The organism is Novosphingobium sp. ERW19 (assembly GCF_012641315.1).
Classification (GTDB): domain Bacteria; phylum Pseudomonadota; class Alphaproteobacteria; order Sphingomonadales; family Sphingomonadaceae; genus Novosphingobium.
On record NZ_JABAIC010000007.1, the window covers coordinates 170,067 to 269,775 of the forward strand.

General features: G+C 64.5%; 80 protein-coding genes (1 of these 80 running past the window's edge). 40 read left to right on the forward strand and 40 right to left on the reverse strand.

What is annotated here, in order from left to right; all coding sequences use genetic code 11:
* From HGI46_RS14815 to HGI46_RS14835, 5 genes are all read right to left on the reverse strand, one after another.
* Positions 1-512 carry the start of an MFS transporter gene (locus HGI46_RS14815; RefSeq protein WP_346766742.1) on the reverse strand. It extends 859 nt beyond the left edge of the window, so the window shows 512 of its 1,371 coding nt (coding positions 1-512); it begins with the start codon at positions 510-512; its stop codon lies beyond the left edge, outside the window.
* A gap of 2 nt (positions 513-514) precedes the next feature.
* Positions 515-1,531 carry a phosphotransferase gene (locus HGI46_RS14820; RefSeq protein WP_168904863.1) on the reverse strand — a complete coding sequence of 339 codons (1,017 nt, stop codon included), beginning with the start codon at positions 1,529-1,531 and terminating at the stop codon, positions 515-517.
* Positions 1,500-2,333 (reverse strand): alpha/beta fold hydrolase, encoded by an 834-nt coding sequence (locus tag HGI46_RS14825; RefSeq protein WP_168904864.1) that lies wholly within the window; start codon positions 2,331-2,333, stop codon positions 1,500-1,502. The genes HGI46_RS14820 and HGI46_RS14825 overlap by 32 nt, the downstream gene beginning before the upstream one ends.
* Positions 2,334-2,403: 70 nt before the next feature.
* A complete protein-coding gene (locus tag HGI46_RS14830; protein ID WP_168904865.1) occupies positions 2,404-3,777 on the reverse strand; it encodes an MFS transporter in 1,374 nt (457 codons plus the stop codon).
* The gene (locus tag HGI46_RS14835) at positions 3,774-4,637 is read right to left on the reverse strand and encodes an alpha/beta fold hydrolase (RefSeq protein ID WP_168904866.1); all 864 of its coding nucleotides are present in this window, start codon (positions 4,635-4,637) and stop codon (positions 3,774-3,776) included. Before HGI46_RS14835 ends, HGI46_RS14830 begins: the two co-directional genes overlap by 4 nt.
* Before the next feature lie 131 nt (positions 4,638-4,768).
* On the opposite strand from HGI46_RS14835, the gene HGI46_RS14840 reads away from it, so the two are divergent.
* The 6 genes from HGI46_RS14840 (at position 4,769) to HGI46_RS14865 (ending at position 11,751) form a co-directional block, all read left to right on the forward strand.
* The gene (locus HGI46_RS14840; protein WP_240946790.1) at positions 4,769-6,058 is read left to right on the forward strand and encodes a M24 family metallopeptidase; all 1,290 of its coding nucleotides are present in this window, start codon (positions 4,769-4,771) and stop codon (positions 6,056-6,058) included.
* A complete protein-coding gene (locus HGI46_RS14845) occupies positions 6,055-6,924 on the forward strand; it encodes an LLM class flavin-dependent oxidoreductase (RefSeq protein ID WP_168904868.1) in 870 nt (289 codons plus the stop codon). The genes HGI46_RS14840 and HGI46_RS14845 overlap by 4 nt, the downstream gene beginning before the upstream one ends.
* The gene (locus HGI46_RS14850) at positions 6,921-8,147 is read left to right on the forward strand and encodes an LLM class flavin-dependent oxidoreductase (RefSeq protein ID WP_168904869.1); all 1,227 of its coding nucleotides are present in this window, start codon (positions 6,921-6,923) and stop codon (positions 8,145-8,147) included. Before HGI46_RS14845 ends, HGI46_RS14850 begins: the two co-directional genes overlap by 4 nt.
* Positions 8,144-9,127, forward strand: a complete 984-nt coding sequence (locus HGI46_RS14855) for an alpha/beta hydrolase (RefSeq protein ID WP_168904870.1) — start codon at positions 8,144-8,146, stop codon at positions 9,125-9,127. The genes HGI46_RS14850 and HGI46_RS14855 overlap by 4 nt, the downstream gene beginning before the upstream one ends.
* A 126-nt stretch (positions 9,128-9,253) precedes the next feature.
* Positions 9,254-10,675, forward strand: a complete 1,422-nt coding sequence (locus tag HGI46_RS14860) for an MFS transporter (protein ID WP_346766743.1) — start codon at positions 9,254-9,256, stop codon at positions 10,673-10,675.
* Between the two features lie 5 nt (positions 10,676-10,680).
* Positions 10,681-11,751, forward strand: coding sequence for an LLM class flavin-dependent oxidoreductase (locus HGI46_RS14865; RefSeq protein WP_168904872.1), 1,071 nt, complete (start codon positions 10,681-10,683; stop codon positions 11,749-11,751).
* 24 nt (positions 11,752-11,775) lie between these two features.
* Here HGI46_RS14865 and HGI46_RS14870 read toward each other — a convergent pair whose 3' ends face one another.
* Complete coding sequence (locus HGI46_RS14870) at positions 11,776-13,335, reverse strand: FAD-binding oxidoreductase (RefSeq protein ID WP_168904873.1); 1,560 nt, start codon at positions 13,333-13,335, stop codon at positions 11,776-11,778.
* Positions 13,336-13,483: 148 nt separating this feature from the next.
* Here HGI46_RS14870 and HGI46_RS14875 point away from each other — a divergent pair, with 148 nt between their 5' ends.
* The 3 genes from HGI46_RS14875 (at position 13,484) to HGI46_RS14885 (ending at position 16,651) form a co-directional block, all read left to right on the forward strand.
* Positions 13,484-14,128 (forward strand): cytochrome b/b6 domain-containing protein, encoded by a 645-nt coding sequence (locus HGI46_RS14875; protein ID WP_168904874.1) that lies wholly within the window; start codon positions 13,484-13,486, stop codon positions 14,126-14,128.
* A 109-nt stretch (positions 14,129-14,237) separates the two neighbouring features.
* Positions 14,238-15,596, forward strand: a complete 1,359-nt coding sequence (locus HGI46_RS14880) for an MFS transporter (RefSeq protein ID WP_168904875.1) — start codon at positions 14,238-14,240, stop codon at positions 15,594-15,596.
* Between the two features lie 20 nt (positions 15,597-15,616).
* Positions 15,617-16,651: a Gfo/Idh/MocA family oxidoreductase gene (locus HGI46_RS14885; RefSeq protein WP_168904876.1), complete on the forward strand. Its 1,035-nt coding sequence runs from the start codon at positions 15,617-15,619 to the stop codon at positions 16,649-16,651.
* 82 nt (positions 16,652-16,733) lie between these two features.
* Here the strand turns inward: HGI46_RS14885 and HGI46_RS14890 are convergent, their stop codons facing one another.
* Complete coding sequence (locus HGI46_RS14890) at positions 16,734-19,304, reverse strand: TonB-dependent receptor (protein WP_168904877.1); 2,571 nt, start codon at positions 19,302-19,304, stop codon at positions 16,734-16,736.
* A gap of 420 nt (positions 19,305-19,724) precedes the next feature.
* Between HGI46_RS14890 and HGI46_RS14895 the strand changes: the two genes are divergently transcribed.
* Positions 19,725-20,681: a hypothetical protein gene (locus HGI46_RS14895; protein ID WP_168904878.1), complete on the forward strand. Its 957-nt coding sequence runs from the start codon at positions 19,725-19,727 to the stop codon at positions 20,679-20,681.
* Here HGI46_RS14895 and HGI46_RS14900 read toward each other — a convergent pair.
* From HGI46_RS14900 to HGI46_RS14915, 4 genes are all read right to left on the reverse strand, one after another.
* Positions 20,673-21,314 (reverse strand): isochorismatase family protein, encoded by a 642-nt coding sequence (locus HGI46_RS14900; protein ID WP_346766744.1) that lies wholly within the window; start codon positions 21,312-21,314, stop codon positions 20,673-20,675. The two genes, HGI46_RS14895 and HGI46_RS14900, sit on opposite strands and share 9 nt — an antisense overlap.
* Positions 21,311-21,940, reverse strand: a complete 630-nt coding sequence (gene leuD, locus HGI46_RS14905) for a 3-isopropylmalate dehydratase small subunit (protein WP_168904880.1) — start codon at positions 21,938-21,940, stop codon at positions 21,311-21,313. Before leuD ends, HGI46_RS14900 begins: the two co-directional genes overlap by 4 nt.
* A complete protein-coding gene (gene leuC, locus HGI46_RS14910) occupies positions 21,940-23,346 on the reverse strand; it encodes a 3-isopropylmalate dehydratase large subunit (protein ID WP_168904881.1) in 1,407 nt (468 codons plus the stop codon). The genes leuD and leuC overlap by 1 nt, the downstream gene beginning before the upstream one ends.
* Positions 23,347-23,420: 74 nt before the next feature.
* Positions 23,421-24,467, reverse strand: coding sequence for an alpha/beta hydrolase (locus HGI46_RS14915; RefSeq protein ID WP_240946791.1), 1,047 nt, complete (start codon positions 24,465-24,467; stop codon positions 23,421-23,423).
* Positions 24,468-24,665: 198 nt separating this feature from the next.
* Here HGI46_RS14915 and HGI46_RS14920 point away from each other — a divergent pair, with 198 nt between their 5' ends.
* Both HGI46_RS14920 and HGI46_RS14925 read left to right on the forward strand, forming a co-directional pair.
* Positions 24,666-26,171 (forward strand): aldehyde dehydrogenase family protein, encoded by a 1,506-nt coding sequence (locus HGI46_RS14920; protein ID WP_168904882.1) that lies wholly within the window; start codon positions 24,666-24,668, stop codon positions 26,169-26,171.
* A 37-nt stretch (positions 26,172-26,208) separates the two neighbouring features.
* The gene (locus HGI46_RS14925) at positions 26,209-27,588 is read left to right on the forward strand and encodes an MFS transporter (RefSeq protein ID WP_168904883.1); all 1,380 of its coding nucleotides are present in this window, start codon (positions 26,209-26,211) and stop codon (positions 27,586-27,588) included.
* Between the two features lie 106 nt (positions 27,589-27,694).
* On the opposite strand, the gene HGI46_RS14930 is transcribed toward HGI46_RS14925, so the two are convergent.
* Positions 27,695-30,643 carry a TonB-dependent receptor gene (locus HGI46_RS14930; protein ID WP_240946792.1) on the reverse strand — a complete coding sequence of 983 codons (2,949 nt, stop codon included), beginning with the start codon at positions 30,641-30,643 and terminating at the stop codon, positions 27,695-27,697.
* 377 nt (positions 30,644-31,020) lie between these two features.
* On the opposite strand from HGI46_RS14930, the gene HGI46_RS14935 reads away from it, so the two are divergent.
* From HGI46_RS14935 to HGI46_RS14945, 3 genes are all read left to right on the forward strand, one after another.
* Entirely contained in the window at positions 31,021-32,253 is a 1,233-nt protein-coding gene (locus HGI46_RS14935; RefSeq protein WP_168904885.1) for an MFS transporter, read from the forward strand.
* Positions 32,250-33,866, forward strand: a complete 1,617-nt coding sequence (locus tag HGI46_RS14940) for a glycoside hydrolase family 43 protein (RefSeq protein WP_168904886.1) — start codon at positions 32,250-32,252, stop codon at positions 33,864-33,866. The genes HGI46_RS14935 and HGI46_RS14940 overlap by 4 nt, the downstream gene beginning before the upstream one ends.
* Before the next feature lie 81 nt (positions 33,867-33,947).
* Positions 33,948-35,012, forward strand: coding sequence for a LacI family DNA-binding transcriptional regulator (locus HGI46_RS14945; RefSeq protein ID WP_168904887.1), 1,065 nt, complete (start codon positions 33,948-33,950; stop codon positions 35,010-35,012).
* Here the strand turns inward: HGI46_RS14945 and HGI46_RS14950 are convergent.
* The gene (locus HGI46_RS14950) at positions 35,009-36,181 is read right to left on the reverse strand and encodes a serine hydrolase domain-containing protein (RefSeq protein WP_206065747.1); all 1,173 of its coding nucleotides are present in this window, start codon (positions 36,179-36,181) and stop codon (positions 35,009-35,011) included. The two genes, HGI46_RS14945 and HGI46_RS14950, sit on opposite strands and share 4 nt — an antisense overlap.
* Positions 36,182-36,445: 264 nt before the next feature.
* Here HGI46_RS14950 and HGI46_RS14955 point away from each other — a divergent pair, with 264 nt between their 5' ends.
* Positions 36,446-37,654, forward strand: a complete 1,209-nt coding sequence (locus HGI46_RS14955) for an FAD-dependent monooxygenase (protein WP_168904889.1) — start codon at positions 36,446-36,448, stop codon at positions 37,652-37,654.
* 58 nt (positions 37,655-37,712) lie between these two features.
* Positions 37,713-38,459 carry an arylmalonate decarboxylase gene (locus tag HGI46_RS14960; protein ID WP_168904890.1) on the forward strand — a complete coding sequence of 249 codons (747 nt, stop codon included), beginning with the start codon at positions 37,713-37,715 and terminating at the stop codon, positions 38,457-38,459.
* Positions 38,460-38,513: 54 nt separating this feature from the next.
* On the opposite strand, the gene HGI46_RS14965 is transcribed toward HGI46_RS14960, so the two are convergent.
* The 11 genes from HGI46_RS14965 to HGI46_RS15015 all read right to left on the reverse strand — a co-directional run bounded on the left by HGI46_RS14965 (position 38,514) and on the right by HGI46_RS15015 (position 51,083).
* Positions 38,514-39,338, reverse strand: a complete 825-nt coding sequence (locus HGI46_RS14965) for a kinase (protein WP_168904891.1) — start codon at positions 39,336-39,338, stop codon at positions 38,514-38,516.
* A 54-nt stretch (positions 39,339-39,392) separates the two neighbouring features.
* Entirely contained in the window at positions 39,393-40,496 is a 1,104-nt protein-coding gene (locus HGI46_RS14970; protein ID WP_168904892.1) for an NAD(P)-dependent alcohol dehydrogenase, read from the reverse strand.
* Between the two features lie 80 nt (positions 40,497-40,576).
* Positions 40,577-43,219, reverse strand: a complete 2,643-nt coding sequence (locus tag HGI46_RS14975) for a TonB-dependent receptor (protein ID WP_168904893.1) — start codon at positions 43,217-43,219, stop codon at positions 40,577-40,579.
* Positions 43,220-43,313: 94 nt separating this feature from the next.
* Positions 43,314-44,243, reverse strand: a complete 930-nt coding sequence (locus HGI46_RS14980) for an AraC family transcriptional regulator (RefSeq protein WP_162896266.1) — start codon at positions 44,241-44,243, stop codon at positions 43,314-43,316.
* Between the two features lie 75 nt (positions 44,244-44,318).
* Positions 44,319-44,849 carry a VOC family protein gene (locus HGI46_RS14985; protein ID WP_168904894.1) on the reverse strand — a complete coding sequence of 177 codons (531 nt, stop codon included), beginning with the start codon at positions 44,847-44,849 and terminating at the stop codon, positions 44,319-44,321.
* Positions 44,846-46,285: a dihydrolipoamide acetyltransferase family protein gene (locus tag HGI46_RS14990; RefSeq protein WP_168904895.1), complete on the reverse strand. Its 1,440-nt coding sequence runs from the start codon at positions 46,283-46,285 to the stop codon at positions 44,846-44,848. The genes HGI46_RS14985 and HGI46_RS14990 overlap by 4 nt, the downstream gene beginning before the upstream one ends.
* 16 nt (positions 46,286-46,301) lie before the next feature.
* Entirely contained in the window at positions 46,302-47,315 is a 1,014-nt protein-coding gene (locus HGI46_RS14995) for an alpha-ketoacid dehydrogenase subunit beta (protein ID WP_168904896.1), read from the reverse strand.
* A gap of 17 nt (positions 47,316-47,332) precedes the next feature.
* Entirely contained in the window at positions 47,333-48,307 is a 975-nt protein-coding gene (locus HGI46_RS15000) for a thiamine pyrophosphate-dependent dehydrogenase E1 component subunit alpha (protein ID WP_168904897.1), read from the reverse strand.
* Positions 48,308-48,319: 12 nt separating this feature from the next.
* Positions 48,320-49,534, reverse strand: a complete 1,215-nt coding sequence (locus HGI46_RS15005; RefSeq protein WP_118075178.1) for an acyl-CoA dehydrogenase family protein — start codon at positions 49,532-49,534, stop codon at positions 48,320-48,322.
* Positions 49,535-49,539: 5 nt separating this feature from the next.
* Positions 49,540-50,691, reverse strand: coding sequence for a thiolase family protein (locus tag HGI46_RS15010; RefSeq protein WP_168904898.1), 1,152 nt, complete (start codon positions 50,689-50,691; stop codon positions 49,540-49,542).
* Positions 50,688-51,083: an OB-fold domain-containing protein gene (locus HGI46_RS15015; RefSeq protein ID WP_168904899.1), complete on the reverse strand. Its 396-nt coding sequence runs from the start codon at positions 51,081-51,083 to the stop codon at positions 50,688-50,690. Before HGI46_RS15015 ends, HGI46_RS15010 begins: the two co-directional genes overlap by 4 nt.
* Before the next feature lie 178 nt (positions 51,084-51,261).
* Here HGI46_RS15015 and HGI46_RS15020 point away from each other — a divergent pair, with 178 nt between their 5' ends.
* Complete coding sequence (locus HGI46_RS15020) at positions 51,262-52,884, forward strand: GMC family oxidoreductase N-terminal domain-containing protein (RefSeq protein ID WP_168904900.1); 1,623 nt, start codon at positions 51,262-51,264, stop codon at positions 52,882-52,884.
* Here HGI46_RS15020 and HGI46_RS15025 read toward each other — a convergent pair.
* Positions 52,881-54,020: an FAD-binding domain-containing protein gene (locus tag HGI46_RS15025; protein ID WP_168904901.1), complete on the reverse strand. Its 1,140-nt coding sequence runs from the start codon at positions 54,018-54,020 to the stop codon at positions 52,881-52,883. The two genes, HGI46_RS15020 and HGI46_RS15025, sit on opposite strands and share 4 nt — an antisense overlap.
* Positions 54,021-54,129: 109 nt before the next feature.
* Here HGI46_RS15025 and HGI46_RS15030 point away from each other — a divergent pair, with 109 nt between their 5' ends.
* The 5 genes from HGI46_RS15030 (at position 54,130) to HGI46_RS15050 (ending at position 58,300) form a co-directional block, all read left to right on the forward strand.
* A complete protein-coding gene (locus HGI46_RS15030; protein WP_346766745.1) occupies positions 54,130-54,579 on the forward strand; it encodes a DUF3429 domain-containing protein in 450 nt (149 codons plus the stop codon).
* 117 nt (positions 54,580-54,696) lie between these two features.
* Positions 54,697-55,029: a cytochrome c gene (locus tag HGI46_RS15035; RefSeq protein ID WP_168904902.1), complete on the forward strand. Its 333-nt coding sequence runs from the start codon at positions 54,697-54,699 to the stop codon at positions 55,027-55,029.
* Positions 55,026-56,654, forward strand: a complete 1,629-nt coding sequence (locus HGI46_RS15040; protein WP_168904903.1) for an FAD-binding oxidoreductase — start codon at positions 55,026-55,028, stop codon at positions 56,652-56,654. The genes HGI46_RS15035 and HGI46_RS15040 overlap by 4 nt, the downstream gene beginning before the upstream one ends.
* Position 56,655: 1 nt before the next feature.
* Complete coding sequence (locus HGI46_RS15045) at positions 56,656-57,408, forward strand: glucose 1-dehydrogenase (protein ID WP_168904904.1); 753 nt, start codon at positions 56,656-56,658, stop codon at positions 57,406-57,408.
* A gap of 13 nt (positions 57,409-57,421) precedes the next feature.
* A complete protein-coding gene (locus HGI46_RS15050; protein WP_168904905.1) occupies positions 57,422-58,300 on the forward strand; it encodes an MBL fold metallo-hydrolase in 879 nt (292 codons plus the stop codon).
* An 8-nt stretch (positions 58,301-58,308) separates the two neighbouring features.
* Here HGI46_RS15050 and HGI46_RS15055 read toward each other — a convergent pair whose 3' ends face one another.
* Positions 58,309-59,076, reverse strand: a complete 768-nt coding sequence (locus HGI46_RS15055; protein WP_168904906.1) for a LuxR C-terminal-related transcriptional regulator — start codon at positions 59,074-59,076, stop codon at positions 58,309-58,311.
* Between the two features lie 144 nt (positions 59,077-59,220).
* Here HGI46_RS15055 and HGI46_RS15060 point away from each other — a divergent pair, with 144 nt between their 5' ends.
* A complete protein-coding gene (locus HGI46_RS15060) occupies positions 59,221-60,315 on the forward strand; it encodes an acyl-CoA dehydrogenase family protein (protein ID WP_168904907.1) in 1,095 nt (364 codons plus the stop codon).
* 45 nt (positions 60,316-60,360) lie between these two features.
* Here the strand turns inward: HGI46_RS15060 and HGI46_RS15065 are convergent, their stop codons facing one another.
* Positions 60,361-61,776, reverse strand: a complete 1,416-nt coding sequence (locus HGI46_RS15065; protein ID WP_168904908.1) for a methyl-accepting chemotaxis protein — start codon at positions 61,774-61,776, stop codon at positions 60,361-60,363.
* A gap of 261 nt (positions 61,777-62,037) precedes the next feature.
* Here HGI46_RS15065 and adh point away from each other — a divergent pair, with 261 nt between their 5' ends.
* The 5 genes from adh to HGI46_RS15090 all read left to right on the forward strand — a co-directional run bounded on the left by adh (position 62,038) and on the right by HGI46_RS15090 (position 67,869).
* A complete protein-coding gene (gene adh, locus HGI46_RS15070; RefSeq protein ID WP_168904909.1) occupies positions 62,038-63,558 on the forward strand; it encodes an aldehyde dehydrogenase in 1,521 nt (506 codons plus the stop codon).
* 161 nt (positions 63,559-63,719) lie between these two features.
* Positions 63,720-64,028, forward strand: coding sequence for an EthD family reductase (locus tag HGI46_RS15075; RefSeq protein ID WP_168904910.1), 309 nt, complete (start codon positions 63,720-63,722; stop codon positions 64,026-64,028).
* Positions 64,025-64,450 carry a DUF779 domain-containing protein gene (locus HGI46_RS15080; RefSeq protein ID WP_168904911.1) on the forward strand — a complete coding sequence of 142 codons (426 nt, stop codon included), beginning with the start codon at positions 64,025-64,027 and terminating at the stop codon, positions 64,448-64,450. Before HGI46_RS15075 ends, HGI46_RS15080 begins: the two co-directional genes overlap by 4 nt.
* Positions 64,451-64,504: 54 nt before the next feature.
* On the forward strand, positions 64,505-65,662 hold the full coding sequence (locus HGI46_RS15085; protein WP_118075900.1) for an FIST N-terminal domain-containing protein: 1,158 nt from the start codon (positions 64,505-64,507) through the stop codon (positions 65,660-65,662).
* Positions 65,659-67,869 (forward strand): PAS-domain containing protein, encoded by a 2,211-nt coding sequence (locus HGI46_RS15090; RefSeq protein WP_240946793.1) that lies wholly within the window; start codon positions 65,659-65,661, stop codon positions 67,867-67,869. Before HGI46_RS15085 ends, HGI46_RS15090 begins: the two co-directional genes overlap by 4 nt.
* A gap of 11 nt (positions 67,870-67,880) precedes the next feature.
* Here the strand turns inward: HGI46_RS15090 and HGI46_RS15095 are convergent, their stop codons facing one another.
* The 5 genes from HGI46_RS15095 to pedF form a co-directional block, all read right to left on the reverse strand.
* The gene (locus HGI46_RS15095; RefSeq protein WP_168904912.1) at positions 67,881-69,170 is read right to left on the reverse strand and encodes an NADH:flavin oxidoreductase/NADH oxidase family protein; all 1,290 of its coding nucleotides are present in this window, start codon (positions 69,168-69,170) and stop codon (positions 67,881-67,883) included.
* Positions 69,171-69,234: 64 nt separating this feature from the next.
* Positions 69,235-69,885: a response regulator transcription factor gene (locus HGI46_RS15100; protein ID WP_168904913.1), complete on the reverse strand. Its 651-nt coding sequence runs from the start codon at positions 69,883-69,885 to the stop codon at positions 69,235-69,237.
* 121 nt (positions 69,886-70,006) lie between these two features.
* Positions 70,007-71,749 carry a methanol/ethanol family PQQ-dependent dehydrogenase gene (locus HGI46_RS15105; protein WP_168904914.1) on the reverse strand — a complete coding sequence of 581 codons (1,743 nt, stop codon included), beginning with the start codon at positions 71,747-71,749 and terminating at the stop codon, positions 70,007-70,009.
* Positions 71,750-72,118: 369 nt separating this feature from the next.
* Positions 72,119-72,979, reverse strand: a complete 861-nt coding sequence (locus HGI46_RS15110) for a transporter substrate-binding domain-containing protein (RefSeq protein ID WP_168904915.1) — start codon at positions 72,977-72,979, stop codon at positions 72,119-72,121.
* Between the two features lie 5 nt (positions 72,980-72,984).
* Positions 72,985-73,431, reverse strand: a complete 447-nt coding sequence (gene pedF, locus HGI46_RS15115) for a cytochrome c-550 PedF (RefSeq protein ID WP_168904916.1) — start codon at positions 73,429-73,431, stop codon at positions 72,985-72,987.
* Between the two features lie 148 nt (positions 73,432-73,579).
* Between pedF and HGI46_RS15120 the strand changes: the two genes are divergently transcribed.
* The 4 genes from HGI46_RS15120 (at position 73,580) to HGI46_RS15135 (ending at position 80,505) form a co-directional block, all read left to right on the forward strand.
* Positions 73,580-74,554 carry a PQQ-dependent catabolism-associated beta-propeller protein gene (locus HGI46_RS15120; protein WP_168904917.1) on the forward strand — a complete coding sequence of 325 codons (975 nt, stop codon included), beginning with the start codon at positions 73,580-73,582 and terminating at the stop codon, positions 74,552-74,554.
* 124 nt (positions 74,555-74,678) lie between these two features.
* On the forward strand, positions 74,679-76,109 hold the full coding sequence (locus HGI46_RS15125) for a porin (RefSeq protein WP_168904918.1): 1,431 nt from the start codon (positions 74,679-74,681) through the stop codon (positions 76,107-76,109).
* A gap of 119 nt (positions 76,110-76,228) precedes the next feature.
* Positions 76,229-78,250, forward strand: a complete 2,022-nt coding sequence (locus tag HGI46_RS15130) for a TonB-dependent receptor (protein ID WP_168904919.1) — start codon at positions 76,229-76,231, stop codon at positions 78,248-78,250.
* Entirely contained in the window at positions 78,250-80,505 is a 2,256-nt protein-coding gene (locus tag HGI46_RS15135; protein WP_240946794.1) for a TonB-dependent receptor, read from the forward strand. The genes HGI46_RS15130 and HGI46_RS15135 overlap by 1 nt, the downstream gene beginning before the upstream one ends.
* Here the strand turns inward: HGI46_RS15135 and HGI46_RS15140 are convergent, their stop codons facing one another.
* Both HGI46_RS15140 and HGI46_RS15145 read right to left on the reverse strand, forming a co-directional pair.
* The gene (locus tag HGI46_RS15140; RefSeq protein WP_168904920.1) at positions 80,506-81,444 is read right to left on the reverse strand and encodes a quinoprotein relay system zinc metallohydrolase 1; all 939 of its coding nucleotides are present in this window, start codon (positions 81,442-81,444) and stop codon (positions 80,506-80,508) included.
* Entirely contained in the window at positions 81,441-82,199 is a 759-nt protein-coding gene (locus tag HGI46_RS15145; RefSeq protein ID WP_168904921.1) for a quinoprotein dehydrogenase-associated SoxYZ-like carrier, read from the reverse strand. Before HGI46_RS15145 ends, HGI46_RS15140 begins: the two co-directional genes overlap by 4 nt.
* A gap of 80 nt (positions 82,200-82,279) precedes the next feature.
* Here HGI46_RS15145 and HGI46_RS15150 point away from each other — a divergent pair, with 80 nt between their 5' ends.
* Positions 82,280-82,870: a rhodanese-like domain-containing protein gene (locus HGI46_RS15150; protein WP_346766746.1), complete on the forward strand. Its 591-nt coding sequence runs from the start codon at positions 82,280-82,282 to the stop codon at positions 82,868-82,870.
* A 144-nt stretch (positions 82,871-83,014) separates the two neighbouring features.
* Here the strand turns inward: HGI46_RS15150 and HGI46_RS15155 are convergent, their stop codons facing one another.
* The 3 genes from HGI46_RS15155 to HGI46_RS15165 all read right to left on the reverse strand — a co-directional run bounded on the left by HGI46_RS15155 (position 83,015) and on the right by HGI46_RS15165 (position 85,784).
* Entirely contained in the window at positions 83,015-83,380 is a 366-nt protein-coding gene (locus tag HGI46_RS15155) for a c-type cytochrome (protein ID WP_168904922.1), read from the reverse strand.
* Between the two features lie 84 nt (positions 83,381-83,464).
* Positions 83,465-84,175, reverse strand: coding sequence for a ThuA domain-containing protein (locus HGI46_RS15160; protein WP_206065760.1), 711 nt, complete (start codon positions 84,173-84,175; stop codon positions 83,465-83,467).
* A gap of 208 nt (positions 84,176-84,383) precedes the next feature.
* Entirely contained in the window at positions 84,384-85,784 is a 1,401-nt protein-coding gene (locus HGI46_RS15165) for an aromatic ring-hydroxylating dioxygenase subunit alpha (protein ID WP_168904923.1), read from the reverse strand.
* A 154-nt stretch (positions 85,785-85,938) separates the two neighbouring features.
* Here HGI46_RS15165 and HGI46_RS15170 point away from each other — a divergent pair, with 154 nt between their 5' ends.
* From HGI46_RS15170 to HGI46_RS15180, 3 genes are read left to right on the forward strand one after another with little or no spacing between them, the layout of a single operon-like run.
* On the forward strand, positions 85,939-86,721 hold the full coding sequence (locus tag HGI46_RS15170) for an SDR family oxidoreductase (RefSeq protein WP_168904924.1): 783 nt from the start codon (positions 85,939-85,941) through the stop codon (positions 86,719-86,721).
* Between the two features lie 5 nt (positions 86,722-86,726).
* Complete coding sequence (locus tag HGI46_RS15175; protein ID WP_168904925.1) at positions 86,727-87,542, forward strand: glucose 1-dehydrogenase; 816 nt, start codon at positions 86,727-86,729, stop codon at positions 87,540-87,542.
* Positions 87,539-88,315 carry an SDR family oxidoreductase gene (locus tag HGI46_RS15180; RefSeq protein WP_168904926.1) on the forward strand — a complete coding sequence of 259 codons (777 nt, stop codon included), beginning with the start codon at positions 87,539-87,541 and terminating at the stop codon, positions 88,313-88,315. Before HGI46_RS15175 ends, HGI46_RS15180 begins: the two co-directional genes overlap by 4 nt.
* A gap of 83 nt (positions 88,316-88,398) precedes the next feature.
* Here the strand turns inward: HGI46_RS15180 and HGI46_RS15185 are convergent, their stop codons facing one another.
* A complete protein-coding gene (locus HGI46_RS15185) occupies positions 88,399-90,669 on the reverse strand; it encodes a TonB-dependent receptor (protein WP_168904927.1) in 2,271 nt (756 codons plus the stop codon).
* 415 nt (positions 90,670-91,084) lie between these two features.
* Here HGI46_RS15185 and HGI46_RS15190 point away from each other — a divergent pair, with 415 nt between their 5' ends.
* The 3 genes from HGI46_RS15190 to HGI46_RS15200 all read left to right on the forward strand — a co-directional run bounded on the left by HGI46_RS15190 (position 91,085) and on the right by HGI46_RS15200 (position 96,675).
* Complete coding sequence (locus HGI46_RS15190) at positions 91,085-92,695, forward strand: carboxylesterase family protein (RefSeq protein WP_240946795.1); 1,611 nt, start codon at positions 91,085-91,087, stop codon at positions 92,693-92,695.
* A gap of 99 nt (positions 92,696-92,794) precedes the next feature.
* Positions 92,795-95,416: a glycoside hydrolase family 2 protein gene (locus tag HGI46_RS15195; RefSeq protein ID WP_240946796.1), complete on the forward strand. Its 2,622-nt coding sequence runs from the start codon at positions 92,795-92,797 to the stop codon at positions 95,414-95,416.
* Positions 95,417-95,439: 23 nt separating this feature from the next.
* Positions 95,440-96,675, forward strand: coding sequence for an MFS transporter (locus tag HGI46_RS15200; RefSeq protein WP_168904930.1), 1,236 nt, complete (start codon positions 95,440-95,442; stop codon positions 96,673-96,675).
* 482 nt (positions 96,676-97,157) lie between these two features.
* Here HGI46_RS15200 and HGI46_RS15205 read toward each other — a convergent pair whose 3' ends face one another.
* Both HGI46_RS15205 and HGI46_RS15210 read right to left on the reverse strand, forming a co-directional pair.
* The gene (locus tag HGI46_RS15205; protein ID WP_168904931.1) at positions 97,158-98,051 is read right to left on the reverse strand and encodes a sugar kinase; all 894 of its coding nucleotides are present in this window, start codon (positions 98,049-98,051) and stop codon (positions 97,158-97,160) included.
* Positions 98,051-99,568: a hypothetical protein gene (locus HGI46_RS15210; protein WP_168904932.1), complete on the reverse strand. Its 1,518-nt coding sequence runs from the start codon at positions 99,566-99,568 to the stop codon at positions 98,051-98,053. Before HGI46_RS15210 ends, HGI46_RS15205 begins: the two co-directional genes overlap by 1 nt.
* Between the last annotated feature and the right edge of the window lie 141 nt (positions 99,569-99,709).

Here is a 99,709-nt window from a genome sequence, read left to right on the forward strand (position 1 = left end):
GCGGTAAGGATCACGCCGGTGACCGAGATGGCAATGCCGTTGGCAAGGCCCTGGCCGGTCATGAACACGGCAATCGGACGTCCGCGTCGTTCGGGCAGGAACAGGTCTGCGATCAGGGAAATGGCGGCAGGGCTGAGCGCCGCTTCGCCAAAACCGACCAGCAGGCGTGCGGCAAACAGCTCACCGAAGGATTGTGCAAGGCCGCTGCCGATCGTTGCCAGGCTCCACACCGTGATGCCGAAGGCAATGAGGTTGCGGCGCGAGAAGCGGTCTGCCGCCATGCCCATGGGAATGCCCATGCAGGCATAGAACAGGCCGAAAGCGAGGCCCTGCAGCAGGCCGATCTGTTCATCGGTGATGCCAAGATCGGCCTTGAGCGGATCGACCAGCAGGTTGATCGCCGACCTGTCGATGATCGACAGGATACCGGCAAGGAACAGGATGCCGACGGTCAGCCATGCCCGCTGCGCCAGAGGCGCGGGGCGCGCCATGCCGTCGGCTACTGTTGCCACGATCAGATCAGGCCGCAGGCGCGGGCGCGCGTCTTGATGTAGTCGCCCAGCCAATCGAGGTTGCGGAAGCGCAGCGTGCCACGGCCCACCGCGGTCGAGCTTTCCGCCATGCCGGCAACAAGGCGGAAGGCCTTGGCCATCAGGAACAGCTCGCGGTTGTCCTTTTCGGCCTGGGTGAAGGGGCGGACGCTTTCGTAGCCTGCTTCGAAGGCCTCGCCGATGGCGGGATCGAAGCCGTAGAACAGGTTGCCCCACACGAAGTTCTGGACGTCCTGCATGAGGAAATCCTCACCCGCCGCGTCGAAATCGAGGAAGGTGATCGCGCCATCCTCGGCCACGTGGACATTGCTGGGGTGGAAATCGCGGTGGCATACGCCGAGCGGAACCTCACCGCTGGCGGCCAGTTCGTCGAGCCGCCGGTCGAGCGCGGCGGCGATCTGCGGATAGTCGCGCAGGTCTTCGGGCCGGTCGTTCACGAAGGCGACGAGCGCCGGCATGCAGATGTTGTAGTCCTTGGCCGTCTTGGTCGAGAACCTGTGCGCCTCGCCGGCCCACTTGAAGCCGTGGAGGTGCATTTCGGCCATGGCCGCACCAATGCGAAACGCGGTTTCGTTGGACAGCCGCTCGCCAAACTTCACGCCTGGCGCCCAATCATACATGGCCAGCGCCCGCTCGCCCTCGGGCGAGGAGACCTTGAAATAGAGGCGCCCATCGTGCTGCGGCACGGCAACGGAGGCCGGGAAGGCGTTGTCCTGTAGGTAGGCGAGGAAATCGAGTTCGTAGGCAACGTCATCGACATCGCGATAGGTCTTGCGCCAGACGCGCAGGGCGTACTTGGTGGTCTCGTCCTCGACCAGATAGACGTCGTTCATGCCGCGATAGAGCAGGAAGCAGGTGATCTCACCCTTCATCGGATAGCGGCGGGCAACCTCGCGCGCGATGAAGGCGGGGTGAAGGACCGAGTGCGAGACCTGCGCGATGGGCAGGTCAGGCGTGATCGAAGAAACTGCGGAGGTCATTGGCAATCCGTTCAGGAGCTACGTCAAAGATGTCGCGATCGAGATCGAGCATTTCGACAATGGAACAGTGCGGCATCAGCGCGGCGGCTGCCTTGGACATTTCGAGAAGGTCTTCAGCAGGTTGGAGCAGAAGTGCCGGTTGGGCAACAAGGCCGAGCCGGGAGTAATCCCAGCTCCAGACGCCCTGATAGGCCCAGGTGAAGCGATCAAGCACGCGCGCCTTGTCGGCGAAATTGAACACGGCCTTTTGCAGCGGCACCGCCGGATCGCGTGAGGTCACGACGTAGTTCCAGAGATTGCGCAGCAGGGTCAGCGTGGATTCGCCGCTTTCTTCGGGCGCGGGGTAGTTCAGCGCCTCGTCCAGTTTCTTGGCCGACACGTCGGCCGGAAACATGGGGATGCCCGTGAGGACCAGGCGGCGTACGCGGTCGGGCCGTGCGATGGCCAGTTCGCTGCACAGGAGCGTGCCGGTGTGGAAGCCGTAAAGATCGATCGGGCCAGCAAGCAGGCCATCTACCTCGAGCGCATCGAGTGCATCGGAAAAGTCGGCGGCGTACCCTGCCATGCCGGGAGGCGAGGGCGGTGCATCGGACATGCCGTAACCCGGCGTGTCGAAGGCGAAGACGCGGCGATCGGAGGCCAAAGCGTCGATCAGGGCTTCGTATTCGTATCCCGACGACGGGTTCTGGTGGAGCAGAAGCACCGGCACTTTTGCAGCATCGGCCGGGCCTGCCACGCGGTAGTGCATCTGCCCGTGACGGCAGCGCGTGTAGGCGCGCGTGATGGAAGGATATGTCGGCATGGCTGTACTATGTTCCGGCTCTTGAGGGTTCCGATTGAAATTGCCCGATTGTCCGCCCTTCGGTGATACGTCAGGCAGGCAATACGGCGGCGCGGGTGGCTTCCATCTTGTCTTCGTCAAGATCGTAGAACCACAGGAACAGGCCGTTGATCGCGAACATCGCCGCAGGAATCACGGCAAAGCCCAGTTTCAGGGCAAGGATCGCGCTTGGCGGCTGTTGGATGATGGCGCCGCCGGTGGTCGGCACATAGTTCAGCCAGCGCAGAAACACGCCCAGCACGGCAACGCCCAGCGCGAAGCTGACCTTTTCGACCACGGCGATGGCGCTCGACAGCAGGCCTTCGCGCGCCTCTCCGGTCAGCAGGCGGTCATAGGCCTGGGTATCGCCGAGCATCGAGATCGACATCAGGATGAGCGCGCCCGAACCAAGGCCGCTGACAAAGCCGCGCGAGACGATACCGATAGTGCCGATGGACGAGTCGGCCAGCAGCCAGCTGAGCGCAGCAGCGCAGAACAGGACCACGCCGATCAGGTAGGTGCGGCGCTTGCCGATGCGCTTGCCGGTCCACACCCACAGCGGCATGGCGAGCGCCGTGACGAGGTTCTGCGTCATCGCCAGCACGATCTGCCCGTCATAGCCGATGCCCACCACGTTCAGCATGAACAGCAGCATGGTCGAGGCGACCGAGGCGAAGGACAGGAACTGGAAGACCTTGGCGCCAAGCAGCATCATGAACGGACGATTGCGTCCGATCGCGCGCAGTTGGGACAGGGTCGGCATGTGAGAGGCGGCGCGCTGCATGCCCTCGGGGGCATGACGGACAGGGATGGACAGTGCCGTCGCGGTCATCGCGCCGCCGATGATCAGGGCCATGACGAGGCCCATCGTGGCGTAGCCGCCGCGTCCTGCGCCGCCGCTTTGCACCAGCGCAGCCGTCCCGGCGAGTGCCAGCACCTGACCGATCGAGACGAACACGGTGCGGAAGGAGATCAGCCGCGTGCGTTCGTGAAACCCGTCGGTCAGTTCCGAAGGCAGCGCCATGTAGGGCACGTTGAACAGCGAATAGGCGGTGGAATAGATCAGCAAGGCCGCGATCATCCACGCCATCAGTGCGCCCTGGCCCAGGACCGGCGGAGCGAACAGCATCAGGAACGACACGGCCGAAAGCAGGGCGCCTGCCAGCAGGAACGGCTTGCGCCGGCCCCAGCGGGTGCGGGCGTTGTCGGACATCGAGCCGACCACGACGTCGATCACCGCGTCAGCCAGTTTGGAGATCATCAGCAGGTAGCCGGCAATCTCTGGCGACTGGCCGAGGACTGTCGACATGAAGGCGGGATAGAAGCTCGTCACCGTATTGAGCATAATCGACACGCCAACCGTGCCGACGCTGAAGCCAAGGCATACGCCGATCGAGAGGCGGGCGTCCTTTGCGGTTGCGCTCATGCCGCGTTCTCCGCAAGGAAGGCGGCAATGACGGCGGCCTTTGTTGCAGCGTCGCCCGGGGTCGCGGCAGAGTGGCCGTTGGCAAGCCGTTCGAGCGCGGTGGCGACTGAGGCGTTGAGCAGGGCCAGCTCGCTCTCGGGCTTGAGCAGCAGGGTGGGGGCCTTGACCTGCTCCATGCGCTCGAAGCTGCGATAGCGGAAGGCGGCGATGTAAGGCTTGTGGTAGGTGTCGAGCGCCTTCAGCACATCGAGCGTGATGCGATGGAGGACTTGCGGCGGCGGCATCGGCACGGCCAGGCGGCGGTCCGGCACTTTCATGAAGTGCGGGAAGAACAGCGCCTGATCGCGGCAGAAATTGAAGGCCCAGATCAGGTGGCGGCCATATTCGTCCGGTTCGACCGAGGGCGCATAGTTGGCAATCACGGCTTCGCGCAGTTCGTCGTCGTATTCGGTAATGCCGTCGAGGATCACGGCGCGCACGCGCTCCGGGTGGGCAGCGGCCAATTCGCAGGCAATGCGCGCGCCGGTGTGCGTGCCATAGACGTCGACACGGGAAAGGCCCAGTGCGACGCACAGCCTGTCCATCGATCCGGCAAAGTAGCCGATCTCCGGATCAGCTTCAGCAGGCGCAACCGAATCGCCATTGCCCAGGGTGTCCGGCGCGATGATTTCCCCCATGCACCCTGCCGCGCGCAGGGCCATCATGAAGTCCTGCATGAACCAGGACGAGGCGGGCGAGGCGTGCAGCAGCAGCATCGGCGTTGCGCTGGCATCGGCAGCGGGGAGCCTTCGCAAATGCAGCTGGCCTTCCGCGAGCGTCACGAAAGCACGCTCGATGGCGTGGGAGGGGGTCTGGGTCATGGTGGCGGAGCGTATATCGCTGTTACGCCTGCCCTAATCCCCCTTGGGCAATGACCGTCAGGCGGAGAGGTGGTCACACTGGTATTCGGGAACCCCGAAGCAGGATCATGTTGAGGGGCATGGACTGGCGAATGCTCCCTTCCGATGACGATCTGCTGGCCGCGCTGGAGCGCGGCGGGCCGATGAACATGGCGCGCGCGGTCGAGGTCATGGAGCGGCACGGGCTTGAAGGGCTGGTGCTGGGCGATCCGCTCAATGTCTATCATCTGCTTGGCCATTGGCCCCAGATTGCGCGGACCCGTCCGGGGCAGCCGCCGGGAACTTTCGCGCTGATGGCACGGGCAAGGCCCGAAGTGCCGGCGCTGGTGACGAGCCGCTTCCTGCATCACTACAGCTGGGCCGATGGCCGGGATCGGGCCGATGTGGGCGTGTGGCTCTACAACGATCTGGGCGACAGTGGGGACGAGGCCGTCGGGCCGGTTCCTGACGGTCCGGTGCTGCCGACCGGCTCCTCAATGCCGCTGACGGCTGCGGAACATCACCGGGCGCAGGCCTCTGCGGCATTGGCTGGGGCAGAGCGCATGGCGCGCGATGCCGGTGGTGCGATCGTTGCAGCCATGCGCGACCTTGGTTTGTGGCAAGGCCGGATCGGGTTCGACAATCCGGTGGTCGCCGAAGTGGCAACGCGGCACCAGCATCCCGGCGCCATGGTCCCGGCCGACAACATCCTGCGCGAGATTCGCTTGATCAAATCTCCGCTGGAACAGGCGCTGATGGCAAGGGCTGCCCGCGCCAACGTGGATGCCCTGAACGCTGTGGGTCATGCCATCCGGGCTGGTGCCACGCATCACGAACTGCAAGGCCTCTATCGCCAGGAATGCGCAGCGCGGGGCAACACTTCGGTGTTTCTGAACGTGGATCGGGTTTCGTCCGACCTGTCGCGCGTGAAGGTGGCCGACGGGCAGACCCTGATGCTCGACGGCGTCAGCTCGTTCCTTGGCTATCATGGCGATTTTGCCCGCACCGTCTTCGTCGGGGAACCGACACGCGCCGCGCGGCGGGCGGCAGAGGCCAGCGCCTTTGCGTGGGGGGCGGTGCGCGAGCAATTGCGCCCCGGTTTGCGCTTTTCCGAGATCGTCGCGCTGGGCAGCGAAGCGGTGCGCAAGGCGGGTTACGAGGCGGTGATCGGCTTCGGCCCGCACAGTGTCGGCCTTGCCCATACCGACGAGCCGGGCGAAGTGCATGGCGGGTTCTGGCGCAAGCCAGACTTCATGCTCGAACCTGGCATGATCATTTCGGTCGATTGCCCGACGCTCGATACGGGCATCGGCGGATCGGCCCATTGCGAGGACCTTGTCCTCATAACCGAGACGGGCGCTGAGCCCATCCACCCCCTTCATGAACCGGTGATAGTGGTATGACCCGAAGCTTCATTGTTTCGGCATCCGTGATGGATGCCGATCTTGCCGTGCCTGAACTGGCGCGCCCCGTCATCGCTGCGGCGGAACAGGCGGGACTGGACCTGCTCGTGCTGGGCCGGGCGATCAACCGTCCGTTCGATGCGCAGGTGATCGCGGCATGGGCCGCGCCGCTCACTTCGCGGACCGGCATCGTTGCCACCGTCCCGGCAACCAATGCACACCCCTTCCATGTTGCCCGTGCCCTGTCTGCCGTCGACTATCTTGCCGGTGGCCTGAGCGGGTGGTCCGTGGTTTCGGAAGGCGGAGAACCGGGCATGGCCGCCGACATGGTGCGCGCGGCGCGCGCACTATGGGATGGCTGGGGCGCCGATACGCTGGTGATCGACAAGGACAGCGGGCTTTACCTGAATCCCGATCAGGTCATCCGGCCAGACTATCGCGGTCCGTTCTTCGACACCGCCGGGCCGGTCAACGCCATGCGGCCGTTGCAGGGGCAGCCGGTGCTGGTGCTGGATGAAGCCGAGAACGTCGGCATCGCTGATGCCGACATCGTGCTGGTCGATGCGCCGGGAACAGCTGCAGGTGGCAGCCGCCGCTTGTTGAAAGTGGGCGCTGGGTCCGATCTTGATATGGCGGCGATGACGGCGGCGTTCGAGGCGGGCGAGATCGACGGGGTGCATTTCATCCTGCTGGAACAGGCGGCGGCCCTGCCGGCCGCAATCTCGGCCATTGGCGGTCTGCTGGGCAATCGTCCCGGTGCCAGCCCGGCAGCCAGCGGAACGCTGCGCGAGCGGCTTGGCCTGACGATTCCGTCCAGCGCCTCCACCCAATCCAAGCCTACGCACGTGCCGGAGTATGTCGCATGAGCAAGCAGATCCACCTCTGGGCCTTCCTGCAAGGCATCGGCTTCTTCCCGACCGGCTGGCGCCACCCCCGCGCCGCGCCGGAAGGCGTGTTCTCGATGGACTATTACGCGCGCGTCGCAAAGATGGTCGATGACGCGCGCTTCGATGCCATCGTCTTTGGCGATCAGCTGCAATCGCGCGGTGCGGGCGGGCGGACGCCGGCGCGGCTGGCGATGCCGACGCTCGATCCTGTCAGCCTGCTGATGGCCATGGCCGCAGTGACGGAGCACGTCGGGCTCGTTGCCACCGTCTCTACCACCTACAACACGCCAGAGATGCTGGCCGAACGCTTTGCCGCGATGGACCGCATCAGCGGCGGGCGCGCGGGCTGGAACATCGTGACGACCGCCCACCCCGAAACCGCGCCGAACTTTGGCGAAGCACAGCTGCCGCCCAAGGATCAGCGCTATCGCCATGCCGTCGATGTCGTGGCCAAGGCCTGCGAATTGTGGGCGGCGATGGACAAGGCAGGGCCGGCGCTGCCGCAGGGACGGCCGGTGCTGGTGCAGGCCGGGCAATCTCCCGAGGGCCGCGACTTTGCCGCGCGCACTGCCGAGGCGATCTTCTGCCCCGCAGCGAACATCGATGCGGGGATCGATTTCCGCAACGACATGCGCAACCGCATCGCCGCCGTCGGACGCAATCCCGATGGCGTGCGGGTGATGCCGGGGCTGTCCTGCGTGCTGGGGGGGACCGAGGAAGAGGCTCGCGCGAACCACGCAGCCATCCTCGACATGGGCGATGTGCCGCTGGCGATCGAATATCTCTCGGAATCGCTGTGCTGTGATCTGACGCCGTTCGATCCCGACGCGGCGATCCCGGTCGATGCGATCCTTGCCAATACGCTGCTGCCGAAGGCCGACGTGGCCAAATCGGTCCAACCGGCTGCGGAAAAGGGAACGAAGCTGGGTGATTTCGCGGCCAACTTCATGCGCCATCCGCGTGGCCACAACGTGTTCATCGGCACGGGTGAGCAGATGGCTGACATGATGATCGAGTGGCGCGACAGCGGGGCCTGCGACGGCTTTACTCTGCAGCCGAGCTATATGCCTGGCGGGCTTGAGGACTTTGTCGAGCAGGTCGTGCCGGTGCTGCAGCAGCGCGGACGGCTGCGCAGGGAGTATCCGGGCAGCACCTTGCGCGAGACGCTAGGCCTTTCCGCCCGCATGCGCGAAGCCGCATGAAGCGGGGTCGGCTCGCGCTCGGCATTATCGGCGCGCTAGCGCTTGGCCTTGGTGGCAGCGTTGTTGCGCTGCGCGCCGGGGCAGGGGAGACTGACCGCGCCGAGTTGGAGAAGCGTTGGGCCGATGCGCCTTCGCGCTTCGTGACCGTGGATGGCGTGCGCATGCACGTGCGCGAGGAAGGTCCGGCGAACGGTCCGGTCGTCGTGCTGCTGCATGGTTCGATCGTGAACCTGCACGAGTGGGATGACGTCGTGCCGCTGCTGGCCGACAAGTACCGTGTCGTCCGGTTTGACTGGTCCCCTTATGGGCTGACCGGCCCTGACCCGAGCGGCTTCTATTCGACGCCGCGTTCGGCGCAGCTCATGGACGGGCTGATGAAGGCGCTGGGGCATGACAAGTTCGCGATGGTCGCCACGTCCAACGGTGCGAATGTCGGGCTCGAATTCAACCGTGCCTATCCGGGCCATGTCACGGCGATGGCGTTTTCAATGCTGCCGCTGGAACGGCCAAGCCAGACACGCAAGGTCGATTGGCGCCTGAAATGGATGCTGGAGGCGCACAAGGCCGTGCTTCCCAACTGGCGCCATCGTGAATTCTGGCGGCTGATGCTGGAGGATACGACACCGCCCGAGTTCACGCCGACCGATCGCATGGTCGATCAGATCACCGAGATGAACAACCTGCCCGGTGCACTCGATCGGCAGGCGCAGTACATCCAGGCCAACGTCAGGGCTTTCCAGTCCAGCGATGTCGGCGCGGTGGCGGAAGCGGTGCGGGTGCCGGTGCTGCTGCAGTGGTGTTCGTTCGATGACGTGATCTCGCAAAGCGCGGATGCTTCGGTGAAGCGTTTTACCAACACCAAGGTGGACGTGATCAATTACCCCGATCTCGGTCACTTCCCGATGTGGGAGAAGCCCGAGAAGTTCACCCGCGACTTGCGCAACTGGCTTGATCGCCAACCGCCTGCGCCTGCGGGCTGAACCTTCGGGACGCGCGTCTCTCCGATGGGCGGACAGTGAAGATAACGGTGCAGCGCCAAGCGTTTGCTGCGGCACCTTCGCTTCAAGAATGCAAGGGGCGTGGGGCCTCGCAGCCGGGAGAACGCCGTGTCGGGACCAGCCGTCGGTATCAGTCAAGCCGCAAGCCAAACAGGCAACGCCTCGCGCTGGGCGATCCGCCTGGGATCGGCGCTGATCCCGCTGGCGCATGCGGCGGGCCAGAACCTCGTCACGGTTCTTGGCTTGCGCTTCATGACCGACAGCCTTGCCATCTCGGCCGGCGCGGCAGGTGCCATCTTCGCCTTCGTGAAGATCTACGACGGCTTTGCCGATCCGGCCGTGGGTGCGTGGAGCGACCGCGCGAAGACACCCTGGGGGAGGCGCCTGCCGTTCCTTTTTGCAGGTGGCGTCGCCATGCCGCTGGGACTCGCTCTGCTGTTCGGTGCGCCGTCGTTCGGTTCGATCCTGCTGGCACAACTGTTCGTGACGATTGCCCTGGTCATCCACGCCACGGGGTACACGCTGCTGACCATCCCGGGTTTTGCCATGCTGGTCGAAAGTTCGGCCGATCCGCGTGAACGCACCCGGCTGATGGGCTGGCGGACCTATGGCAATGCTGTCGGCACGATGCTCGGCTCAACTTTGCCGACCTGGATCCTGAGCCAGACTGGCCCGACCCGCAGCGGACACCTGCTGATCGCGCTGATCGTGAGTGCCGTGGTCTTTGTCGCGACCGCTCTGGCGGTGCGTCTTCTGGCCAAGGCGCCGCGCACGGCACCGCCGGAACGTACCGGTGTGGTGCGCGTGAACCCGTTTGTGGCGCTATGGCGGCAGGTCCTGCTGGCGTGGAAGAACGTGCCGTTCCGCATCCTGGCGATTGCCCACGTCTTCCTTTTGTTCGGTACGGCAATCGGCTCTGCGGCGCTGGCCTTTTTCACGCGGATTGGTCTGGAGCAGAAGGACAATGTCCTTGGCACCTATTTCATGCTGGCCACGGCTGCGATGCTGGTCAGCATGACGGGCTGGGTGTGGCTATCCAACCGTGTGGGCAAGAAGGCCTGCTACATTGGTGCGCTGGCGCTCTATGCCATTGTGCAGGCGAGCTGGCTGCTTGCGGGCCCCGGTGAGGCGATGCTGCTCATCTCGGCACGCGGTGCGTTGAGCGGGCTGGCGGGGGCCGGCATGATCCTTTGCGCCTATTCGCTGCTGTCCGATGCGGTGCGCTATGACTACGTGACCAGCGGGGAGCGGCGCGAAGGCGCATTCGCCGGCTTCACCACGCTGTTCGACAAGCTTTCTTCGGCTGCTGCGCTGGCCGTGATGGGCGCGTTCCTTTCCGCGATGGGTTACGTGCCTTCGGCCAGCGGGCAGGCGGCCGAGCAAGGTGCGGATGCGAAACTTGCGGTGCTGCTGTGCGTGTCGGTCATTCCTGCGGCGGCGATGATCGCTGCCATCGTGACCATGCTGTTCTACCGGCTCGACGCGGCGACCGTCGAGGCGGCGGAAAAGCAGCAGGCCCTTTCGGAGTAATGCTGTTGGAACGACACCCAATCGAGCTGGTGGGCCTGATCTCGCCCTATCGCACCAGCGAGACGAGCGAGACGCCGGGACCATACGATCCGGCCTTCGTCGCCGAAATCGCCCGCGCTTACGAGGCTGCCGGGTATGACCGCGTGCTGGTGGGGCAGAACGCCAAGTCGGCCGACAGCCTGGTCACCGCGACCTGGGTTGCGGCGGCAACGACGCGCCTGAAGCTGATGGTGGCGCATCGGCCCGGCTTCATTGCGCCGACCATGGCCGCGCGGGCGTTTGCCACGCTCGACCAGTTCTCGGGCGGCCGGGCGGGGGTACACGTCATCACCGCGTTCTCGGACATCGAAACGCGCTGCGATGGCGATTACCTGACCAAGGACGAGCGTTACCGGCGCAGCAACGAATACGTCCGGATCATGCGCCGGATCTGGGCCGGGGAAAGTCCGTGCGATCATCAGGGCGACTGGTATCGGTTCGAGAACGCAGGGTCGGAAGTGCGTCCGGTGGCAGGCAGCGTGCCGGTGTTCTGGGCGGGGACGTCCGAGCTGGCTCTGCAGTTCGGGGCTGAATTGGCCGACGTCTATGCCTTCGGGCCCGGTAGCGTGGACCAGATTGCGGCACAGGTCGCGACGGTAAGAGCCGAGGCTGACAAGCATGGACGCAACCCCCGCTTCTCGATGTCGATGCGGCTGGTCGTGGCCGATAGCGACGAGGCGGCGTGGGCGCGGGCCGACGCCCTGCTGCAAGGCGTCATCGCGCGGCAGGCAAAGCACGGTGCGCTGGGACGCGATCTGGGCAAGGCCGCCGAGACCGTTGCCGCGAATGCCGCGCAAGCCGATGATGCCGCTGCCGACCCTTGCCTCTGGACGGGCCTTACCAAGGCGACGCAGGGCCGCCTTCAGGTGATGTGCCTGGTCGGATCGCCCGACACGCTGGTGCAGGCGCTGCTGCGCTATCGCGCGGCGGGGATCGACAATTTCCTCGTCACCGGCTTCGACTGGCTGGCCGATACGCATCGCATCGGCACAGAGATCGGCCCGGAACTGCGCCGCCTAGGAAACGGCCCGACCTAGCCGCCGGGCCGCAGGGCGCGCTCCTCAGAAGCCGAGAGCGCCCGGATTCATCAGACCCTTGGGATCGAGCTGCGTCTTGATCGCTCCCAGCAGGGCCTTCTGCTGTTCCGACAGCCGCGGCTGATAAGGGTAGGCGCGGCCGAGCTGGAAATGAGCGGCCTCGTGGCTTTGCATGAGGTCGATCATTTCGCCCTTCAGCTTGTCGACGAACGCACGTGCCTCGGGGTTTGCCGCAAAGCTCGGCTGGCCTGCGAGGTATTCCTCGCCCAGCGTGGTCACGTGATACGAGGTGCGCGCATCGGGCCAGTAGGCAGCGATTTCATAGAGGAACCCGGCGGACCCGACCGGCGAGAACATCGTGCCGAGCCAGACGCCGTGGCGGTCCATTTCGGCCTGGCGCGATGCGATCAGCGCCTTGAACGCCGTGTCGAACGGGACGACCTGATCGTGCGGGAAGACGCCATGGATCGGCACCCAGCGTTCGCCGCCAGGGCCGAGCACGTTGTAGAGCGGCGCGAACGGCATCGACTGCACGAAAGTCGGGATCGAGTTGGCGATCTCGCGGCCAAGTCCGTCGAGCAGCTTGCGCAGCAGGCGGGCCTTGTGGGCGGCTTCTTCCTGATCGAAGCCTTCGATGATGAAGTGGCACATGTAGGCGCCAGCGCGCATCGCGCTTTCGCCGGCGATGGCCATCTGCACCAGTTGGGCCACGCCCTTGAGCTTGTTCGGTGCGCGCTTCAGCACGTCGGCAGCGATCTTGAGGCGAGCGCCCATGCCGTCCTGCCGGCCGATCTGCCCTTGCGACAGGGCGAGGTCGAGGCCGAAGTGGCTCTCCTCCAGCTTGGCCATGGCCGCCTTGCGCGAGGCGGCGTGGTAGTCGGCAAAGCTGTCAAACGCGAAGCTGACGCATTCGAAGCGCGGCAGGATCGGCAGCAGCGGCAGGCGGATGCGCGCCTTGATGCCGAAAATGCCGCAGTCGCCGGTGAACAGGCCGGTCAGGTCCGGGCCATAGAAGCGCATGGCGCGTGACGAGGAGGTATTGAGGATTTCGCCACTGGCGAGGACCACGTCCATCGACAGGGCAGACTGTGCGGAAATGCCGTGGGCAGTGCCGCCGTGGCTGACGCTGTTCTGGCTCATGCTGCCGCCGACAGTGGCGGCGATGCCCGAGAACGGGCCCCAGAACGGCGTGCGCAGGCCCTTGGCGTTGAGCGCCGCCTTCAGCGCGGCCCAGGTGACGCCCGCGCCGCAGGTAACGACGGCGCCGAATTCATCGATTTCGATCGTATCGAGCGCACCGGTGTCGAACAGGACATGGCCCGCCTTTTCGGAAAGATAGGCGTCGGTATAGGACGCGCCGCCACCGCGCGGGACCATGGCGACGTTGGCCTCGGCACAGAGGCGAACCGCCGCCTGCAATTGCTCGACCGAAGCCGGGCGGATAACGGCCAGCGGCAAGGCGCCGCCGCGATAGACGTCGTTCGAGAAGTAATCGAGTGCTTCGGCCGAAGTCTGCACTCCGGCTTCGCCAAGCGCGCTGCGCAAGCGTGCAAGAACCGTATCTTCCTTTGCCATCGTGGCCATGCTTGAACTCGTTCCTGAAGGTCTGGCGAAAGGCTGATGTGTGGGCATCGGGCCGCCCGGTTTCGATAGCGCAGCGCCCGTTATCCGGCCAGTGACCATTGGCGCCCCGACGCTATGAGGCGATGCGCGTTGCGGCAGATTGCCTCGCATGACGCAGCAGAACTTCGCTACCGCTCCCCAAGGTTGGACCCGCCCGGCCCGCTGGTTGCACTGGGGTACGGCCCTCGCGATCCTCGTCGAGGTTCCTGCGGGCTTTGCGATGGCGTGGACATATCTGGAGGGATCACGCGGGGGGCCGCTGGCGTGGCTGCATCTGCGCGCCAGCCAGGTTCACCACACGCTGGGCATGATCCTCCTTCTGGCGGTAATCCTACGGCTGTTCTGGCGCTGGCGCCATCGCGCCCCGGAACTGCCTGCGGGCACTGGCGCTGGTGGGCGCTTCGCTGCAAGATCGGTTCAGGCCCTGCTTTACGCGCTGCTGCTGCTGCTGCCATTGACCGGCTGGGCGGCGCTGTCAGCGCTCGGGGCAGGGGCTGGATACCCCGCGCCGCAGATGTGGTTCTTCACGCACGACGGGTTCGGCCCCGGCGGACTGATCCCGCATATCGTGACCCCACGTCCGTGGAACGCGCCGGGGCTGATCGGCTACAGTCTCTTTGCCAAATCGCACGTCTATATGGTCTGGGCCGGTGGAGCGCTGCTGTTGCTGCACATCGGCGGCGCGCTGAAGCACCATTTCATCGATAGGGATGGCGTGCTCCTGCACATGCTCGGCAAAGACCCGAAGCGCTGACCGGCTGGCGGATAGGTTTGTTCAGGGATTCCTTCCCCGCGATGGTTGCGCCACCTTGCTGTAAATGACAGGCAATCCCCGGACAGCGGGATGCCGACGGGGAAATCGCATGACCACAGCCGAGGCGGCTCCGCCTGCAAGGATCGCCACTTCGATCAAGGCCGGATACGGCATAGGCCAGATCGCGGGACAGCTGTTCCGCGATACGCCTTCGCTGCTGCTGTTGTTCTTCCTGACCAACGTGATGGGCATTTCGCCCGCGCTTGCCGGGACGGCGATCTTCATTCCCAAGGTGGTGCTGGGAGCGCTGTTCGACCTGGGCATTGGCGCAATGTCCGACCAGATCGCCGGCCGCTTTCCCCGTCGTAACTGGTTTGTCGTAGCTGCCCTTGCTTCGCCTGTCGCGATGCTTGGCATCTTTGCCGTGCCGCATGCATCGGTCGGATTCCAGATCGCCTGGGTCATGGTGACTTTCAGCTTCTACATGGCCGTCTATTCGAGCTTTTCGGTGCCGTACCTCGCCATGCTGGCCGATATGACATCCAACCCGCGCGAGCGGACCGAGTTGATGGGATGGAAGCACAGCTTCGGCGGGATCGGATTGCTGCTCAGCTCGTCGGTGGCGCCGATGGCGGTAAGCGCGCTGGGGACCGACCAGCGCGCGCACCTGATCGTGATGGGCACTGTCGGCATCTCGTGCCTGGTCTTCATGCTGATCGCATGGAAGGTGGCGGGGCGGATCGTGCCGGTGGCGAAAGTTGCAGGCGATGGGGCAGCGGGCCGTTCGGCGCTCGGCGGTCTGGCCCGCGCGTTTCGCGACAGGCGTTTCGTCATCCTCAGCCTTTCGGCGGTGGTCATGACCATTTCGGCAGGCATCGGCTACGCCAGCTTTCCGTTCTTCGTCAAATACTCGATGGCACGGGCCGAACCGTTGCACGACCTTGGCATCATGGCCGCGATCATGGGCGTCGCGGTCATTTTCGGATCGCCTTTGTGGGTGATGGTGGCAGGCCGCATCGGCAAGGTTCCGGCCTATGTCCTGGCCGCTGCGGGACATGGCGTGGTCGTGTTCGTCTGGGGGCTGGTGCCGCGCGCGCCAGTCGAAATCGCCTATCTGCTTTCGGCCTTGCTGGCAGTCTGCAACGCCGGCTGGGGTACGATCGTCTTGTCACTGCTTTCGGACTGCATAGCGCAGGCGCGCGAAGAATTCGGCGAGAACCGGGCTGGGTCCTATTCGGCGATCTGGTCTGCGATCGAGAAGGCCGGGATCGCCCTTGGCGGCACCTTGATCGTCGGCGTGCTGCTTTCGTGGTTCGGCTTTGATTCCGGCGCTGCAAAGGCAGGGCTGCCGCAATCCGATTCCGCGATGTTCGGAATCCTGTTCTGCTATTCGTTCCTGCCGGGCGTCGCCAAGGTTGTCGCTGCGGGGATGATCTGGAAATTCGTGCGCGAACCGCGCCTGCCATAACCTTGAGGCTGACTCCCAACATGAATGATATTGCATCGCGTCCCCTCAATATCGCGATGGTCGGCTGTGGCCGCATCTCGCTGTCCCACCTCGATGCCATCGCGGCGCGACCGCAGGATGCGCGATTGGTGGCCGTAGCCGACCGGGATCTGGAGCTTGCGCGGCAAGTGGGCGAACGCTTTGGCGCGCCAGCTTACGCGACGCTTGAGGACATGCTCGATCTGGCCGAGGTCGATGCAGTACTGCTTGCCACGCCGAACCACCTGCATGCCGTTCAGGCCATGGCTGCACTGAAGGCGGGCAAGCACGTGCTGGTCGAAAAGCCGGCTGCCGAGACTGGCGAGGATGCCTTGGCGTTGGCCCGCGAAGCCGAGGCGCGCGGGCTGGTCCTGGCAGTGGGGCACACCTTCCGGCATAATGAAGCCGTCCGCCAGGTCGAGGCCCGGATGCCCTCGCTCGGCCGCCTGCTGTCTCTGGAAGTTTCGATGTGCGTGCGGTGGGATGGACCGCAGGCGCCGTGGTGGGCCGAGCGCAAGGCACAGGACGGTCTGATCCTGTCGCTGTTTGCGCCGCATGCGCTCGATTTCGTGCAGCTTGTCATGGGGGCGGACGATCCTGTCCGCGTCTACGCCGAAGCCGCGCGCCTGCAATCGGGCTGGCAGGGAGAGGACGAGGCAATGATCGTCATGGCCTATCCCGGCCGCCGCATGGCGAGCGTCCACATATCCTACAACCAGCCCACCGTGCAGGACCGCAAGACGCTGTATTTCGAGACCGGCATCCTCGAGATCGAGCACGGCGAAATCCTGCGCTGGAACGACGAGGTGATCGTGATGCCGCCGACGGGCGTGCTGGGTGACCCGCGCAAGCTGGGGGGACGAAGCCTCACGCATTACTTCGAAGGCCAGATCGAAGAATTTGCCAAGGCGGTGCGTGGGCGGCCGCACCGCATGCCGACCGGTTATGATGCGGCAAGGCTTATTGCGCTGATCGATCGGGTGCGCGCCTCGGCGCGGGCCAATTCGGCTGCAGATTCCATCGACCCGCCCCTCTGACCGGTCCGCCCGCGATAATACTGCACAAAAGCGAAAGGCCGGGCGATTGCCCGGCCTTTGCCATTTCAGACTTGGGTCACCTTCAGAAGGAGACCGAACCCTTGATGCCGAAGGTCCGCAGTTCGGGCAGACCGACGATCAGGTAGTTGAACGCGCGGGTTGCCAGCGTGCCATTCGGCGAAGCAGGCGTTTGCACCGTATTCTGCTGAATCGAGGTGTACTGCTTGTTGTTGAGCAGGTTGGTTGCGAACACTTCGATGCCGATGTTGTCCAGCTTCACGCCGACGCGACCGTTGACCACGGTGCGCGAACCGATCCAGGTGAGGTTGCCCGCATCGAGGAACTGGCGCGACTTGTAGTTCACGTCGCTGCGGATGAACCAGGTGGCATTGTCACGACCCGGGATATCGCCCGAGAACTCAGGAGTGATCGCAAACGAGTACTTCGAGGTCAGCGGAAGGCTGTTGCCCTTGAAGCCGTCGCCGATGATGCCGGTCACGCGGGTGATCGAAGGATCGGTGAACGAACGGATGTCGGTGTCGTTGTAGGCGCCCGAGAACGTGAACGACATGCCTTCCATGGGAAGGATTGTCGTATCCAATTCGATCCCCTTGAGGTTGGTCTTGCCCGAGTTCGCGATTCCGGTCACAGTCGACGTCAGCGGCGGATTGAGCGTGGTGTCGGTGAAGAACACGCTGCGCGAGTTATACTGGTCCTTCCATTCGGCATAATAGGCCGCAAGAGCGAAGATCAGCTTGTTGTCGAACGCCTTGCCCTTCAGGCCGATTTCGTAGTTCGTAACCTTTTCCGGCTTGGTAATGCCACGCAGGCCCAGCGACTGGGATGCTGCGATTTCACCTGCCGAGCCCGAGAACAGGCGGGCGTTGAACGACGCGATGCTGACGTTCGCGGCCTTTGCCCACGAGGCGTAGGCCATGATGTCGGGCGTGATCTTGTAGTTCACGATCACGCGCGGCATGAAGTTGTTGTAATTCTTCGAGAAGAACTGCGTCAGCGGCGCGTAGTCGCCAGCCGGGACGCCATATTCAGCACCGGAAGCAGCCGTGATCTTGGCACCCAGACCACCGGTGTAGCCGAACACCTTGTCCTGTTGATAACGGCCTTCAAGGCTGATTTCGAGAGCGTCGGCAGGCTTGATGTTGACGCTGCCGAAGATGCCCTTGGTTTCCACCCGCTGCGGTGCGGACGCAGTGCCTGCACTGCGCGGCAGGCCGAGAACGGCTTCAGCAAAGACGTTGAGCAGGTCACGCTTGACCTTGGTGTCCATGTAATTGAGGCCGATCATCCCGGAGATCATGCCGCCGTTGTCGAAGGATGCGCGCAGTTCCTGCGAGAAGTCCTTGTTGTGGCGTTCGATCGCAAACGGGAAGTTGTAGTACGGCAGCAGCCCGTTCGTGGGCGTGGCGGCCGTGTTGATGAGCGACGAGCTGTCGTAGTTGTCGAGCTCGGCCATCTGCGACCACTTTTCGTCGTTGATGCCGGTCAGCGACGAAAGGGTGATGCCCGTGTCGCCCAGTTCGTAATCGATGTTCGCATGGGCATGGATGTACTTGCGCTTGAGGCCGTAGCCCTGAACGCCATCTTCCGGCGAAACCGGACGGAAGCGACCATCGGCAAGGACGGCAGCGGTCTTGGCATCGATATAGGTGTTCTGCGCAGGCGAGAAGGCGCTCGGGAGCGAAGGCGCCTGACCGCAGATGAACGGGTTTGCGCCGGCGAGCACGCAGTTCGACAGGCCCGGAACGATGACCTTGCCGTTGGTATTGCCGCTGAGTGCCGGGATGTTGGGGATGCCGTTGTTCGAACGCACTTCGTAGGCCGAGAGCATGCCTTGTGCCGAGGCACCGTCATTGTCGCGGCTGTAGAGGCCGAAGACCTTCATGGTCAGCTGGCTCGAAGGCGTGAACAACAGCATGCCAGTGATGGTGCGGGTGCGCTGGTCGCCAAGGCGCTCATTGGGGTTGGCGCGGTTGCGATAGGAACCACCACGCTCAAGAGCGCGGCCCGAAATGCGGAAGCTCAGGAGGTCACGAACGATCGGGCCTTCAAGCGAACCTTGCACGTCGTAACCGTCACGGCTGAACACCGAGGCGTTCATGCTGCCGCCGAAATCACTCTTCGGCGTCTTGTTGACGACGTTGACTGCGCCGGCAAATGCGTTGCGGCCGAAGTAGGCGTTCTGCGGGCCCTTGAGGATTTCCACGCGCGCAGGATCGGAGATGGAGTTCATCGCCGATGCCGACGAAACGGGTACGCCGTCGATGAAGGTCGCGGTCAGCGTCGAGTCCGTGGTCGAAGGGGTGAAGCCACGGAGCGAGATCTGCTGGAACGAACGGTCGTTGCGGCCCGAGTTGTTGCCGGTGACGTTGATGCCGGGCGTTGCGTCGATCAGGTCGGTCAGCGAGATGATGCCGCGCTGGCCGATTTCCTCCGACGGCATTGCCGCAATCGCGATCGGGGTGGTGAGCAGGGTTTCTTCGCGCTTGCGCGCGGTCACGACGATATCGCCAGTGGGGGCGGCCTCTTCGGCCTGGGCTGCTTCCTGCGCGAATGCCGGTGCTGCCTGCACGAGAGAGCAGGCGATGGCGATCGTAGAGATCGGAAACAGTTTAAGAACTCGGGTCGTCTTCATCTTATAAACCCCTCACTTTAGTCAGCCGAATGGCGGGATTACTACGTTCCCTAGGAAAATGGCTTCATGACGCACCAGCAATTGCGCAAGGCGTTCAGCTATCCCGGATCCTGCGATACGGCTTGTTTTGATTTACCTGTCCGAAAGCCGATATTCGGCAGGCCAATATTGATCGAGATCATGGACCGAGCGCTTGCTCTATGCCCTGACCCCATCGAACAATGGCAAAGTTGCGTTGCCGCGACGTCGCGAATCTGTCGCGTGTCCGTCTGTCGGATGGAAGTGCGGTTTCGCAGATGCGAGTGCGGGATGCTGCAGGAGCAGTACTGCACACCGGAGGCAAAGCAAGCGCCTGTCCGCTCTGTGGTTTTTTGCCACTCGTGATCCCCGCCGTGGGAGATGCATGTTATCCCTGCCTGCATGATCGCACTGGATAATGGTTTTCAGGAAGTCGTCGGCATCGTCGCAGACGCCGACGAAGCAGGCCGGCGCCTGGCTCCGGCGTTGGGCTACAAAGCCTTGTACGCTGGCGACCTCGCAGCCCCGCTCGGCGCTACGTGGGGTGCGGGTCCGGCCGCTCGTGCTCGCGAGGTTCTGCTCGTCCATCCCGACAAGGCGCGGGGCGCCATCCGCTTGTTGTCCTTTGGCGAAGAGCCGCGCGCCCTGATGCGCGACGGCGCGCAGCCATGGGATACGGGCGGCATATTCGACATCAATATCCGCGCCTTGGATGATATCGAGACTTTGCATCATGCCTTGGGCCGGGCCGGACATCGCGCATTTGCGCCGATAACCAACTGGCAATTTGGCGCATTGGCTGTCCGCGAAGTCGTTGAGAATGACGCCGATGGTCTTTGCATTGCCCTGATGCAACGAGTGAGTCCGCCCCTGCAAGGGTACGAGGGCGTTGGTGGCAATGCCTCGTGGGTGTTCAACTCCACGCAGGTGGTCACTGATTTCGCGCAGGCGCGCGCGCTTTTCGTTGACCATCTGGGCTGGGTGCCGGTGCAGGAAACCGAAGGCTTCGCTGGCAACGAAGGCGGGATCAATTGCATGGGCCTTCCGCTTTCCCTTGCAGAACAGATCCCGATGCAGATCGGGATCTACCAGGCGCAGGGCCGCATGGAAGGTTCGGTCGAGATCATCAGCTTTGGCTGCAGTGGCCACGACTTCTCGCAAAGCCGCCCGCCGATGCGGGGATGGGCCGCCCTGCGCTTTCCGGTTACCGATATCGACGGATTTGCCAGAGCAATGGTCGCCGGTGGGTGCGAGATCGTTGAAGCTGGCCGCGTCGAGTGGGCGCCCTATGGCAGCGCCGAGCTCCTCGCGGCGGTTACGCCCTGGGGAGCCCGGCTCGAAGGTCTTCGGTTAGGCTGAAGGCCGCAGGGTTTCCAGAAACGCGATCGTCTCCGCTTCGCTGACCACGTCGGCATACTTTGCGTTCATGTCGAACAGGTTCGCTTCATGCGGCCCTGCGTGACGATCGCCGCAGGCCTCGGCAACGACGGCGGTCTTGAAGCCATGGCTCATCGCGTCGACACAGCTCGCGCGGACACAGCCCGATGTCGTCAGGCCGGTCAGGATCACGCTGTCAATGCCGGCGGCCGTGAGCGTCGAGGCGAGCGAGGTGCCGAAGAATGCGCTCGGATACTGCTTGGAAACGACCAATTCCGTTTCCAGCGGTTCAAGGCCCGGTCCCCAGGCGGCCATCGCATTGCCTTGCGTGAAATTGCGCAGCGGCATGGCCTTTTCGAAGAAGCGACCGCCGTTGAACCCGCTGGGGTGGTAGACAACATTGGTCAGGATAACCGGCACCCCGGCCGCATGCGCGACAGAGCGGATGCGCAGTGCGGATGCCAGCGCTTCATCGACCTCGGCATAGAGGGCGTTGCCCTTTTCGAAATAGGCCTGGCAGAAATCGATCAGCAGCAATGCCGGCCTTGTGCCGAAACCAACCCGGTTGTCATAGGCCTTCTTGTAGTTGGCCAGCAGGTCTTCTTCGGTGCTCACGCGGCAAACTCCCTGGTGTAGAGCCATGGCTGGCTCTGGCGCTGCCGGACCTCAAAGGCCTCGATCTCGCCACTGTACTGATTAACGATCTGATCGGTTTCGTCCCAGCCATTCAAAAGGGCAAGACGGCGTTCGGGCGGAATCGAGAACGAGATGGGTGCAAGGCCTTCTGCGCCAAGTTCCTGTCGCTCAAGGTCAACCGAGAACATGGCGCCTGATTCTGCCAGATCCATCAGCGCAGCAACCTGAGCTTCTGGCAGGACGATCGGCACGATGCCGTTGCGCATGCAGTTGGACTGGAAAATCTCGCCGAAGCTGGAAGAGATCACGGCCCGTACGCCGAGCCCGAGGAGAGCCCAGACCGCCTGTTCGCGGCTTGAGCCGGAGCCGAAGTTTGCGCCGGCAATGATCACCGGGGCATCGGCAAAGCGCGGATCGTTGAGAACGTAGCCTTCGACCTTATGGCCGTCGCTGGCAAAGCGGCGGTCATGGAAGGCATATTCACCGAGGCCCGCCTTCGCCGTGATCAGCAGGAAACGCGCGGGGAAGATGATATCGGTATCGATATTGTCCTCGCGCATCGCTGCGGCGCGGCCTGATACGGTGGTGAACGGCTGGGCAGGCATCAGGCAAGGCTCCTTGCATCGACGAGATGACCGGTCACGGCAGCGGCAGCAGCCATGGCCGGGCTGACCAGGTGGGTGCGACCGCCCGGACCTTGCCGTCCTTCGAAGTTGCGGTTTGACGTGCTGGCACAGCGTTGGCCGGCAGAAAGGCGATCGTCGTTCATCGCCACGCACATCGAGCACCCGGCAAAGCGCCATTCGAACCCGGCCTCGAGGAAAACGCGGTCAAGCCCTTCGGCCTCGGCCTGCGCCCGAGTGGCGGCGCTGCCTGGGACCACGATGGCCTTGACGCCCGGCGCGACCTTGCGTCCGCCAGCAATGGCCGCCGCTGCGCGCAGGTCTTCGATCCTGCCGTTGGTGCACGATCCGATGAACACGTGATCGATGGCGATATCGGCGAGGCTCTGTCCCGGAACGAGGCCCATGTAGGCCAGCGCCTTCTCGGTTTCGCGGCGCTCTATGGGATCGGCAATACTCGCAGGATCCGGCACGGCCGAGCCGATCGGCAGGGTCTGGTTCGGGCTGGTGCCCCAGCTGACCTGCGGGGCAATGTCTTCAAGATCGAGAGTGACGACCTTGTCATAGATTGCGCCATCGTCCGCCGGCAGCGTGCGCCACGATTCAAGCGCGAGCTCCCACATCGGGCCAACAGGGGCCAGACGGCGGCCCTTGATGAAGGCAAATGTCGTCTCGTCCGGAGCGACGAGGCCGATACGGCTGCCGGCTTCGATAGTCATGTTGCACAGCGTCATGCGCTGCGCCATCGACATCGCCGATACGGCAGCGCCGGTATATTCCACGGCATAGCCGACTGCGCCGTGCGCGCCGATCTTCGCGATCAGGGCCAGCGCCACGTCCTTGGCATCGACCCCCGCGCCAAGGCGTCCGACGAGTTCGACCTTCATCGTCCGCGCCCGGGTTTGCGGGAGAACCTGGGCAGCCATGACGGTGCCTTGCTCGCTCGCGCCGATGCCGAACGCCAGTGCGCCGAACGCACCGTGGGTGGTGGTGTGGCTGTCACCGCAGACGATCGTCGTGCCCGGCAGGGTGAAGCCCGTCTCTGGCCCGATCACGTGGACGATCCCCTGCTCAGCCCCGTCGAGTGGCGCATAGGGAATGCCGAACTCATGGACGTTGGCTTCAAGTTCGGCAACCTGGCTGCGTGCCAGCGGATCGGCAATCTCGCCCTGTCGCGCGCGGGTCGGCACTGCGTGGTCAGCCACGGCCAGGTGAGTCTCCGGGCGCCGGAGCTTTCGCCCGGCCTCTCGCATGGCGACGAAGGCCTGCGGACTGCTGACCTCGTGCAGGATCTGGCGATCGATGTAGAGCAGCGACGCGCCACCGGGCAATTCGGCGACGACGTGACTGTCCCAGAGCTTGTCGTAAAGGGTGCGGGGCTTGGTCATGTCCATGCACTATGTGAGGGCACCGCAGCTTTGGCTGCTGCGGGCTGATTTAACCGAAGCGCGAACAGGCGTAATCAGGGCGCGGTGGTATCAGCAGGCACGTTCGGCGTCGCTGCCTCGATATAGGCAGCAATCAACTGGGCAATGCGTTCGGGAACCTCCAGCGGAGGATAGTGACCGACATCCGGCATCGACACCCGGGAAATCTGGGCGTTGGAGAGATACCGGCCGATCGCGTTCAACGCGGATTCCGGCAGCAAGGGATCGGCCGTTCCCCAGAGCAGCAGGACCGGCTTGCGCACCTTTGCCATCTCGATGGTTGCCTGCTTGCCATCGCCGATGCGCGCGATCAGGCCGATCAGGTTCTTTTCCGGTACGCGGCGGTAGAAATCGTAATATTCCCTCTGCGTTTGCGCCGAAATGCGCGCGGGATCGCCTGCGAAGAAGGTCAGGAAGTTGCTCCAGAACTCCTGATCGCGAAAGCCCGTTTGCTGGGCGCGATCCATCGCTGCCTTGAGCCCCGTGCTGAGCTTGAGATGGCTCGTGTCCACCGGGTCCGAAGGGGTATTCGAAAGGATCAGGCGTTCGATCATGTCTGGCCGGCGCGCGGCCATGTACATGCCCATCGTGCCGCCGCTGGAAACGCCGGCAAACGTCACCTTGCGGACCTGCAGATGGTCGAGCAGGGCAATCGGAACATCGGTGGGCACGAGAGTCTTGAGAGATTCGTCAGTCGGGCCATCGGACAGGCCATAGCCCGGCAGGTCGAGGCGAATGATGCGGTAGCGGGTCTTCAGCTTGGTGGCGATGACGTCCCATGTGCGCAAAGAACTTTCCGAGCCATGTACCATGAGCAAGGCGGGACCCTTGCGCGGACCTTCGTCCTTGTAGTGGATCTTCAGCCCGCCCACCGTGAAGAAGCGGCTGTTCTTGTCGGCATAGATCCGGCGGAGCTGGTCAACGGTCAGGTAGGGCTTGGACGCAGCAGGTTGCGTCGGGGCTGGGGAAGGCTGCGCAACCGCCACTTGCGGCGCGACCAGGCCGGCCAGCATGGCGAGCGCGAAGGCCGAACGCCGGCTCGCTCCGGTTATCGACTTAAGCAAAGAATGCTGCAAAATCATGCTTCGGCTGTCCTTCCGGCGATAACGCTTAGGCCATTGGCATAAGCATTCCCATCATGCTCCATGCTATTCTCCTCGTTTCAACTGCCGGGGTTTTCGGACAATCTTATCCGCCAAGCGGCTTTTGGCGTATGGCGCTATGGCTGATGCGGGGTCCACGAGGCAGTCAGATCGCATCCAAAGGAGCATCCCAGAGTCATGGCTTTCGATCTCGCGAATCTTCGCCCCGGCAACGTCGAATTTCTTGCGCGCCGTGCGCGTGGTGAAGGACTGCTGATTGGTGGCGAGTGGCGCAAGGCTGAAGGCGGCGCCGATTTTGCCACGCTCGATCCGGCGACCGGTGCCGAGACCGGGCGCATCGCTGCGGCCAGCCCGGCTGATGTCGATGCCGCCGTGGAAGCAGCTCGCGGCGCCTTGGCCGTGTGGAAGGCAACGGTTCCGGTGGAAAGGGCCCGCATCCTGTGGAAGGTCGCAGACCTGATCGAGGCTCATATCGACGACCTTGCAGAGCTTGAGACACTCGACCAGGGCAAGCCGCTGTTCGTGGGACGGTGGGCAGAGATCCCGGGGGCGGTCAACCAGTTCCGCTTCTTCGCCGGACAGGCCATGGCGATCGAAGGCCACAGCCTTGAAAGCTCGATCAATTATCAGCCCGCCGGCCGGCAGATGCGTACCTGGACAGTACGTGAACCCGTCGGCGTGGTAGCGGCGATCGTGCCGTGGAATTCCCCGCTGGTGCTGACCGCGATGAAACTCGCGCCCGCCCTGGCAGCGGGCTGCACCGTCGTGCTCAAGCCGGCCGAAGATACCTCGCTCACCGCAATCCGCCTTGGCGAACTGATGGTCGAGGCTGGCGTGCCCGCCGGTGTGCTCAACGTCGTCACCGGCCTCGGCGGACAGACCGGGGCGACGCTTGCTGCGCATCCCCATGTCGACAAGATCGCCTTCACCGGATCGACCGCGACGGGACGCGCCGTGCTCGATGCGGCCAAGACGAACTTCAAGCGCGTCACGCTGGAGCTTGGTGGCAAGTCGCCTTCGATCGTGTTTCCCGATGCCGACATGGCCATCACCGTGCCGGGCGTGGCCAATGCGATCTTCTTCAACGGTGGGCAGGTGTGCATCGCCGGGTCGCGGCTATACGTTCACCGCTCGGTCCACGATCAGGTTGTCGAGGGCGTCGCGGCATATGCCAAGGGGCTGAAGATCGGCCATGGCCTGCTGCAGGACACGCAGATGGGACCGGTTGTCTCGGCCCGCCATGCCGAGCGCGTCGAGGGCTTTCTCCAGCGCGCGAAGGGCGAAGGCGCGACCATGCTGACCGGCGGCGAGCGCACTGGCGATGCCGGCACGTTCATCACCCCGACCGTTGTGGTTGACGTGAAGCCCGACATGGAAATCGTGCGCGAGGAAGTGTTCGGACCGGTTCTTGTCGTCCAGTCGTTCGATGACGAGGAAGAAGTCATCGCCGCCGCCAATGCCAGCGATTATGGCCTTGCTGCCAGCGTCTGGACCGAGAGCCTCTCTACCGCGCACCGCATGTCTGCCGACATCCGTGCCGGCACGGTCTGGATCAATTGCCACGCCATGTATGATGCCTCGCTTGCCATTGGCGGGGTGAAGCAATCGGGCTGGGGCCGTGACAGCGGGCGGCAGGCGATGGACAACTACCTCGAATGGAAGACGGTCTGCGCCTGCGTCTGACGCTTCGTCCTGTCCCAAGAACACCCGGATCCCAGCCATGAACGCCAGCCTCGCCGCAAATTCCACCATGCCCGACGAGGTGCCGACGGGCGTCGTCCTGCGCTATGGCGTCGGCCAGTTGGGCGCGCAGGTGTTCCGCGATACGCCAGCGGTGCTGCTGCCGCTGTTCATGACGACCATGCTGGGCGTGCCGGCGTGGCTTGCGGGACTTGTGGTGCTGCTGCCCAAGCTCTGGCTGATCGTCTGCGATCCGTTGGTCGGGGCCTGGTCGGACCGGATGAAGACGGCAATTGGCCGCACGCCCTTTCTGATCGCCGGAGCGGTCGGCACGACGCTGGGCTTCATCGCGCTCTTCGCCTTCACTGAATACCCAAGCCCGTATATCGCCGCCGCAGCGATCTGCGCCCTGTTCTTCCTCGCCTCGACAGCGTTCAGCGTCTACTCTGTGCCTTACCTGGCCATTGCAGCAGAGCTTTCCAGCGATCCGCACCAGCGCAACCGCATCATGGTGCTGCGCATGTTCTTCGCAACGATCGGAGTGCTCGTCGGCGTGGGCCTTGCCCAGCCGGTGATCGAGCATTTCGGCGGCGGCGCGGCCGGTTGGCATGCGATGAGCTGGATCTTCGGGGGCCTGTGCCTCGTGTCCATGCTCACCACGGCGAGCGGCCTGCGCCGGGTGCCGCTGATCAATGCAGGTGCCGTGCCCGGATCACTGCTTGACCAGTTGCGCACTGTTGCCGCCAACAAACCCTATCTCGTTCTCCTTGCCACGACCTTCGTTTCGAACACCGGGCAGGCGGCGAGCTACACCGTCATCGGGTTCGTGTTTCTCTACGTGGTTCAGGCGATCTGGCTGATCCCGATCTTCATCCTGTGCATGTCTGCCGCCAGTCTTGCTTCGCAGCCGCTGTGGCTGTGGTTGCCAAAGCGCATCGGCAAGCCGCGCGCATATGTTCTTGCCGCTGCAATCTGGGCAGCGGTGACGATCACCTGGCTTTGGGTCGGCAAGGGCGGGGTCGATGTTGCCACGCTACCGGGCGGGCAGCCGGTCAACACTCAGCATCTGCTGATCCTGCTGCGCGCGGTGATCATTGGCGCGTTCAACGGCGGGTTCATCCTGCTTGCCCTGTCGATGATGACCGATACGGTCGACTATCAGCGCCGCATGCAAGGGGTGGCAAACGAGGGCGTCTTTGCCGGGCTGTTCTCCGCCATGGAAAAGCTGGCGTTTGCCCTTGGCCCGGTCATCGCCGGGATCGTGATGAGCGCGTTCGGTTTCGTCTCGTCCACGGGTGGTGCTGCCGCGCAGAGTGAGAGCGCGCTTACCGGCATCATCCTGCTTTACAGTGCAATCCCGGCCACCTTGCAGGTGATCGCCCTGTTGATCTTCAGCCGCTACCGCTTGCCCGAAGCCTGACAAAACAGGGGGCCGGGCCATGTCGTTCCGGGAGGGTGTGGAACGGCATGGCCCGGTCTGCGCGGCGGCGTGTGGTGGGTAGGTCCGCCGCGCGAGGGAAGATGGATCAGAAGCGGAAGCGGACCCCAGCGCGATAGATCCGGCCAAGCCCGTCGTAGAGCGCGGGGTTGGAGAAGATGTTGGTCCTCGCCGGGGCATTGTCGAACACGTTGTCGACCTTGGCGTAGGCGACGATCTCCTTGGTGATGTTCACGCTGCCACCGATGTCGAGGTAGAATGCGCCCGGCAGGAAGTTCTGGTCGATCGTCGGACGCTGCGAGGTGGAAGCCGGGCAGGTGCCCGCCGAGCAGACCACGTACTGGTTGCCGATCACGCCGTCGCTGAACCAGCGCTCCTGCACCAGAAGCGAGAACTTGTCGTTCTCGTAGCTTTGGATCAGCAGGAACTTCCAGTCCGGCGTCGCGCCATTGTTGTTGCCTGCCGTGTCAACCGGCAGCGTGCCCGGAAGGCCGGTGTCGGTGATGAACTTGATCACGTGCGTGGCAAGGCCGCGGAAGGTGAAGCTGCCTGGCAGGCCAAGCGGCTGCTGCCACCGGTACGACGCTTCGATGTCAAACCCGCTGGTGTTGATCGAGGCGAGGTTGAACGCCTGCACGTTGATGAAGTTCGGACCGTTGGTGTTGCTCAGGTTGAACGCGCTGCAGGTGGAAAGCAGCACCTTCTGGAAGCAGAGCTGGACGATGTCGTTGGCGCCGAGGCTCGAGATCACGTCCTTGATCTTGATCTGATACCAGTCGAAGGAGACGTTGAGGCCCGGCAGCCATGAAGGATTGGCCAGTGCGATGCCCGCAGTATTGTTCCGGGCAAACTCCGGCGTCAGCGCGGTGTTGCCGATGGTGTTCTGGATCGCCAGCACGTTCGAATTGGTGAACGGATCGAAGAAGTTGGGCAGCGTGGTGGTGACGGGCGCCGCGAACAGTTCCGACAGGTTGGGCGCACGCACATCGCGCGACATCACGCCGCGAACGCGCAGGCCATCAACAGGCAGGTCCCAGGTGCCGCCAACCTTCCATGCCCAGACAGTGCCTGAGGTGCTGTAGTCCGTCACGCGGCCGGCGGCGTTGATGTTGAGCTTGCCGGTACCGTCAGAATTGAGGATCGGCACGTCAACTTCGAGGTAGGCCTCCTTGACGGTATAGGTGCCGTTGCCGTTCTTGTAGTTGCCGGCGTACCAGTTGTTGCCGCCCTGGATCAGCAGCGGATCAGCAGGGTAGTCACCACCGGCAGGCGTGTTGGCAAAACCGGCGCCATAGGGGTCGGCAGTCACGCGGTAATGCTCGCGCCGCCATTCGCCACCGAAGGCGACCGAAAGCGGGCCGGCCCAGAGTTCGACCGGCGAGCCCGAGAAGTTGATGCTGGCCACGTCCTGTGTCTGGCGCGTGCGCTGGTAGGGCCCGGCTTCGGGCATGATGTAGTTCCGGGCGGCTTCCGAAGCCTTGTCTCCGAAAATGTTCAGCGGTACGCAGCCGTTGGCACGGGCTACGGCGCTGCGGCAGACGATCACGCCGTTATCTAGGACCGCATCGATCGCGTTGTTGAAGCGGTTGCTCAACAGGATGTTGTCGACGTCGATGCGGGTATGGTTGACGCCGTGCTCGTAATAGGTGTCGTAAGTCCACTCGGTGCCGCCGATTTCGGCAGCACCCTTGGCGCCAATCACCGCACGCACTTGCTCGCGATCGGTATGGACCTGTGTATTGCCGAGCGAGGCATTGCTGGTGCCGAAGCGGAAGCTGGTGATTCCGGCATTAGCACAGGCCGTGGCAATGCTTCCCGGAAGATAGGGGTTTGAGCACTGGATCGTCAGGCCGGGCCGGTTCTGGCCGTTGACCGGCTGGTTCTGGGTCTTCACCCGGCCATAGTTGAATGTCGCATAGACCTCGCTGCCCGGCGTGAATTCGAAGCCGACACGGCCATAACCGTTGTAGCGGTCGATCCGTGACTTGAGCGAGCGGCCCGCATCGACGTTGCCAGTCAGGTCACCGCCAAGGCAGAAGCCGGGGAAGCAGCCGGTGATCGTGCCTGCGGCGTTCTTGTCGGGAACACCGTTCGAACCGTACTGGAACTGGAAGGGGTTGCCCGCAGCGTCGAACGCGATGCCCTGCAGCGGACCTGCGGTGATCAGGCCGTACTTGGTGAATGTGGTTGACTGGGCAAAGTCGCGCAGGAGAAACTGGGGCGAACCATCATTGAGCACGCCGCGGTTGATCAGCGTGGTCTGCTTGAACCAGTCGCGCCCGTTGGCAAGGCCGATGCCCCACTCGCCACCACCGACGCCGCCTTCGTGTGAATATTCGACGTTACCGATCACGCGCAAGCGGTCATCCGCAAAGGCAGTACCGAAGGCGAGCTGGGCCACGGCCTGCTCGTCATCGCCATAGTTGGTGATGCCGCCCTGGATGTTGCCCTTGATCCCCTTGAAGCGGGTATCGGTGATGAAGTTGACCACGCCGCCAACAGCATCGGAGCCATAAGACGCCGAGGCACCACCATTCACCACGTCGACACGCTGCGTGAGCAGCTGCGGGAACAGGCTGATGTCGGGAACGCCCGTCACGTTGGCGCCGACGACGCGCTGGCCATCAAGCAGCGTCAGCGTGCGGATCGTGCCGACGCCGCGCAGCGAGAAGGAGCTCAGGCCCTGCGCGCCGCTCGAGGTGCTGAAGGTGTTGACCTGCGTGCCGCTTGATCCCTGCAGCGACGGCAGCTGGGAGATCGTGGTGAAGATATTGGGCTGGGCGTTCGCGGCGATCTGTTCGCTGCCGATCACCGTAGTCGGCGTCGGAGCGGTAAAACCGCTGGTATTGATGCGCGATCCGGTGACGATGATCTCCGCCGCGCTCGGCCTGTCGTCAGCCTGATCCGCATCCTGGGCGGCGACAGTGGGCGTAGCCGCATCCTGTGCGCTGGCAGCGATCGGTGTGAGTGCGGCAATCGCCACGACCCCAAGCGATGCGCCTTGCAGCAGCAGGCGACGACAATTCGGCAAGTTCAACAACATCCCACTCCTCCACATAGAATTTCGTGTGCGCCGCATCGCATCGCGCGGCGTTTTTCACTGACAAGTAGGATCGGGAAGGGTTTTCGCCGGTGTCTGCCGTACGCCGCGCCGAGTTTCTGAAAGCTTCAACCCTGCGAGTCGATGGCTTGGCGTATCCTCCCCGATCCTTGGTATTCCGGGGCTTTACTAAGCGACTTTCCCCGATTAGTGGTAACGTTAACGCATTTTCCTCTAGGTCGCGATTCCACTCTTGTCAATAGTCTGACAAATTGGCATTGCGTTCGAGGGAGCAAAGATGCCTGCTGGTGCCCGATCGGCATCGCTAGGCAGAAAATCGTGGTTTGGGAGATACTTGGTTGCCAGGCTTGAGGATGACCCGAATCCGGTGGACGATCATTGCGCTTTTCGTTGGCGCGATGGTTCTCAACTATCTGGCGCGCTCGGTCCTGGGCGTCGCTGCGCCTGTCGTGCTGGAAGAGCAGGGCATAACCAGCGAACAATATGGCTGGATCACCGGCGCCTTCCAGCTTGGCATCATGCTGCAGCCGCTGGCCGGATATTTCCTCGACAGCGTCGGCCTGCGCGTCGGCTTCGCGATCTGCGCAGCGGCGTGGTCGCTCATCACGATGGCCCACGTCTTCGCCTCCGGTTGGCTGAGCTTCGCGGCGTTGCGCGGTTTGCTTGGCCTTGCCGAAGGATCGGCGCAGCCGGCAGGGCAGAAGCTCGTCGCCACCTGGTTCCCGGCGCGTGAACGGGGCACGGCCGGTGGCATCTACAACATCGGTGCATCGTTCGGTGCCGTCTTCGCCCCGCCGCTGGTCGCCTGGGCCGTACTGGCGTACTCCTGGCGCGCGGCTTTCGTTGTGGCCGGCGGCCTTGGCCTGCTGTGGGTCATGCTCTGGCTGTTCTGGTATCAGAGCCCGGACCGGCACCGTCGCATCGACGCGGATGAGCGGGAACTGATCGCCAAGGGGCAGGAAGCGCATCTCGCCGCCACAGGGGAGCGCCCCTCGATCCCGGAGATCCTGCGCCGCCGCAACCTGTGGGGCATCGCCCTGCCGCGGCTGCTGGCCGATCCTGTCTGGGGCATGCTGTCGTTCTGGATGCCGCTCTATCTCGCGCGGGTTCACCATTTCGACCTGACGCAGATCGCCATCTTTGCATGGCTGCCATTTCTCGCTGCCGATCTTGGCTGCCTGTTCGGCCCAGCGGTAGCGTCAGCGCTCAACCGGCGCGGCGTCGACCTTGTCGATGCTCGGCGATTCGCGTTCACGTTGGGCGCAGTGATGATGACCGGCATGGCCTTCGTCGGCATGGTCAGCAGCCCCTACGTTGCCATCGCACTGCTTTGTCTTGGCGGATTTGCCCACCAGACGCTGTCGGTCACCATCATCACCATGGCGTCCGACCTGTTCCGCCGTAATGAGGTGGCCACCGCCGCCAGCCTGGCCGGCCTTGCCGCCAATCTCGGCGTCCTGATCTTCTCGCTCCTGCTTGGCGGGCTGGTCGACCGCGTCGGCTACGAACCCTTCTTCATCGTTCTGGGCTTGCTCGACCTTATCGGCGCGGCCCTCCTCTGGACCTTGGTGCGAAAGCCCGCATGACCCATTTCGCCAATCCCGTTCTCCGTGGCTTCAACCCGGATCCGTCCATCGTCAGGGTCGGTGACGACTTCTACATCGCGACGTCGACCTTCGAATGGTTTCCGGGGGTGCAGATCCACCACAGCCGCGATCTCGTCCACTGGAGAACTGCCGCCCGCCCGTTGCGCCGCGCCAGCCAGCTCGACATGCGGGGCGATCCCGATTCCTGTGGCGTATGGGCGCCTGACCTCACCTACGCGCATGGCCGGTTCTGGCTGATGTTCACCGATGTGAAGCGCTATGGCCAGACCACCGTCAACGGCGCTACGGGCGCGTCGCTTCGAGACTTTCACAACTACCTTGTCGCCGCGACCGAGATCGATGGCGAGTGGTCCGATCCGGTTCACCTCAACAGCAGCGGGTTCGATCCCTCGTTGTTTCACGATGACGACGGACGGACGTGGCTGGTAAACCTGCTGTGGGATCATCGCCCTGGCCGCAGCCGGTTCGGCGGCATCATGGTGCAGGAGCTCGATCGCCAGACGATGCGTCTTGTGGGCAAGCGCCGCGTTGTCTTTGGTGGGACCGAGCGCGGCTTTACCGAAGCTCCTCATATCTACAAGCGCGACGGCTGGTACCATATCCTCGTGGCCGAGGGTGGGACGGGTTGGGACCATGCTGTGGTCATGGCACGGTCGCGCGATCTTTTCGGGCCTTACGAAGTCCATCCCGATGGTGCCGTGCTGACTTCGGCCGGTCGCCGGGAGGGGAATCTGACGCGCGCGGGCCATGGCGATCTTGTCGATCTGCCCGACGGCAGCACCTGGATTGCCTATCTCTGCGGCCGACCATTGCCGGGCCTGGAGCGCTGCGTTCTCGGGCGTGAGACTGCGGTTCAGCCGATGGTCTGGTGTGACGATGGCTGGCTGCGGACCGCGGCGGGCGACGGCGCGCCTGACCCCTCGCCACCGCTCCCGCCGCTGAAGGCAGCCCCGGAGATTGCCGATCCGGATTGGGATGGCTCATTTGAGGCAGGTGATCTGCCGCTCCCTCTGCAGTGGCTCCGTTCCCCCCGGCCTGAGCGCCTGTTCAGCCTTTCAGCGCGGCCGGGCTGGCTGCGGCTCTATGGTCGCGAGACGGTCGGAAGCTTTTTCGAACAGGCGCTCGTCGCACGCCGACAGGAGCATTTCGCATTTGAAGCCAGCACGTTGCTCGAGTTCGATCCACAGGATTTCCAGCAGTCCGCGGGGCTCGTCTGCTATTACAACAGCACCAAGTTTCACTACCTCAATGTTACCGTCGAAGGGGAGCGCCGCCAGTTGCAGGTGCTTTCCGCGGTGCCGAACGAGGAGACGGCTGCGCACGTCGTCGCCGAAGAGCTGCCCGATGGCCCGGTCGAGCTGCGCGTCGAGGTTTCGGGGCCTGATCTTCGCTTCAGCTGGCGTTGCGGTGATGATGGGTGGATCGCGTGGCCGCATGTTCTCGATGCCAGTGTGCTGTCGGACGAGGTATCGCTGCCAGGCCTGCCCAACTTTACAGGAACGTTTGTCGGCATTGCTGCGCAGGATTTGTCGGGCGACGGCGCCCATGCCGACTTCCACTTCCTGCGATACCGCCGGAACGACTTTTCCTGACCAAAGCATTTGCCAGGTATCGTTATCGCCAACCTGTGTTAACGTACAACCACGTTCGAACAAGGATATGTCTGATTTAATATGAAGCAGGGCAGAGGGCGGGGCCGGGACCAGAGTGGCGATAGCGAACGCCAGCAGCGCGGCGCCACCGTGATCGATGTGGCCGCACGCGCCGGTGTCTCGGCGATGACCGTGTCGCGCGTCATCAACGGGCAGGGCAGGGTAAAGGCCGAAACGCGCGAGGCGGTGGAGAGAGCGATCGCTGAACTCGCCTATGTTCCAAATGTTGCCGCCCGCAGCCTCGTCAGGTCGACAGAACTGCGCATCGGCGTAGTCTATTCCAACCCCAGTGCCACTTTCATGAGCGATTTCCTCACAGGGGTTTATGAAGAGGCATCGGCGCGGGGGGCGCGGCTTATCCTCGTCAAAGGCGAGGGCGGCCAACCGCCATCCGAGGAAGCGCTGCGCGAACTGGTCCGGTCTGGCGTGCTTGGTGTGCTGGTTACCCCTCCGCTGGGCGAATCGCCCCGCGTCCTGCGCATCCTTGGTGAGGCAGGACTGCCTATCGCCGCGGTGGGTGCCTATGGCACGACCGGCGTGATCCGCGTTCGCATTGACGACCGCAAGGCCGCCTGCGAAATCACCCGCCTGCTGATCGGCCTCGGCCATCGCCGCATCGGCTTCGTCCTCGGCAACCCTGACCAGTCAGCCAGCGCCGAGCGCATGGCCGGATTCCACGACGCCGTGCGCGAGGTCGAAGGCGTGGAAACGATGGTGGTTGCCGGCGACTACCGCTACGAATCCGGCCTTGTCGCCGGCGAACAATTGCTCGGCAGCGACACCCCACCCACTGCGATCTTCGCAAGCAACGACGAGATGGCCGCCGCTGTGGTTTCTGTCGCGCACCGCCGCCAATTGCACGTGCCGGATGAACTCACCGTCGTCGGCTTTGACGATACCACGGCAGCTGTCATGCTGTGGCCGCCGCTTACCACCGTGCATCAGCCCGTCCATCGCCTCGCCAAGGAGGCGCTGAGCCTGCTGGTGCAGGAGATTGCCTCGGGCACACCTGCGTCGGCCAACGGGCGCGACGTCATCCTCGATCACGAGATCGTCGTGCGCCAGTCCAGCGCGCCACCAGCCTAGCGCCGGGTCAACCCGCGGATCAGCGTGTTTGGCAGAAACGCATTGTCCCATTCCGCGCTGCCGTTTTTGGGTGCAGGAGGCGTCGGCCCGACCCGTAGGGTGATCAGCCGATGCTTCGGGCTGATCGCCACGATCTGGTTGGAGTTGCCATCGAACAGGTACAGGTCCGGATCGAGATAGGGTTCGGAATGAAGCACTTGCGGCCCCAATGTACCCGGAGCGCCAAAGCCACGACGCTGGTGGTAAGGTTCACCGATCCAGATGCCGAGGCCGAAGTTGGGATTCTGGGCCGTGCCCTTGCGCATTTCGGCGACATAACCCTTTGGTAGCAAACGCTTGTTTTGCCACTTGCCATCATCCAGCAGCAGCACGGCCATGCGCAGGTAGGTATCTGCCGGCAGAAAGGTGCAGCAGCCGGAATGGGCAAGGCCGCCCGGTTTGCCGACCCAGATCCTGCCGCCTTGCGCGCCTAGCGGAGCAAGCACTTCGCGGCTGAGAAAGTCGCCATAGCGCTGCCCGGTCGCGCCTTCGATGACCATCCCGACAAGGTCGCTCGGCGCATTGGCATAGGAATAGCGCGTGCCCGGCTCATAAGGCATCGGATAGCTCTCGATGATCCGCTGGCCGAATTCGGTGTCGAGCAGAGCAGAATTGTAGGGATGCGCAGGGTCGGGGCTGAACCCTTGGTCGAGCATGCCTGATCGCATGTCGAGCAGGTAGCGGATGGTGATCTTCGCTTTCGGCGTACCTTTTGCCGAAGGGATGAAATCGGCAATGGACTGGTCGAGGGAGCGGATCTTGCCCAATGCCATCGCCCGGCCGACTGCAATGGCGGTCAGCGGCTTCGACAGCGACTTGGAGACCAGAGGCGTTCGGGCATCCACCCCCTTGCCGTACCATTCGTTTTCAATCCGGCCATCGCGCCAGACGATGAAGGCGCTGCTGTTCATCGCTTGCGCATAGGCGCGCGCCTTCTCGAGAGCCTCGGGCGCAATGCCGCTCTGTTTCGCGCTTGCCTTCGGCAACGGTTTCCAGCGGCTGGTACCGGCGAGAGGTTCCATGGGGGCATAGGGAAAGTTGCCCGGGTCCTTGATGAAGATGGCAAGGCGCTCGTCAAAGACGGCGCGCGAGTCGGACCAGTCGGGCTGTGCCACCGCATTTGTGCCCATTATGGCAACAAAGAGACCAGTTTGCGCAATTCTACGTGCGATACGAGTCGTCTTCATGGCCATTCCCCATTCTGCGGCCTGATCCCGACGTTTCTGCGCCAGCGGCCGTGTCTGCAGTTGTCCGAATTTCTGCGTGATTGCGCGCGATCTCCGTCGCTTGCCCGGCTTTATCACCGCAAGGCGGATAGTTTGGTGGCTTTCGCAACCTCCCGCAGCGGCCCGGTCCATACCCCGTACCAGAAGTTAGATTGGAGTCCGCTGGATATGACAGGGGTTGAACGGTGCCAGGTGGCGATTGTCGGAGCTGGTCCCGTAGGGACGGTTCTGGCCACGCTGCTGGCCCAGGCGGGGGTTGATGTGGTCGTGCTCGAATCGGGCGAGGACTGTGCGCAGGATCTGCGCGCGTCCACGTTCCACCCGCCGACGCTCGAAATGCTCGATACCATCGGCATCACGCCGATGTTGCTGGAAAAGGGCCTGAAGGCGCCGGTCTATCACTGGCGTGATCGCACCACTGGCGAAGTGATCGATTTCGACCTCAGCGAGATCGACGACGTCACCCGCTATCCTTTCCGCATCCAGTGCGAACAGTATCATCTGTCTCGCGCGCTGGCTGGCGGCCTGGAAAAATACTCGAACGCCAAGATGCATTTCAGCACGCGCTTGCTGACCTTCAAGCAGGATGAAAGCGGCGTCGATCTGTGGGCTGAAACGCCCTATGGCATCAATCGCCTGCGTGCCGAATTCCTGATCGGGGCTGACGGCGCCAATTCGATCGTGCGCAAGTGGCTCGGCATCGAGTTCGACGGGTTCACTTACCCGGAACGCTTCCTGTGCCTGTCGACCGACCTTGAGCTGGCCGATCACCTGCCGAACCTGGCCTACGTGAATTACGTGTCCGATCCCAAGGAATGGCTGGTTCTGCTGCGCGTGCCATCGCTGTGGCGCGTGCTGGTGCCGACCGATGGCTCGCTCAGCGATGAAGAGTTGCGGTCCGACAAGATCAAGAACGGCATTTTCGATCGTCTCGTTGGCGATGGCGCTTCGGTAAAGACTGAGCACCGCACGCTCTATCGCGTGCACCAGCGCGTGGCCAAGTCGTTCCGCGAAGGCCGCGTCATGCTCGTCGGCGATGCCGCGCACCTCAACAATCCGCTGGGCGGCTTCGGCATGAACTCGGGCGTCCACGATGCCTTCAACCTGTTCGAAAAGCTCGAGCCGGTGCTGAAGGGCAAGGCTGCGATGGAGCCAAGCCTTGCACTCTATGATCGCCAGCGCCGCGAGGTGACGCACAGCTTCACCCAGATGCAGACCAAGGAAAACATGGCCTTCATCAAGGGCGGACAGGACGGGGCACATGAAGCGCGCCGGGCCAAGATGCTGGAAATCAAGAACAACGACGAAACCCGCCGCAACTATCTGATGCGGCAAGCCATGTTCGACAGCCTCGCCCAGGCGGCTGCGATCGTTTGATGCGAAGCAGCGTCGCGGTGGTGGGACTGCGGCGCGGCTTTTTCCGGAGACAAATCCAATGGTTGACGTCCAGGGTTACCGCGCCTGTCTCGGCGTGATTGCCCCTTCCACCAACACCACCGTCCAGCCCGACATGGAGCGCATGCGCCCTGCCGGCGTGACCAATCACTTCTCCCGCATTTTCGTGGAAGACCCGGTCGCCCTCTCGAACGAGGATTTCATCGCCGGCACGACGGCGATTGCCGAAAACACGATGGACGCGGTGCGTTCCGTGATGACCCTGCGGCCGGAATATCTGGTGCTCGGCATGTCCGCGATCACGTTCTACGGCGGTGTCGAGGGCGGCAAGAAGTTCAAGGCCGAGGTCGAGGAACTGGCAGGCGTTGGCGCCTCGACCGGATCGGAATCGGTGGCGGCAGCGCTTCATGCCTATGGTAACGTCAAGACGGTCAGCTTCGTCTCGCCCTATTACCCCGTAGCGAACGCTGAAGTGCGCCGCTTCCTTGAGGAATCCGGTTTCTCGGTGGTGCGGGACGTGCCCCTGCAGTGCAAGCGGTGGACCGACATCGCCAAGGTAACGCCGCAGCGTCTGCGCGAGGTGATCGACCATCTCAACGGTAGCGACGTCGACGCAATCGTGCAGGTCGGCACGAACCTCTCGATGGTCAGCCTTGCGGCGGAGTACGAACGCAAGCTCGACAAGCCGGTGATCGCGATCAACACCGCGACTTACTGGCACGCCCTGCGTACCCTGGGCATCACCGACCGGATCGAAGGCCTCGGAAGACTCCTCTCGGAGTTCTGAGGCCAAGGGTGCGCGCACGGTTCTCCATCCGCAGACGCGCACCCAACCCGGTCTTCAGCGATTGACCTTCACAGAAATCGGCTGTCGCAGCGCGTCGAGGGCAACGACAAGATCGGGCCGCGTCGGCATTTCTTCGAGAATGTGGCGCGTGATCCGTTCGTAGAACATCACGAAACGTTCAACCGCCCTCCGGTCCATAAGGCCCGAAACGTCACGGCCTTCGCTGGTCAGTGCGCGGCGCAAGGTTTCCTCCTGCTCCAGACGCCACTCGGCCACGACATCAAAGCCCGGGGCCTGCAGCAGCACCAGCATGTCGAACTTCGCGAAGAACGCCTGATACTGCCCGGCCAGGCAGGCGTTCACGTGATTTCGCCAGATCGCATCAGGGTCTTCGTCCCGTTCCAGCGCGTTGACGGGCGCCGCGAGCAGACTGGCATGCTGCGGCCGCGCGCCGACGCACCAGCCTTCGAACAGGACGATGTCGACGGGGGTGTCGACCTTGCGCCAGTCCGACTGAGCCACCGGTTCGTCCTTCGCCTTGTCAAAAGCCGGCAAGGCCACGCATCCTGCCTCGCCCAGCGCATCGATGATGCGAATGCCTGCGGCAATGTCATGCGTGCCCGGAACACCGCGCACGGCAAAGAGCGGATGGACATTCCTGGCCAGGAGCTGCCGGTCAGCCCTGGTCAGGTAAAGATCGTCAAGTGACAGTGTCACCGTGCGCAGGCCGAGATGCTCCATGCGCTCGGCCAGCAGGCGGGTGGTCCACGTCTTGCCGGAACCTTGCGCGCCGCAGATGCCGACCACGAAGGGACCGTGGCGGTCCGGCGGAAGTCGATCGACAATGTCTTCGGACAGAATTTCGACGGTGGTTTTCATGCGGTGTCCTTGCCGTGAACACCGATTATCAGGCGCGCGGGATGGCGCCGCAACCTAGAACCGCAGGATCGGCTTTACCACGCGTCCCGTTTCTGCAGCCGCAAACGCCTCGGATATTTCGTCGAAGCCAAACCATTCGACAAGGCGGTCGAACGGGAAGCGGCCGGCGCGATAGTGTTCGATCAGTTCTGGGATGAAGCTTTGCGGATCGGCGCTGCCTTCGACAACGCCGCGGATCACGCGGCCCGCGCTCATGACGTGGGTGGTATCGGCGCGAACCTCGGTGCCGGGCGCATAGGCACCGACCAGCGCGATCTCGCCCCGCGGTGCGAGGGCAAGGATCGCGGCATTGACCAGCGATGCGATGCCGGTCGTATCGATGATATAGTCGAACCCCGTCGGGCAGCCCGCTTCTGTTGCCAGTGCCACAAAATCTTCCCTGCTGCGCAAGGCGTGGGTTGCGCCAAGGTCGATGGCAAGGTCTAGCCGCGTCGGATTGACGTCTATCGCGGCAATCGTTCCTGCGCCGGCGATGCGCGCCGCCATCACCGCAGACAGGCCCACCGCGCCCACTCCGATTACCGCAACGCTCGATCCGGCGCGCACGCGGCAAGCGTTGAGCACCGCGCCCGCGCCGGTCTGGATGCCGCAGCCCAGGGGGCCGAGCAGTTCGATCGGCAAATTCTTCGCCACCTTCACAGCATTGCGCCGGTTGACCACGGCGTAGGTTGCAAACGACGATTGGCCGAAGACATGGCTGTGCACCGCAGCGCCGCCTGTGTCCCTCAGTGCGGTTGAGCCATCGGCGCGCGCGCCGAAGAAATTCAGTGGTACCCATGAGTGGCAATAGGCAGGTGCCTGTTCATCGCAGCTAGGGCAGTGGCTGCACGACATGAAGCTCAGCACCAAGTGATCGCCCACTGCCAGATCGGTCACCTCGGTGCCGACCGCTCGGACGACGCCCGAACCTTCGTGACCCAGCACTACGGGAAGCGGCACCGGCAAGTGCCCGTCGCGCATCACCATGTCCGTGTGACAGATGCCGACGCCGCGCATCTCCACGAGCACTTCGTCGGCGCGCGGAGCGTCGATTGTGACAGTCTCGATCCGTGGTGCTGCGCCCGCTGTGCGCAGGACGGCGGCCTTGGCGGTGGTCATGGCAGATTTCCTGTGAATGACAGAAGCGATGGCGGCGGGGCCCCACCCATGAGTAACAATCTGGGCGGGGCTCCGGACGATCAGAACTTGAAGCCGACGCGGGCGTACCATTCGCGGGGCCGGTTATAGCTGCCGAAGTAAACCCCGGCTGCATCGTTCGCGCCTGCCGAAACGAGGTAGCGCTCGTCGGTCAGGTTCGTGCCGCCCACGGTCAGGTCCCACTTGCCGCCCGGTTCGCGATAGGTGAGGCTGGCGTTGACGATGTCGATCGATTGGCGGCGCAGTGGCAGGTAGCGCGCCACATCATTCCACACCGCGCTCTTGTGCGTCCAGTCCGCCAGAAACACCAGCGATCCGCCGTTGCCAAGGCCAAGCTCGTAGCGAGGCGCAAGGTTGGTCGACCACTTCGCGGTCTTGGGCAGCTGTCCGCCGACCACGGCCCCTTCGCGCAGGCCAGGGATCGGCCCTGCCACGTCAGGCCGCAGGACGCTGGCCGAAAGCGCTGTGAAATAGGCATCGAGATAGCCGACCGAAGCGTTGATCGTCAGACCCTTGACCGGAGCGACGATGGCTTCGATTTCAACGCCCTTGATCCGCGCCGTACCGGCGTTGTCGATGGTGGGCGAAGTGCCGACCTGCTGGTTAAGCTGGACGTTCTTGTAATTGGTGGTGAAGGCCGCGACGTTGACCTGCAGGCGCCGGTCGAGCCAGGTGGACTTCACGCCCACTTCGTAGGTCTCGGCAAGTTCCTCGTCGAAATCGGGCGCGACGTTGCCCTGCGGGTTGGTCAGGCGGGTGGTCCAGCCGCCGGTCTTGTAGCCTTCCGAATAGCTGCCATAGACCATCACGTCGTCGCTGGGGTGCAGTTGCACGCCGATCTTGGGCGCGAAGTTCGAGAAGGTCTTGCGGTTGACGCCGGGCACATAGACCCGAACCGGATTGGCCGGATCAGGGAACGACAGGGCGGCAAAGCAAGGCGGGCCGCCTGCAGCCTGGGGCGGGGCCAGCGGGAAATCACCGAACGGGAAGATCGTGCCCGCAGCATTCGCGCAGCCGAAGAACTTGTAGTTGCCGCCGTTCAGGTCCTGCTGCCCGCCTTCGAACAGCTTCGTTTCCTTGGTGTAACGTCCGCCCAGCGTAATGCCGATCCAGTCGTTCACGCGAAAATCGACCTGGCCGAAGAACGCATAGTTCTTGGTATCGAAGCTGTTCGGGCCATCGACCTGCAGGAGGCCTTCGTCGAAGGTCACGTAATCGTGCAAGTCCCCGTCTTCCTTGAAGTAGTAGGCGCCGGCCACGAAGTTCAGCTTGCCGTCGAGCAGGTTGGACCCGAGCAACTGCACTTCCTGGCTGAACTGCTGCTGGTTCTGGCTGAAGGTCAGCTCCAGCATCGAAAGCGGCGAACCGTCGAGGTCAGATCCCGCCTTCCAGTTGGTCTTGCGGTAGCTGGTGATCGAACGGACCATCAGGCCGTCGGCAAGGTCATACTCCAGATTGCCGGCAAAACCCCACGCGCGCAGCTTGTTGAGCGTGGGACCGGTGGCATAGGTCTTGTCAGGATCGCCGGTGATGAAGCGCCCATCCCACGGCAGGCGGTTGTTGGTCGGGTCGGCGTCGGTGTTGACGCCTGCCAGCGAACCGAGGAGACGACCGGGGTTGACGCTGGTGCCTCGCGCTCCGCAAATCGCGCTGGCGCCGCGTGCGGCGATTTCCGCCTGCGTCGAACCGATGCAGAAGTTGTAGAGCCCGGCGAAGAGGAAGCCGCCTGCCGGATTGATCGGGTTGATGCCGGTTCCGGGCAAGGGGTTGGTCGGCGCAAACGGTCCCGGCGGGAAGGACACGCCCAGCAGCGAGTTGTTCTGCCCAGAGGAATCCTGGTTGGTGTAGTCACCCGAAAGTGTTGCGCGGAAGGCACCGCCATCGTCCCACCGCAGCTTGCCGCGCAGGCTCATGTTGTTGTCCGCGCTCTGACGGCTGGAGGTCGAATAGTCGGCGTTGTTGAATGACGTGAAGGGATCGGAATTGGCAATCGCGCGCATTTCCGCGGCTGTGCCGACATAGGGAATGCGCTTCTGGAAGCCGCTGCGGCTGGTGACCGCGCCGGTGAGCGAAGCCGCAAGGCTCTCCGTCAGCGGCAGGTCGATGGTGGCGCGGGCGCGCAGCAGGTCGAAGCTGCCGGTGGTGAGGTCACCGGTCAGGCGGAACTCCCTGCCCGGATTGTGCGTGACGATCGAGATCGCCCCGCCGATGGTGTTGCGGCCGAACAGCGTGCCTTGCGGGCCTTTCAGAACCTCGATCCGCTCGACATCCGGCAGGTCCTGATTGGCGCCAACGGTACGGGCCAGGAACACCCCGTCGAGGTAGATGCCGACGCCCGGATCGATGTTGAACGCAAAATCGTCCGAGCCGATGCCGCGGATCGTCGCCGAAAGCACTGCGGACGAGCCCGAGAACGGCGTGCCGCCATCAAGGTTGACGTTGGGCGCGATGCCGCTGAGCGCCGAGATGTCGGCCACGGCGCGCTCCTTCAGGGCGGTGCCCCCGAAAGCCGAAATGGCAATCGGCACGTCCTGCACGTTCTCGACCCGCTTCTGGGCGGTGACGACGATCTCCTCGATGCCACCGTCATCATTGGCCTGCGCAGTTTCCTGCGCAAATGCTGGCACAGCGAGAATGGATGCAGCAAGCGCAACGACGCTAGCCGAGGTGAATCGAGCCTTCATGCGGAACCTCCCATGTTTATGGGATCGGTCTAGCTGTCCGGTTCAAAACTGCCTGTCCGGGCGCGCAGAAAACCGGACGGAAGCGCAAGGACCATCAGTTCATGCGGCGATAGTGGCTGGGCGTGGTGCCGAAATGCTGCTGGAACCGGCGGGCGAAGTGGGCGGAATCGGCAAAGCCGCACTCGATGGCAATTGTGGTGACGCTCGTACCGGGCTCGCCCACGAGCCTTTTTGCTGCGCGGAGCAGACGGCGGCGCATGATCAGGGCGCTTGGCGTGGTTCCGGCACTGGCCGCAGCGGCTTGCAGCGTGCGCAAGGGAACTCCGAGGCTGGTTGCCAGAGCCGATGCGTTGAACTCAGTATCGCCGATCCGTTCCAGAATGATGGCTTCGGCACGCGTCACCAGGCCATTGGTTGGCGCCTCCATCACTTTGCCGCTGCCTTCGATGCACGAAGCGATCATTTCGCCGACGATTCCGGCATGCATTTGCCAATGCGCATCGGGCAGAACTTCGGGGGCTTCCTGCCACAACGAAGACATGTAGCGATGAGCAAGTCGGGTCGAGGGCAATTGCCCGGAAATGCGCCGTGCAACGAAATCGTCGATATGGGGCAGGCGCTCGGCCAGCGTTTGCCGGTCGAACTCCACCACCATCATCTCGTGCGTCGTGCTGGTGTCGAAGCGATAGAACTCCTCAGCCGCGCACAGCACCATGTCGCCTTCCGTCAGATCGACGGTCCGGCCACGCTGCTCGAGCCTGACGTCGCCCCGAGTGAGGAAGTGAGCAACCAGGGATTGATCGGTCGGACGCGTCGAACGCTCAGCATGGCGCGAGATCACCGCAGCGCGTGAATAGGGCCGAACCATGCGCAGCGTCCCCATCTGCCACACCGTCAGCCGCGCATCGAAGCGATCGCGCGGAGCATCGACCACCATGCCGGTGTAGGTCGAGGAAATCAGATCGTTCCAGTAATCGAGCCTCTCGACCGGAGCGAGTGTGCGGGTGCTGAGAACTTCGAGCATGGTTTTACCGCCGGTTTCAGGACTCTCCGGCGGCATTGTTATAGACTATAGCAACGTCTGCCAAGCTTGCGCTTGTCAGCCCAGCTTGCGCAGCGGTTCCGAGCCGTCCCAGTCCTTCCCGGCATCCTTGATCATCTGGAAGATGCCATCGGCGCCGGTCATGTTCTGGAGCAGTTCGATCACGTGGCCGGGGCCTTTCCCGGGATCGACGTAGATCACTTCGCCATCGGCGCCGACCTTGCCCTCGACCAGTATCGTTGCGCCCGCCTCGGCGCAGGCCGCGCGGGCTTCCTCGATGGAATCGACGAAGATGCAGATGTGGTGGAGGCTGTCGGTCACCGCATATTCGCCTGTGTAGATCGACGGTTCGCCGTTCTCGGGACGGATCAGCTCGATCTGCACATCGCCCCAATAGGCGATGGCGATGGAGAAGACGGCGCCGGTGGGCACGCCCTTGTATTTGCAGTCCCCGAGCGCGACGTTCTCCATAAGGTAGAACGGGCCGACGCCCATCGTCTCGGTCCAGTACCTGACCGCCGCATCGAAATCCTGCGGCAGGTAGGCGAGCTGGCCGACGGGGCCGAGCTTTGTGATTGCGCGGGTCATTGGAACAGCCCTTCCGGTGCTTCAAGCAGGCCTTTCAGCGTCTGCAGGAACTGTGCGCCCGCCGCGCCGTCGATGGCGCGGTGGTCGACCGACATGGTCAGCTGGATGCGGGTTTCGAAGACGATGTCGCCGTTGTCCGCCTCCACCGCCACGCGGTTCGCGCCGCCGACGGCAAGAATCGCGCCCTGCGGCGGGTTGATGATCGCATCGAACTGCTCGATCCCGAACATGCCGAGGTTTGAGACGGAGAAGGTGCCCCCGTCCATGTCATCGTAGCCGAGCTTGCCGGCCTGCGCCTTGTCGATCAGGGCGCGGGTGGTTGCCGCGATCTGTGCGATGTGCATGCGGTCTGCTTGCCGCACGATCGGGGTAACGAGGCCCTTGGGGCTGGCCACCGCGATGGCCACGTCGGCGTGCGGGAACGAATGGACGCTATCGCCATGGACCTGCACGTTGACGTCCGGATGCCTGACCAGCGCCAGCGCCACGGCCTTGACGATGTAGTCGTTGATCGACGCCTTCGTGCCGAGTACGAGGTTTGCCGTCTTGCGCAGGGCCATCAGCTCATCGACCGTCGCCGAGACGCGCAGGTAGAAGTGCGGGATGGTCTGCTTGGCTTCGGTCAGGCGGCGGGCGACGACCTTGCGCACCTTGTCGAACGGCTGGACCTGCGGCTGATTGCTGACCAGCTCGAACGGCGCACCGAACACCGGCGCGGCAGCGGTGGTCGGCTTGACCAGCGCGAGCACGTCGGCCTTGGAGATGCGGCCGCGCGCGCCGGTGCCCTTGATCCCCGCAAGCGCGATCCCGTGCTGCGCGGCGATGCGGCGGGCGAGCGGCGAGGCGAACGCCTCGGGGCTGTCCTCGACCAGTTGCGCGCTGCCCTTGAAGGACAGGGCCCGTTCCGGGCGCAGGGCCTGAACCACATCCTGATAGGTGATGCGCCCGTTGCGCCCCGAACCTTCTATCGGTTCGATGTCGACGCCTTCGGCCTCAGCCAGCTTCAGCGCCTCTGGGCTGATCGCGCGATTGGTGACGATCTTCTTTGGCTCACGCGCCGGGGCCGGAGCCGCTGCGGCAGGGGTTGCCGTTGCCGCAGCTGGCGCAGAACCACCGCCCTTGGCCGCGACAGAGGTCTCGGCGGGCTTGAACCCGGCGATGAACTCTTCAATTTCGGCGTCCGAGGTGTCGGCGTCGGCGAACACCGCCAGAAGCGCGCCCACCGGATGCGCGTCATCGCTGGCAGGCGTCAGCAGGCGCTTGAGCACCGCGTCGTATTCGGCTTCGACCTCATTGGTGATCTTGGCGGTTTCGATCAGGCACAGGACCTGGCCCTTGGAAAAGGCCTCGCCTTCCTTGACCATCCATTCGGCGATCGTGCCCTCGGTCATCTCGATGCCCCATTTGGGCATGCAGAACGGGCGGATATTGGCCATGTCGCGTCTCCAGCCTCTAACGGTAGCCCAGAACCTTGCGCACCGCCGCCTCGATCTTGTCGACCGAGGGGAGGTAGGCAGATTCCAGCTCGCGCGCGAACGGGATGGGGGTGTGCGGCGGGTTGACCGACAGCGGCGGGGCCTTGAGGCTGGCAAAGGCTTTCTCGGCGACCAGCGCGCAGATATCGGCGCCAAGGCTGCAACGCGGCGGCGCTTCGTCGACGACGACGAGGCGACCGGTCACTTCGACCGAGTCGAGGATGGTCTCTTCATCGAGCGGGCTGGTGGTGCGCAGGTCGATCACGTCGCAGCCGATGCCTTCGGCAGCAAGCTTGTCGGCCACCGCCTCGCAAAAGCCGAGCAGCAGGCCGGTCGATACGATGGTCACGTCCTGCCCCGCGCGCGACAGGCGGGCGTGGCCGAACGGGATCATGTAGTCCGGATCGTCGGGCACTTCGCCGGAAACGCCGTAGAGTGCCTTGTGCTCGAGGAAGATCACTGGATCGTCGTCACGGATGGCGGTGCGCAGCAGGCCCTTCACGTCGGCAGGCGTGGTCGGCATCACGACCTTGAGGCCGGGCATGCCGGTGAGGATCTGGTGGACCGCCTGGCTGTGCTGCGCGGCGGCATTGTAGCCCGCGCCATAGGCCATGCGGATCACCGCCGGGCACTTGGTCTTGCCGCCGAACATGTAGCGGAACTTGGCGATCTGGTTCCAGATCTGGTCAAGCGAGACGCCGATGAAGTCTGCAAACATCAGCTCGGCAATCGGGCGCTTGCCGGAAAGCGCAAGGCCGGCTGCCGCACCCATGATCGCGCTTTCCGAGATCGGGGTGTCGATCACGCGGTCAGCGCCGAACTTCCCGAACAGCCCGGTCGAAGTCGACCAGATGCCGCCGATGGCTTCGGGGCCGCCCGGCGTACCCATGCCGCCGACAATGTCTTCGCCCAGGCACACGACGTTCTCGTCGCGCTCCATTTCCTCTGCGATCGTCGAGACGACGGCGTCGCGGTACATCATTTTTGCCATTGGTCCGCTCCCTCGTCTCAGTACGAAATGTAGACGTCGGTCAGGACGTCTTCGGCGGTGGGACGATCGGCGGCCTTGGCCTGCCGGACGGACTCCTCGATCGCTTCGAGCACTTCGGCATCGAGCGCGTCGAGATCGGCGTGCTCCAGAAGCCCTGCGTCGGTCACCGACTTGCGGAAGTTCTTCAGGCAATCGCGCATCTCGCGGATGCGGTCGAGTTCGCCCGGCCCGCGATAGCGCTGCGGGTCGCCCTCGAAGTGGCCGAAGAAGCGCTCGGTATCGAACTCCACTGCTGCCGGGCCATTGCCGGGAACGCGCACGTAGTCGAGCACTTCGCGCATCGTCTCGTAGACCGAGAAGAAATCGGTCCCGTCACCGCGCCACACCTTCATGCCGAAGGCTTCGGCGCGGCTGGCGATGTCGCCGCTGGTGCCGACTGCGTACTGGTAGCCGGTGTGCTCGGAATAGTGGTTGTTCTCGAACACGAAGATGGTCGCGGCCTTGGTCACCACGGCCATGTTCATCGCTTCGAAGGTGGTGCCCTGGTTGCACGCGCCGTCGCCCGAGAAAGTGATGGCGACCTTGCCCTTGCCGTCGATCTTGGCGGCGATCCCTGCGCCCACCGCGATCGGAGCGCCCGCGCCGACGATGCCGTTGGCGCCGAGCATGCCCTTGTCGACGTCGGCAATGTGCATCGAGCCGCCCTTGCCCTTGCACAGACCGTCGCGGCTGCCCCAGATTTCCTTCATCATCCCGTTCACATCACAGCCCTTGGCAAGGCAGTGGCCATGGCCGCGATGGGTGGAGACGATCTTGTCGTCGTTGTCGAGATGCTCGCACACGCCCACTGCAACAGCTTCCTGCCCGCAGTAGAGGTGGGTGAAGCCGGCGATCTCGCCGGTCTGGATATCGACGTGGAGGCGTTCCTCGAATTCGCGGATCACCTTCATCTGGCGATAGGCGCGCAATAGCGCCTCACGGCTCAGCTGCATCCTCTTCTTCCTTTAAAGTCCGAGCACAGTGCGCGCGATGATGCCCGCCTGCACTTCGTTGGTTCCGCCGAAAATGGTCCAGGCACGGCTGTTGAGATAGCGTGCCGAGGCGACTTGCGCGCCCTCTGCGTGAATGGGCGCCGGGGCATTGTCGCCATAGAGCGGCCGCGCGAAATCAAGCTGGAGCCCGGCCGGGCCATAGAGATCCACTGCCAGAAGATCGACATCCTGCCGCAGGTTGGACGCCAGCAGCTTGCACAGCGAGGTCTGCGGCCCCGGCGGGCGGCCCTTGGCGATCTCCGAAAGGATCTTCAGCTCGATCATCTCGAGGCTCTGGATGCCCAGCCGCACCTTCGCGACGCGGCGCTTCCAGTCGGTATCGTCAGCCAACTTGCCGCCGCGACCGTCAGGCTCATCCGCCGCGGCCTGTTCGATCTGGGCAAGGTCGTATTCCAGCTTTGGCGAATGGCACGAACCGCCGCGCTCGTTCTCGAGCAGGAACTTGGCGAGCTTCCAACCGTCGCCCTCCTCGCCCACCCGGTCTTCCACCGGGACGATGGCGTCTTCGAGGAACACCTGGTTGACCTCGTGGTCCCCTGCCAGCGTCAACAGTGGGCGCACCGAGACGCCGGGCTGGTTCATGTCGACCAGCAGGAACGAGATGCCCGCCTGCTTCTTCACGTTGGCATCGGTGCGGACCAATGCGAACATCCTGTTTGCCCAGTGCGCGTGTGTGGTCCAGATCTTCGAGCCGTTGAGCTTGTAGTGCGTGCCATCTTCCGAAAGCGTGGCGCGGCACTGCAGGCTGGCAAGGTCAGAGCCGGAGCCGGGTTCGGAGAAGCCCTGGCACCAGTAGTCCTCGCCCGAAAGGATCTTGGGCAGGTACTTGGCCTTCTGTTCGGGCGTGCCGAAAGTGTAGATCACCGGGGCAACAAGCTTGAGCCCCAGCACGGTGAGGTTCGGCGCCCCCGCCAGTGCACATTCCTTCTCGAAGATATAGCGCTGCGTCGGCGTCCAACCGGTGCCGCCGACTTCCTTAGGCCACTGGTAGGCGAGCCAGCCTTGCTCGTTCAGCACCGCGTTCCAGCGCTGGCCGATGTCGGGCTCCACGAAGACCGTGGGCGACATTGCCGCGCCATGTTTCACCTCTTCGGGCAGCCTCTCGGCCAGAAAGGCGCGCACTTCGTCACGGAAGGCCAGTTCTTCGGGGGAAAGATCGATGTCCATTGTGTTCAACGCTCGAGAATGGTGACGGCAGAGACGCCGGGGGCGCCATAGACATGACTGTATGCGGTCTTGGGGTCGCCGGGAACCTGCCGTCCGCCGCCGTCACCGCGCAACTGGATGACGTTTTCATAGACCTGACGCAGGCCGGACGCACCGATCGGTTCGCCACAGGCAAGGCAGCCGCCATCGGTGTTCACCGGAAGGCTCCCGCCGATCTCGGTTTTTCCTTGCGCCAGCCACGCTTCCTGCTCGCCGTCCTTGCAGAAGCCGTTTTCGGCCATGTGCATGATTTCGGCGCCGCATTCGGTATCCTGCAACTGGGCGAGGGCGATGTCCTCCGGCCCGATCCCGGCCATGCGGAAGGCATCGGCGCTGGCGATCTGCGTGGCCGTGGCCTTGCCGCCGCCGATGTCGATCGAAGGCGCGAAGACCTCGAAGCTCTTGGGCGGGCGGGTGCGCATCGTCGCGGCCTTGAGGCGTACCAGCGGCTTGCCCAGCTCGCGCGCCTTCTTCTCGCTGGCGAGGATCAGCGCGACGCCGCCTTCTGCGGGCGAGCAGAACATGTACTTGGTATAGGGATCGGACACGAGCGGCGCTTCGAGGATCGTCTCCATGTCCACCGGCTCGCGCCGCCAGGCATGGGGAGCGTGGACAGCATTGCGGAAGGCCTTGTTGGCCACGCGCGCAAGGCTGGTCTGGCTGATGCGGTGCTCGTGCATGTAGCGCATGATCTTGGCCGCGAAGAACTGCGTGGTGATCATGTAGCCGGCATCGCCGTACCATTCCGGCAGGTTGTATTCCGAAGGCAGGGCGTTGAACGCGCCGCGCGGGTGCTTGTCGAAGCCGACGGCGAGGCCGATATCGAACTCGCCCGACTTGATCGCCATCTGCGCCGAGAACAGCGCCGACCCGCCAGCGGCACAGCCATTGCGCACGTTGATGAATTGCACGCCGGTCAGGCCCAGGCGCTCGACCATGGTATCGGGATTGCCCGCCGCGTCCGAGCTGCCATAGGCGAACTGGATCTGCGGCCAGTCGATCCCGGCATCGGCCAGCGCCTCGCGCACGGCGAAGACGCCCTGTTCAAGGCCCGACAGTCCATCGGTGCGGCCGAACGGGTGGATGCCCACGCCGACGATGCAGACGTCGCCGCTCATGCTGCTGCTCCTGCGGGACGGAAAGCGGGGATCATCACGGAGTCCTCAGAATCCGGATCGAGCGGTATCATGGTCAGTTCCAGCGGCATGCCGATGCGGATGTCCTCGAATGCGATATCGGTCAGGCGCGATTCGACGATCACTTCGCCGGGCAGTTCGACATAGGCGACAGCCCAGGGCCGGAAGGCCTCGGGGCCCTTGTAGGGTGGCGATTTCGGGCGATAGCGCTGGATGGTGTAGGACCACAGCGTGCCGGTGCGTGACAGCGCGACTTGATCGTACCGGTCACCAGTGGGACAGGGAAACACCACGCGGCCCGTATCACGCTCGCGCCCGCCGATCAGGTGCGGCGGGTTGTCCTCGGTAATGAGCCCTTGGGCGATAACGTGCATTCCACTCCCGTCCGTGCAAGTCCGGAGGCCTGATTCCGGTTTCCTGCACTAGACCCGTCGAAGCAGCATTTGCCGACTCTGCAAAACGCTAGGGTGGGCAAAACGCTAGGGTGGGCAAAACGCTAGGGTTGTCCCTTTTGCCAGTGTGCCAGAACGATCTGCGAGAGAGGGATGCACAATGGCACAAGTCTGGGATTACATCGTCGTGGGCGCAGGCTCATCCGGCTGCGTCGTTGCCGAGCGGTTGAGCGCGAACCCGCGCAACAAGGTGCTGGTGCTCGAAGCTGGCGGCGAGAACGACGGGTTCTGGGTGACCCTGCCCAAGGGCGTGGCCAAGCTTGTGACCAACCCGGAACACATCTGGGCCTACCCCGTCAGGCAGTCCCGCGCCGAAGGCATGCCGGCCAACGAGGTGTGGATCAGGGGCAAGGGCGTCGGCGGATCATCTGCCGTCAACGGCATGATCTGGAGCCGGGGCGAACCTGCCGACTATGACGCGTGGGAAGCGGCCGGCGCTACCGGATGGAATGGCGCGGCGATGACCGAGGCGTTTCTCGCACTCGAGGATCATGCCGCCGGGCCGGGGCCGATGCGTGGCGCGGGCGGGCTCGTTCACGTCGATCCGGCGATCTTCTCCTATCCGCTCGCCGAACGCATGATCGCGGCGGGCGAGGCGATGGGGATGGCGCGCGTCGAGGACCTCAACGAACGAGGCGGCGAGCGCGTCGGCCTCTACAGCCACAACATCCGCAAGGGACGGCGCCAGAGTTCAGGCCGGACCTTCCTGGCCGCGGCGCGTAAACGCGCCAATGTCTCGGTCGTGACCGGCGCGATTGCCGAGCGTGTCGTGATCGAGCAGGGTCGCGCCATCGCGGTCGAGGCGCGCGCCAATGGCGTGTTGCGCCGCTTCCCTTGCGCGGGCGAAGTGATCGTCAGCGGTGGCGCGATGGAAAGCCCGCTGCTGCTCCAGCGTTCCGGCATCGGTGATGGCGCGCGGCTGAAAGCTGCTGGCATCGTGCCGCTGGTCGAATCGCCTGACGTGGGCGAACGCATGGTGGAACACCTCGGCTTCTCGATGCCCCACCGCTTGCGTGGCGAACGGGGTACGGGCGGCAGCTTGCGCGGGCCGGGGCTGCTGGCGGCAATGGCGCGCTACCTTGTGACCGGCGGCGGGATCATGGCGACGGGTCCGTTCGAGGTTGGCGCCTTCTGCAACGTCGCGCATCCTGATGGGCGGGTCGATGCCCAGCTCTATCTCGGTGGCTACACCTTCGAGGTAGCCGACGACGGCAACCCGGTCCCGCTCGACAAAATCTCGCGCGAGCCGGGGATGACGATCTATGGCCAGCTCCTGCGCCTGACCAGCGAGGCCTCGGTCCGCATCGCCGGGCCCGATGCGGCAACCCTGCCGACAATCCTGCCCAACTGGCTTTCGACCGAGCACGACCGCAAGTCTGCTATCGCGATGGTGCGCAAGATGCGCGCCTTCGTGCGATCCGGTCCGCTGGCCGATGTGGTCGGCGACGAGCTGATCCCCGGTGCGAGCGTGGAAAGTGACGAGGCGGTTCTCGATAGCTTTCGCCGCATCGCCAGCTGCGGCCTTCACGCCATCGGCTCGTGCCGGATGGGCTCTGACGAGCGCGCCGTCGTTGATCCGCGCCTCAGGGTGCACGGCGTTTCCGGGCTGCGCGTGGTCGATTGCTCGGTCATGCCCGGCCATGTCACCGGCAACACCAACGCCCCTGCTATGGCTCTGGGCTATCGCGCCGGCGCAATGATCCTTGAAGACGCTCGCAACTAACCGAGGCTAAGCGCTTCCAGCAGGCGCGGGATTTCGGATTTGAGGTTGAAGAACCCCTTGCCGCAGTGGGGCCAGCACAACCGGTCCCATTCGCGCTGGTGTTCGGCAAGGACAATGCCTTTCGCCGCAAGCTGCGCCCGCAGGCTCTCAAGTGCAATGGCTACCGGGCCGACGGGAGCAAAGGCGGTCACGACCTGTCGGCAACCGTGCTGCGTGGCGATCGTGGCAATGTCTCCCGCGCCGGAAGGGCATTGCCAATAGGCCGCGGCACGCGCGCCAGCGTCCTCAAGCGCAGTGCGGTCCCAACCGTTGCGGGCAAGATCGTCGGCCACGGCCACGGCCCGTACATCAAGGTCGGGCAGCACAGTTTCCAGCGAGCAGTCTTCGGGCGTCACCAGAACCAGCGTCGGTAGCCGGGAGTCCGGGGCAACCGCCGTGCGCACCGGTGAGCGCGGGGGGTGGCTGAAGTTCTGCGAATTCCGCGCGCTCGAGGCCAGGCCATCGGGCCGGAACCTGCCGCCGGTCATCGCCGCGATCCGATCGGCATCGGCCAGATAGGTCTTGCCCGGCGTGTGCAGCCCGGCCACCCAGCGCCAGCTCAGCGTGTTTGAAGCCGGGTCGGCATCGACCAGCTTGTCGAAGAACCACTGCGCTCCTAGCTGCCAAGGCAGGCCGAGCGTGAAGACCCAGATCGATGCAACCTGCATCCGCGCCCAATTGTGGAGGTAGCCGGTCGCGGCCAGCTCGCGTGCCCAATGGTCGAAAGCATCGATGCCGGTGCGGCCTGCCATCGCCTCAGCAATCGTCGTGCCGGGATGGAACGCGCCGACATCGGCGAGGTATGCGCTCCACACGCCTGGGCGCTGTTCCAGCCACCCCTTCCAGTAGGTCCGCCAGAACACCTCGGCTATGAACTTCTCCGCCTTTTCCAGCCGATGCTGCGCCAGAACGCTTCGCACAACTTCGTCCTCGCCAATGAGGCGGCGACGCAGCGCGGCTGAAAGCCGGGACACGTTGGCGTGATCGCCGCTGGCATCGACCAGATTGCGCCGCGCGGCATAGGCGCTGCCGGCGCGGGGAACGAAACGTTCGAGCCGTTCGAGCGCGGCGGAGCGGGTAAGGGGGAACCTGTCCATGCCCACGGCCTAGACCTGCTGGCACCAAGGCTCGACGTGGCAACAGGGCCGTGTTGCGACAGGCTGGGCGCAGGGCCAGAGCAGGCGCATGCTGAAGGAGTCTGCCCGCGTGTCCCGATCCACCCTGCCTCCTGCCGTCACTGTGCTGGGCCTTGCCGGCTGGCTGCCACAGGCGCTGTGCATATGGGCAGTCGTTGACAAGGGCCCGTACCAGTGGACCGCCAAGGCGGCTGGCTGCTTTTACGCCGCGCTTATCCTGTCGTTCCTTGGCGGGCTATGGTGGATGGCCGGCCTGCTTGGCGGCGTGCGCAAATCGGGGCTCTACGTCGTCGCCGTGCTGCCCAGCCTGGCAGCATGGGCCGCTCTGCTACCGTGGAGCGAAGGCTGGCACTGGCCGGGGCCGTCGCTGGTCGCGCTGGGCCTGTTGCTGCTGGCAAGCCCGCTGGTTGACCGCAAGCTTTCGGGCGACGTCTCCTTGCCGCAAGGCTGGCTGCGCCTGCGCATGTGGATGGCGGGCGGCCTCGGCATCTTGACTTTGGCTCTGGCAGCACTCGGCTGATCTCTCGCACGCGCGTTTCGCTTGGTGGAACGCGCGAGAAGACCGCCGATGGCAGGCGCGCCGTCTCCACGATAACTCTTCGGTGAAGCGGAGATCACGCCGCACCGGAGGGGACATATGCCGGAAAAGACCACCGCTCTTGCCATTGCAGGGGCAACGCTGCTTGCGCTCGCCGCGCCTGCCATCGCCGGGCAGAAGCTGGGCGAGGTGCAGGGCATCCGCGCGCCTGAAACCATCTATGCCAAGACTTGCGGCTACTGCCATGGCCGCAACGTCGGCCCGATCATCCTCGGGCGCGCTCTGCCTGCGGGATCGGTCAAGTACATCGTCCGCCACGGCCAGAACGGCATGCCCGCCTTCCGCCCGACCGAGGTGAAGCCGGAAGAACTCGAAGCCCTCGCAGCGTGGGTCGAGAAGAGTGCAGCGCGCAAGGGGGAGCACGGGCAATGACCGACATCAACATGGACCGTCGCGGCCTACTCGGCGCAGGGATCATCGGCGCGGCCAGCCTTGGTCTTGGCACCGGCGCCAGCGCGAAGAACCCCGCGCCACTTGCCCCGCACATGACCAAGGCGGACTTCGCCGGCGCGATGAAGGCCTTCCGCGCCGTCGTCGGCAATGATTGGGTGTTCGGTGACGAGGACTCCGTCGCCCCCTACACCAAGGTCTATGTGCCCGACCCGGCGAACCGCCATGTCCCGGTTGGTGCCGTCTGCCCCGAAACGGTCGAGCAGGTGCAGGAAATCGTCCGCATCGCCAACACCTACAAGCAGCCGTTGTGGACCGTCTCGACCGGCAAGAACATGGGCTATGGCATGACCGCGCCGGCAACACCGGGCCAGGTCGTGCTCGATCTCAAGCGGATGAACCGCATCCTCGAAGTCGATGCCGATCTCGGCACCTGCCTGCTTGAGCCGGGCGTCACTTACCAGCAGCTCAAGGACTATCTGGTAGAGAACAACATTCCGCTGTGGATCGACGTGCCCACGGTCGGCCCGATTGCCTCGCCGGTCGGCAATACGCTGGACCGCGGGGTGGGCTACACCCCCTATGGCGAGCACTTCATGTTTCAGTGCGGCATGGAAGTGGTGCTGGCCGATGGGCAGGTCATGCGCACCGGCATGGGCTCGATCAAGGGCAGCACCGCGTGGCAGGCGTTCAAGTGGGGCTACGGGCCGTACGTCGACGGGCTGTTCACCCAGTCGAACTTCGGCGTCGTCACCAAGATGGGCCTGTGGCTCATGCCCAAGCCGCCGGTCTACAAGCCGTTCATGGTGCGCCACGCCGAAATGGCCGACGTGCCGCGCATCATCGAGGCGATGCGCCCGCTTCGCGTCTCGAACCTCGTTGCCAACTGCAACCTGATGATGAGCGCGTCCTACCAGCTCGCCATGTTCAAGCGCCGCAACGAGATCGTGCCCGATGGCATGCCGCTGGATGAAGCCTCACTCAAGAAGGCAGCCAAGGCCAATGGCCTGGGCATGTGGAACACCTACTTCGCGCTCTACGGCACCGAACAGACCGTGGCGGGCGTAGAGCCAATTATCCGCGCGAGCCTGACGGCCAGCGGCGGCGAAGTGCTGACCGCCGCCGAGATGGGCGACAATCCGTGGTTCCATCACCACTCCACGCTGATGGAAGGTGGCCTCAATCTCGACGAGATCGGCCTGTTGCGCTGGCGCGGGGCTGGCGGAGGCCTTGCCTGGTTCGCGCCGGTTGCCGCCGCGCGCGGCATGGAGGCAGAGCGGCAGACTGTGCTTGCCAAGGAAATCGTCGAGAAGTGGGGTTTCGATTACACCGCCGCCTACGCCATCGGCTGGCGCGACCTGCACCACATCATCGCGCTGCTGTTCGACAAGTCAGATGCCGAGCAGGAGAAGAAGGCCGATGCCTGTTACCGCGAACTGGTTACCCGTTTCGGGGCGCAGGGCTGGGCCAGCTACCGCACCGGGGTCAATTCCATGGACCTCGTTGCGCAGCAATACGGCGCGGTAAACCGCGAATTCAATGCGAAAATAAAGCACGCGCTAGACCCCAACGGCATTCTTGCCCCCGGCAAATCAGGGATCATTTAAGATGATGCGCTTCGAAGGAAAGGCCGTCCTCGTGACGGGCGCCGCCACTGGCATTGGCCTTGCTACCGCGCTGGCATTCGCGCGTGAGGGCGCTTCGGTGATGATCGGCGACATCGATGACCGCGCCGATGAAACCGTGGCAATGATTCTTGCGGAGGGAGGCCGTGCCGCCTTCCGCAAGACCGACGTGCGCAAGGCCGCCGATCTCGATGCACTGGTCGCGCAGTGCATCGAACGCTTCGGGCGGATGGATGCAGCGTTCAACAACGCCGGTGTCCTGCCCCCGCAGCGCCCGATCCATGAAGTGACCGAGGACGAACTCGACCTCGCCATCGATGTCGATTTCAAGGGTGTGTTCTTCGCCATGCAGGCCGAAATCCGCCACTTCCTGAAGGTAGGCAGCGGGGCAATCGTCAACACCGCCAGCGTCGGCGCGCTGATCGCGGACCCGAACATGAGCGCCTATTGCGCGATGAAGCACGCTGTCTCCGGCCTGACCAAGGCTGCTGCGGTGGAATATGCGCAAAGCAACATCCGCGTGAACGCCATAGCGCCCGGCTTCGTCGTCACCCCGATGACCCAGCACTGGGCCGACAGCAACGAGTTCACCCAGATGTTCTTCGCCCAGAACATCTCGGGCCGCGCCGCGCGCCCCGAGGAGATTGCCCCCACCGTGCTGCACCTGTGCTCGGACGGGGCCAGCTTCATCAACGGCGCCACGTTTACAATCGACGGCGGCCAGACCGCCCACTGAAGGGAGACGAACTATGCGCAAGATCCTCGCACTGCTCGCAGTGTCGGCGCTTTCCATCGGTGTCGCTCACGCAAAGCCGCTCGACTACAAGGTCATCACCACCAGCCCCGGCAGCCTCGTGGCCAACGTCACACTTGTCACGGGCGAGAAGGACGCGGTCCTGGTGGACGTGCCCTTCACCCGGGCCGATGCCATGCGCGTGGCAGCAGATGTGCTCGACAGCGGCAAGACGCTGAAGGCCATCGTCATCACTCACGACCACCCCGATCACTTCTTCGGGCTGGACGTGCTGCAGGATGCTTTCCCGGATGCGAAGATCCTCGCCAATCCGGTAGCGGCGAAGGACATGGCCCGCTCGATCCCGATCAAGTTCAAGCGCTGGGCCGCACAGCTTGGCACCAATGCGCCGCGCCGCGGGGTCCAGCCCGAGGCGATGAGCGGAGACAGCATCGACCTCGAAGGCCACAAGCTGCAGGTCATCGGCCCGATGCAGGGCGATCACCTGCATTCCACCGTCGTCTGGGATGCCGAGACACGCACCCTGATCGCGGGCGACATCCTCTACAACGGCGTTTATGTCTGGCTCGGCGAACATGGCCCCGCGCAATACGACGCATGGCTCAAGACTCTCGACCAGCTTGAGGCCATGAACCCGGCGCGCATCGTGGCGGGCCATCGCCAACCGGGCCTGCCGGACGACAACATGTCCATCGCCTGGACCCGCGCCTACATCACGGCCTTTGCCGCCGAAGCCAGGACCGCAAAGACCTCCGCAGAGCTCGCCTCCCGCATGGCGCAGCGTTATCCCAACGCCACCGAGGTGCTGGGCGGCTTCCTGCTCGGCATTTCCAGCAAGGTCGGCGCGGGCGAGATCCCGCCTTGGGACGAGTAAGCGCGGCCTCAGGTCGCCAGCGAGATATAGCCCAGCTGCGCGGCCTTGAACACGGTCTGGCTGCGGTTCACCGCGTTCAGCTTCATCGAGGCGTTATGGATGTGGAAGCGCACCGTGGCGCGGCTGCGGCCCATGATCATGCTGATTTCAAGGTCGGTCTTGCCGATCGCTGCCCAGCGCAGGCACTCCACTTCACGCTTTGAAAGTCGCGAGCCCGAGGGCAGGGCCTGCGCCGATCCCATCGCGTGGACATAGCTGGCGATGAAAGTGCGGGCATAGATGCCGAAGGCGTCGCCGTTCTCGAGAAACACGTCGTCCAGCTCGGTCTGCGCCGGATCAAGCGGGTTGAAGCTGACTGCACCGATCTGCCCGAACGGCAGGTGCACCGGCACGACGATGGCAGCGCGGGTCATCGCGCGGGCTTCGAAGTTGGTCAGGTCGATCGCGGTCAGGTAATGATTGGGCTGGCGGGTGTGAAAGCCATTGGCGTTCACCCAGAACGGCTCGCTTTCGAACCGGCAGGCCGACGTCAGGGGCGAATCGAGCGCGATCCGCGAATTGCGCCACCACACCTTCTCATCGTTCCAGCCGAACACGTCTCGGGCGAGGATGTTGCCATCGGCATCGACCGGCGTGCGCTTGTCGGCGATGTCCTGCGCAGGCGCGGCGCGCATGCCGGCGGCCGTGGCGATCTGGTGCAGGGCCTCCGCCGCGCGGCGCACGTCCTGCGGATTGCTGATCCTGACCGAGTCGATCGACTCCACCGAAAGCTGCACTGACCTCTCCTGTACTTATGGACATGGGTCATACCGGCCAAGTGCTTTGGAAACAACGACGGTCTTGGTCCAAACGCCTAGTCATTTGCGCAGCATGGCGAGCCGTGCGAACTTGTTACAGGTCGTCTCCTTGAGGAGAGGGACGTGAATTTCGACCTGAATGAAGACGAGGAAATGCTCAAGGCCCTGGCCGAGCGCTTCGTTGATGACAACTACGACCTCGATCGCCGCCGTGTCTATCTCGGCGGGGCCAATGGCTTTTCGCCGCAGATGTGGTCCCTGCTTGCCGAACTCGGCCTTGTCGCGGCGCCGCTGTCTTTCGAAAGCGGCGGGCTGGCGCTCGATGCCACGGCGATTGCTACGGTGTTCCAGGCGCTGGGCAAGGGTCTGGTCGTCGAACCCCTGATCGAGAACGTGATGGTCGCAGCGCGGCTGTTCGAACGCGTCGCTCCCCCGGAAATCGCGCGCGACTGGATGGAGCCCCTCGCCATGGGCACCCGCCGCCTGGCGCTGGCCCATGCCGAACAGGGCGCGCGCGGTGGTCGCACTTTTATTGAGACCAGCGTGGGCGCCAATGGCACGCTGTCGGGCGCCAAGTCCTGCGTGCCCGCAGGCGCCGGGGTCGATGGCTATATCGTGACGGCACGCGATAGCGGCGCACCGGGCGATGACGCGGGCGTTGGCCTCTATCTTGTTGCCGCCAATGCACCTGGCCTGACAATCACGCCGTGGCGCATGGTCGATGGCTCGCTGGCGGTGAGCCTTGGGCTGGCCGACGTTGCTGCCACGCGGCTCGGCGGCTCGCTGGCCGATGTCGCCGATGTGGGCGTACTCGCCTCGCTGGCGCGATCTGCCGAAGCGCTGGGCATTATGCAGCGCCTGTTCGATGCCACGCTCGATTACCTGCGCACGCGCCAGCAGTTCGGCACGGCCCTGGGCTCGTTCCAGGCGATCCAGCACCGCATGGTTGCGCAATATGCTGCGATCGAGCAGGGCAGGGCACTGCTCGATCTTGCCATTGTCAGCCAGGGATCTAACGGGTTCGCCGCCGCCGTCGATGGCCTGCGCGCCTTTGTCGCGCCGGCTTCGGTGGAACTTGGGCATGAGATGATCCAGTTCCACGGCGGCATGGGCGTGACAGACGAACTGTTCATCGGCCACGGTCACAAGCGCCTGCTCGCCTTGTCGCGCTGGCCCGACGATGGCCTTGCCGCGCTTGACCGGTTTGCCGCTGCCTGATGCGATGACGGCCCCGAACCGATAACGGTTCAGGGCCATCCTGCTTCAGAATTCCGACCAGTCTTCGGCAAGGGCAAGGGTGCCGCTGGTCTGCGTGCGAACGGCCGGCTTCGCCACCGCCGGAACCGCAGGAGCAGGCGGCGCCGCTGGAACATGGCGCGGGATCATCGGCTGAACGCCCATCCCTTCCTTGATCTGGAACGTGCCGACTCCGGCGGACAAGGCATTGGCCTGTTCCGACAGGCTGCGGGCCGCCGCTGCCGATTGCTCGACCATCGCGGCATTCTGCTGCGTCATCTGGTCCATCTCGGCCACGTCGGTGTTCACGCCGGCAAGGTTGCGGACCTGCTTTGCGGTATGCGAGGCGACCTCGGTAATGAAGCTGCTGATCTCGTCGATCAGGCCGGTCAATTCGCCCAAGACCGAGCGCGTCCGCTCGACAGTGGTGACGCCTCTGGCAACCGTGCTGGTACTGCTATCGACCAGCCCCTTGATATCCCGCGCAGCTTCGGCGCAACGCTGGGCAAGCGCGCGTACCTCGGTGGCGACAACGGCAAACCCCTTGCCTGCCTCCCCTGCGCGCGCCGCTTCCACGCCAGCGTTGAGCGCCAGCAGGTTGGTCTGAAAAGCGATGCCATCGATCAGGCCGACAATCCGGCCGATTTCCTGTGACGACTTCTCGATCTCGTGCATCGAATCCATGGCCGATGCGGCAACGTCGTGGCCTTCTGCGGCCTTCGCGGCAACGCTGGCGACGGAGCGGTGGGCGGTATCGGCGCGTTCGGCGGTCTGGCCAAGCGCAGTGGTCACTTCGTTCATCGCCGTCGCCGCGCGCTGCAGGTTGGCCGCCTGCCGTTCGTTGCGGCGGGCAAGATCGGCTGAAGCGGCGTCGATCTCCTCCGATCCGGTCAGGACCGTTCCGGCAAGGCCGCGAATGTTGGCCAGCGCGGCCGAGATGCTGGTCAGCCCAGCGTTGAAGTTGCGGCGCATTTCCTCGTACTCGCCGGGGAACGCCTCGTTGACTTCTGCCGTGAGGTCATTGGCGGCCAACCGCGCGAGCGAGCTGTTCATGCGGTCGATGATGCGGCGCTGCGTCTCGAGATCGGTAGAGGCCCGGATGCTGACGCGGAACTTGTCCATCGCCTTGGTCATGCGCCCAACGCAATCCGCGTGGTGGGTATAGCGGATCGGGCTTTCGGTATCGCCGTCGGCCAGTGCCTCCATGCGCACCACCGTATCGACATAGGGCCTGCAGATGCGTTCGGAGGCAAGGCGCAGAATCGTGAAGGTCAGGACCAGCGAGATGACGGCGACGACGGAAACGAGCGCAAGGCTGTGTTCCGGAAGCAGCAGCAGGACCGGAATGTCGAACAGGTTCAAAGCCGCAGCGCCGACCAGTGTCAGCGTCAGCACGCGCATTTTCTCGCGGATCGGCGCCTGTGTTTCGAACCAGTCCAGCATGCAGCGGCACTCCTTCTTCCTTCGGCGCCCGGGTTGCTGCGGTCGGCGCTGAATTGCGAGCAATGTCGCGCACCGTGTTAGCGTTCGACCGTGAACACGCGACCACATGCCCGCCTGTTGCAATTCCTGATGTCCATTGGTGCAGGTTTTGGCTCAGGCGGGCGGTCCGCGCAGCATCCTTCCAAGGTACAATTGGCCTCGTCCCGGCTTGGGCGCACACTGCCGCCAGATCTCGAAAACAAGTTTCTGGAGGACCGGAGGATGTTGCAGCAGGCCCTTAGCCAGTTCACTGGCGTTTCACTCATTCGTGACAAGTTCGACAACTTCATCGGCGGCAAATGGGTTGCCCCGGTCAAGGGTGCGTACTTCGACAATATCTCGCCGGTGACGGGCCAAGTGGTGTGCCAGGTGGCGCGCGGCACGGCCGAGGACATCGAGCTGGCGCTTGACGCTGCCCACGCCGCCAAGGATGCGTGGGGGCGGATGTCGACAACCGAGCGATCGAACATCCTGCTCAAGGTGGCCGACAAGATGGAGGCCAACCTTGATCTCCTCGCCATGGCCGAGACCATCGACAACGGCAAGCCGATCCGCGAGACGACCGCCGCCGACATTCCGCTCGCCATCGACCACTTCCGCTACTTCGCCGCATGCGTGCGGGCGCAGGAAGGCTCGATCGCCGAGATCGACCACGACACCGTCGCCTACCACTTCCACGAACCGCTGGGCGTTGTCGGCCAGATCATCCCGTGGAACTTCCCGATCCTGATGGCGGCATGGAAGCTTGCACCGGCGCTGGCCGCAGGCAACTGCGTGGTGCTCAAGCCCGCCGAGCAGACCCCGATGTCGATCCTCGTCCTCGCCGAACTGATCGCCGACATCCTGCCCGCCGGCACGCTCAACATCGTCAACGGCTTCGGCATCGAAGCCGGCAAGCCACTCGCCACCAACAAGCGCATCGCCAAGATCGCGTTTACCGGCGAGACCACCACCGGCCGCCTGATCATGCAGTATGCGTCCGAGAACCTCATCCCCTGCACGCTGGAGCTGGGCGGCAAGAGCCCGAACATCTTCTTTGCCGACGTGATGGATCACGACGACGACTTCCTCGACAAGGCGCTGGAAGGCTTCACCATGTTCGCGCTCAACCAGGGCGAGGTCTGCACCTGCCCGAGCCGCGCGCTGGTGCATGAATCGATCTATGACCGCTTCATCGAAAAAGCGATTGCCCGCGTTGAGGCGATCAAGCTCGGCAGCCCGCTCGATGGCTCGACCATGATCGGCGCGCAGGCCTCGAACGATCAGATGGAGAAGATCCTCTCCTACATCCAGATCGGCCGTGACGAGGGTGCCAAGGTCCTCACCGGCGGCGAGCGTGCGATGCACGAGGGCGATCTGGCCAACGGCTACTACGTCCAGCCGACCGTGCTCGAAGGCCACAACAAGATGCGCGTGTTCCAGGAGGAGATCTTCGGCCCGGTCCTTGCCGTGACCAAGTTCTCTACCGACGAGGAAGCGCTCGAGATCGCCAACGACACGCTCTACGGCCTCGGCGCCGGGGTGTGGACGCGCGACGGAACCCGCGCCTATCGCTTCGGCCGCGGCATCCAGGCCGGTCGCGTCTGGACCAACTGCTACCACGCCTACCCCGCCCACGCGGCCTTCGGCGGCTACAAGCAGTCGGGCATCGGGCGCGAAACCCACAAGATGATGCTCGATCACTACCAGCAGACGAAGAACCTGCTGGTCAGCTACAGCCCCAAGAAGCTCGGCTTCTTCTGAGGCTGACATGAAACCCCGAATGGTTCTGGCCTGACAGCTGGAGGGAGACGGCGCGGCAGGGGAGGAAGGTCCCCGTCGCGCCGTCACCATTTGTGATCTGCCCTTTGCACTTCGGCCGCAAGAGCGCGAAGGTGAAGCGATAAACAAGAGAGGATGAACCGATGGCTCAAGTCGTCGTCAACGTATTCTACAACGCCCCTGCCGATCCGGAAGCGTTCGAATCCTATTATCACGAAACCCACATGCCGATCGCGGATCAGATCCCGGGGCTGGAAAAGGCTGTCCTGCTCAAGGGCTTGCCCGGTCCCGATGGCAGTGCGCCCGCCTATTACCGCCTGACCCAGCTGTGGTTTGCCGATGCCGATGCCATGGCTGCGGGGATGTCCTCGCCTCAGGCCCAGGCCGCCAGCGCCGATATCGCCAACTTCGCAATCGGCGGTGCCAGCATCATGATCTCCGCAGTCGGATGAGTAACCTGCCGCCCCGCGTTCTCAATTCGCCTGAAGCCGGGGAGTGGATTTCCCGGCTGACGGCCATTCACGGGCCGCTGATGTTCCACCAGTCCGGCGGATGCTGTGATGGCTCCGCACCGATGTGCTTCGTGGCTGGCGAGTTCCGGGTCGGTGGGCAGGACGTGCTGCTGGGCCACGTTGCCGAGGGCACGCCGGTGTGGATCGGGGCGGCGCAGTTCGAGTACTGGCGGCACACCCAGGTCACCATCGACGTCGTTCCGGGGCGCGGCTCGGGGATGAGCCTCGAGGCGCCCGAAGGCGTGCGTTTCATCGTGCGCAGCCGGGTGTTCACCGATGAGGAGAGCGCCGCGCTCCAGGCCGCAGGCGAGCCGCTGCGCGGTGACAGCGTGGCGCTTGGCGAAGCGACCGCTTCGCCCTAAGCTGCGCGGCAGGCAGGAGAACCCGCAAGAGGTCAGGCCATGGAGGATGCGGTGATGGAAACGGCGACAGCAGTCGGCCCTGACGTGGATGGCGCGCGCATGATTGCGTGCACTTCCCGCGCCGCCGATCCCCGCGCCGCCGTTGCCGAACTGGCCGAGTGCATCGAAGGCCGCAAGCTGGCCGGCGCGTTGCTGTTCTGCTCCAACGCCTATCCCCGCGATGCCCTCCAGGCCGAACTGGCCAAGGCCCTGCCCGATGTGCGCCTGTTCGGCTGCACCAGTGCCGGTGAATTGAATGACCAGGGATACGACACGCACTCGGTCGTGCTGATCGGCTTCCCCGAAGGCCCGTTCTCGATGGCCTCCCTGCGCTTCGACGATCTCGACCATTTCGATCCGCAGGCCGCGCAAGCCTCGATCCGCCAGCTGGTTGCTCACTCGCGGCGCGAACATGGCGAGGGTCTGCACCATGTCGCGCTGTTCTTTGTCGATGGCCTGTCCCACCGCGAGGAACTGCTGACGATGACCGCGCAGCATGCGCTGGGCGATATCCAGCTGATCGGCGGGTCGAGCGGCGATGGCCTTTCTTTCCGCGACACCGCGATTTTCCACGAAGGGGCGTTCCACAAGGACGCGGCGGTGATCGTCCTGCTCACCAGCCGCCGCCCGCTGCACGTCTTCTGCAAGAGCTTCTATCGTCCCGGCCCGGCCAAGATGGTCATCACCGAGGCCGATGCCGAATCCCGCGTCGTCACTGAAATCAACGCTGCGCCCGCCGCCGAGGAATACCGCCGCCTTGCCGGAAGTCCGCCCTGCGAACTCAACGCCCAGTTCTTTGCTGCCTATCCGCCGATCGTGCGCACCGGCGGCCAGTTCCACGTCCGCTCGATCCAGACGGCCAACGACGATGGCTCGCTGACGTTCTATTGCGCCATCGACACCGGCGTTGTCCTTTCCATCGGCGAACCGGTTGATCGCATTGCCGAAATGAACGCTCTGTTCGACGAGATCGGCCGCAAGGTGGGCGAGATCGATCACGTCGTCGGCTTCGATTGCGTGCTCAATCGCCTCGATGCCGAAGATCGCCAGCAGGCCGGCGTTGTCTCGCGCATGTACGTTGCCAACCGCGTCTTCGGCTTCAACACTTATGGCGAGCAGTTCCGCGCCGCGCACATGAACCAGACCTTCACCGGTCTCGCCGTCGGCCGATGAGCGGCGCCAATCTCACCGGCATTCTCGCCCCCGCCATGGTCAACGGCGAGGACGAGGTGACTGCCCTGCGCGCCCGCGTGCGCCAGCTCGAAAAGATCAATGCCGCGCTGATGGACCGGGTCGAACGCTCGGTCGATATGGAGGGCGGCGCGTTCTCGATGTTCGAAACCGCCATTGCGCTTGAATCCGTGGTGCGTGATCGCACCAGCGCGCTCGAAGCCGCCATGGCCGAACTCGCCGCAGCCAACGAGGATGCCACCGCAGCCCGCGTCCTGCTGCGCGATGCGATCGAATCCCTCAGCGATGGCTTTGCCCTGTTCGATGCCGACGACCGCCTGATCCTGTGCAACCGCGCCTTCCTCAAGATCTTTCCCGCCGTCGAACCGATTTCCGGAGACAGCCCTGAGTTTGCCGAGATGGCCAGCCGCGTCGCGCTGACCGGCTCCACTCTTGGCGCGGCAACCGGTCCCGACCGCTGGCTCAGCGACCGGGTCGACTGGCACCGCCGCGCCGAGGGGGCGCATGTTCAGGCGCTGGGCGACGGGCGCTGGATCCAGATCAACGAACTGCGCACCAGCGATGGCGGCATCGTCGGCATCTACACCGACATCACCTCGGTCAAGGCCGAGGACGCCCGCCAGCGCGCCCTTGAACTCGCCGAACGCAACCTGGCCCTGCAGGCAACGCTCGACACCCTGTCCGAAGGCGTCTGCCTGTTCGATGCACAGCGCCGGATGCAGGCCTGGAACGAGGGGCTGGTGCGCGTGCTCGGCCTTTCCGGCAATGACCTGCTGCGCCATGTCGAGAGCCATGCCCAGCTGGTCCAGTGGTGCAGCTGGCGTCTTGGCCTCGAATGCGCCGACAGTCTCGCCTGGCGCGAAGGCGACAAGCGCCAGCTTTCCGCCGATTGTCTGATGGACGGGCGGCACTTCGTGATCCGCTCGGTCCCCTTGGGCAACGGCGGCATGGTCTTCACCTTTGATGACGTGACCGACCACGTCAGCCTGCAACGCTCGCTGACCGAGACAGCCGAACTGCTGGAACGCCGGGTGCAGGAACGCACCGCCGAACTGGTCGAGGTCAACCGCCAGCTGGTCGAGGCCAAGAACGAGGCCGAGACCGCCAACCGCTCGAAAACCAGCTTCCTCGCCGCGGCCAGCCACGATCTGCTCCAGCCGCTCAACGCCGCGCGCCTGTTCGTCTCCGCAATGGACGGCCTCAAGCTACCCGAACGCCCCCGCGCGCTGGTCAGCCAGGCGTCGACGGCCTTGGACTCGGTCGAAGACCTGCTCGAAGCCCTCTTCGAGATTTCGCGCCTCGATGCAGGGGCAATCCAGCCGGAATTGGGGGATCACTCGCTCGGCGCAATCCTCAATGCCTTGCGCGTCGAATTCGCGCCGCTCGCCGCTGCCGGAAAGCTCGAATTCGACGTGGTCGAAACCCATGCCTGGGTGCGCTCCGACGCGCGCCTGCTGCGCCGCGTGCTGCAGAACTTCGTGTCGAACGCGATCCGCTACACCGAGGCTGGCCGGGTGGCCGTCGAAGTGGACGAGATCCAGGGCATGGTCCGCGTCACCGTCCGCGATACCGGCCCCGGCATCGCCGCGTCAGATCGCGAGGAAATCTTCGGCGAGTTCCGCCGCGTCGGCAAGACCCAGAAGATCCCCGGCAAGGGCCTTGGCCTTGCTATCGTCCGCCGCGTCTCGACCATGCTCGATCACCCGATCGGCCTCGATTCCGTCCCCGGCCTCGGCTCGGCCTTCTCGATCCTGCTCCCCCGCGTGGAGCCGCTGGCTGCGCCCAAGCCGATCGAGCAGCCCCCGGTCGTGCCGACCGGCAACGGGGGGCTCGTGCTTGTGATCGACAATGACCCCGCCATCCTTTCCGGCATGGAAGCCCTGCTCGAAAACTGGGGCCTCGAAGTTGTCACTGCCCGCGACCCTGCGGAGCCATGCGTCGCCGCTGCCCTCGCGCGCAAACCGGCCATGGCTATCGTCGACTACCAGCTGGATGATGGCCTGACCGGCGAGGCAGCGATCGCCGCCTTGCGCGCACGCGCCGACTATGACCTGCCCGCGATGGTCATCACGGCCGACCGCAGCGAGGAAACCAAGGCGCGCCTCGGCGCGCTCTCGCTCCCGATCCTCAACAAGCCGGTAAAGCCCGCCCAACTGCGCGCCCTGCTCCGGCAAAGGGATGTGCTTTAGGAGTTTGGACCCTAACGCGCCCGCCGCGCCTTCATCCACGCTTTCGCCTGGCTCTGCACCTGCAAGAGCGAGGAGAACACCGATTTGCCCGGATCAGGCTTGCCCGTCCGCCCGATCGCGTCGATCTGGGCATAGTACCACATCTGTACGCCGAAGCCGGCGATGGTGCGCACCGCGTCGAACTTCTCCAGCCAGCGCAGGGCAGGGGGCAGCAGGCGCAGGCTCGTCTCGAAGCGCGGCAGGTCGGCGCGGTCGGCAAGCAAGTCGCGGCAGGCGTCAGGCGCGCCACACAACGGCCGCCCGATACCGATCAGGTCCGCCGCGCCCGTCTCCAGCGCATGCTGCATCGCCGCGCGGCTGCGGAAACCGCCCGTCACCATCAGCGGCATCCTCGTCAGGCTCGCCTTCATTGCCTTGGCGAAATCGACGAAATAGGCCTCGCGGGCCGCAGTCGAAGCCGGAACATCAGGCCGCTCGAAAGGATCTAGCCCCTCCATGTCCATCATCGCCGGCTGTTCATACGATCCGCCGGAAACCTCCAGCAGGTCAACGCCCGCCTCCTCCAGCCAGCGCGCCACCTGCAGGCTGTCCTCGAAGGCAAAGCCGCCGCGCTGGAAATCGGCCGAGTTGAGCTTCACCGAAATGCCGAACCCCGCACCCACGGCGTCACGCACCGCGCGCACCGTCTCCATCAGGAACCGCGCCCGGTTTTCCAGCGATCCACCCCACCGGTCGGTGCGCTGGTTGCTGCGGGGGCTGAGGAACTGCGAGAGGAGGTAACCATGCGCGGCGTGGATCTGCACTCCGCCAAAGCCCGCCTCCTGCGCGGCCTTCGCACAAGTGGCAAATCGGCCGATCAGCTCGACGATCTCCGCTTCCTCAAGCGGCACCGGTTCGCCGAACTGCCCGCCCGGAAGCCCGAGCTTGACCGCCGATGGCGCCTTGGGATGCGGGTTCACCACGCTCTGCGTCTGCCGCCCGGCGTGGCTGATCTGCATCCACAACTGGTTGCCGGCGCGCGTCCCCGCCTTGGCCCACTGCGCCAGCGCCGCCTTCATCGCCGCATCGGGCGCGCGATCCACGATGACGTTGCCGGGCCGCTCGAGATGGTCGCCATCGATCTGCACGTTGCCGGTAATCAGCAGCCCCGCGCCGCCATCGGCCCAGACGCCATAGAGCCGGTCAAGCTCAGGCGTCGGCTTGCCCGATGGATCGGCCAGCCCCTCGGTCATCGCACCCTTGGCAAGGCGGTTCGGTATCACGATGCCGCACGGCAGCGTCAGCGGTGTCTCGATCAGCATGGCATTCTCCCCCGCGCCAACCTGCCAGACCGGACGCAGAGCGCAATTGCCCGATCGTGACCGTTTACCCCTTGAACCCCACCTTGCCGGCCATGATCACCGCCTGCGTGCGCGAGAACACGTTCATCTTCTGCAGGATCGCGGAAACATGGGCCTTAACCGTCGTCATCGAGACGTCGAGTTCATAGGCGATCTGCTTGTTCAGCCGCCCGGCGACGAGGTGCCCCAGCACCACGCGCTGCTGGGGGGTCAGGCTGTCGATCCGGCTGCGGATCGCGTCCTCTTCGGCGGCGGCCGAATCATCGCCTTCCAGTTCCGGCATGTAGATCTCGCCCGAAAGCACCTGGTTCAGCGCGTCGAGGATTGCCGCGCGCTTCAGGCTCTTGGGTACGAAACCCGCCGCGCCCGCCGCCAACGCATCGCGCACAACCTTGCGGTCGGTCACGCCCGAGACCATCACCACCGGCGTCGCCGGGAAGCGGTCGCGCAGGGCTTCGAGGCCGGAAAGGTGCGAAACGTCGGGAATGTTGAGGTCGAGCAGGACGAGGTCGACGTCGCCCTCCTGCGCCAGTGCGCTAAGCGCGGCTTCGAGGCTGTCGGCCTCAAGGATCGTGCAATCAGGAAAGGCATCGTCGAAGATCGAGCGCAGCCCGTCGCGCACCAGTGAATGATCGTCCACGATCAAGACGCGATCTGGCGATCCGTTTTCTGCCATGGCAGCGCTCCCCCTATCGGCTGCGATTGCTGTAAGTGCGACGGTGTTGCTCATAGTCATCTACCCGGGGAGGGGATGGAGCGCCAGACCCACAAAAAGGGTCCGGCGCTCCGGGGAAACATTACTTCGGCAGCTTGAACACCCAGAGCGAACCGCCCTGGCTGATTTCCTTGAAGGTCTTGGCAACCTCGCCGCCCCACAGCGGCACCGCGCCGCCCCAGCCGGACATGACGGCGACGTACTGTTCGCCGTCCTGCTCCCAGGTCACCGGCGATCCGACCACGCCCGAACCAGTCTGGAACTTCCACAGTTCCTGTCCGGTCTTGGCGTCGAAGGCCTTGAGGTAGCCCTCGGGCGTTCCGGTGAACACCAGATTGCCGCGCGTGGCCAGAACGCCGCCCCACAGCGGAGCCTTGTTCTTGTATTCCCACACGATCTTGCCGGTGGCCGGGTCCATCGCGCGCAGGGCACCGATATGATCTTCGGCAATCGGCTTGATGGTGAAGCCGGCGCCAAGATAGGCCGCACCCTTCTTGTAGGCGATGGGTTCGTTCCAGATGTCCATGCCCCAGTCGTTCGAAGGCACATAGAACAGGCCGGTATCCTTGGAATAGGCCATCGGCATCCAGTTCTTGCCGCCGAGGAACGAAGGGCTGGCGAACACGGTCGTGCCCTTTTCCGCGCCGTTCGGCGCACCCGGACGGTTGGCCGGGATGAAGTTCGGGCGGCCCGTCTTCAGGTTGATGCCATCGGCCCAGGTCGTCTGCATCACGAACTTGTTGGCGCTGATCAGCTTGCCGTTGGTCCGGTCGAGGACATAGAAATAGCCGTTGCGGTCAGCCTTGGCGCCGAGCTTCATCGGCTTGCCTTTCACCGTGGCGTCGAACGGAATGAACTCGTTCACGCCATCGAAGTCCCAGCCATCGTGCGGCGTGGTCTGGTAGTGCCACTTGATCTCGCCGGTGTCAGGATCGATCGCCAGCGTCGAGGCGGTGTAGAGGTTGTCGCCCGGGCGCAGGTTGCTGTTCCACGGGCCGGGGTTGCCGGTGCCGAAGAACAGCAGGTTGGTTTCGGGGTCATAGGTCCCGCCCAGCCAGGTCGCGCCGCCGCCGGTCTTCCACAGGTCGCCGGTCCACGATGCGTTGAGCTTGCCGGTCATGGTGCTGGGCTTGCCGGCCAGCGTGCCCATGTGGCCCTCGATGGTCGGGCGCGTCCAAATCAGCTCGCCGGTCTCGACGTTGCGCGCCGAAACTTCACCGATGATGCCGAATTCGCCGCCCGAATTGCCGGTGATGACCATGTCCTTGACGATCAGCGGCGCGGCCGTGGCCGAATAGCCTGCCTGGTAGTCGGCCAGCTTCTTGTTCCAGATCACCTTGCCGGTGTGGCGGTCGAGCGCAATGAGGTGCGCGTCGAGCGTGGCGAAAATCACCTTGTCGCCGTGGATCGCAGCACCGCGGTTGACCACGTCGCAGCAGGGCATGATGCCTTCGGGCAGGCGGGCGTTGTATTCCCACTTCTTCTCGCCAGTGCGCGCATCGAAGGCGAACAGGCGCGAATAGGAGCCGGTCACATAGATCGTGCCGTCATAGACCAGCGGCTGCGATTCCTGGCCGCGCTGCTTTTCACCGCCAAGCGATGCTGCGAACACCGGCACGAGGTTCTTGACGTTGCTAGTGTTGAGCTTGTCGAGCGTGCTGAACCGCTGCTGCTGCGGGCCCATGCCATAGCTGATCACGTCACCGGGCGTGGCTGCATCGTTGACGATGTCCGCGCTGGTGGGGCCGCCGGCAAGTGCCGGTGCTGCGGTAAGGCTGGTTGCGGCTGCAAGGCCTGCCAGCACGATTGAAAAACGCCGCTTCATCCTGTCCCTCCTGTTATGGGGTCTTGTTCTGCGATGGAGTGCGGTCATGCGGGAATCCCCCCGGTTCGCCACTGATCCCCGATCGTCACAGTGAGCCTATCGGTTGCGCTTGTGCGCACAATTGAACCTTGGGATAAGAGCGGAGCGCCCGTGCCCATCCCCAGCCCCTCCAGCTTGCAGGAAGGGGGCAGAAGCGCAGTTCTCTGACTCCCCTCCCGCAGGCGGGAGGGGGCGGGGGTGGGCATTCCAAGCTGTTAATACTGCGCAGCATGACTGCAGCAAAAACGGTTCGGGGAACACCGGTCGCAGTCGGTGTTCCCGTCCCCCCGTTGGCCCGCCAATCAAGGATGGCGGGTGCGAGCTGTCGGTTCAGGATTGGGCGGAAAGCGCAGGCTTCCAGGTCACGCCATGGCGCTGGAACAGCGCGGCCATGCGCCCGTCGCCAATCATCTGCTCCAGCACTTGCTCAAGCCTGAAGCCCAAATTGCGCGAGTTTTCCTTGACCGCGATGCCGATGTCCCAGCCCGGAGACATCATCATCGGCAGCGGCCCTTTCCGCACCTTGATCCCGGCCTCGGGGTGGTCGGCGACGACCGCCTCGATCTGCGCAGTGGTCGCCACGGTGAAGTCGGCGCTGCCATCCACCAGCGCGGCGGGCGCGTCATAGCCGTTGGGAACGTGGATCAGGTCCTTGGCAAGGACGCCGCCCGCATGGCCGAGCAGGTAGAAATCAGGGATCGATGCGAGTTCGGCGGTTATCTTGTGCCCCTTGAACGCCGCCGGCACCGCCTCGCAGTTGCCGCCATCGCGCGAACAGGCCGCGCCAAAAGTCTCGCGGTAGTAGGGCGCCAGGAACACGACGTTGTCTTCCTGCTGTATCAACTGCCGTTCGAACGGCACGTGCAGCATCACGTCGCAGGGCTGGAAGCCGAGCAGCCCGCCGCGCCAGACGACGTTGCGCAAGTCGTCCGAAATGTCCTCGCCCGCCAGGAACAGCTGCAAGTCGGCCCGCACGCCCAGCGCATCGGCCAGCGCGCGGGCGATATCCGCATCGATGCCCGCCACCTTGCCGTCCTGATTCCACGACCATGGCCGGTTGTCCGCATAGAGTCCGACCCGAAGGACTCCCAGGTCTTTGACCTTCTCAAGCGGTGCGGCAATGGCATTGGACGACGCGGCCAGCGCGCTGAGCGCCAGCCCCTGCAGGAACGAACGCCTGCTGGCGCGCATCCGGCTCACTCTTCGGTATGCTTGGATTCGATCCAGGTGCGGATCGCCCATCCGGCCTTCTGGCCCAGCACTTCGCCGAACGGCGGCATGTAGACCTTGCCATCGCGCGAAGAGCCGTGCTGGAAGCGCTGGACGAACCATTCGTCGCCGCTGTCGCCGGTTTCAAGGTAGCGCAGGTCAGGCGCAATCCCGCCCGAGATCGCGTCGAGCCCGTGGCAGCGTGCGCAATTCTGGCCATAGGCGGACTGGCCGATTTCCAACGCCTTTTCGTTGCCGCGATAGGGGTTTACCGTCACCCAGGCGTCGTTGCCGCCGACGAGGTCGGGCAGGGCCGAAGTGTCAACCGCTTGCGGCGTGACATTGCCATGCGCGGAAAGGCTCGATGCGATGGCGCCGGTGGCGAGCGTAGCCGCCGCCAGCAGGGCGGCACGGCCCTTGGAGATCTTGATCATCAGTCATCCTCTGCGACACGGGTCCGGATGATCGTCCGCCCCGATGATGTGCCTTGCTTATCGCGCTGACGGCCCAGCGCAAATTGAACCATGGTACAAGACCAAGGTGTCATAGCGATGAGCCCTTACGCGCGATATTGTGCGCAGCATGGAGAGAAAACTGAAAGCCATTGCTGCGGCGCTGCTGCTCGGCACCACCCTCGCGCCCGCGGCTCACGCCACCCGCGCCTACGTCAGCAACGAGCGGTCCTCGACCGTGACGGTGATCGACGTGGAGAAGGGCACCGTCGAGGCGGAATGGCCGGTTGGCAATCGCCCGCGTGGCATCGCCATGACGCGCGACGGCAAGGCCCTGCTCGTCGCCGCCAGTGCCGACAACGCGGTCGAGCTGCGCGATCCCGCCACCGGCGCGCTGATTGCCGCGCTGCCTTCGGGCGCAGACCCCGAACAGTTCTTCCCCGCCTACGCCGGAGACCTGCTGTTCGCCGCCAACGAGGACAACGGTGCGGTCACCGCCATAGACCTCGCCAATCGCAAGGTCGCCTGGCAGGTCGCCACCGGCAACGAGCCCGAAGGCGTCGCACAAAGTCCCGACGGCAAATGGCTGCTCGTCACCAGCGAGGAGGACAACACCGTCGCCTGGATCGATCTTGCCACCCGCAGCGTGGTGGAGGAGATGGAAACCAATGCCCGCCCGCGCCATATCGAATTCGAAGGCAGCGGCGCCAAGGTGTGGATCGCCGCCGAGATGGCCGGCACCGTCCAGATCGCTGACACCGCAACCAGGGCCATCGAACAGACCCTTGCCTTCGCGCCGCCCGGCGTGCCGGCCTACAAGGTCATGCCCTGCGGCATCCGCTTCACCCCCGATGGCAAGACGGCGATCGTCGCCCTCGGCCGGGCTGACAGCATCGCCGTGGTCGACGTTCCCACCCGCAAGGTGCGCGGCTACGTCAAGGTCGGAGATCGCCCCTGGCATCTCGCCATAACCCCGGACGGTACCCGCGCCATCGTCGCCAACGGCGCCAGCGATTCCGTCTCCTTCGTCGATATCGCCGCGATGCAGGTCACCGCCACAATTCCGGCGGGCGGGGGACCCTGGGGCGTCGCGCTGGGGCGCTGATTGCCCTTCGTCATTATCCCAAAGTCCAACGCCCAAAGTCCAATATCGCAGTTTGTTTCCGCGCAGCATTGTCCCCGCTCAGTCGCAGAATAATCGACACGACCTTTCACGGAGGGGACCAGACATGAACATCAAGAAGGCGCTTTGCGCCTCGGTTGCGCTCGCCACGATGGCGATTGCGACCACGCCCGCCTACGCCGGCACGGCCGAACTGCTCAAGCGCCTGCACGAAAAGGGCATCCTCTCCGACGAGGAATATGCCGAGCTGCTGGCCGAAGAGAACAAGCCTTCGCCTGCCCCCGCTGCATCTGGCGCCGCCCCTGCTGGCGATACCATGACCCGCGCCACCGAATCCGTCGATTCCAGCCGCATGGTCCGCATGGCCGCATCCGGCATCGGCCTCGAAGTCGGCCCGGCCACGATCACCTTCTCGGGCTCGGTCAACGGCTTCTACGTCCACGACAATCCCGCCACGCCAACCGCCCGCACCGCCGTCACCGGCGGCATCGCCAGCGTCGGCTCGAACAACTCCAGCGCCATCCGCAACGGGTTGCTCCCCGGCTTCCTCAAGGTTTCGGTCGCGACCCAGCAGTCGGGCTGGGATGTCGGCGCCACCTTCGGCATGTACCCGGGCATCAACTCGACCGCCTGGGGCGCTCTGGGCGCCAACAACGGCGGCCAGCCGACCGCCCTTGCCACCGCCGGCATCGACTTCCGCCAGACCTACATGACCTTTGGGCGCCCCAATGTCGGCACCTTCAAGATCGGCCGCGATATCGGCCTGTTCGGGTCGGAGGGCATTCTCAACGATATCACCCTGCTGTCCTCCGGCACGCCCGGCAATAACGTCGCGCCCGGCAACACCACGCTGGGCCGCATCGGCGTGGGCTACATCTACACCGATTTCCAGCCGCAGATCACTTACACCACGCCCAACCTGAAGGGCCTGCAGGCGTCGGTCGGCGTGTTCCAGCCACTGTCCTCGCTCACCGGCCCTGCCGAAAGCAACTCGGCCCCCGGCTTCCAGGGCAAGGTCACTTATGACGGCAAGTTCGGCGACGTCGCCGCGCGCCTGTGGGTCTCCGGGATCACGCAGAAGCACGACATCGTCGGCGGCGGCAGCTATACCGGCAGCGGCGTGGACTTCGGCGGCAAGGTGACGGTCGGCCCGGTCACCGCGACCGGCTATTACTACACCGCCAGCGGCCTCGGCACGACCGTGCTCGGCCTGTTCGACACCGGCCTTCCGCAGACCGGCTCCGGCATCGCCAAGCGCGATTCCAGCGGCTTCTACGCCCAGGCTCTGGCCACCTTCGGCAAGGTCTCGGTCGGCGGCAGCTATGGTGAGAGCCACCTCGATTACGCCAGCAACACCGATCGCCTCGCCAATCCCAACCTGCTCGACGTGAACTCCAGCTACGTCGGTCAGGTCCGCTACGGCCTGACCTCGTGGGTCACGCTGATCGGCGAATACGTGCATTCGAAGGCGGTCGCCCACTCGGGCAACAAGGCCGAGAGCGACGCGCTGGCGGTTGGCGGAATCCTGTTCTTCTGACCTGGGTTTCAAAAACTTAACATCCGATACGAAAGTCCACCCTTGTCGGCGGCGAAAATCTCCTCTCTTACCGCCGCCGACATACCTGTTTCTCATCGTCATCCGGAAAGTCGCAGCAGATGGACGACACCAAGCTTCTCAAGGCCTGCAGCCTCGTGGCCGCAGCCGCTCTCGCATCGACCGCACTTCCGGCTTTCGCCGATGAAGGCCCCGGCGGCCAGATCGTCGTCACCGGCACCGGTCTCGAAAAGACGCCCGGTACGCCTGCCTATTCCAGCGTCGAGATCGGCCGCGATGCCATCACCACTTCGGCCTCGGGCCGCGTCGAGGATGTGCTGACCTCCGTCGCAGGGTTCCAGCAGTTCCGCCGGTCGGACAGCCGCTCGTCCAACCCCTCGGCGCAGGGCGTCACCTTGCGCGCGCTGGGCGGTAACGCCACCAGCCGCGCGCTGGTGCTGCTCGATGGCGTGCCGATGGCCGATCCGTTCTTCGGCTACGTGCCCTTGCCCGCGCTCACCCCCGATACGCTCGGTTCGATCCGCGTTACCCGTGGCGGTGGCTCCGGCCCGTTCGGCGCAGGCGCGCTCTCGGGCACCATCGAACTCGAAAGCGCAGGCCCCGACCAATTGGGCCTCGTCAACGCCCAGCTCCTCGCCAGCCAGCGCGGCGAGTCCGAAGCAGCCCTGAGCATCGCCCCCCGCCTCGGCTCGGGCTTCGCCGTCGTCTCCGGCCGCTGGGATCGCGGCAAGGGCTTCTTCACCACGCCCGAGGCGCAGCGCGTCCCCGCCACCGTCCGCGCCCGCTATGAATCCTGGTCCACGCAAGTCCGCGCCGTCGCCCCGCTGACCGACACGGTCGAGCTTCAGGCCCGCGCGCTGGTCTATCGCGATGATCGCCTGCTGCGCTTCAAGGGCGCCACCACCTCCAGCGAAGGGCAGGACGCCAGCCTGCGCCTCGTCGGCCGCGGCGACTGGCAGTTCGATGCCCTGGCCTATGTCCAGGTGCGCAATTTCGACAACATCGTCGTCTCCGCCACCAGCTTCAAACCCACGCTCGATCAATACGATACGCCTGCCCAAGGGCTCGGCGGCAAGTTCGAGCTGCGCCCGCCGATGGGCGGGAACGACGTGCTGCGCCTTGGCGTGGACTGGCGCCGCGCCTCGGGCACGATGAAGGAAAACGCGATCAGCGCCGCCACCGGCGCGATTACCGCGCGTCGCCGGGCAGGGGGCGTCAACACCGACCTCGGCTTCTATGCCGAGAACGACCTGACGCTGGGCAAGCTCGTGCTGACCGGCGGTCTGCGCGCCGATCGCACCGTGATCGCCGACGGCTACTTTGAAGTGCGCAACACGGCAGGCACTGTCACCAGCCGCACCGATTACGCCACGCAGACCGATTGGACCGTCACCTGGCGTGGCGGCGCGGTGCTGCGCGCCACTGATATGATCGCCCTGCGCGCCGCGGCCTATACCGGCCTGCGCCAGCCCACGCTCAACGAACTCTACCGGCCCTTCACCGTCTTCCCGGTAACCACGCAGGCCAACGCGGCCTTGCGCAACGAGAAGCAGAAGGGCTTCGAGGCGGGGATCGACCTCACCCCCGCCAAGGGCCTGCGCCTTTCGCTGACCGGCTTTGACAACCGCATCGAAGATGCCGTCGCCAACGTCACGATCGGCACCAACTTGCGCCAGCGCCGCAATGTCGACCAGATCCGCGCACGCGGCATCGAAGCCTCCGCCCACGCCGAACTGGGCATGGTCCGCTTCGACGGCTCGCTGGCATGGACCGACGCCGAAGTGCGCAACGGTCCGCTGTCGAACCTCACCGGCAAGCGCCCGGCACAGACCCCGCGCCTCGCCGCCTCGGCCACGCTCGGCCTTAGCCCTGCCGAAGGCTGGGACGTTGCGGCCACCCTGCGCCACGTCGGCCAGCAGTACGAGGACGACCTCCAGAGCGACAGCCTGAAGGCCGCGACGACACTCGACATGTTCGCGCAAGTGCCGCTGCCCCGGGGAATCAGCCTGGTCCTGCGCGCGGAAAACCTGTTCGATACCGAGATCGTCACCCGCAATTCGGGCGGCTCCATTGACCTTGGCAATCCGCGCACGCTCTGGGCAGGGGTGAGGGTAAAGATCTGATGATGCGCAAGCTGATCCCGCTGCTGTTCGCTGCCGGTTCCGCACCCGCTCTTGCTCAGAACGATCCGCAGATCATCGTCAATGCCCCCGGCGGCATGATCGACCTTGACGAGGCCCGCGCGCTCGACCTTGCGGCTATCGACGCCTCGGGCCGCGCCGATCTCGGCCGCGCGCTAGAACGCGCCATTCCCGGCCTGACTCTGGGCGAGGCCGCTGGCAACCCGTGGCAGGCAACGCTGAACTGGCGCGGCTTCTCCGCCGGTGCGCTTCAGGGCATGGAGCAGGGCATCGCCGTCTATCTCGATGGCGTCCGCTTCAACCAGCCGTTCGGCGATGTCGTTCTGCTGGATCTCGTGCCCGATACGGTGCTCGTTGCCGCGCAGGTCAACGATGCCAACCCGGTGCTCGGCCGCAATGCGCTGGCGGGATCGGTGCTCGTCCAGACCGGCGACGGCGTGACCCTGTCCGGCCTGCGCGGCCAGGGCGATGTTGACAGCGAAGGGATGGCTGGCGGCGCGGTCAGCTATGGCACCGGCACCGCGCAAAGCAACCTGCTCGTCGCGTTCGAAGCGCGGCATGACAAAGGCTGGCGCGTGGCCAGCCCGTCGACGCTCTATCGCGGCTTTGCCAAGGGCATTCATCAGGGCGAGGGCTGGGGCATCGAACTCTCCGCCCTGGGTGCTTCGACCGATCTTGCCGGCAACGGCGTCTCGCCGGTCGAACTGCTCGATGCGAAATACGATGCCGTGTTCACCCGGCCAGACAGCACCCGCACCCGCTTTGCCCGCATAGTCGCAGCGCCCTGGCTGCCTATCGGCGAAACTTCCCGCATCGAACTGCGCGCCCACTGGCAGTACCTTGATCGTCGCAATGCCAATGGCGACCTTGCCGATTTCGGCCCTTGCGATGCCAACCCGGCGCAGCTCTGCGTCGAGGATGAGGACGACAGCTACAGCGATCCGCTGTTTTCCAGCGGCAGTCCCGTTGCCGCGAACGCCGCAGGAGACGATCCTGCCGTGTTCAATCGCGGCAAGGAGCGCACGCAGGCCTATGGTGCCACGCTGCAATGGCAGGACACCGTCGAAACCGACCTCGGCACGCGTCGCATTGCGCTCGGCGGCACGTGGGAGCATGCCGGCACCCGCTTTGCCGCCCAGACCGATCTTGGCGAGCTGGAAGAAGATCGCTCGGTCGAGGATCTCGGCCTGCCGCTGATCTCGGCCGAAGGGGCGATCCAGCCGGTGTCGCTGGATTCCAAGCTCGACGATTTCGCCCTCTTCGCCAACCTCGAGATGCCGTTGACCAGGGCGCTCTCGGTCGAGGCCGGAGCGCGCTATTCGCACAACCGCGTGGTGATGGAAGACCAGTTGGGCACCGCGCTGAACGGTCGTCACAGCTTCGATCGTTTCAATCCTTCGGTCGAATTCGACTATGCCCTTGGCACCGGCCTTCATGCCACCGCCGGTTTCTCGCTGACCAGCCGCAATCCCACCCCTGCGGAATTGAGCTGCGCCGACCCGGAAGCCCCTTGCACCCTTGCGAACTTCTTCATCGCCGATCCGCCGCTCAGGCAGGTGACGGCAACCAACTGGCATGGCGGCCTGAGCGCAACCGGCAAGATGCTGGCTTGGCGCATCAACCTGTGGCGCTCTGAAACCAGCAACGATATCCGCATGATAGCCTCGAGCGTGCGCGGGCGGGCCTATTTCGCCAATCTCGGCCATACCCGCAGGCAGGGCATCGAAGCCTCGGCGGAATGGCGGCACGACGGCTGGCACGCGTCCGCCGCCTTTGCCTTCACCGATGCACGCTTCCGCGATGCCTTCACCATGTCGAGCCCGTCGAACCCGGCGGCCGATGACGAGGGCACGATCATGGTCGCGCGCGGTGACCAGCTGCCTGCCGTGCCGCGCCACGCCCTCAACCTGCGCCTTGCGCGGGAGGCGCGGAGCTGGTCTGCCGGTATCACGATGCGCGCCCGCTCGGGCCAGTATCTCGCCGGCGACGAGGGCAACGACAATCCGCGCACGCCCGCCTATGCGGTGTTCGATCTCGATGGCGCGGTCAGCCTTGCGCCGGGCATTCGCCTTGTCGCGCAAGTGCGCAACTTGCTGAACAAGCGCTATGCCACCTTCGGCACTTTCAGCGAAGTTGACGAGATCGACCTTGCCGAAGCCCCCGGTGCCGAAGACCCCCGCGCCTACGCCCCCGGCGCCCCGCGCCGGCTGACGGTATCGCTCAGGGCGGAGTTCTGACTACAAGCGCGGCAGCAGTTCCGCTTCCAACCCGGGATAGAAGTGCGAGACGCTGCGCTGCAATTCATAGCGCGCGGCCTTGAGCGTTGAAAACCGGGGAGGAATCGGAAGGTCCCCAGCCTCGCTCATGTCGAGGCCCCTGGTCACCGCATCGCGCAGCGTCGCGTCGATCCAGTCGAGCCAATCGCGGGTCTGCGCGATAGCGCCGCCATCGCGGTCGATCGGCCCGTGCCCCGGCACCAGCAGCTTGTGCGGCGTCGCGGCGAGCCGGTCGAGCGAGGCGCGCCAGTCGGGCAGGCTGGCGTGCGGCGTCGATGCGGCGCGATCGTGAAACACGAGGTCGCCTGCGATCAGCGTCCCGGTCGCCTCGTCCAGCAGTGCCAGATCACCGCCGGAATGGCCTTTCAGCGCCAGCAGACGGAAGCTGCGCCCGCCAAATTGCGCTTGTCCTTCAGTGACATCGCCTTGCGGCAGGACGATCGCCGTTCCCTTCATCCAGTCGGCCAGCAGGCGGTACATCGCGTCCGAAAAGCCCTCGCCATCACGCTCCAGCTCAGCCCGCGTGGCGGGCAGGGCGTGGACCAAGGCCGGATCGAACGCCGCCGCGCCCATCGCATGGTCGGGGTGCAGGTGGCTGATGTAGACGCGGCTCACCGCCCTGCCGGTCAGCCGCTGCGCCATCGCGCCCAGCGCAAGGCCGTGTTCGCGCGATACGCCGGGGTCGAACAGCACTGCGCCTGCGTCTGTCGCGATGATCGCACTGTTGGCAATCGCGCCGCCGTTGGCAAAGGCGATGGCCTCGTCAGTGCCGCGCACCATCCACAGACCGTCCGCGATCTGCTCGGATACGGGATTGTATTTGCCTGCAAATTTCTCGGCAAAGGCGGCAGCGGGGGTGAGCAGTCCGGCCAGCAACAGCGCCCTGCGGTCCAGCCTCACGCACCCACCTTGCCGGGAAACTCCAGGCCGGCGCTGTCGCGGGCTTCGAAGCTGATCGTGCCGGTTGCCTTGACCACCACGGTGAAGGCCGGGTCTTCCGCCACGGAGCCAAAAATCTGCATCTGGCCCAATGCCTTGCCGCTGGCATCGCGGACGGTCAGCCGTTCGATGTTGTAGGCTGGAATGTTCTCGACCAGCCCGGTGTCCATCGGGTGTCGGAAGGTCAGGCGAAGGCGTGTTTCTCCAGCCTTTTCAGGCCATTGCCCCGCCCGAACCTCGCCCAGATGGTCCGCCCAGTCCCCTTTCACGCGGCTGACCGGCGGGGCCGAGCAGCCGCCGCCTGCGGCGTCGATCCACGATCCGCCGACGTGCCACGTGCCGTCCTGCGTCTGTACCGCCGCGCGGACCGGGGTGCGCTGGTCGAGCTTGATCCGCGTGGCGAGGAAGGGTTCGGCCCCGGTGGGCGTGTAGTCCACGGCGACGGGGATGGGGTTGAGATCGGCGAAAAGCACGATGCGGCGCACGTCGGGCAAGGCGCGGGCATCCACAGTGACCGGAAAAACCCTTTGGTTTTCAGCAATTTCGGGAATGCGGACGGCAACGCGATCATCAAACACCACGGCATCCTTGCCGAACAGGCGCGCGGCGTGATGCTCCCACATTGGCGACTGCAGCGGATCTGCAGGCGCCGCCAGCGCCGGTGCTGCGCCCGGTATCAAGAGGGCGGCGATTGTCAGCTTTGCCTTCATGCGCATTCTCCCAAAGCACACTATGCGCGCATTGGCCGAGCGAGCATATTGGACCTTGGAATAATGGGGCGGGAGCGGAAAAGGCCGTGAAATCAAGGCATCTGGCGCTTAGCCTGGCGGTTTTCGCCGCTTTCCAACTCCCCGGCAACTCTAAGGCGCAGGCCCATGACTCTGCCGCAACTCCCCCTCAACTGTTCGACACTGCGGGGTATCGCACGGCACGCTATCGCGCTCCGGTTGATCGCCTGCCGACACCGGCCGCTGCCATCACGCTGGAAGCGGCGCTTCGCCTCAGACCGGGGGTCGATGCGCTGTTCATCGATGTGCTGCCGGCGGAAGGCGGCGTGCGTGATCCGCTGACCGGGAAGTGGACGCTTGCTGCGCAGCATGAGACGATTCCAGGTGCAGCATGGCACCCTGAAACCGGGCGCGCGAATGCCGACGCGGTCCTGTGGCAGGGCCTGCGTAATGCGGTGAAGGCGGCCCGCTCAAATCGTCCCGCGCTGCCGGTGGTGGTGTTCTGCCGCAACGATTGCTGGATGAGCTGGAACGCCGCGCGGCGTCTGGCCAGCGAAGGCTTTGCGCGGGTCTACTGGTTTGCCGAGGGCATTGAGGGCTGGCACGAGGTGGGGCGGGGGTTGGTGCGTGCGGATCCGGTGGCTATTGGCAGAAAGTGATCCTCCCCTTTTTCATGAAGTGCAAAAGGGGAGGTGGCAGTCCGGAGGACTGACGGAGGGGTCAGGTTCATGCCCCTCCACCACCGCCAGCGGCGGCGGTCCCCCTCCCCGTTTGTGCTGCGCAAAAACGGGGAGGATTTCATCCTACTTCAGTGTCTTGAGGTAGGCGATCAGTTCGGCGCGCTTGGCCTTGTCCTTGATGCCGGGGAAGCTCATGCGGTTGCCGGGGACGAGTTTTGCCGGGCTTTCCAGCCACTTGTCGAGCGTGGCGTCATCGAGCTTGAGGCCAGACTTCTTGACTGCATCCGAGAACTTGTAGGTGCCCTTGACGCCCATCTTGTGGCCATAGACGCCATAGAGGTTGGGGCCGATCTTGTCGGGCGCTCCCTTGGTGTTGCTGTGGCAGACGGCGCAGCGTGCCCAGGTTGAGGGCGGAGCGGCGGGGCCGGCGTGGGCGGTGGTGGCGGTCAGCAAGGCGCCGGTGAGCAGCGCGAGGCGGAGGGTGGTCATGTTGTCTCTCCCGGATTCGTTTACCCGGAAGGTGTGACACGACCCCCTGCGCGCCAAAATTGGACTTAGGACCGATGCGGGATTTCAGGCTTTCGCCGGACGGTCCTTGAGCCAGCCGATGCCGCGGCGTAGCAACTCGTAGAACACCGGCAGGTCCCAGGCGCAGCGGTCCACCGTGGGCCACCAGTCGAGCATCGGTTGCAGATCATAGTGCCCGCGGCAATGGCCGAGCGTGTTGTAGAGCACGCCGCCTTTGCCGTGGTCCTTCAGGTACATGACGGCATGCTTGCCGATGGCATCTGCCGCCTCGACAAAGCCGGTGCCTTCCACGGTGCAATCGGTTTCGAGCAGGACGTGCAGGGCCCCGTGGTACTCCATGTGATAGAGTTCGTCGGTGGTCTCGAACGGCTCCACCCCTTGCACCAGCGGGTGATCGGGATCGGCGACCGTGACGGTGTAGGGCGCGATCGGGGGGTGGCTGATGAACTGGCTGCCGAGCAGGTCCATCATCAGCGGCGCCCAGCGCGGCGCGTCCCACAGGTCCTTGTTGGGGCCATCGGTGAGGAAGCGCAGGACCGAGTTGGTGCCGTGCAGCGCATACCAGCGCCCGCCCGCGTGCAGCCAATCGCGCAAGGCTTCCTGCGCCTTGAGCGAAGGGGTGACATCGCAGGTGTAGGTGATCAGGATGTCGGCGGCGCGGATTGCCTCGATGTTCTCGTAGTCCTCGAACACGCGGGTGCGGATCGCCGGATCCTCGGCCAGCAGCTTGAGGATTTCGAGGCGGGCGAAGTCCATGTCATGCCAGACGCCGCCGCAGACGAATACGCAATCGATGCGCGGGGGGTGAACGTCCGTTGTGTTTTCAGTCACTTGGTATCACCTCTAGAACTGGCAGCCGCTTGACCTTGGCGGTTTTGTTCTTTTGCAAACGCTGGCGTGGGATGCCCACCCCCAACCCCTCCCGCCTGCGGGAGGGGAGCAAGGAGGGGATGCCTTTTTCCGCTCAAGCGTTCAGGTACTTGTCGAGCGTCTGGTGGAACTGGCGGATGCGGATTTCCTGATAGTCGCCGAGGTTGACCTCGCCGGTCTTGGAGGCGTGGAGGCCGTCCTGGACATAGGGCAGGTTGTCCATGTCCTGTTCGAAGACGTGGCCCAGCACGCCCAGTTCCGGCGCATCGGTCCACTTCTGGTCATTGGTGAGCAGCTTCATCGGCACGCCGTGCGGCATGGGATCGCCCTTCTTGACGCGGGCAAGGATGCGCACTTCCATCAGGCAGGTGTCGGGCGTCTTTCCGGGGCGCCAGCGATAGACGATGTTCGGCATGAAGCCGCCCCACGGCGCGAAGTTGGGGAAGACGTTGTAGACCAGGCCATCGAGCAGTTCGGCGTCGGTCGCGTGATCGTGATCGTAGCCGGTTTGCGCGGTGTAGCCTGCGCGCATGGCGGCGCCCAATGCGGCGCGTGCGGTCATGCCTTCGGGCACGCTGACGGCGAAAGGATCGCCAGACGCGTCGTAGTTGTCAGCCGAGCGGCCATTGTACTTGCAGAACTCGTCGACGATCCACTGCTGCGTCTTGCCGTTGGGATCGACGTGCGGGGAAATGATGCCGAACGGCACGTGGTTGACGTTCACGTTGTCGCCATAGGTCCAGTAGGCGCTGTTGGCATCGCCGGTGAAGGGCAGCAACTGCGGGTGGGTGACGACGGTGTGCCAGGCTTCCATGAAGGCTTCGGCAGTGACCTTCCAGTTGGCCGGGACTTCCTTGGCCACCCAGATCACCGTGGTGCATTCCTCATGCCGCCAGCGCTTGAAGAATTCCGGCAGCGGGGCGAGGTATTCCTCGAGCGTGGGGCCGCCCGGCTCCTCACGCAGGAAGATGTAGCCGCCCCAACGACCGACTTCGGCCTCGGGCAGGTGCATCTTTTCGGCCGAGAGGTGCTTGAAGTCCCACGAACAGGGCATGCCGGCAAAGCTGCCGTCCTTGTTCCAGGCAAAGCCGTGGAACGGGCAGGTGAAGGTGTCGGCGGTGCCGTCCTCGGTACGCAGCTTGCGGCCGCGATGGAGGCAGACGTTGTGCATCGCCTTGACGCTGCCGTCTTCCTGGCGGGAGATCAGCCATGAGCGGCCGGCGTTCGCGAACACGGTGTAGTCACCGGCTTCGGGGATGTCCTCCTCGCGCGCGGCGAACTGCCAGACGTGGGGCCACATCTTCTCGCGCTCGAGACGGGCGAAGTCTTCCGAGGTGTAGCGCTCTGCCGCCAAGGGTTCCGAGCCGCGATACTGGTAGCTTTCTTCGGTGAGCATGGCCGGAGCGGGGCGCGAATCCTGCGCCAGCAGTTCCTGCCAGCTGATCGCCTCGCATCGTGCCTTGCCGCCACCCATGTTGGGATCGCTGTCAGCCATTCTCTCGTTCCTTGCCCTTATTCCGGTCAATGCTGCCGGTTTTGCCGCCCTTGCGCGCGCGCGTCACCTTGCTGAAAGCATAGGTTGCACGACTGCCGCCTGCGCGTAACCACTGACGCCATAAACTGACGCAGATTCTTGCGGGAGAGAACAATTGTCCAAGAGGCTTGAAGGGAAAGTCGCCCTGATCACTGGCGGCACCACCGGCATCGGCGCGGCCACGGTGGCGCGCCTGGCGCAAGAGGGAGCCAAGGTCTGGTTCACCGGATCGAAGGAGGAAGAGGCGGCGGCGCTCTGCGCCCAGACCGGCGCCGTGTTCCGCAAGCACCGCGTGCAGGATGCGGCGAGCTGGCCCGCGCTGATTGACGAGATCATCGCCGCCGAGGGCCGTCTCGACATCGCCTTTGCCAACGCCGGGACCGAGCGCGGCGATGCCAGCATCGAGGACGTTTCGATCGACGACTGGAACAATGTGATTGCAATCAACCAGACCGGCGTGATGCTGACGGTGCAGAACGCGATTGCGGGCATGAAGCGCAATCCCGATGGGCCGAAGGGCTCGATCGTGATCAATTCCTCGATGAACGCCACGCGGCCTCTGGGCAATTACGTGACCTATTCGGTGACCAAGGCGGCGGTTTGCGCGCTGGCCAAGTCGGCAGCGGTGCACTGCGGGCAGAAGGGCTATGCCATCCGCGTCAACGCGATCCTGCCGGGCGTGGTGGAAACCCCGCTGATCCAGCAGATCATGAACGCGCAGCCCGATCCTGCGGCCGCGCGCGCGATGTACGAGGGCATGGCGCCGATGAAGCGCATGGCCCAGCTCAATGAAGTGGCGGGGCTGGTCGCCTACCTTTCGAGCGACGAAGCCGGGTTCATCTCCGGCGCGGAATACGCGATCGACGGCGCGACGACCGCCGGCATGATGGGGGTCTGAGCAACATGGAACTTGCTGCACAGCGCCTGAAGGGGCGCGTTGCCTTCGTATCGGGGGGCCTTCGCGGCATCGGCCTTGCCTGCGCCGAGCGCTTTCTGGCCGAGGGTGCCGAAGTCGTGCTGTCGGACCTCGACGCCGAGGACAGCGACACCGCGACCGAAGTGATGGGCCGTCTCGGCCAGGCCGCGAGCTACATCAGCGCCAACGTGGCCAAGGAAGAGGACTGGGAGCGTGCCGTCGCTCTGGTGAAAGAGCGCCACGGCAAGTGCCATGTGCTGGTCAACAATGCCGGGATCGACCTGACCGGGCCGGTCGAGAGCCTCTCGATGGAAGGTTGGCGGCGGATCATGTCGATCAACGTCGACGGCGTGTTCCTTGGTACCAAGCATTTCGTGCCGCTGATGGCGGAGAGTGGCAAGGACTTCCGCGGCGGTTCCTCGATCATCAACGTCAGCTCGATCATGGGGCTGGTGGGGATGAACGAGGTTTCGGCTTACAACGCCAGCAAGGGCGCGGTGCGGCTGTTCACCAAGGGCATCGCCATCGAATTCGCCCAGAAGAAGACGCCGATCCGCGCCAATTCGCTGCACCCCGGCTTTGTCGAGACGCCGCTGCTCAAGGCTGGGTTCCAGCGCTGGGTCGATCAGGGCTTTGCCGAAAAGCCGGATGACCTGGTGGCGGGCGTGGTTGGTGCGACGCCGATCGGGCGTCTGGCGCAGCCGAGCGAGCTGGCGAGCGCCGCGTTCTTCCTCGCCAGCGAGGATTCAAGCTACATGACCGGCGCAGAGCTGGTGATCGACGGGGGATGGACCGCACAATGATCGGACTGGACAATGTAGTCGCCGTCGTCACCGGCGCGGCGGGGGGCATCGGGCGCGAGCTGGTCAAGGCGCTGAAGGCGGCGAACGCTACGGTTATCGCCACCGATCTGGCCGCCGAGGCGCAGATCGAAGGCGCGGACCACTATCTCAAGCATGACGTGACGAGCGAGGCCGACTGGCAGGCCGTGGCGGCGCTGGTGCAGGAGAAGTACGGGCGGCTCGATGCGCTGGTGAACAACGCCGGCTATTCGATCGTGACGAAGTTCGAGGAAACGCCGCTGTCCGATTTCCACCGCGTCAACGCGATCAACGTGGATTCGATCATCATCGGCACGCAGATCCTGCTGCCGCTGCTGAAAGAGGGCGGCAAGGCGCGTTCCGGCGGGGCTTCGGTGGTCAACTTCTCCAGCGTCGGGGGCCTGCGCGGGGCGGCGTTCAATGCGGCCTATTGCACCAGCAAGGCGGCGGTGAAGATGCTGAGCAAGTGCCTTGGCGCTGAATTCGCAGCGCTCGGCTACAACATCCGCGTCAATTCGGTGCATCCGGGCGGGATCGATACGGGCATGCTCAATTCGATCATGGACCGTTATGTAGAGCTGGGCGCGGTGCCTTCCCGCGAGGTGGCGATGCAGGGCATCGTTGCCAACCACCCGATCGGCCGCATGGGCCGGCCAGAGGAAATGGGCGGCGGCGTGGTCTATCTCTGCTCGGACGCGGCGAGCTTTGTCACTTGCGCCGAGTTCGTGATGGACGGTGGCTTCAGCCAGGTCTGACGGGAGCGTTTCGCTGTCCTGCCCCAGGACGTGAAAGGCAAGGCGGCCAGGCTCAGCGTGAGCCTGGCCGCTGCTCTTGGTGCTTAGAAGTTGTAGTTGGCGCGGATGCCGAAGTAACGGCGCGAATTGCGCGAGAGTACCTGGTTCACCGACGTTGGCTGACCACCGACGAGGCCGCCGACGTTGGAGGCGAAGTGCTTGTCGAACAGGTTGTTGACGAACAGCGTCACGCGATACTGATCGTCGCGCTGGCGGACGCCGATGCTGCCGTTGAGCACGCCATAGGCCTTCTGGAAGTACAGCGGGTTCTGGAACAGGTCGAAGTTGACGCGGCTCTGGTAACGATAGTCGAGCGTGACGAAGCCATCGAACGGCATCGAGTCCATGAAGATGTCGTACATGGCCGAGGCGTTGAACATGAACTTCGGTGCGTTCGGCAGGCGCTTGCCCGCAAGGTTCTGCGCACGTGCCGTTCCCGGCCCGCTGCCGTCGATGTCGAAGCAGATCGGATCGGTGGTCTGGATGGTGTTGCAGTTTGCCAGCGGATACTCGGTGATGATCGCGTCCATCCAGGTGCCGGCGAGATCGAACGAGAGTTCGCGCGTCGGCTTGGTCTGCAGTTCCAGTTCGATACCGCGCGTGCGCAGCTTGCCCACGTTGTTGAGCTGGAACTGGATCGACTGGTCAGGCTGAACCACCGCCGACTGCGACTGGAAGTTCTTGTAATCGGTCCAGAAGCCGGTGAGGTTGAACTGCACGCGATTGTCGAGGAAGCGGCTCTTGAAGCCGATTTCGTAGGTGTGCGAGGTTTCCGGCTTCACCGGGTTGGCAGCACGCGCGGGCGTGAAGCCGGACGAGACGTCGTAGCCCTGGCCCTTGTAGCCGGTGGCGAACGAAGCGTAGACCATCACGCGCTCGGCAACATCCTGACGCAGGGCGATCTTGCCGGTCACGGCATCGTCGCTCGCGTTGCCCATGCAGACCGCAAGGCAGATGGCATTGTTGGCCGGCTGCGTGGCAGGCACGTTCAGACGCTGGAACGAGACGTCGATCTTCTCGTGGTTGTAGCGGATGCCGGCATCGAGGTGCGTGGTGGCGGCAAGATCGTAGGTACCCTGGGCGAAGGCGGCGTAAGTCTTGGTGCCGGCGTTCGATACCCACTTGGAAAGAAGCGGGCCGGACGGGCCGCGATCGAACGAACGATCGGTTTCGCCGCTCGAGAAGAAGGCGCCGAGGATGTACTGGAACGGACCCGGCGCGGTTGAAACCAGGCGCAGTTCCTGCGTGACGTTCTTCGTGTCGTAGGGGCTGGACTGCACGAGACCGGTTGCCGATCCGAACACAGGGAGGTTCAACTGCTCGACATCGTCCTGCGTGTCGAGGCCCCACTTCTGGTAGCTGGTGATCGAGATCAGGTCGACGCTGCCGAGATCGATGCTGATGCGACCGCTGACATTGGTCGACTCGCCCTTGGCGATGCCGTCGTAGTTCTGGTTGAGCAGGTAGTTGCCAGGGCCAGCCTTGATCGTGCCGAGGTTGGTGGCAAGCGATGCACCGAAAACTGTCGCGCCGGGGGCGAAGCTGAGCACGGTGCGTGGCGTCGAATTGCCGTCGGTCTCCGAATGCTCTGCCGAGATCGTGACCTTCACGCTGTCGGACAGGTCGGCAACAAGCTTGCCGCGGATGCCCCAGCTTTCGTCGGCACCGAGATAGTTGCCGGTGGCGAGGTTCTTCACGTAGCCGCGGAAGTCGCTGTAGAAGCCGTTGATACGGAAGCCGACGTTCTCACCCAGCGGGCCGGAGATGCCGGCTTCGACCCGGTATTCCTCGTCCGTGGTGGCCGATGCGGCGATGCGTCCCGAGAAAGTCTCGGTCGGAGCGCGGGTGACGATGTTGACGACACCGGCCGAGGCATTCTTGCCGAACAGCGTGCCCTGGGGGCCGCGCAGCACTTCGATGCGCTCGATGTCGGTCAGGGTGCTGAAGGCCTGGCCCTGGTTCAGGATCGGAACGTCATCGACGACGACCGAGACGGCGGGCTCAACACCGATGCTGAACACCGAGGTGCCGATGCCGCGCAGGTTGATGCTGTTACCGGTGCGCTGCGTGCCCTGGGTAATGGTAAGACCAGGTGCGACCTGCGCAAGGTTTTCGAACTGGGTGATGCCCTTGTTGGCAATTGCTTCGGCCGAAAGCGCCGTAACCGAAACAGGGACCTGCTGCAGGTTCTGCTCGCGCTTCTGCGCGGTGACGACGATTTCTTCGAGACCGCCTTCGGGGGCTTCCTGCGCCTGGGCTGCGGATGTGATGGCGAGCAGCGAGATGCTGGCTCCAAGATAAGCTTTGCGGAACATATTGATCCTCCCTTCTGTCTCAAGTTGGACTGGCCAATCTCACAGAATGTTCAACCACACAAGTATCCATCACACAAATTATCCGGCCTATGATCATGAAAAGTTTGGATAATAATGATAGATTTCGCGTATGACGAAGGTTTGTGCATGTATATGGGCCATCTGGTACCGCCGCGAAGGGTGCGGGTTACACTTTGTTTTTGCTTCAAATTTTAGTGAGAAAGGCGGTTTGGAGGATTGCCTGACACTTGAATCCGTGCAAAACCAATTGTGGTCAGGCCAAATTGTGGTTACCAGCGCAAGGTGCCGATCAGGACAATCCCGCAACCGCGCAGACCGCTTGGCTGCAGGTATCATTGGAAGCAACTGGCCCATCATCCGGCAATCGTCGGGCGAAAAAGGAGGGTGCGTGGCCTTGAGGACGACCGCAACGAGGCTGGCAGCCATTGCGCTGGCTTCTGCCGCGATACTGCCGGCTGCGCCGTCTTTCGCTCGCAGCGCTGATCACGCGGGCGTCGCAAGGACCGTGAAGACGGCGGCCGGGCTGGTGCGGGGCATTGCGCAGCGCGATGGCGTCCAGGCCTATCTCGGCATCCCTTATGCCAAGCCTCCGGTGCGAGAATTGCGCTGGCGGGCGCCGCAACCCGTCGACGCGTGGCAGGGCGTGCGCAACGCTGACCGCTTTTCGCCGCTGTGCGTGCAGCCGATGCGCAGCAGCCTGGCAAACCAGTATTCCGGCGCGGAAGCGATTTCGGAAGACTGCCTCTATCTCAACGTCTGGACGCGCCCTGCTTTGCGCAAGGCTCCGGTGATCGTCTACATTCACGGCGGCGCCTTCTATGTCGGTTCGGGCAGTGTCGGCATCTACGGCGGCGAAGCGCTGGCGCGCGAGGGGGCGGTCGTCGTCAACCTCAACTATCGCGTCGGGCCGCTGGGCTTTCTGGCAACGCCCGAATTGCGCGCCGAATCCGGCGATGGCGCTTCAGGCAACTACGGGCTGCTGGATCAGATTGCCGCGCTGCGCTGGGTCCGGGACAACATCGCGCGCTTCGGTGGCGATCCTGACAATGTGACCATTGCCGGGCAGTCGGCCGGTTCGATGTCGGTGCTGGCCTTGCAGGTAAGCCCGCTTGCCAAGGGTCTGTTCCGCAAGGCCGTGGGGATGAGCGGGGCGATGATTGCAGGGCCGATCAAGCTGCCATCGCGGTCAGAGGCCGAGGACGCCGGGACAAGGCTGATGGCGGCGTGGAAGGCGAGCAACCTTGCCGAGCTGCGGGCCATGCCGGCCGACCGGCTGGTCGTGCCGCGCGTGCCGGGCGGGCCGAGCACGGGGCCGGCCATTGACGGCCATGTCCTGCCCGATGCCATACCGGCGCTGTTCGCCGCGCGGCGGCAGAGCGATGTGCCGCTGCTGCTGGGCTTCACCCGTGACGAGGCGCTGGGCGGGATGGGGCCGGTGACGTCACTGGAGGGCTACAGGACCAAGGCTCGCGAGCGCTTTGGCGTGCAGGCCGATCGCTTCCTTGCGCTCTATCCCGCCAGCAGCGACGGTCAGGCGCAGGAGCAGGCACGCATGGCCGATCGCGACGAGACGATGGTGTCGGGGATGTTCGAATGGGCCAGCCTGCAGGCGGCGCATGGAACGGCGCCCGCATATGCCTACCAGTTTTCACGGCCACATCACTATGTCGCGGGGGTGCGGTTTGCCGATCTCGATCCGGCAACGGCGGGGGCCTATCACACCTCGGAGGTGCCGTTCTGGCTGGGCACGCTCGATGCGTTCGACCGCTATCGCCCGACGCGCGCCTGGACCCCGCAGGATCGCGCGATGAGCCACGCGATGATGCAGACGCTCCTGGCATTTGCCCGCACCGGCAAGCCGGAGACAAGCGGCGTTTCCTGGCCGCGCTTTGCTGCCGATCGGCCGCGTCTGGTAGAATTTGCCGACACGGCGGCGCAGCAGGACTGGCCCGATCCGCACAGGCTCGCCTTCTTCAAGTCGTTTCACGCCGCCAGCCCTCGATAGTTTCGACCAACCAGAATAGATACCCGGAGAGAACCGATGCGAGAATTCCCGGCAGTTCGTGCCAAAGCAGGCCTCAGGGCCTCCGTCGCGTGTCTGATCATGGCTGCAACCGCGCCGGCCCTTGCGCAGGAAGCGCGCGACGTGACGGTGCTGGATGCCGGCTGGCGGTTCACGGCTGAGGATGCGCAAGGGGCTGTTGCACCGGAGTTTGCCGATGCGACCTGGGCGCAGGTTTCGGTGCCGCACAGCTGGAACCGGGTTGGATATTACAAGCATGACCTGGGCGGCACCAACACCGCGGCGAACGTGGACAAGCGGCTGGGCATCGGCTGGTATCGCCTGCATTTCGCCACGCCAGCCGGAGCCAAGGGCAAGCGGCATTGGCTGGAGTTCGATGCGGCGAGCCGCGTGGCCAAGGTCTGGCTCAACGGTGTCTATCTGGGCGAACATCGCGGCGGATTCTCGCGCTTTCGGTTCGATGCCACGGCGGCGATGAAGGCTGATGGCGATAACGTGCTGGTCGTGCGCGTGGACAATGCGCAGCCCAAGGCTGGCGGCTCCACCGCCGATGTCCTGCCGCTTTCGGGCGACTTCTTCGTGCATGGCGGGCTGTACCGGCCGGTGCGGCTGGTGACGACTGCGCCGTTGCATATCGACCTCGCCGATGCAGGCGGGCCGGGCGTGCGCGCGACGACGGTAAGGGCTGACAAGGATCAGGCGCAGGTCGATCTGGTGGTCCGCGTGGCCAACGATGCCGCGAAGTCTGCCAAGGCCAGCGTGAAGGTCAGCCTGGTTGATCGCGAGGGGCGTGAGGCGGCGTCTGCAGTGGTTCCGGCGACGGTTGCAGCAGGCAAGACCGGCGAGTTTTCGGCCCGGCTTGCCCTGACCAATCCGCAGCTGTGGCACGGCGCTGCCGATCCCTATCTTTACGATCTGGTCACGCAGGTGGTGCAGGCGGACGGGACCGTCTCTGACGAAGTGCGGCAGGCCTATGGCTTGCGCTCGATGGCGTTCGATCCTGACCGCGGCTTCCTGCTCAACGGCCAGCCCTATCGCCTGCGCGGCGTGGGCTATCACCAGGACCGTGACGGCAAGGGCTGGGCGATCAGCCGCGAGGACGTGGCGGAGGACATCGCCACCTTGCGCGACATGGGCGCGAACACGATCCGCCTGACGCATTATCAGCACGGACAAGACGTGCACGATCTGGCCGACCGCGCCGGGATGGTGGTGTGGGACGAGATCCCGTTGGTTTCGGTGTGGACGCTGGGCGGCAGCAAGGTCGCCGATCCGGCGCTGGTTGCCAATGCGAAGTCGCAACTGACCGAACTGGTGCGGCAGAACCAGAACCATGCCGCCTCGGCGATCTGGAGCATCGCCAACGAGGTGGACTTCGGCAATTCGCTGCCGGCCTTCCTGTTTGGCGGAGCCGATGGGCGCGAGGTCGATCCGCTGCCGCTGCTGAACGAGTTGCAGAAGACGGCCAAGGCGCTCGACCCTTCGCGGCCTACATCTTTGGCCACGTGCTGCGAGGCGCGGGCCTTTGGCAACGACGTGGAAATCCCCACGACGGCGGTTGCCGCCGATCTTGGCGGGGCCAACCGCTATTTCGGCTGGTACTTCGGCAAGGCCGGTGATCTCGGCCCGCATCTTGATGGCCTGCGTGCAAAGCGGCCGCAGCAGCCGCTGGCGGTGACGGAGTATGGCGCAGGTGGTGCCTTGACCATGCACACTGACAACGTGCTGGGCGGCCCGGCGGATTCACGCGGTGCGGCGCAGCCCGAGGAATATGAGAGCTATATCCACGAAACCGCGCTGGCGCAGCTCGATGCGCGGCCCTGGCTTTACGCTACGTGGCTGTGGAACTCGTTCGACTTTGCCACGACCGTGCGCACCGAAGGCGATGCGCAGGACATCAATACCAAGGGCCTGATCGCCTACGACCACAAGACCCGCAAGGACGCCTTCTGGTTCTACAAGGCGAACTGGAACTCCGAGCCGATGGTTCACATCACGTCCAAGCGCTATGTAAACCGCGCCTATCCGGTGGCGGATGTGAAGATCTACAGCAACACCGCGAGCACCGAACTGCTGCTCAATGGCCGCTCGCTTGGGGTGAAGCAGGACTGCCCGCAGAAGGCCTGCGTGTGGACGGGCGTCCGGCTGGACGAGGGCAGCAATGCGCTGGTGGCGCGGGGTGTTCATGCCGGCGGAACGGTGGAGGACAGCGCAAGCTGGACGCTGGCGGCCGAGACGGCGCGCAAGTTCGTGATCGATGCCGGGACGCTGCTGGCGACGAAGAGCGAAGGGCGCGTACTGGGATCGGACAACTGGTTCGAGGGTGGCACCGCCGCCTCGCTCGACAAGCCGGCGGACTACGGCAAGCCTGCCGTGCCGACAGCCATTGCTGGCACGACCGACCGGGGCGCTTTGGCGACTTATCGCACCGGCACGTTCTCCTACCGCGTGCCTTTGGCCGATGGGCGTTACAAGGTGACGCTGTGGTTCGCGACCGACGCTGCGCAGAAGGCTGGCACGTTTGACGTGAAGAGCGGAAAGAAGGCCCTGCTGCGCAAGTTCCAGCCCGCAATACCGGCGAGCGGGGCGGTGGCCGAGGCCAAGGTGTTCACGATAAAGGCCAAGGGCGAACTGGCGCTCGATTTCGTCAGTGGAACCAGCGATGCGCGGGTCTCGATGATCGAGATCGAGCGGCTGCGCTGACCTTCAGGCAACGGACGGGAACGATGCTCAGGAAACTTCCGCTGCGCTGGTGGATCATCGCGCTGATCACGCTCGGCACGATCTTGAACTACCTTGCGCGCTCGACGCTGTCGGTGGCAGCGCCGACGCTCAAGACCGAGTTCGCGATGACGACCGAGCAGTACAGCTGGGTCGTGCTGGCCTTTCAGGCGAGCTACACGGTGATGCAGACGGTGGCGGGCGCGGTGCTCGATGCGCTGGGCACGCGGCTGGGGTTCTTCCTCTTTGCCGTCGGCTGGGCGCTGAGCAACATGGCGCACGCTTTTGCCACCGGGTGGATGAGCCTTGCCTTCTTCCGCTCGCTGCTTGGCGCAAGCGAGGCCGCGGCGATCCCGGCAGGCACGAAGACCGTGGCGCAGTGGTTTCCGGCCAAGGAAAAGCCGCTGGCCACCAGCCTGTTCCAGATGGGCACGAGCGTGGGCAACATGATCGCCCCGCCGCTGGTGGCGTTCTGCATCCTGGCGTGGAACTGGCAGGCGGCGTTTCTGGTCACGGGCGCGCTCAGCCTCGTCTGGGCGGGGATGTGGTGGGTCGCCTATCGCGATCCGGCCGAGCACCCGCGTCTTCCGCAGGCAGAGCGTGACGCGATCGTGGCGATGAACCAGCCCGATGCGACCAAGCCTGCGACCAAGGGGCAGGTGCTGCGCAGCCGTTCGTTCTGGGCGATTGCGGTGCCGCGATTCCTTGCAGAACCTGCCTGGCAGACGTTCAACTTCTTCATCCCGCTTTATCTCGTCGCAGTGTGGAAGCTGGACCTCAAGTCTATCGCGCTGTGGGCGTGGTTGCCGTTTCTGGCGGCAGACTTCGGCAGTCTGGCCGCAGGGCTGCTGCCGCCTTGGCTGATGAAGCGCGGTTCCTCGATGCTGTCATCGCGCAAGATCACGATGACGATGGGCGCGCTGTGCATGGTCGGGCCTGCCTGCATCGGCCTTGCCACCTCGCCCGAGATGGCGATTGCGCTGTTCTGCATCGGCGGCTTTGCCCACCAGTTGCTCAACGGCGCGCTGATTACCCTGTGCGCGGATGTGTTCGACAGCCGCACCGTGGGCACGGCAAGCGGCATGGCCGGGACCTCGGCGTGGATCGGCGGCATGCTGTTCACGCTGCTGATCGGCCAGAGCGCCGACGTGTTCGGCTACAACCCGCTGTTCGTGGCCCTGGCGGGGCTGGATCTGCTGGCGGCGGTGGTGCTGTGGAGCCTGCTGAGGGCGAAATCCTAGGCGGCTTGGCGAGATTTCCGCACTGACGGATGGCCGCTATTGTGGATCGCCGGGAGGGCAGTGAATGGCTGGGATGGGGTGGAAAACGGACATCATCGGCCCAGCGGTTCTGTAGTCACGAACTAAGCGCATCAGCCATCATGACCAGCCCCAGGACACCGTAGGCACCGTTTACAAGCGCAATCAACCACAACCAGGCAGGTGGGTCATCGATGGTCGCGTCTAGGCGCAGATAGTGCATGGCGCTGATCTCGCCGCAACGCAGTAATCTGATGAACTGATAACCTGCCCAAGCGACTAGCATGGCTCCTGTCAGACCTATTAGCCAGATCACCTATTCTCTCTCGTGTCGCTATTCGGGAAACTGTTCACCCATCCGAGTTTGGCAGGCAGGTCGAACGACTACAATGGCGTCGTATCCTGACGGTCTGCTCTCAGCAAAATGGGACAGATAGCTGACGTGCACCCCGAGGCGGGCGTGTTCACCCTCCCTCGGAATCCCGCGGCGGTATTGCGCCCCGGCGCATGATGGTCCAGCCGGCCAGAGCGTGGCCCGCGATTGCGGCCTGTGCTGACGCTTCGCCGCGCAGGCGCGCGCTGAGGTAACCTGCGTTGAAGGCGTCGCCGGCGCCGCTGGTGTCCACCGGGCGCAAGACTTCGGCGGGGGGGACGATCTCGCCGTCTGGCAGGCGACAGCCTTCGGGGCCGAGCTTGACGATGGTTTCGGCGCAGCCAAGTCCTTGCCAGTGCGCGGCGACGGCTTCTGCATCGGTCTCGCCCGAAAGCATGGTTTCGTCCTCGAGCGTGGGCAGGCCGATGCTGGCAACGGCGATGGCGGCATCGCGCGCGGCGCGGGCCGTTGCCTGATCTGGCCAGAGGCGCGGGCGATAGTTGCCGTCGAAGGCGACGAGGCCGCCATTGGCGCGGACCTTGCGGGCGAGGGTGAGCAGCGCCTGCCTGCCGCTTTGGGGCAGGATGGCCAGCGAGATCAGCGAGAAGGCGAGCAGGTCCGTCGTTTCGGCCTGGGCCAGCGCGGTTTCGATGCCGGGGCAATCGAACAGCGCCCGCGCGGCGCTTTCACCACGCCAGTAGGTGAAGCTACGCTCGCCCATGTCGTCGCAGGTGATTGCGTAGAGGCCGGGGTTGCGGGAGGGGTTGTCGAGCACGAGCGACGTGTCGAGGCCTTCGGCCGCCCAGCGCGCGCGCAAGTCCTCGCTGAACGGATCGGTGCCGAGCGCGGAGAGATAGGCGGTCTCCACCCCGCTGCGCGCGAGGTGGATTGCCGTATTCAATGTGTCGCCGCCATAGGCGAGCCGCCAGAGGCTGCCTTCCTGCGACAGCTCCAGCATCGCCTCGCCGACAAGGACCGCGCGCATCAGCGGCAGGCCGGGTTGGCGGCGCCGGGCAGGGCGTAGAAGGCGATGGACTGGCCCGGGATCGTGACCTTGCCGCTGACGGCGACGCCATCGAGGCCAGTCAGCTTGAGGTCCGGCGAGAGGGCCGGGGCCTTGCCATTGACCAGCACGCTACGGGTGTCGAGCGGTTGGCCGGTCATTGTCCAGCCCATGCCGTTGCCGCCGAGGTTGAGGCCTTGCGCGGCCTCGCCAGTGTTGAGCGCCATGACGGTGACGCCGCCAGGCTTGCCGGGCAGGCAGTGGGCATAGAGCCGCAGCGCGGGCGAGGGCGAGGCGGGGGAGGCGAGCACGGTGCTGCCCATCGTGCGCTTCCACAGCACAGCGGCCCAGTAGTTCGGGCGCGGGGTCAGGGTATCGCGATCGATCAGGGCATAGTCGCTGGCGGCGAGCGTATTGTGCATCACCACCTGCAACCCTTGCTGCGCCAGCGCGGCGTTCTGGTTGAGGTAGCGGAAGGTGTCGAGGAAGGTCGAGGCCCAGGGGCTGCCACCGCAGGCAGCCTGCGCGGTTTCGGTGTTCCACATCGGCTTGCCGGGTTCGAACCTGTCACGCAGAGCGGCATAGTAGCGGTAGTCACGCACGGTCATGTCGAGCCAGCTTGCGGTGAGCGCGTCTTGCTTCTGGGCGGTGCCGATGCCGAGGCCTGCACAGCGCTGCGAGACGCTGCCGTAGAAGTGGTAGGACACGCCATCGACGCTGTTCGGGTTGGCCTTCATCATGTCTTCGCTGCTGACATGTGCGCCCATTTCGGCAGGCACGGGCACGTCCTTGAGCAGACCCGCTTCGCCCACGCCACCGACGCCGAGGATCTTCATGCCGGGCACGGCCTTGCGCGCCCAATCACGGAAGAGGCGGAATTCCGCGCCATAGTTGGCGGCGGTATAGCCCTTGGGCATCTGCGGCGCGGCGCTGGGCATGTTGGCTTCGTTGAAGAATTCGGCAGCGTAGAGCGAGCCGCCGGACTCGCGGGTAAGATCAACCAGGCGCTGGGCCTGCGCCGGCGTCCACACGCCATTGGCATCGCGCGTGCCGTTGCTGACGGCGAAGCTGGTGACGATGGGCGCATCGACCGCCTTCGAGAAGGCAACCACGTTCTTCCACTGGTCGCGCGTCAGCACCTGCACGAAGCCTGCGGGCGGGGCGGAGAGGTGTTCGCCTTCGGCTTCGAGGTAGGTGTTGTTGGCCCAGGTGCCGCTAACGCGCACGAGGCTGGGGCCGAGCGCCTTGGCCAGCGCGACCAGCTTGGGGTCAGTCAGGTCGATTGGCGGGCGCTGGCGGTAGCGTTCGTCCGCCGGGCCACCATAGGGCGCCCAGAAGCGGCCGCCGGTGACCTCGACCATCTCGATATTGTAGGACTGGTAGCGATCGCTTGTCGTGCCGACCTTTGCCAGCTTTGCGAGCTGGAGCGAGGGGGCAGGGGCAGGCGTCGCGCCGGTCAGGGCAACCAGGGCGGTCGCCGCAAGAAATGCCTTTTTCATCGTATCCTCACCAGTTTTGGTTGTTGTCTCACCAGTTCCACATGGTGCCATCCTCGAGCCGTGCGACGGGGAGGTAGGCGGGTTTGTAGGGGTATTTGGCGGCGAGTTTCTCGTCGATGTCGACGCCGTGTCCGGGGGTGT

Excerpts from the sequence above, each read along its gene's own strand:
- HGI46_RS14880 (WP_168904875.1), top strand. The coding sequence starts at position 14,238 with ATGACCACAGCCGAGGCGGCTCCGCCTGCAAGGATCGCCACTTCGATC.
- HGI46_RS14895 (WP_168904878.1), top strand. The coding sequence starts at position 19,725 with ATGATCGCACTGGATAATGGTTTTCAGGAAGTCGTCGGCATCGTCGCA.
- HGI46_RS15090 (WP_240946793.1), top strand. The coding sequence starts at position 65,659 with ATGAGCGGCGCCAATCTCACCGGCATTCTCGCCCCCGCCATGGTCAAC.
- HGI46_RS15020 (WP_168904900.1), top strand. The coding sequence starts at position 51,262 with ATGGCACAAGTCTGGGATTACATCGTCGTGGGCGCAGGCTCATCCGGC.
- HGI46_RS15135 (WP_240946794.1), top strand. The coding sequence starts at position 78,250 with ATGATGCGCAAGCTGATCCCGCTGCTGTTCGCTGCCGGTTCCGCACCC.
- HGI46_RS14850 (WP_168904869.1), top strand. The coding sequence starts at position 6,921 with ATGAGCAAGCAGATCCACCTCTGGGCCTTCCTGCAAGGCATCGGCTTC.
- HGI46_RS14870 (WP_168904873.1), bottom strand. The coding sequence starts at position 13,335 with ATGGCCACGATGGCAAAGGAAGATACGGTTCTTGCACGCTTGCGCAGC.
- HGI46_RS14855 (WP_168904870.1), top strand. The coding sequence starts at position 8,144 with ATGAAGCGGGGTCGGCTCGCGCTCGGCATTATCGGCGCGCTAGCGCTT.
- HGI46_RS15125 (WP_168904918.1), top strand. The coding sequence starts at position 74,679 with ATGAACATCAAGAAGGCGCTTTGCGCCTCGGTTGCGCTCGCCACGATG.
- leuC (WP_168904881.1), bottom strand. The coding sequence starts at position 23,346 with ATGACCAAGCCCCGCACCCTTTACGACAAGCTCTGGGACAGTCACGTC.
- pedF (WP_168904916.1), bottom strand. The coding sequence starts at position 73,431 with ATGATCAAGATCTCCAAGGGCCGTGCCGCCCTGCTGGCGGCGGCTACG.
- HGI46_RS15185 (WP_168904927.1), bottom strand. The coding sequence starts at position 90,669 with ATGTTCCGCAAAGCTTATCTTGGAGCCAGCATCTCGCTGCTCGCCATC.
- HGI46_RS14820 (WP_168904863.1), bottom strand. The coding sequence starts at position 1,531 with ATGACCTCCGCAGTTTCTTCGATCACGCCTGACCTGCCCATCGCGCAG.
- HGI46_RS14965 (WP_168904891.1), bottom strand. The coding sequence starts at position 39,338 with ATGAAAACCACCGTCGAAATTCTGTCCGAAGACATTGTCGATCGACTT.
- HGI46_RS15100 (WP_168904913.1), bottom strand. The coding sequence starts at position 69,885 with ATGGCAGAAAACGGATCGCCAGATCGCGTCTTGATCGTGGACGATCAT.
- HGI46_RS15040 (WP_168904903.1), top strand. The coding sequence starts at position 55,026 with ATGACCGACATCAACATGGACCGTCGCGGCCTACTCGGCGCAGGGATC.
- HGI46_RS14915 (WP_240946791.1), bottom strand. The coding sequence starts at position 24,467 with ATGATTTTGCAGCATTCTTTGCTTAAGTCGATAACCGGAGCGAGCCGG.
- HGI46_RS15160 (WP_206065760.1), bottom strand. The coding sequence starts at position 84,175 with ATGGACTTCGCCCGCCTCGAAATCCTCAAGCTGCTGGCCGAGGATCCG.
- HGI46_RS14835 (WP_168904866.1), bottom strand. The coding sequence starts at position 4,637 with ATGACCCAGACCCCCTCCCACGCCATCGAGCGTGCTTTCGTGACGCTC.
- HGI46_RS15050 (WP_168904905.1), top strand. The coding sequence starts at position 57,422 with ATGCGCAAGATCCTCGCACTGCTCGCAGTGTCGGCGCTTTCCATCGGT.
- HGI46_RS15195 (WP_240946796.1), top strand. The coding sequence starts at position 92,795 with ATGGCTGCAACCGCGCCGGCCCTTGCGCAGGAAGCGCGCGACGTGACG.
- HGI46_RS15065 (WP_168904908.1), bottom strand. The coding sequence starts at position 61,776 with ATGCTGGACTGGTTCGAAACACAGGCGCCGATCCGCGAGAAAATGCGC.
- HGI46_RS14920 (WP_168904882.1), top strand. The coding sequence starts at position 24,666 with ATGGCTTTCGATCTCGCGAATCTTCGCCCCGGCAACGTCGAATTTCTT.
- HGI46_RS14960 (WP_168904890.1), top strand. The coding sequence starts at position 37,713 with ATGGTTGACGTCCAGGGTTACCGCGCCTGTCTCGGCGTGATTGCCCCT.
- HGI46_RS14970 (WP_168904892.1), bottom strand. The coding sequence starts at position 40,496 with ATGACCACCGCCAAGGCCGCCGTCCTGCGCACAGCGGGCGCAGCACCA.
- adh (WP_168904909.1), top strand. The coding sequence starts at position 62,038 with ATGTTGCAGCAGGCCCTTAGCCAGTTCACTGGCGTTTCACTCATTCGT.
- HGI46_RS15010 (WP_168904898.1), bottom strand. The coding sequence starts at position 50,691 with ATGAGCGGCGACGTCTGCATCGTCGGCGTGGGCATCCACCCGTTCGGC.
- HGI46_RS15175 (WP_168904925.1), top strand. The coding sequence starts at position 86,727 with ATGGAACTTGCTGCACAGCGCCTGAAGGGGCGCGTTGCCTTCGTATCG.
- HGI46_RS14925 (WP_168904883.1), top strand. The coding sequence starts at position 26,209 with ATGAACGCCAGCCTCGCCGCAAATTCCACCATGCCCGACGAGGTGCCG.
- HGI46_RS14950 (WP_206065747.1), bottom strand. The coding sequence starts at position 36,181 with ATGGGCACAAATGCGGTGGCACAGCCCGACTGGTCCGACTCGCGCGCC.
- HGI46_RS15130 (WP_168904919.1), top strand. The coding sequence starts at position 76,229 with ATGGACGACACCAAGCTTCTCAAGGCCTGCAGCCTCGTGGCCGCAGCC.
- HGI46_RS15180 (WP_168904926.1), top strand. The coding sequence starts at position 87,539 with ATGATCGGACTGGACAATGTAGTCGCCGTCGTCACCGGCGCGGCGGGG.
- HGI46_RS14990 (WP_168904895.1), bottom strand. The coding sequence starts at position 46,285 with ATGGCCAATATCCGCCCGTTCTGCATGCCCAAATGGGGCATCGAGATG.
- HGI46_RS15095 (WP_168904912.1), bottom strand. The coding sequence starts at position 69,170 with ATGCTGATCGAGACACCGCTGACGCTGCCGTGCGGCATCGTGATACCG.
- HGI46_RS15165 (WP_168904923.1), bottom strand. The coding sequence starts at position 85,784 with ATGGCTGACAGCGATCCCAACATGGGTGGCGGCAAGGCACGATGCGAG.
- HGI46_RS15015 (WP_168904899.1), bottom strand. The coding sequence starts at position 51,083 with ATGCACGTTATCGCCCAAGGGCTCATTACCGAGGACAACCCGCCGCAC.
- HGI46_RS14890 (WP_168904877.1), bottom strand. The coding sequence starts at position 19,304 with ATGAAGACGACCCGAGTTCTTAAACTGTTTCCGATCTCTACGATCGCC.
- HGI46_RS15120 (WP_168904917.1), top strand. The coding sequence starts at position 73,580 with ATGGAGAGAAAACTGAAAGCCATTGCTGCGGCGCTGCTGCTCGGCACC.
- HGI46_RS14885 (WP_168904876.1), top strand. The coding sequence starts at position 15,617 with ATGAATGATATTGCATCGCGTCCCCTCAATATCGCGATGGTCGGCTGT.
- leuD (WP_168904880.1), bottom strand. The coding sequence starts at position 21,940 with ATGCCTGCCCAGCCGTTCACCACCGTATCAGGCCGCGCCGCAGCGATG.
- HGI46_RS14840 (WP_240946790.1), top strand. The coding sequence starts at position 4,769 with ATGCTCCCTTCCGATGACGATCTGCTGGCCGCGCTGGAGCGCGGCGGG.
- HGI46_RS15205 (WP_168904931.1), bottom strand. The coding sequence starts at position 98,051 with ATGCGCGCGGTCCTTGTCGGCGAGGCGATGCTGGAGCTGTCGCAGGAA.
- HGI46_RS15155 (WP_168904922.1), bottom strand. The coding sequence starts at position 83,380 with ATGACCACCCTCCGCCTCGCGCTGCTCACCGGCGCCTTGCTGACCGCC.
- HGI46_RS14955 (WP_168904889.1), top strand. The coding sequence starts at position 36,446 with ATGACAGGGGTTGAACGGTGCCAGGTGGCGATTGTCGGAGCTGGTCCC.
- HGI46_RS15000 (WP_168904897.1), bottom strand. The coding sequence starts at position 48,307 with ATGCAGCTGAGCCGTGAGGCGCTATTGCGCGCCTATCGCCAGATGAAG.
- HGI46_RS15210 (WP_168904932.1), bottom strand. The coding sequence starts at position 99,568 with ATGAAAAAGGCATTTCTTGCGGCGACCGCCCTGGTTGCCCTGACCGGC.
- HGI46_RS15085 (WP_118075900.1), top strand. The coding sequence starts at position 64,505 with ATGGAAACGGCGACAGCAGTCGGCCCTGACGTGGATGGCGCGCGCATG.
- HGI46_RS15200 (WP_168904930.1), top strand. The coding sequence starts at position 95,440 with ATGCTCAGGAAACTTCCGCTGCGCTGGTGGATCATCGCGCTGATCACG.
- HGI46_RS14845 (WP_168904868.1), top strand. The coding sequence starts at position 6,055 with ATGACCCGAAGCTTCATTGTTTCGGCATCCGTGATGGATGCCGATCTT.
- HGI46_RS14995 (WP_168904896.1), bottom strand. The coding sequence starts at position 47,315 with ATGGCAAAAATGATGTACCGCGACGCCGTCGTCTCGACGATCGCAGAG.
- HGI46_RS14830 (WP_168904865.1), bottom strand. The coding sequence starts at position 3,777 with ATGAGCGCAACCGCAAAGGACGCCCGCCTCTCGATCGGCGTATGCCTT.
- HGI46_RS14980 (WP_162896266.1), bottom strand. The coding sequence starts at position 44,243 with ATGCTCGAAGTTCTCAGCACCCGCACACTCGCTCCGGTCGAGAGGCTC.
- HGI46_RS14985 (WP_168904894.1), bottom strand. The coding sequence starts at position 44,849 with ATGACCCGCGCAATCACAAAGCTCGGCCCCGTCGGCCAGCTCGCCTAC.
- HGI46_RS14935 (WP_168904885.1), top strand. The coding sequence starts at position 31,021 with ATGACCCGAATCCGGTGGACGATCATTGCGCTTTTCGTTGGCGCGATG.
- HGI46_RS14825 (WP_168904864.1), bottom strand. The coding sequence starts at position 2,333 with ATGCCGACATATCCTTCCATCACGCGCGCCTACACGCGCTGCCGTCAC.
- HGI46_RS15075 (WP_168904910.1), top strand. The coding sequence starts at position 63,720 with ATGGCTCAAGTCGTCGTCAACGTATTCTACAACGCCCCTGCCGATCCG.
- HGI46_RS14940 (WP_168904886.1), top strand. The coding sequence starts at position 32,250 with ATGACCCATTTCGCCAATCCCGTTCTCCGTGGCTTCAACCCGGATCCG.
- HGI46_RS15005 (WP_118075178.1), bottom strand. The coding sequence starts at position 49,534 with ATGGACATCGATCTTTCCCCCGAAGAACTGGCCTTCCGTGACGAAGTG.
- HGI46_RS15145 (WP_168904921.1), bottom strand. The coding sequence starts at position 82,199 with ATGCGCATGAAGGCAAAGCTGACAATCGCCGCCCTCTTGATACCGGGC.
- HGI46_RS15080 (WP_168904911.1), top strand. The coding sequence starts at position 64,025 with ATGAGTAACCTGCCGCCCCGCGTTCTCAATTCGCCTGAAGCCGGGGAG.
- HGI46_RS15105 (WP_168904914.1), bottom strand. The coding sequence starts at position 71,749 with ATGAAGCGGCGTTTTTCAATCGTGCTGGCAGGCCTTGCAGCCGCAACC.
- HGI46_RS15045 (WP_168904904.1), top strand. The coding sequence starts at position 56,656 with ATGATGCGCTTCGAAGGAAAGGCCGTCCTCGTGACGGGCGCCGCCACT.
- HGI46_RS15035 (WP_168904902.1), top strand. The coding sequence starts at position 54,697 with ATGCCGGAAAAGACCACCGCTCTTGCCATTGCAGGGGCAACGCTGCTT.
- HGI46_RS15110 (WP_168904915.1), bottom strand. The coding sequence starts at position 72,979 with ATGCGCGCCAGCAGGCGTTCGTTCCTGCAGGGGCTGGCGCTCAGCGCG.
- HGI46_RS14975 (WP_168904893.1), bottom strand. The coding sequence starts at position 43,219 with ATGAAGGCTCGATTCACCTCGGCTAGCGTCGTTGCGCTTGCTGCATCC.
- HGI46_RS14945 (WP_168904887.1), top strand. The coding sequence starts at position 33,948 with ATGAAGCAGGGCAGAGGGCGGGGCCGGGACCAGAGTGGCGATAGCGAA.
- HGI46_RS15025 (WP_168904901.1), bottom strand. The coding sequence starts at position 54,020 with ATGGACAGGTTCCCCCTTACCCGCTCCGCCGCGCTCGAACGGCTCGAA.
- HGI46_RS14875 (WP_168904874.1), top strand. The coding sequence starts at position 13,484 with ATGACGCAGCAGAACTTCGCTACCGCTCCCCAAGGTTGGACCCGCCCG.